Origin of the sequence: Paenibacillus sp. FSL L8-0436 (genome assembly GCF_038593025.1) — a bacterium.
Lineage (GTDB): Bacteria > Bacillota > Bacilli > Paenibacillales > Paenibacillaceae > Paenibacillus_AQ.
In genome coordinates, this window is sequence record NZ_CP151955.1 from 689,227 (window position 1) to 804,569 (window position 115,343).

Sequence of the window (115,343 nt, forward strand, 5' to 3'; positions counted from 1 at the left end):
CTGACGGCGGAGATGATGGATTTGCTGGATAACGGTGTGAATAACATTGTCTGCATCCAGCCGTTTGCCTGTCTGCCGAACCATATTACCGGACGCGGCTCTATCAAAGGACTGAAGGAGCTGTATCCCGGGGCCAATATCGCCGCTATTGATTATGATGCCGGGGTCAGTGTAGTGAACCAGGCCAACCGGATCAAACTGATGATGTCGATCGCCTGCGGTCTGGAAAGCAGCAGCAGTTCAACTGCTGCTGAAATTTCAGGACCACAGCGGCCGGTGGTGGTGGGGAGTTTAGGGAGCGGGGTATAAGAGAAGTGCAATCCATATAGTACAATCCATATTAAAAAGCGGGTCCGGGGCAATTCTCCCGGACTCGCTTTATTTTATAAGAAACATTAGAACGATCTTATTTCTGCAGCTTAAGCTTCACGCGCATCGCTTTGTTGAGGTGGATGAAATTATGCCTTGTGGCTGGCATCAGCACCAGACCGGCGATGTTTTTATTCCCCCAATAATCAATCAGCCATTGCTCCGTATCTTTTACCGCCCCTTCCTCCGATATTCTTCTGATCCTGGCAGGACTCAGCTTCGCCCTCAATTGCTCCGCGCTCAGTGAAGGAAGGATACTCCGCGTTCTGCCGGCAACCGCTTTCCTGTACTCAAATAAAGACTCGATATGAACCGACGAGCTGAAACCGGAAATTTCCTCATCGGTCATGCCATTGCCTGAATGAAGGTAAACCGTCTGTAATTTGTCGGCAAAATGCGCCTCGTAAAGAACCTGCCCGCTGCCGGCGGCAAGAATATTCATTGTGATATCTTCAATTCTCGCGCTGTGCCAAAGATGCCACACTATAGAATTTTTACTGCCGGGGGTATGTACTGGATAGCTGCGTAGAGTCTGCTCGCGGATATCTTTCAGGAGTTCGTCTTCATAGGTTGGCAGCTCCGGATGTTCCCCGTTTGACGCGTACAGAGAGGCATGCAATCTCAGGAATAAAGCAACCGCATTCTCATGCTCCTCCGGCCTCTTCAAGAGTCCCGTTAAAGTTTTATGTCCGTCACTCCAAATTTTCCGCTGTTCAGGATTCATTGCACAATCACCGCTTTCGAGTATTGTCATCCATCTAAATTATATCTAAAATCCCCAAAGCTGGGCACTCTGGAAGGGTGTATATTCTGGGGAGGCGGGGCCTGTTAGTTAAATGAAAGAAAGATATTTTTTTCAGAAATTTTCAGTAATTAATTGACGGATAAATAGGTAAAGAGTAAAATAGTTCGTATACGAAGTATTTATTTATCAAACTAACGGGGTGATGGTGTTGGAGGAAAAAGAACAGCAGCTTGATGATATTCTGACCTCTTTCCGCTGTATCAATCATAATTTCCACCAGCTTTTGTGGAAGGACGCAGAGGAGCTGCAGATTACCTCCACCCAACTGATGGTGCTGCGCAAATTGGCTATGCACCCAGACATCGGAATTACCGAGCTTGCCGACCTGCTCCATTTGGGGAACAGCGCTGCTAGCGGAGTAGTTGACCGTATGGTAAAGGCAGGACTGATCACCAGACAACGCTCGCAGAGCGACCGGCGTATATTCAATCTGGCGGTGACGGATAAAGGTCAGGAAATCAGGGAACGAAGCAAGCAGTCCATGAGAAAACATTTGCAGCCGCTGTCCGACATACCTCCAGAGGACGTCAAGGAACTGCTGCGGCTTCATGGTGAAATCGTAAAAATTTTGGTACAAGGGAGAGATAAAAAGTAATCATGAGTACAATAACTGCTAACGCTGCTGCGGAAACTAAGGCTATACGCAAAGGGCCTATTATCGCAGCGCTCTTAATTGGCGCTTTCGTCGCGTTGTTGAATCAAACGCTGATGAATGTGGCGCTTCCGAAAATGATGGAGGATCTTAACATTGTCGCCAATACGGCACAATGGCTGACCACAGGGTTTATGCTTGTGAACGGTGTGCTCATTCCAATCAGTGCTTATCTGGTGGAGAAGTTTACCACCCGCCAATTGTTTACTACGGCAATGATACTATTTTCCATAGGTACGCTTGTCTGCGGTATCGGAACCGGATTTGAAATGATTATGGTCGGCAGAGTAATCCAGGCCGTTGGTGCCGGTATTCTGATGCCGCTGATGAACATTGTGTTCCTGCGTATCTTCCCGATTGAAGAACGCGGTAAAGCCATGGGGCTCATGGCGGTAGCGATGATTTTTGCCCCGGCAATCGGACCTACCCTCTCGGGCTGGGTTGTGCAGAACTATTCCTGGCGGGTACTGTTCTTTATTGTACTGCCGCTGGCTATTTTCTCTACACTGCTTGGGATGAAGACTATGCAGAACGTCGGAAAGCTGAGTTCTCCGAAGCTGGATAAGACCGGCGTCGTGTTCTCAACCCTTGGGTTCGGCGGACTGCTGTATGGCTTCAGTGATGCCGGAACAGACGGCTGGGGCAGCACGACTGTTATTGCCTGTCTGATCCTCGGAACCCTGGCATTGGCCCTGTTTGTATGGCGCGAGCTTACCGCCGACAAACCGCTGCTCGAATTCCGCATTTTCCGTTATAACATGTACTCACTTACAACGGTAATCAATATTATTATTACCATGGCCATGTATGCCGGTATGATCCTGCTGCCAATCTATCTTCAGACCATCCGCGGCTTTACACCGATGGAATCCGGGTTGATGCTGCTGCCGGGTGCTATTCTGATGGGGATTATGTCTCCGATCACCGGGATTATCTTTGATAAGATCGGTGCAAGATGGCTGGCGGTTATCGGATTGCTGATTACCACCATTACGACATGGGAATTCAGTCAAATTACGGATTCCACAACCTATACACATCTGATCCTGACGTATACGGCGCGGATGTTCGGGATGTCGATGCTGATGATGCCGATTGTGACAGCCGGACTTAACCAGCTGCCGCAGCGGCTCAGCTCGCACGGTACAGCGATGTCGAACACACTGCGTACAGTCGGGGGAGCACTTGGGATGGCGCTGTTCGTCAGCCTGATGACCAACCGCACGAAGAGCAATATTACGGAAGCAGTAACCAGCGGCGCGGTCTCACAGACCGATAAGGCGGCGATGCTCAAACTTACGCAGGACGCGACGATCAATGGGATTACCCATGCATTCGCCGTGGCAACCTGGGTGACCGTAGTGGCTCTGGTGCTGGCCTTGTTCATCAAGAAGACTTCACCGCAGCCGGACTTCCTGAAGACGGAAGAAGCCGAGTCTTTACAACCTCAAGCCGTTAAATCCCAACAAGCATAACTTGTGATGTACTAAAAAAGGGACTAACCAGCACCGGCGGGTGTATGGTTAGTCCCTTTTGTTATGGAGAAGCCCCCGCTTACTCCACCGCGGCAGCCGTCTTCCAGCGTTTCAGTGAAGGAAGCGTCTCGGCGAGCAGCTTGTGCGCCGCAGCCTCCTCCATGCCTTCCTCCACCATGAATCCGGTGCAGAGATCCGTCATACCCTGCAGCGTTATGTCAGGCTGCTTGAATTCCCCGGCTTCGTAACAGTAGATACAATAATCCTCATTCTTAGTGCCATCCTGCTCGCTGCCCAGCAGCTCCGCTTCAGGCATTGGCATTCCGCAGCTCTGGCAGAATACGGCCTCATGTTGATGGGGCGAAGTCTCTTCTATATTCATATCAACACACTCCCTTAGATTTCGCGGGACGAGTACCGCCCGCATTCCAGTCCAGTATAAACCAACAAACTAGACAGCATTCAGTCAGGTTTGTTGGAGCATTGCTAGCGTTTGAGAATTATTTGTATTTTGCTGCGATGCCTGCAGCAAGTTCTCCCATCCGGACGCGGATATGCTCCGGCTCCAGCACCTCAACCGAGGTTCCGAACCCCAGCAAAAAACCGTAAAGCCAGTTATCCTCTGGATAATGAACCCTAACGGTGTACCCGCCGTTGCCGTCCGGCTGAAGTTCAGTCGAATCAAAATAATCTTCGGCGAGATGTTTGCCTGCCGCTGAGAAATGCAGTACCACTGGCAGTGAGTCAGCGGGCCGCATCCACCCTTTAGTCCAGGGGAAATCCTTCAGGGGGATATCCTGCCGGACATACACCCGGTCTTCCTTCATCAGCGCTTTCATACGCAGCAGCTTGAATAAGCGGAACTCTTCGTGCTTTGCACACAGGCCGTACAAATACCAGGCTTGCCCTTTGAGCACCAGTGTGTAAGGTTCCACAGAGCGCTTGCTCATCCTGCCGTCGGCGTTTACATATTCGAAGGCGACAGCGACTCCTTCTTCCAGCGCTTCCTTGAGCAGTGTCAGCCGTTCTTCCAGGGGGCCATTCAGCCCCCAGGGAGAGAAATCGACGATCAACTGGGTTGTTTTGCTGCGGAAGGCGGCGGATTGGGCAGGGGGGATTACACTGCTGATTTTTTCCATCAGCAGTGTATGTTCTCCTCCGACATAGGAAGAGACGCTTTGCAAAGCGGTGAAAATATCGGCCAGCTCACGCTCCGTCAGCAGATTGCGGTCCAGGCGGTATCCCTCCATGAGACCAATTCCGCCGTTTGCACCCTGATAGGTTACGACAGGGATGCCAGCATTGTTAATGCTGTCGATATCGCGGTAGATGGTGCGGGCGGAGACCTCGAACATGTCGGCCAGCTCCTTGGCCTGAATGAGCGGGCGGTTCATCAACAGGATAACTATGGAGAGCAAACGATCTATTTTCAAAAGATGAGTCCCTTCTTTCCCGGAGAATTGCAGTCAACCCTCATTCTATAATCTTGGCTAAAGAAAGAAAATAAAACATTGTCATAAATATGTTATTCGATTAATATCTAATTAGATATTTATTTAATCTTTAGATTGTGAGGGTTCATGAAATGACACAAACCGGAAATGGATTATCTGTTCTGCGCGGGCAGGGGTATTCCAGGCTGTTCGCAGCCGGATTAATCAATGGAATAGGCGACCGGTTCAGCAGTGTGGCCATGCTGGCGCTGGTGCTTCAACTGACCGGATCGGGAATGGCGGTAGGCATATCGCTTGGTGTAAGGGTGCTGCCTTATCTTTTTATGGCTCCGCTCGGCGGGATGCTGGCAGGCAGGCTGCCGCGCAAAACGATTATGATGGCCGTTGATATTATGCGAGTGCCTGTAGCCTTGTCCTTTCTTTGGATCAATGGGGAGGACCGGCTGTGGCTGCTGTATGCGGGCAGTTTTATACTCGCAGCGGGAGAGGCGGTTTACAGTCCGGTCCGCAAGTCTTCTATCCCGCTCCTGGCTGCTCCGGATTCATTGCTCCGCATTAATGGCCTGGAACAGCTGATGAATGGCTCTGTGCTCATTCTAGGGGCCTTTACGGGAGGGCTGGTGTCCCTTTGGTTCGGGCCGGAGACGGCATTCGTCATGAACGCCGCATCTTTTCTGGCTGCAGCCTTATTGCTATGGGGTTTGCAGTTTCCGCAAAATGCCGGGGAAACTGAGGAGGGAACAAAACATGATGCTTCCGCAGGACAGAGCGAACTGCAGCAAGGCAAAGCAGGGCGCCTGCGGACGCTTAAATACGTGGCAGGGGGAAGTCTCGTGCTGCAGGTTATTATTGCTTATGAGCTGCTGGTGCCGGTTATCAACGGTTGGGACAATGTACTGATCAGTGTGTATGCCGTGCAGGTGTTTCATGCCGGGGATGTCGGAGTCGGGGCATTTTATGCGGCACTTGGCATCGGGCTTAGCCTCAGTTCTTTTGCCGGCCGTCTGCTGAAGAAGAGGCTGCTCGCGGTGGCGCTGGCAGGATTGCTGGCGGAAGGCTTGCTGCTGATGGGGATCAGTGCCAGCAGCCATTTTGCAGCCGCATTTCTCCTGTATATTCTGCTGTCTTTATCGGGTGGAGTTGGCAATGCCTGTCTGGACACGCTGGTGATGAGAGAGACGCCGTCTTCCATGCAGCCGGTTATTTTCGGAATGCTGTCGGCGGCGGGCGGTTCACTGATTGGGGTATCGATGCTAAGCGCAGGCTGGCTGCTTGACTACGTGGAACCCAGGCAATTAGGGTTTGCCGGAGGTGCCGGTTTTGCCGGAATTGCGCTGCTGCTGGGGGGATATTACCTGGTTCGCAGCAAACGGAAGAGTCTGTCCCGTATTTAAGGCCAGTAAGTTCATCTCGAGTTGCATAAGAAAAGCAGCTGTCGATGCTCTTCGAAGGGTTCTTCGAATTATGCGTCCAACGGCTGCTTTTTTAATGTTTCAGGTTGCGTGGCGTCCCCGGAAACTCTCTATGTTTTTTGCAATATGCTTAAGATTTAACCTTTGACCTTGCGCCGCAGCAGGCGGGCGGAAATGCCCCGGCGGTAGCGGTAAAGAAAGATCAGGGCTGCGATAGCCAGGATTCCGGAGACGATCCATAGGGCATACAGCTCAAACAGGTGGAAGATGCCCATCCACTGCGGCCCGAACAATTTGCCTATGCCCAGAAAAGCCAGTACCCAGAGCAGCGCTCCTCCATAGGCATACAGGGCAAACTTGCGGAAAGGCAAAGCGATAATACCGGCGAAATAGCCGGTGAAATGCCGGACGCCGGGAATGAAATAGCCGATTGAGATCAGAAAGCTGCCGTACCGCTCGAACCAGCGCTGCGTTTTCTCCAGCTTGGCCGGTGAAAAGAGAAACCATTTGCCGTAGCGCTGGATAAACGGCATCCCTGCCTTGAGCCCGACGAAATAAGTAATGGTCATCCCGCTTGTTGTTCCTGCAAAAGCCAGTACTATCAGTGTCATGAAATCAAGCTTGCCGGTATAGGAAAGAAAGCCTGCAAAAGCCATTGTTGTTTCCCCGGGAAAGGGCAGCGCAATAAATTCCAGCAGCAATCCGAAGAAGAGCACACTGTATCCGTAATTGGCGAACAATTCCTGTATCCATCTCAACATTTCCATAATATTGTCACTCTCCAAGGGCCGCATGCCTAATTCTATTTTGAAGCTTGTCTTCATACAATCTACCAAATGGTTCTGGAAGTGAATAGAATGCTGGAGGTAGAGAAGATGAAAGATAGCAAAAGTACCCAGATCCGCCGGATCCTTATCCGCGGGCTGCTTGCTATGGCAATTATATTATTGGTAAAGCCTGATTGGGAAACTGGACAGTCTTCGGCATCGTCGAAAATGTATCCTCTACAGGCCGGGATAATTGAGCCTGCACTCTCTAAGAATAATCTGCCGGCTGCTCAGACGCAAGATTTGCCTGCCCCGGCTGTGAATTCAGGCGGCTCTGCCTCACCTGCACCGGTTGTCTCCACGGCAATAACATCGACCCAAAATCTCCAGAATCCAGGAGATTCTGCAGCTATATCAGCGTTAGTCAAATCCAAGGAAGCAACCGCAGCGGCCGCGGTGGCGGCTGCCCCAAAGAAAACACAGAAGACAGTCTATCTTACGTTTGACGACGGGCCCAGCAAAATCACTGCCAAGGTGCTGGAAATACTGCGCGAGCAGGAGGTGAAGGCAACCTTCTTCGTGCTGGGGGAGCAGGCCCGGAGCCGCCCCGAGCTGATTAATGCGATTTGGGAGCAGGGGCATGTCATCGGCAATCATACCTATAATCATAATTATCATGATTTATATAGCGGATTCACAGAATTTTGGACGCAAATCAAGCAAACGGAAGAGATTGTCAGAGAGATTACCGGGGTCCGTCCGCAGCTTGTCCGTGCGCCGGGAGGCACCTTCGGCCATTTTGATGCAACCTATTTCGACCTGCTGAAGCAAGCGGGCTACTCGGTAATGGACTGGACAGTGGACAGCGGAGATTCCAGACGCAGGGGTGTGCCGGCGTCGGAAATCTTGCAGGGATCGGTGGCGGACATGTCTTCCTCCCAAGTCATCCTGCTGCTGCATGACGGTGCGGGACATGAAGAGAGTGCCAAAGCACTGCCCAAGATTATTGAGCGTTATAAGGCTGCCGGATATAACTTTGGTCAGCTGGATGCAAGTCAGCAGCCTGTACACTTCAGAGTATCTGCAACTATGGCAGGCGCCAACCGCTCGAAACCTCCACAGGATTGGATTCATTCTAACATTGTGCCGAATGCCGGATTATTTGCCCCCGGCAAGCCGCTGGTCCTGGAAGTGGGCAGGCTGGAGACCAAACTGGACCCGGGAGAATACAGAATCAGCCAAGGGCAATACATGGTTCCCCTGCGTGCGGTCATTGAACGGCTGGGCGGGCGGGTTAGCTGGGATAGCGCCAGCCGCAGCGGACTGATTGTCTGGAACGGGCGGAACCTGACAGTGGATGCATTACAGAAGCAGCTAAAACTTGCTTTGCCTGACGGAAGTTTGGAAACAAGAGGGGCAGAGGTGCAAATGATCGGTTCCTCTCTCTGGATATCCCTGCGGGAATTGCTCACAACAGCGGGGCATTTGCCGCAGGATGCCCGCGCGACGGCAGAGGAGCGCAGAGTTAAAACAACTTAGGCAGACCTTCGGCATGCTGTTCAAGAACGGGACCAAAGTAACCTCCAAGGGTTTGGGCACTCTTTTTCGTGGGAAGAATAGACAGTAATAGGCTCCCGAAAGTACTTCCTCGTTGATCGCGGCAGCAGGGCGGAGCTAGTCTATGCCGAAGGAAGGGTTTCCCCTTGTCCTCTTCATCATTAATAGAGCAAGAAAAAAATAGGCAGCAGCAGAAGTCTGATTCCCCGGGTGACATGATCCGGCCTGTCCCGCGAAACCGCAGTGCTTTAGGTGAATGGCTGCGGATGCTGGCTATAACGGCAGTCATCGGTGCTTTATATGCATGGCGTGGAGGTGCGTCTCTGCTGTTCCTCTTGTCGGCAGCCGGAATTCTTATGTTCGGCGGACTCCTGCTGCAGCTCTGCGGTCCACGGAAAATGGTGATTGTCCGCCGTATATCCCCTTTGCGTCCGGCAGCCGGAGATACGCTGACTGTAGAAGTGCAGCTTAGCTTCTCTTCACGGATTCCACTCCCGTGGATGATCATTGCCGATACCTGGGGCGGACGGCGGCATCAGGAATTGCTGTTTCCCGGGTTCCGGCGCAAATTCACCTATTCTTATGAGCTGCAGGAAGTTCCCCGGGGAACTCATCGGCTTCAGAGCTGCAGCATAAGCTGGGGAGATCTGCCGGGGCTGTTCACAGGCGGAACCAAGCCGGAGTTCAAGGACAGCTTCAAAGTGCTTCCCAGACCGCTCTATGTAGGGGCAGCTGTGCCGGGGAGCGGCCTGCTGGCCGGGGATATGATGCTCATGGGCAGGGGAAGAGACAGCGGCAGTGAAGCGGCAGATATCCGTGAGTATGCCCCGGGTGATCCGCTTAGCCGGATTGACTGGAAGAACAGTGCCCGCAAGGGAACGCTGCAGAGCAGGGTACCGGTGCGTGAACAGGGGCGGATGGCTTGTATCGTTCTTGCCAACAGCCCGGAGAATTATGAGATTCCCTACGGAGCACTCACTCCGCGCGGGCTGCGTGGCACAACCACTCCGGCATTCGAAAAAGCTGTATCTGCAGCAATGGGCCTGATGCTTGCAGCGGAGCGCTCCGGCACATATGTGCAGCTGTTCAGCGGCGGCTGGCCGGAAGGCATGGCCAGACATGAGGGACTCGGCAAAATTCCTGCCAGAGTGCAGGATATGCTTACAGAAATTGCTCCCGACGGTACCCGAAGCCTGAGCGACCTGCTGGAAGATGCTTCACGGAGCTGGATTCCGGGGATGACGGTAACGGTGATCACAGGAAGGCTGGAGGAGGAATCCGCGCGGACGCTTGCCCGGTTCTTGGTACAGGGAGTGAAGGTGGAGATTTATTTTGTGTGGGACCAGCCTGCTCCGGTAAATCAGCAGCAATCAACGGGGATGAAGGAAGGGCCGCGGGATTGCACACAGCGTAATACCGGGACGGTAGGGGGCAGTCTGGAGCGGCTTGGAGCGCGGATCTACTGTCTGGAGAATTCCTCTCTGTCATACGGGTACAAGGGGGCGGAATTCCATGAATCTCCGGGGAAACGGACAGAACGGTAGATATCGGGGGACTGCCGGAATATCGGCTGATTCTTCCAGCGCCTGGAAGGACGAAGGGCCGTTCGGCAAACTGGCAGTGACGGTTAAACCGCAGGCGGTGAATGGACAAGCTGAGAACAGTTATACCGATAACAGGGAGGACATTCCCCTGCATTATCGTTTGCTGTTCTCTTTGGCCATTATGGGAATGTTTATGGCATGGCTGCTTCCGCTGCACAGATCCACAACTTTGCCCTCTACTGCGGAATTGCTCGAAATCCTGATGTTCTCTGCTGCGGCACTGCTGCTATGGGGCTGCTTTCGGCTCCCGGGCCTGCTGCAGCTCAGTATCCGGTCTATTCTGATTGCTCTGACTTGGCTATACACCTGCGCCAGCAGTGAAGGAATAGCGCAATTTGTCCCTTATGTCGCAGGAATTCCGGAGGACGCCGTCCTGTTGTTCACGGGACAGATTTCGAAGCTAAGTGAACACAGCCGGCTGTTGATTCTGGTATTGGGCTGGGGTTTGCTGGTTTCTTCCGTGCAGCAGCTGGCGCTGTACAGAGGAAGCACGGCTCTGTTCGCAGCTGTGACTGTAGGTTATCTTCTGATGCTGGATATAGGATTTGGGGTAAAGACAACCGGCGAAGTGCTGGTTTCTGCGGGAATGATTCTGTGGATGCAGGGCATGAGCGGGCTGCTGCGCCTGAAGGAGCGAACCGGCCGGGTCAGTCTTCCCTATGCCCGCTGGGGAGGTTGTGCTCTCGCAGGGGCAATGCTGCTGACGGCAGCATCCTGGATAGGCGGCCAGCTGTATGGAACGCGGCCGGCTGTACCTATTACGCTGAAGCCTGTATTTAACCAGTTACAGGAATGGGCGAGTGGACAAGTTCAGCGGCAGACGGAGGATGAGGCAGGAACTACAGGTTACGGCTCGGGCAAAGGTGAGCTTGGGGCACCGCTATCCCCCAGTACGAAAGCCGTATTTACGGTCACATCCAGCCGCCCAGCTTACTGGAGAGGAGAAAGCTCAGCTTATTATGACGGCCGCCGCTGGAGCAGGGAAGGGACGGCATACCTACCGCTTAGTTTAACGAGCTTGCCTGCCGAAAGCTTGCCGGTATTCGCCAATGACGAAGACCGGACATTGGTACAGGAAATCCAGTTTGCCGAGCCTTCCTCCGGTAACCTGCCGCTGTTCAGCGCCGGAACCGTGGTGAACGTGGAACAGGTGAGACTGGCGGACGGCAGCCGGCTAGGCTATGTGCTGGCGAACCGGGAGAAGAACAGCTTCCGCCTGCCCGAGACGGTAAGCGCTGCGAAGATTGCCGGATATACAGTGAGCTCTCTGCTGCCGGAGAATGATCCGGCTGTGCTGCGCACTCTGGGCAGCGAGGATCCAGAGTCCATTGCCGATAGTTATTTGCAGCTTCCCGCGGCAATGCCGGAGCGGGTCGCCGCCTTGGCACAGCGGCTCACAGCTTCTGCCGTAAGCCGCTATGATGCCGTTCTCGCTGTACGCGATTATTTGCAGAGCGGCTACTCTTATAGCCTGCAGACGAGGATTCCGCCAGCCGGCGCCGACTTCGCCGATGATTTCATCTTCACGACGAAGCAGGGCTACTGCGTGCATTTCGCCACGGCGATGACGGTGCTGCTGCGGAGTAGCGGCATTCCGGCCCGTTATGTCCAGGGCTATGGACCGGGGACACCGGAGGCCGGTTCCCTGCCGCAGCGTTATGCCGTTACCCAAGGCGATGCCCATGCCTGGGTGGAGGTCTATTTCCCCGGGGCCGGCTGGATCCCGTTTGATCCCACCCCCGGCGCCGCCCTCGCCGCCGCAGGTCCGGCGGCGGCCCCCGCTGCGGCTGCATCTGCGCCGCAGGGAACCCCCGCGTCCGCAGCAAGCGGCGCGGACATTCTGCCCGCCCTGCCGCTGGCGGGCGGGAACCCCGCGCCGCTTGCTGCTGCAGCGGCGATTGTGCTAGCCGCCGTCTGGCGCTGGCGGCGCAGCCTGGCTCTGCTGCCGGCGGCGCGCCGCGCCGGCAGCGTGAGCCGCGAGCGGCAGATGCGCGCAGCCGCTCTGGCCTGGCACGGGCTGGCGGCGCGGTACGGCCCGCCGCTGCCCGGTGTGACGGCCAGGGAGTACGCAGCCTCCCTGAATATAGAGGACGCGGGGCTGCGCACCGCCGTCCGGGTGTTCGTCCGCCAGTGGGAAACCCTGGCGTACAGCGGAACGGCACAGGCGCAGCGTGCCACGCCGCGCCCCGGCCCGGCGCAGCCGCCGCCGGATGCAGCCGCTGCGGAGGCCGCAGGCTTTATCAGCCGCTGCCTGCTCATCATTTTCCGCCTGACCTGAGGTTTTCTGGCGGGCACCGGCTGGGCAATAAATCCTTATAGGCCATATGGAAGCGGATACCTTGACCAAAAGCTGCCAGAAGTCTTTTCCGCTCTCCTCAGATCGTTCAAGCGGCCGGATGAACTGCGCCAAAAGCATAAGATATGCGTGCCTTCCTTTCCTTGACGATGAGATTTATCCATGAGTATAATGAATCCAATAATCAAGGGAGGCACGTAATGAACAAGCCAAATGAAATGATCGTCGTTCTCGATTTCGGGGGACAGTATAACCAACTTATCGCGCGCAGAATTCGGGACCTGGGGGTATACAGCGAGCTTCTGCCGTACAATACGCCAATTGAGAAGATCAAAGCACTTTCGCCGAAGGGGATCGTATTCTCCGGAGGACCAAGCAGTGTGTATGCTGAGGACGCACCACATTTGGATCCGGCTATTTATGATTTGGGACTGCCGATTTTCGGCATTTGCTACGGCATGCAGCTCATGGCTCAGCAGCTCGGCGGCAAGGTGGAACGTGCAGCCAAACGTGAATACGGCAAAGCTGATGTCGATTTCGAAGCCGGTGCTGTGCTTGCAGCAGGCCTGGAGAGCAAACAGATGGTCTGGATGAGCCACGGCGACCATGTAGTGGAGCTTCCGTCCGGATTTAAGCTGGATGCCGGTACGGAGAGTGCGCCGATTGCCGCAATGAGCAATGCTGCCCGCAAATTCTTCGCGGTGCAGTTCCATCCGGAGGTTCGCCATTCCGTGAACGGCAATGAGATGATTTCGAACTTCCTGTACGAGATCTGCGGCTGTGAGGGCAAATGGACGATGGAATCATTCATTGACGATGCCATCAAGGATATCCGTGCCAAAGTCGGGGACAAGAAGGTGCTTTGCGCACTCAGCGGCGGCGTGGATTCCTCCGTTGTGGCCATGCTGATTCACCGGGCCATCGGCGATCAATTGACCTGTATGTTTATTGACCACGGCCTGCTGCGCAAAGGCGAAGCAGAGAGTGTAATGGAGACATTCGTCGGCAAATTCGATATTCATGTCGTGAAGATCGATGCCCGCGAGCGTTTCCTGGGCAAGCTGGCCGGTGTATCTGATCCCGAACAAAAACGTAAAATCATCGGCAATGAGTTTATCTATTGCTTTGACGAAGAATCGGCCAAGCTGGGTGACTTCGCATTCCTCGCCCAAGGTACACTGTACACGGATATTGTGGAGAGCGGAACAGCAACAGCACAGACTATCAAATCGCATCACAATGTCGGCGGATTGCCGGAAGACATGAAGTTCAGCCTGATCGAGCCTTTGAACACGCTGTTCAAGGATGAGGTCCGCAAACTGGGAGAAGAGCTGGGCATGCCGCGTGCCATCGTCTGGCGCCAGCCATTCCCGGGTCCTGGACTTGCTATCCGCGTATTGGGCGAAGTGACCGAAGAGAAGCTGACGATTGTCCGCGACTCCGATTACATCCTGCGCGAGGAAATCATCAAGGCCGGTTTGGACCAGGAAATTTGGCAGTATTTCACTGCACTCCCTAACATGAAGAGTGTCGGGGTTATGGGAGACGAGCGCACTTATTCCTACACCGTGGGTATCCGTGCAGTAACTTCCATCGACGGTATGACCGCTGACTGGGCGCGTATTCCGTGGGATATTCTTGAGAAAATCTCCGTGCGTATCGTCAACGAAGTGGATAACGTCAACCGCATCGTTTATGATATTACCTCGAAACCGCCTGCAACGATTGAATGGGAATAGCAATCAGCTGAATAAGAGTATATCCAGAGCCGGAACACCATTTTAACAGGGTGCTTCCGGCTTTTTTTTGTTGAATGTAAGAAAATGAATTCCGAATTATATAGATTGAGCTTAAAACTTGAGATAAGGGAAAGGAGCAAGGGAGGGGGATTTTGGAACTGGAGGAGCGGTAGTGTCCGCCTTTGTCTTCGGATTTCCACCGCTAATAGCGGTTAAGATCAAGAAATCCGAAGACAACAGCGGCCGGAAGTCCAAATATTCACCGTAGTTGCGACTGCTCCATCATCTCCTGCAGTGAGGAAGGTATTACAAGACTGCGGGAACTCGCAATGAAAATAGAGAAATACCGCCCGTTTCCTATGAGTGAGGTTCCGGATTAACCATTCCTGCAGATTTTGTCATGAAAATGTTTGATTTACGAACAATATTAAAAATATAACGCGCATTGTTCGTATTTGCCATTGACAACTTATGTGATGTACACCTAAAATGATAAAGCGTTGAGCAACATAAATATTCGTATAATTTCGGGAATCGGCCCGAAAGTCTCTACAAGGTCACCGTAATGACCTGGCTACGATTAAGAAGAGCGAGTTCCCGGAATCTTTGGCCTTTGCGCTGAAGACAGGCGGGTGAATCCTCTTTTTTCGGGCCGGTGTCTACCAAGATACCGGCTTTTCTGTTGCGCGCGAGACACTCACATAGATCTTAGGGGGAGAACAATTTGAATCGCTTTTTCAAGTTGAAAGAAAACGGCACCACAGTACGCACAGAGATTATGGCCGGTCTGACCACATTCATGGCAATGGCTTACATTCTTTCGGTTAATCCCAGCACTTTGACGGCTTTTGGCCGGATTGACATGGGCTGGTATTCCGTGTTTCTGGCTACAGCGCTGGCAGCTGGTATTTTTACAATTGCCATGGGACTTTTCATTAATTTCCCGGTAGCTCTGGCGCCTGGTATGGGCCTTAATGCATATTTCGCATCTGTGGTTTTATCCTCGGCTACAACTGAACATGAATTCACCTGGCAGATGGGTCTGACTGCCGTATTCATTTCCGGTATCATCTTCATCCTGCTGACGGTAACGAGGGTGCGGCAAATATTGCTCACAGCCATCCCTGACAATCTGAAGCATGCCATTACCGTTGGGATCGGGATGTTTATTACCATTATCGGCTTAAAGAACAGCGGTCTTATGACTATCGGCGTTGAAGCCGGCAGCGACATTGCTGCTAACAAGTTCACTGATGTTTTGTCCTTCGAAACTGTTATTCATATGGGAAGCCTTGAAAATACCAATGTCCAGCTGGTCATCATCGGCTTGCTGCTGATTTCCATTCTGATGGTGCTGCAAGTCCGCGGCGCAATTTTGTTCGGAATTCTGGGAACTACCGTTGTTGCCATCCTCATGGGTGCAGTTGATTTCAGCTCGCTGAACAATCCACAGACGCCTTGGGTTCCTGATTTCACACAGCTGAATTTCTGGGAATTTGACTGGGAAGGCATTATGCACACCGGTATTGTTTCCGCAATTGCCACCTTTACGTTCGTAGAATTGTTTGATACCTTTGGCACGCTTGTCGGTACTGCTGAACGTGCGGGAATTATGAAGGACAAGGAAGATGGCAAGAGACGTGTCGGCAATGCGATGTTTGTTGATGCGGTTGCTGTTGCCGGCGGTGCGATGCTGGGTACTTCCACCACTACTGCTTATGTAGAAAGTGCTGCCGGGGTTGCTGAAGGCGGCCGTACAGGTCTGACTGCTGTAACAACCGGTGTTTGCTTCCTGCTTGCTCTGTTCCTTGCTCCGGTGGTTGCGCTAATTCCTGGTTCCGCTACGGCAGCGGCATTGATTGTGGTCGGTGTGCTTATGGCGCAATCGATTCGCGAGATCGACTTTCAGGATATGGTTTATGCTATTCCAGCCTTCCTGACTTTCGTCATCATGCCGTTCACTTACAACATTGCCAACGGCATTTCGTTCGGGATTGTTACCTATGTAATCCTGGCTTGTGTAGCCAATCTGGCCGGCAAGAAGAAATACGATATCCACTGGATGATGTGGGTGCTCGCCGTTCTAATTGTGCTGCGCTACGTGTTGATCGGCAGCCAAGGCTAAGTCTACTTCTAATATAAACCCGAATATTACGGCTCCTTCTGTGATGAAGGGGCCGTTTTGCTGTAGCAGAACAAGAATCAAAGTACCTGTATCTTACGGTTTTGGCCAGGGACATCGACCGGGCCCGGTCTTTTCTTCAACCGGCATTTAGATTATATTGTTGAAGAGGTGATTAATGTTGTCCGGCATTGTTAATAGAGCGTACAGCTCCTGGAAGAACAACCCTTGGCCAGTGCTGATCTTCCTGCTGGGGGCTATCGTACGGGTGATATACATAGGGAGTATCCCTCCGGGACTTAACCAGGATGAAGCATCCATAGGCTATGATGCTTATGCCATCCTGCATTATGGGATAGACCGCAACGGCGTTCATCTGCCCGTTCATCTCATTTCCTGGGGCAGCGGGCAAAATGCACTTTATGCCTATTTATCGCTGCCTTTTCTCCTGCTGTTCGGTCTGACCCCACTGTCTGTGCGGGCGGTAAGTATCGTGATGGGGCTGCTGGGCATGTTATTTTTCTATTTAATTATGAGGCAGCTGTTCCCATCGAAAGTGGCCGGTCTTGCCGCCATGTTCTTTATCGCGATTAATCCTTGGCATATTATGATGTCAAGATGGGCGCTGGAGTCCAACCTGCTGCCTACTCTGGTATGTATTGCGGTATATTTTGGACTGAGATCCTTCCGTAGCGCCAAATGGACTTACGCTTTTACAATCCTGCTTGCCCTGTCGCTTTATGCATACGGAACAGCCTACTTTTTTGTACCTTTATTTGCCTTAGGCACCGCACTTCTTCTATTGTATAGTAGAGCGCTAAAATTACGGACATTATGGTGGAACAGCGCACTATTTATCCTGCTGGCCCTTCCCATATTTTTATTTGTAGTTATCAACCGCTATGAACAGCAGGGGATAGCGACTCCATTCTTTTCTATTCCCAAATTAACTATGCCGCGTGTAGAAGAGGTCTCTTCCGTATTCAGCGGACAGCTGCTGCAGACCGCGGCAGATAATTTTAGTGCTTTTGGCAAAATACTACTCAGCGGAAGCGACGGCCTGCCGTGGAATTCAATCTCACCGTATGGCTATGCTTACCCGATCGCTCTGCCTTTTGCTATAGCTGGCCTTCTTGTGATGATTCATGCGCTGCGGACACGCGGCCGCGAGGGTATCCCGCATGCGGTTGTGCTGCTGTGGCTCTCCCTTGCCGTACTCATGGCCTTTATCACGAGTGTGAATATCAACCGGATCAACATTATCTTTTATCCGTTGATCCTGCTGGTTGCAGCAGGGTTTACATGGCTATACCAAAAAATAAAAATTGCAGGCATCCTGTCTGCTCTTGCTTTCACCATTTTGTTCGGGGCATTCACGAATGCATACTTCCGTGATTTCCCCGGGCGTATCGGTCCGGCGTTTTATGATTCGCTGGGTGAGGCGATACAATATGCATCTGAACACAGTACAGAAGACGTCTACATTACGGATGAGATCAATATGCCTTATATCTTTGTGCTGTTTTACGAAAGAATCAATCCGCATGATTTTCTGGAATCTGTTGTCTATGCCAATCCGGGAGCGGCCTTTCAGCAGGTATCTGCCTTTGGCAGATACAGGTTCGGCAAACCGGACGTTGTGACTGGGAATTCGGCATATCTCTTCAGGAACGGAACCCCACTCCCTGAAGCCGTGGCAGGAGAGGGGACGGTCAAGCATTTTTCCAATTATAGTGTTCTTCTCGTTAAAGAGTATGCAGACGGGGGAACGCCCCTGGACACAACAGCGGATAAGGAGTTTTCAAACGGTGGTTTTGAAGAGGGGGCTGCAGGCTGGAGTTTTTCAGAGGGAACGGGGGTTGCCAGCAATAACCCGGGTGCCGGAACTTATCTTGCCTATCTTGATGCCGGTGGTGACAAAAGTGTCGTGCAGGCTTTTACAGCACCAACAGAGCCGGGGGAATACAAGCTGTCAGCCATGGTCAGTGCCGGCGGCGAGGGTGGAAAGATCGGATTGCGGGTGAACGGTATCGTGCAGGCTGAAGCAGAGCTGACCAAGGGAGACGAATACCATCAGATTACACTGCCGCCTGTTGCGCTAAATCAGGGAGATCGGGCAGAGATTTTTATAACCGGCGGGAACGGCTGGATTAACATTGACGAGGTGAGGTTGGAACGATGATCAAAAATACACGCGCGGCTGCTATCATTGTTTTGATGCTGTTATTGTTTGTGCTTCCGGTAACAAGCATCTATGCAGAAGGAAACTTATTGCAGAATCCAGGCTTTGAAGATGGGGAGGAGGGTGCACCCTCCAGCTGGACCAAGGATGCATGGATATCCGGAGACGGCTCCGGCGTATTGTCGGTCCAGTCCGAGGAGGTTCATTCCGGCAGTAAAGCCGCAGTCATTGAGAATCTTGAACCGAATCATCTGAAATGGGTGCAGAATATAAGCGTTGCTCCAGACAGCTATTACAAGATCTCGGGGTTTGTCAAAATCGCCAGCGCCGCAGGCCAGGGGCTGGGGGCTAATATATTCCCGGTCGGCATCGGCAGCGGGTATCCCGCTACAACCGATACTGCCGGAGACTGGCAGTATCTTGAGTTTATTGGTCAGACCGGGAAAGAGCAGACCGAACTTGGTATAGGTGCAGCCCTTGGCGGATATGCCAATTTGATTCAGGGCAAAGCTTACTTCGATGATTTGGCTGTAGAACAGCTGGATGCCGCCCCTGAGGGAGCTGGCGTCATTTCGCTGGATAGCGGCGCCGCCCAGGGAGGTGACAATCCGGCAGAGGAAACACCGCATAAGGTATCACCAGCCAAGCTGCTGCTGATCTCGGCGTTATTCAGTGTGTTCTTCGCTTTTCTATATAATAGAGCCCTCAGGAGCGACAGACTGCTGAAGCAGCCGGATGTGATTTATACAAGATGGCTTTATCTCATCGTTGGAGCTGCTTTAATCCTGCGGGTCTGGATTGGCCTGACTGCGCAGGGCTATCAGAATGACATGAATACCTTTATAGCCTGGGGCCAGCGCATGGTGGATTTGGGTCCGGGCAAGTTCTATGAGGAGGGTTATTTTGCAGACTATCCTCCAGGGTATTTATATATATTGTACCTGTTGTCCTCGATCCGCGGTTTATTCGGTTTGGCGCATGGCTCAGGCGGGGAAACGCTGCTCTTTAAACTGCCGGCGATCCTTTCCGATCTGGTGCTGGGGTATTTGATTTACAAAGGCGGCCGCAAAAAGCTCGGATCAGGCATGGCAATCGGCTTAAGTCTGCTCTTCTTGTTTAATCCGGCGGTGCTGATGGATTCTGCTGCCTGGGGACAGGCAGATTCGTTCTTTTTAGTGTTCTTGCTGCTTAGCATTGCCGGGGCCTCCGATAAAGCCTTTGTTCGTGCAGCGATATTTTTTGCCTTGGCCACGCTGATCAAACCGCAGGCACTTATCTTCACACCAGTCCTGCTGTTTGCCTTCTATCATCACCGGGCCTGGAAGCAGCTTGCGGTGGGCGCTCTTTACGGACTTGGGATCTTTGCCTTGCTGGCGGCACCATTCTTCTGGAATAACGGCGGGTTAGGCGCGCTTATTGATCTGTATAAGAGCACGCTGTCTTCCTATCCGTATTCTACGGTTAATGCGTTTAATCTCTATGCACTGACTGACCCGATGTGGTCCCCGCTCGATTTCACATGGCTTGGGATTACGTACCGGGTCTGGGGTTATGTCTGCATCCTGGCAGCAGTAGCCGTGGCGGCGTATTATTCCTTTAAGCGGGACCGCAAGGAGCTGTCCAAATCTTTCTTCATCGGCATGGTGCTGATTGTCATTATGTTTGTACTCGGAACCAAAATGCATGAGCGTTACATGTATCCGGTTCTGATTCTCTCACTGTTCGCTTATATTGAAAGCCGGGACCGCCGTTTTCTCACGCTGTTTCTCGGATTTTCGCTGACGCAATACATCAATGTAGGCTACACGCTGGCCCATCTGAACGCCGGAAATAATCCGCCTTCGGACGGAATTGTTCTGGTTACGTCGATTGCCAATCTCGCTTTGTTGTTATATATGCTGTACATTGGGTATTCGTTGTATATCCGTAACGAGACGAAGCTGCTTCCGCTGCCTTCTGCCCCTGCAGAGAAGTACGAAGCTGATATGAAACTCGCCGAGGAGCTTCGTCCGCTTCCGCAGCCGGGTAAGAGATCCAGGTTCAGAATGCAGCGTAAAGACTGGATCTGGATGCTGGCTATTACTGCCGTCTACGCAGCCCTGGCTCTTTACCACCTGGGCTCATCAAAAGCTCCCGAAACCTTATGGGAACCGGCTGCCAGCGGCGAAAGCTTTTATGCCGATCTGGGCCAGAGCCGCCAGTTGGAGCGTGTCAACGTATTTGGAGGTGTCGGGACCGGTAAATTCAAACTGGAATTCAGCCAGACGCCGGATGCCTGGAGCAGTCCGCTCGATGTGAATGAGGATGTCGGCAATGTATTCATCTGGAAAAGCCAGCCGCTGAACGTTGCGGCAAGATACGTGAAGCTTACGGTGACTTCACCGGGCTTTACCTTAAATGAAATGGCCTTCTACGAGCAGGGGGGCGGAAAAAATCCGCTTCCGGTTACAAGTGTCACCCCGGATGCCGGTGCAGCGCCAAAAAGAGGCGTCCCCTCCAACCTGTTTGACGAACAGTCAATCATACCGGAAAATACAGGTTTCATGAACAGCACCTATTTTGATGAGATTTACCATGCACGGACAGCTTATGAATACACGCATGGCATCGTCCCTTATGAGAATACCCACCCGCCGCTCGGCAAGCTTCTGATTGCTATCGGCATGGAGGTATTCGGTGTTAATCCGTTCGGCTGGCGGATTATCGGTACTTTGTTCGGAATCGCTATGCTGCCGCTAATCTATATCATGGCGTTGCGTTTGTTCAAAAAGAGCATTTACGCCGCCCTTGCCGCGGGACTGTTCGCACTGGATTTCATGCATTTCACGCAGACGCGGATTTCTACAATTGATGTATACGGCGTATTCTTCATCATGTTAATGTTCTATTTCATGCAGCGGTATTTCACGATGAATTTCTACCGTGTTCCGCTGCGCAAGACACTCGTCCCGCTGTTCTGGTCCGGATTGTTCTTCGGCATCGGCGTCGCCTCCAAATGGATTGTGCTCTATGGAGGAGCCGGGCTGGCCATTATGCTGGCGCTCGCCTTATTTGAACGCTATAGGGAACATAAGGCCGCTGGGCGTGTGCTGGCAGAAGGCAAATTAAGTGACCAGGAGCTCAAGGACGCCTGCCGGACGGCAGATAGTTCCTTCTGGAAGAACACCATCGTTACGCTGGCCAGCTGTGTTGTATTCTTTGTAGTTATTCCTGCCGTTATCTATAGCCTGTCCTTTATCCCTGCGCTGTCCGTAACAGCCGACGGGTTTACTGTAAAAGGCTTGATCGATGCGCAAAAGAATATGTATAACTACCACAGCCAGCTTGTCGCCACGCATCCGTTTGCTTCCTCCTGGTGGGAGTGGCCGTTTATGAAACGGCCGGTATGGTTCTTCAGCGGCGGCGAAGGATTGCCGGAAGGCAAGGTAAGCAGCATAGTCACCATAGGCAATCCGCTAATCTGGTGGACCGGGATCTTCGCGATGCTGGCTACGGTATGGCTTACCGTAAAACGGAAAGACAAAAGCATGTACATGATCTGGATCGGCTTTTTCTCGCAGTATGTCCCTTGGATGCTTGTACCGCGTGAGACGTTCCTATACCATTATTTTGCGATGGTACCGTTCATGATTCTTGCTATTGTATATATCATGAAGCTGTTGGACAGCAAATATCGGGAAGCTAGGTACATCCGGTATGCATACGTGGCTGTCGCAGCGCTGCTTTTTGTACTGTTCTATCCGGTGTTATCGGGAATGGTGGTTGACAAAGAATATGTGACGGATGTGCTGCGCTGGTTCCCTTCCTGGGTATTCTAGGAGGGGAGCGCGTAATGCTACAAAACTTTTAGGAGGAACAAAGGTGAAAGCCAGATACAGTGTAATTGTCCCCATGTACAATGAGGAAGAAGTTATTCAATATACGTATGAGCGGCTTAAGCAAGTCATGGACGAATGCGGTGATACCTATGAACTGATCTTCGTTAATGACGGGAGCCGGGATCGCACAGCTGAGATCATGAGTGGAATCAGCAGCAGCGACGAGCATGTTAAGCTGATTGACTTCTCCCGTAACTTCGGCCATCAGGTCGCGATTACGGCCGGAATGGACTATGCGCAAGGCCAGGCTGTTGTGGTGATTGACGCGGATCTTCAAGATCCGCCCGAGGTCATTTTGCAGATGATTGCCAAGTGGAAAGAGGGCTATGAGGTAGTTTACGCCAAGCGGCTGAAACGGCATGGGGAGACTATTTTCAAGAAAGTGACCGCCAAGCTCTTTTACCGTCTGCTCAGCAGCATGACTAGTGTGGAGATTCCCACCGATACAGGCGACTTCCGGCTCATCGACCGTAAAGTATGCGATGTGCTGCGCGGTCTCAAAGAGAAAAACCGCTATGTCAGAGGTTTGGTAAGCTGGGTCGGCTTCCGGCAGACGATGGTGGAATATGTGCGGGAGGAACGTTTTGCAGGTGAAACCAAATACCCGCTGAAGAAAATGATCCGGTTTGCGGTTGACGGCATCACCTCATTTTCACATAAGCCGCTGAAAATAGCCTCATATGTAGGCTTCTTTCTCTCCTTCTCCAGCTTTGTGTATCTGTTCTTTGTATTGTTCCAGAGAATCTTTTTCACCTCATGGACGGTTCCGGGCTGGGCTTCCATCGTCGGTGTGAATTTGTTGTTTAACGGCATCGTGCTGATGCTGCTTGGCGTAATAGGTGAATATATTGGACGGATATATGATGAATCCAAGGATAGACCGCTGTATATCGTGCGTGAGACCAAGGGTTACCGGGGCGGGGAGCATGAGGAGCGGCAAGAGGACAATGATTATGGCAGATAGGAAGCTGAATGCGGGATTTATCCAGTTTTTAAAATTTAATGCTGTAGGCTTACTGAATACGCTGATTGATTTCGCCGTATTTACCTTGCTGCATTCTCTGGGTATGATGAACACCCCGGCACAGATTATTTCTTATAGCGCAGGGACAGCGAACAGTTTCTTTTGGAACAAGAAGGTGACCTTTAAGGATAAGAGTCAGACTAGCAAGGACAGTTTTGACCGTATGCAATTAGTCCGATTCATCATACTGAACCTGGTTGTACTGGGGATATCAGTGCTGCTGATGCATCTGCTAACGGACAAATTTGGAGTTCAGGTGCTGATTTCCAAAGTGCTGGTTACGTTCGTCACCGTCATTATCAATTTCTTTGGCAGCCGTAAATGGGTATTTTAAGTCAGATGTCGGGCCGTGGAGTTTCTTTATCTAAAAGATCGGGGGGATTTGATGCGTAAGTTTTCCTATTTGATCATAATTGCAGGAGTTCTAGTCATGCTGTATCCAAAAGCGAGCGAATGGTATAACGACCGGCAGCAAGAGAAGCTGCTGAAGGAGGCTGAACAGGCTTATAGTGAGCTGGCCCCTTCGTCAGAGCCCGATCTGAAAAAACAGTATGCCGAGGTCACTGCACTGCTGGCAGAAGAATCAGCTGGGGATGAACCAGCGCAGGCTGCCGAACCGGCAGAGCAGGAAATAGAGGTCGGCGGCAAAGTGACCGGAATTATCACAATCGACAAAATCGATTTGAAATTGCCCATATTGGAAGGGGCGACCAAAGCCAACATGAAACATGCCGCAGCCCATATGAAGGAAACCGCTCCAATCGGTGAAATAGGCAATGCTGCCATAGCTGCACACAGGTCTAGGACTGCAGGGAGATTATTCAACAGACTGAATGAAGTAAAGGTCGGAGATACCATTTCCGTCAAGACAAGCGATCAGGAGTATAAATACGAGGTTTATGATATCTCGATTGTTGAGCCTACGGATGTGTCTGTACTGAACGGGAATAAACAAGATAAAATCCTTACCCTCATTACATGTGATCCTTTGGTAAATCCGACCCATCGACTGATTATCCACGCTAAAATTATAAAAATTTAAATGAATTAAGTAGAAATCTAGTGATTTAGGTCTTGTAACTAGGCATTAATATGATACTATATAACTATAAAAGCTAAACACGATAACGGCAAACCTATCGAAAGGTAGGGACGCAAAGCTAAAGGGCCTTCCCGGTAAGGATGGCAGCCAGCTACCGAATGAAGAGGCTTTTTTTGTTTGTTCTTAAGATGAGTCTAGTATATTCCAATAGTAGTAGACAGATAAAGCTTAAACGATAACGGCAAACCTATCGAAAGGTAGGGACGCAAAGCTAAAGGGCCTTCCCGGGTATGGATGGCAGCCAGCTACCGAAAGGGGTTTTATCCATGAAGAAGTTCTATTATATGTTCTTGACCTTGTTCGTCCTGGTTACTTCAGTTCAAGTAAGTACAGCTAACGCTTCCAGCGTAGAGTCAGACTGGTTAAATACATCGCAATTGAGCCAAGGGGTTGTCCAAGTTTCCTATGATGTTCCCAAGGACAAACGTATCAAGCTCATGATTACTAAAGACAATAAGAGCTACTCTTATAACTTATATGCCTCCAAAGCTACAGAAACGTTTCCACTGCAGCAGGGGAATGGCGCTTATAAAGTGTCAGTCCTAGAGAACACCAGCGGCAACAAATACAAAGTACTTTCTTCCGAAACCGTAGACCTGAGCATGAGCAACACCAACGCCGTATATTTGAGTTCCGTACAGAATGTGAAATGGAATTCTTCCGATAAAGCAGTACTGAAAGCTAAGCAGCTTACGCAAGGGCTGACCACTGATGAAGCAAAGGTACAAGCTATCTATAATTACATCGTGGCGAATGTAAAGTACGACTACACCTTAGCGGCTAATGTTACGCAGGATTATATCCCGAACAACGACAACACACTCGCTAGTAAGAAAGGGATTTGCTACGATTATGCATCTTTGTTCGCCACCATGCTCCGCAGTGAAGGAATTCCGACAAAGCTGGTAATGGGCAATACGAGTTATGTATCTGTATATCATGCCTGGAATGAAGTATTGCTTAACGGCAAATGGGTAACGATTGATACGACAGTGGACGCCGGATTGGGTAAGAACAAAGAAACAGGCTTCACCAAAGCGTCGAGCAAATATACAGCAGCTAAGATCTACTAATCCAATAGAATGATGATTACCCTAAGATAACCCGCTTAATATTTAAGCCGGTTATCTTTTTTTTGTTTAAGGGGTTGCTTTTTTATATTGATGTGGGGTATTATAGGTAAGCGTTGTTAGAGCGCACCCAAGTAAATAAGGAATGGCTGAAAAGTTGTTTCAAAAAAAGCTTGCGTTTCTAAATCAAACGTGATATATTATAAGAGTTGCTGGTGACGAGATAATCGACACTCACAACGAGCTTGATCTTTGAAAACTGAACAACGAGTGAGTATGGAAATCACGCAAGTGAGATCCAAAATGGATGAGTTTCACAGCGTATTTATACGCTTTGGAAATTTCATCTTGAGAATGTAAATTCTCGTCAGATGTTTCAAATTGAGCAATCGCTCTTTCTAAATACCAATTTGGAGAGTTTGATCCTGGCTCAGGACGAACGCTGGCGGCGTGCCTAATACATGCAAGTCGAGCGGAGTTATGAAGGAGCTTGCTCCGGATTAACTTAGCGGCGGACGGGTGAGTAACACGTAGGCAACCTACCTCTTTGACTGGGATAACTACCGGAAACGGTAGCTAATACCGGATAATTCCTTTGTTCACATGGACGAAGGATGAAAGGCGGAGCAATCTGCTACAAGGAGATGGGCCTGCGGCGCATTAGCTAGTTGGTGGGGTAACGGCTCACCAAGGCGACGATGCGTAGCCGACCTGAGAGGGTGAACGGCCACACTGGGACTGAGACACGGCCCAGACTCCTACGGGAGGCAGCAGTAGGGAATCTTCCGCAATGGGCGAAAGCCTGACGGAGCAACGCCGCGTGAGTGATGAAGGTTTTCGGATCGTAAAGCTCTGTTGCCAGGGAAGAACGTCCGGTAGAGTAACTGCTACCGGAGTGACGGTACCTGAGAAGAAAGCCCCGGCTAACTACGTGCCAGCAGCCGCGGTAATACGTAGGGGGCAAGCGTTGTCCGGAATTATTGGGCGTAAAGCGCGCGCAGGCGGCTATTTAAGTCTGGTGTTTAAACCTTGGGCTCAACCTGAGGTCGCACTGGAAACTGGGTGGCTTGAGTACAGAAGAGGAAAGTGGAATTCCACGTGTAGCGGTGAAATGCGTAGATATGTGGAGGAACACCAGTGGCGAAGGCGACTTTCTGGGCTGTAACTGACGCTGAGGCGCGAAAGCGTGGGGAGCAAACAGGATTAGATACCCTGGTAGTCCACGCCGTAAACGATGAGTGCTAGGTGTTAGGGGTTTCGATACCCTTGGTGCCGAAGTTAACACAGTAAGCACTCCGCCTGGGGAGTACGGTCGCAAGACTGAAACTCAAAGGAATTGACGGGGACCCGCACAAGCAGTGGAGTATGTGGTTTAATTCGAAGCAACGCGAAGAACCTTACCAGGTCTTGACATCCCTCTGAATCCACTAGAGATAGTGGCGGCCTTCGGGACAGAGGAGACAGGTGGTGCATGGTTGTCGTCAGCTCGTGTCGTGAGATGTTGGGTTAAGTCCCGCAACGAGCGCAACCCTTGACTTTAGTTGCCAGCAGGTAAGGCTGGGCACTCTAGAGTGACTGCCGGTGACAAACCGGAGGAAGGTGGGGATGACGTCAAATCATCATGCCCCTTATGACCTGGGCTACACACGTACTACAATGGCCGGTACAACGGGAAGCGAAGCCGCGAGGTGGAGCCAATCCCAGCAAAGCCGGTCTCAGTTCGGATTGCAGGCTGCAACTCGCCTGCATGAAGTCGGAATTGCTAGTAATCGCGGATCAGCATGCCGCGGTGAATACGTTCCCGGGTCTTGTACACACCGCCCGTCACACCACGAGAGTTTACAACACCCGAAGTCGGTGGGGTAACCCGCAAGGGAGCCAGCCGCCGAAGGTGGGGTAGATGATTGGGGTGAAGTCGTAACAAGGTAGCCGTATCGGAAGGTGCGGCTGGATCACCTCCTTTCTATGGAGAATCGTCACCTGCAACGGTGACATTCAAATCGGAAGCTTAGCTTCCAAAACTCAGGTTTAGGCCTGTTACTCACTCGTTGGTCAGTTTTGAGAGTTTAAGCTCTCAAGTAACACCTTGATCCTTGAAAACTGGATACCGAAACGAATTTGCGTTTTAGAACATCTTTTAGCTGAAACTTGTGTGAACAAGTTTTAATTAATAGTGATACTAGCGATTTTCCTAACGGAAAACGCATTGGTTAAGCTAATAAGAGCACACGGAGGATGCCTAGGCGCCAGGAGCCGACGAAGGACGTGGCGAACAACGAAACTGCCTCGGGGAGCTGTAAGCAAGCTTTGATCCGGGGGTGTCCGAATGGGGAAACCCAGCTGTGGTAATTCGCAGTTACTTCTCTCTGAATACATAGGGGAGATAGAGGCAGACCAGGGGAACTGAAACATCTAAGTACCCTGAGGAAGAGAAAACAATAGTGATTCCGTCAGTAGCGGCGAGCGAACGCGGAACAGCCTAAACCAAGGGGCTTGCCCCTTGGGGTTGTGGGACGTCTCACATGGAGTTACAAAGGAATATGGTAGGCGAAGAGGTCTGGAAAGGCCCGCGATAGAGGTAAAAGCCCTGTAGCCTAAACTGTGTTCTCTCCGAGACGGATCCCGAGTAGTGCGGGGCACGTGAAACCCCGTATGAATCCAGCAGGACCATCTGCTAAGGCTAAATACTACCTGGCGACCGATAGTGAAACAGTACCGTGAGGGAAAGGTGAAAAGCACCCCGGAAGGGGAGTGAAATAGAACCTGAAACCGTGTGCTTACAAAAAGTCAGAGCCCGATCTAGGGGTGATGGCGTGCCTTTTGTAGAATGAACCGGCGAGTTACGTTTAACATGCAAGGTTAAGGTGAGAAGCCGGAGCCGCAGCGAAAGCGAGTCTGAATAGGGCGAATGAGTATGTGGACGTAGACCCGAAACCGTGTGATCTACCCCTGTCCAGGGTGAAGGTGCGGTAACACGCACTGGAGGCCCGAACCCACGTATGTTGAAAAATGCGGGGATGAGGTGGGGGTAGCGGAGAAATTCCAATCGAACTCGGAGATAGCTGGTTCTCCCCGAAATAGCTTTAGGGCTAGCCTCGGTGAATGGAGTGGTGGAGGTAGAGCACTGATTGGGTGCGGGGCCCGCAAGGGTTACCAAGCTCAGTCAAACTCCGAATGCCATTAACTTCTTGCCGGGAGTCAGACAGTGAGTGCTAAGATCCATTGTCAAAAGGGAAACAGCCCAGACCATCAGCTAAGGTCCCCAAGTGTGTGTTAAGTGGGAAAGGATGTGGAGTTGCACAGACAACCAGGATGTTGGCTTAGAAGCAGCCACCATTGAAAGAGTGCGTAATAGCTCACTGGTCGAGTGACTCTGCGCCGAAAATGTAACGGGGCTAAACACACCACCGAAGCTATGGCTAGATGCACTAGCATCTGGGGTAGGGGAGCGTTGTATGCAGGTTGAAGGTGTACCGTAAGGAGCGCTGGACAGCATACAAGTGAGAATGCCGGTATGAGTAACGAAAAGATCAGTGAGAATCTGATCCGCCGAAAGCCCAAGGTTTCCTGAGGAAGGCTCGTCCGCTCAGGGTAAGTCGGGACCTAAGGCGAGGCCGAAAGGCGTAGTCGAAGGACAACAGTTTGAAATTACTGTACCACCGTAATCCGCTATGAGCGATGGGGTGACGCAGGAGGGTAGTGACGCGGACTGATGGATGTCCGTCTAAGCAGTGAGGCTGGTGTGTAGGCAAATCCGCACACCATTAAGGCTGGGCTGTGATGGGGAGCGAAAATTGTAGTAGCGAAGGTCATGATCTCACACTGCCAAGAAAAGCCTCTAGCCAGGAGAAGGTGCCCGTACCGCAAACCGACACAGGTAGGCGAGAAGAGAATTCTAAGGCGCGCGGAAGAACTCTCGTTAAGGAACTCGGCAAAATGACCCCGTAACTTCGGGAGAAGGGGTGCCTCGGTAGGGTGAATAGCCCGAGGGGGCCGCAGTGAAAAGGCCCAAGCGACTGTTTAGCAAAAACACAGGTCTGTGCGAAGCCGCAAGGCGAAGTATACGGGCTGACGCCTGCCCGGTGCTGGAAGGTTAAGGGGAGCGGTTAGGACTTAGTCCGAAGCTGTGAACCGAAGCCCCAGTAAACGGCGGCCGTAACTATAACGGTCCTAAGGTAGCGAAATTCCTTGTCAGGTAAATTCTGACCCGCACGAATGGCGTAACGACTTGGGCGCTGTCTCAACGAGAGATCCGGTGAAATTTTAATACCTGTGAAGATGCAGGTTACCCGCGACAAGACGGAAAGACCCCATGGAGCTTTACTGCAGCTTGATATTGAATTTGGGTACGATCTGTACAGGATAGGTGGGAGCCGTAGAGGCAGGAGCGCAAGCTTCTGCGGAGGCGCCGTTGGGATACCACCCTGATCGTATCTAGGTTCTAACCTGGTACCCTAATCGGGTACGGGGACCGTGTCAGGCGGGCAGTTTGACTGGGGCGGTCGCCTCCTAAAGAGTAACGGAGGCGTTCAAAGGTTCCCTCAGAATGGTTGGAAATCATTCGAAGAGTGCAAAGGCATAAGGGAGCTTGACTGCGAGACCAACAAGTCGAGCAGGGACGAAAGTCGGACTTAGTGATCCGGTGGTACCGCATGGAAGGGCCATCGCTCAACGGATAAAAGCTACCCTGGGGATAACAGGCTTATCTCCCCCAAGAGTCCACATCGACGGGGAGGTTTGGCACCTCGATGTCGGCTCATCGCATCCTGGGGCTGAAGTAGGTCCCAAGGGTTGGGCTGTTCGCCCATTAAAGCGGTACGCGAGCTGGGTTCAGAACGTCGTGAGACAGTTCGGTCCCTATCTGTCGTGGGCGCAGGAAATTTGAGAGGAGCTGTCCTTAGTACGAGAGGACCGGGATGGACGTACCGCTGGTGCATCAGTTGTTCCGCCAGGAGCATGGCTGAGTAGCTACGTACGGACGGGATAAGCGCTGAAAGCATCTAAGCGTGAAGCCCCCCTCAAGATGAGATTTCCCAATTAGTAAGACCCCTTGAAGACGACGAGGTAGATAGGTTGGAGGTGGAAGTGCAGCAATGCATGGAGCTGACCAATACTAATCGGTCGAGGGCTTATCCAACAATTTAAGACGCAGATTCGTTTCGGATTCAGTTTTCAGGCGATCAAGCCTGCAACACCTAAGCTGCATGTCCTTTCAGAGGATAGATCTTTTCTCGCAGCGATTTCGAGAAGCGGAAGCTTCGAAAAATCATGTTTGGTGGCGATAGCGGAGGGGTTCCACGCGTACCCATCCCGAACACGACCGTTAAGCCCTCCAGCGCCGATGGTACTTGGACCGAAGGGTCCTGGGAGAGTAGGACGCCGCCAAGCACACAAAGCCATTGTTGAGTTTCTCAACAGTGGCTTTTTTGTTGTCTTTTGCGTTAAGATTTAACTGCTGGCTATTGAATGTGGATAGGATAGGGGATAAAGTGAATAGAAGAAAAACTTGTCCACATGTGGATAAGAATCATGAAATATACAATGAATCAAAAGTACTCCCCAATTAATGTGGATAGTATTGAGTATTTGTGGATATATGTGACTTTTAATGTTGATAATAGGGAGCTTCGCAAGCAAAGGGGATATCTCAGTGGATAATACAGACGATCTTGTGTGGATAGAAAGATTTGTAGTTCAAGCCAGCGATACAGATTACCGTTCCCAGGCTAAGCTGTCTTTTATTCTGGAAATGATGCAGCGTACGGCTGACTCAGCGGTAAGTGCACTTGGCCTTAGTCTTGAACAGATGCTGGAGGCCGGAATGGGCTGGATGATGATCACTCTTGATCTGGAGTTTAAACGTATTCCCCGGCTGAATGATGAGTTGACAGTGCACACATGGAGTAAAGGGACCAAAGGAGCGATGTGGCAGCGTGACTACCGTATTTATGATAAAGATCATACAGAGGTAGCCGTGGCGCGATCCATCTGGGCGCTTGTGGATACGGAGAAGCGTAAGCTGCTGCGGCCATCTGCTCTTCCCATATCCGTACTGCATTATGAAGGTGATTCGGTTGGCAGTATTCCAGATAAGGTAACCATTCCTCAGGACATCTCCATGGAACAAGCTTACCGGTATCAGGTCAGATATAGTGGTCTGGACAGCAATAATCATTTGAACAATGCACGTTATGGTGATTTGTGCTGCGATGTTTTGTCTCTGGAGGAATGGGGTGTGAAGGAACTGAAGCGGTTCCGGATTACTTATGTACAGGAGGCAAAGTATGGGGATGAACTGATGATTGTGCGGTCACAGCTAACAAGTGAAGGTGCATTTGTTCAGGGAAAGCTGGAGCAGGCCATATCATTTGCAGCTTGTCTGGAACTTGGTGAAGAAGCTCATTAACGGAAATACATATAGGAATTATACATGAGGGGAAACTATCCAAGACTTAGAAACCCTATACAAATGTCCGTGTCTGCTTAGCAGATACGGACATTTGTGTTACAGCAGTTCCAAGGGAACATAAATCTCGCTTATTGAATTTTTGTCATCCGGGCCCAGATATTGCTCACCATAATATTCGAATTCGTAAGGCAGGGAAAGCCGGTATTCGCTTTTTGGAAGCCAAGTCTCATAAATATATTTGTAGGTATAAGAGACATCCTTCGACAACCCTTTATGTATGAACTTTAAATAGGTGGCTGCAGGCAAGGTATACACAGGAAAATCCGCTGATAGTGGCGCTTGTTCAGAGGTGTCGGTATGGCGATAAGAGGTTTGAGTTACGTCATATTGATGACGGCCCGATATCTCTGGCTGAGGGTAAAGCTCGCAAGCACATATAAAGGAAACCCCGCTGTTTTCAAAATCGTCAGCCCAGTAGCCCACTTGATAATACCGTTCGGGAAGCCTGCGGCCGTGCAGGCTGGGCACTCTGGTGAACAGCTGGGACCAGGCTTCGGAGATTACAGAATAGTCAGCGATAACGTTCACAATAGGTCCCTTGAGAGTAATTTCATCTAGCTTTACGATCTGCGGAGGCGTTCCTTGAACTACAGGCAAATGAAGCAGGTCCTGTTCGTGAAGCCGGTGCAGCAGTGGAAGCAGAGGATTATTTCGTTTATTACGGACCTGCGTCGGTGTGGTATGCAGCAACCTTTTAAAGGCCCTGGTGAAGGTCTCGTAGTCGTTAAAATGATAATCCAGTGCAATGTCCTGGAAAGAACGCTCCGGCCATTGTTTAAGATCCTTGGCAGCCTCGGTAATTTTGCGCCTGGCTATATAATCCCCCGGTGTTATCCCCGTAATGGCCTGGAATAAACGAATGAAGTGATACAGAGAATAGCCGGTTCTCCTGGAGAGGGCAGTGACAGACAATGGAGATTTCAGTTCAGCTTCAATATGGTCCAAAGCCTGGACGATGAGCTGGTAATTGTTCATGTCTACCCCCTCAGGAATTAATGGAATAAAATGTAACTCTCTGCAGTTGAGCAGCTATCAGCACTAATTAATCAGCTACCCAGTCTCCCCAACCGGCGGCCCATTCAGGGACAGTGACATCTTTGACGCGGTCCGTACTGGGAAAGTAAGCCTTGATATCGAGGATTGGCGTACCAGGGTAAGTATCCAGTCCGGCAACCTCGACAATGCCCGATTCCATATCGACAGACACTATGGCAGCTACACTAAGGCCTAAAGGATTGGGGCGGACAGGAGAGCGGGAAGCAAAAACTCCACTTACAGGTGCCTCATATGGAGGCTGAACCTGTGTGGTTTGCCGGAAGTGGTCATCCGCAAACTCATGAATCCACCAAAGGATTTGGCAGTGGCTGAAATTTTGCAGGCCTTTCAAGGCAGGGTGAAATTCAGGTTTTAGCTCAAGACGCAGATTGTCAGGCTGCCCGGCAACCACACCTACTGGTATGACATTATACACTTCTTGCTTGGACATTTGCTGTGACTCCTTTCGGATAACGGATACAGCCTATTGTATAATGTGGAGGCAGAATTCAGCCTGACGATATTTGCGGTCTTTTAGATCATGGTATAATAGGTTGTTGGCAAGGAAGGGAGAGAATTATGAAGGTATTGGTATTGGCGGAAAAGCCGTCGGTTGCGCGTGAGATTGCCCGGGTGCTGGGTTGCGGGAATAAACAGAAGAGCTATATTGAAGGTCCGAAATATGTAGTTACCTGGGCTTTAGGGCATTTGGTCGGTCTGGCAGAACCTGAAGACTATAACAATAAATTTGCTTCTTGGGCATTGGAGGATTTGCCGATTCTGCCGGAGAAGGCCAAACTGAAGGTGCTGCGTGAGACAAGCCAGCAGTATAAGGCTGTGCAGCAGCTGATGAAACGCCAGGATATCGACGAACTGATCGTTGCAACGGATGCAGCGCGGGAAGGGGAGCTTCTGGCCCGCTGGATCATGAATATGGCCGGCTGGAAAAAGCCGTTCCGGCGTCTATGGATTTCTTCGCAGACGGATAAGGCGATCAAAGAGGGATTTGCGTCACTGCGTCCGGGTCGGGATTTTGACCGTCTGTATGAATCGGCGCGCTGCCGTGCAGAGGCGGATTGGATGATTGGTCTTAACGTTACCCGTGCTTTAACCTGCAAGTTCGGTGCTCCGCTGTCGGCAGGCCGTGTGCAGACACCCACACTCGGCATGATCATGGACCGGGAGAACGAAATTACAGGCTTCCGTTCCCAGGAGTATGAGATGTTGACCGCGGATTTTGGGAATTTCCAGGCGGGTTGGCGTGCGCCGGGCGGGGATGGCCGGATTTTTGACAAGGAGAAGACAGCGAAGCTCAATGCCAAGCTTACCGGCCGAAGCGGGCGTATCGCCAAGGTGCAAAAAAGCGAGAAAAGCGAGCCGCATCCACTGGCTTATGATCTCACCGAGCTGCAGAGGGATGCCAACCGCAAGTTCGGCTTCTCGGCAAAACAAACATCCAGTGTGCTGCAGCGTCTATACGAGCAGCATAAGCTGGTCACTTATCCGCGTACGGACAGCCGTTATCTAACTTCGGATATGACGGGGACGTTAAAGGAACGGCTGGACAGCATCGCTGTCGGACCCTATGCGGCATTGGCACGGCCTCTGCTGCGTAAACCGCTGCCCATTACAAAGCGGATAGTAGATGACAGCAAGGTGAGCGATCACCATGCCATTATTCCTACGGAGCAGACAGTGCTCTTAAATCTGCTTAGTGCGGAAGAGCGTAAGCTTTATGATCTGATCGTACGGCGATTTATCAGCCTGTTCTATCCGCCGGCCCGTTATGACGCGGTGGCCGTCACGGTAAGCGTGGAAGGCGAGAGCTTTCATGTGAAAGGCACCACGGTAAAGGACGCAGGCTGGCGTGAGGTATACGGCGGTGATATGAGCAATGACGACGAAGAAGACAATACTGCCGATGAGCCTGCGGCAAGCAGTGTGAAGCTGCCGGAGCTGCGTGAAGGGGAGGCCGTTAAGATTGTGCGCTGTGTGATCCGTCCAGGGCGGACACAGCCGCCCAAACGGTATAACGAGGCTTCGCTGCTGACTCAGATGGAGAAGCATGGCCTCGGAACACCTGCAACCCGGGCCGATATCATTGAGAAGCTGGTCAGCTCGGATACGATCGAGCGGCAAGGCAATTCTCTTCACCCGACAGGCAAAGGGAAGCAGTTGATTGAACTAGTCTCGGCACAGCTGCGCACGCCGGAGCTGACGGCGCGCTGGGAGGCCGAGCTGGAGAAGATCGCCCGCGGACAAGGGCGGCCCGAGCCTTTTCTGCAAGGCATCCGCAGTATGGCGCAGGAACTCGTATCCGGCGTCAAAAGCAGCGGCGCAGAATACAAGCCGCATAATGTCTCCAGCAGCCATTGTCCTGAATGCGGGACAAGAATGCTGGAGAAGAAGACCAAAAAGGGCAAGCTGCTGGTCTGCCCTGCTGATGACTGCGGCTATACCCGTGCCGGAGAGAAACGGCTTTCGAACCGCCGTTGTCCGCAGTGCCATAAGAAAATGGAGCTCAAAGAAGGCAAGGCGGGTCTCTACGTACAGTGTCTTGGCTGCGGAATAACAGAGACAATGGACAAGGACCACAAGCATATCAATAAACGTGAGCAGCAGAAGCTCGTGCAGCAGTACAGCAAGCCAGAAAGCGTAGGCTCGAATCTGGGTGAGCTACTCAAAGCGGCAATGGAGGCCAAACAGAAGGGGAATTAAGCTTAATAACCTCTGTGAAGAAGACATTCAACCATAAATTAAAAACCTAAATAAGTCTGCCGGAATTCCCGGCAGGCTTGTTTAGGTTAAGAAGGACCTGTCAAACAAAAGACAGATATGTTTTACTAAGAAGATTGCAAAAGAGCAGGAGCAACTCTAAAAAATGAATAAGCAGGTGGTAAAGTGACAATGCCTAAGCAAAAAGAAAAGGGGGCCCAGTCGGTAGAAGGTTCAAAGACCAGGGAAAGCAGCCGGTTCTTCTTCCTGGTCATCGTCTTTATGTTCTGGTTCTCTTCATATATTTATGTTCCGGTGCTCTCTCCCTACGTGGAGCATCTCGGAGCTTCGTATGTTATGGTCGGCTCAGTGCTGGGGATATACGGTCTGATGCAGATTCTGTTCCGGCTGCCGATCGGAATCGGCTCGGATTATTTGAACCGGCGGCGGCCGTTCATTTATCTGGGGCTGATCGCCAGCGGCGCAAGCTGCCTGCTGTTTATGGCGGGAGCGCATCCGGGCTGGGCACTGGCGGCTCGTGCCGTATCCGGAATAGCAGCCTCCGCCTGGGTAGTGTACTCGGTGATGTTTGCCGGCTATTTTCCGAAAGAGGGAGCGGGAAAAGCGATGGACATGCTGCAGTTCACCACGGTCATCGCCCAGTTGATGAGCATGATGATCAGCGGCTACATGGTGGAGCACTGGGGCTGGAATGCCCCGTTTGTTATCGGGGGGCTTGTGGCGATAGCGGCTCTGGTACTCGCCCTGCGTCTGCCGGAACAGCAGCAGAAGAAGCGGGAGAACGCGATCCAGCTTAAGGACCTTGCTGCGGTAATTAAAGAACCGCTGCTGGTCAAAGTCTCGCTGTTATCCGTGCTGGCTCACTGTGTGCTCTTTATTACAATGTTCGGCTATACTCCGAACCAGGCGCTGGACATCGGTGCAAGCAAGGAAAGCTTAGGCTGGCTGACTTTGGCATTCATGCTACCCCATGCCGTTGCGACGCTCTACGGTTCCCGTCTATTTGGCAGGCTGCTTGGCGACCGGGGGACACTGCTGCTGGGTTTTGCCGGAAGCGCGCTGTTCACGCTGCTGATTCCTTCAATGCCGACGCTTGCCGCCTTGTGTGCGACACAAATCGGGAACGGCTTTATGCAGGGACTTATTTTTCCGCTGCTGCTTGGCAAATCGGTATCGGGAGTGGCGCCCTTTAAACGGGCAACTGCGATGGGCTTCTATCAGGCGGTGTATGCGATCGGCATGTCAGGAGGGCCGTTTGTGGCGGGGTGGATGAGCTCTGCTTATGGCTTAAGCGGCGGATTCTGGCTGGGAGGGATCGCGGCAGCACTTGCTGCCGTATTATCCTGGGTATGGATTACGGATGCTGGCGCGTCCCGCTAAATAACAGGAAAACAAGGGCGCATGCGTGGCAGGTAATGTAAGGATTATTGGTTTTTTGCCGGAAAGGGTACTATAATATGAAGTAGATAGGATAAGAGGGAGGAGAGCCGGAAGGAATGGTCAAGGGTGTGTTGCTGTGGTTTGCACTAATTAATATTATCGGGTATGTGGTAATGTCCGAGGACAAGAACAAGGCACGCACAAGGCGGGAACGCGTACCTGAGAAGACGCTTTTTCTGCTGGCATTTATGGGCGGTGCGCTGGGTGTGCTGACTGCCATGTACCGCAAGCGCCACAAGACGCGGCATACTTCTTTCAGGATCGGAATTCCGCTGCTGTTGCTGCTTAATATCCTGCTGTATGGGTACTTTTTAAGGTAAGCTTTTTTGAATTACGTTATGGCTACACAAAACAGAAAAAGAGGTGGCGTACATGTTATTCTCAAAAATTTTGCTCGCCTATGACGGTTCCAAGGCATCCAATCAGGCATTGGAGCGTGCGATCGAGCTGGCTAAGGTAACTCCGGGTTCATCTCTTTACGTTGTACACGCATTTGAATTCCCGCGCTTTTTTATCGGGGAAGCTCTTGCGCCTCTACCTGCTTCTGTAAACAAAGATTACTATGATCTGGCGGTGCAGACCACAGAAGAAGTGAAGAGCCGGCTTGAAGCGGAAGGACTGAATGCTGCGGTGGAGCTGCTGCAAGGATCTCCTGCAGAAGTGATCTTGAATTATTCCAAGGAGCATGATGTGGATGTTATTGTAATCGGCAGCCGCGGACTTGGCGGAATACGTGAATTTGTTCTGGGCAGTGTAAGCCATAATGTGGTGCAGAGCGCCCGTATTCCGGTATTGGTCGTAAAATAATAGATTTTATTCCGGGAGGAGCACAAGGTGTTCCCCCCTTTTTCTTTAGTTTCCCTGCCCAATTAGCCAAGAACAGGAATTAGAAATTGGCAAAAAGCGAACGATTTAACGTGAAAATTTTACAATGTTCGTGTTTAAGTTGACATGAAGTGTAGGCCATTGTTAAACTGAACCTATGAAGAGCTCGTATAAAACCGGGGATAAGGCCCGGAAGTTTCTACCCGGCAACCGTAAATTCCCGGACTACGAGGAAATAGGATGACTAGAATGGCCATCAGAGCGCCCCGGGGTATTTGGGCAGTGCACTATGTGCTTGTCCCTGTATGCTCTGCCGAGGCGGAGACAGATGGGGTAGTCCCTCCTGATTCCTGCAGTAGTCTGGGTCCACCCGCAGCAGAATGCGTTTGGAATCCGGGCTTTTTTTTTCGGAATTATGGGAAACTTGCGGGAAATGGGACAAACTTAAAGCAGATAAGAGTATCTATATCGGGAACGGAAGGTAGGTTGAGTCATGTCTGTGCAAGTTGGGGTTATTATGGGCAGCAAATCCGACTGGGAAACGATGGAGCATACCTGTGCGGTGCTGGAAGAGCTGAGTGTACCTTATGAGAAAAAAGTGATTTCCGCACACCGCACACCGGATCTGATGTTCCGTTATGCGGAGGAAGCGGCGGGTCGCGGACTTCGCGTTATTATCGCCGGAGCAGGCGGCGCGGCGCATCTGCCGGGAATGGTGGCAGCGAAGACGGTATTGCCCGTTATAGGTGTTCCGGTACAGTCTAAGGCGCTTAACGGCCTGGACTCACTGCTCTCCATTGTGCAGATGCCGGGCGGCATTCCGGTGGCGACAGTAGCCATTGGCCGGGCCGGGGCCGTCAATGCAGGGCTGCTCGCGGCGCAGATCATCGGCGCGTTCGAGCCAGAGGTGCAGAGCCGGGTGCAGCAGCGGCGCGAAGCTACAGAGCGCGAAGTGCTGGAAAGCAGCGACACCTTATGAAACCGGAAGAGCTGAAGCCGGAAGGTTTGGAAGTGAGCACGGCGCGGGTCGGGAGACAGTCGCGGGGCGAAGCAGCGGATGGCCTGGACGTTCTGGCACAGCAGGGACAGGCTGAACAGCGGGTCGAAGAGAATGGCCTGGACGTCCTGGCACAGCAGGGACAGGCTGGACAGCTCGGCGAAGAGAATGGCCTGGAAGCTTCAGGTCAGGAGGCTGCGGTGTCCTACGTCGCCGCACCGGGTGGAGACAGGCCCCGGACGCTGCGCCCCGGTGCAACCATCGGCGTGCTGGGCGGCGGCCAGCTCGGGCGGATGATGGCGCTGGCCGGCAGCGCCATGGGTTACCGCTTCGTGGCGCTGGACCCGGCGCCGGATGCGCCCTGCGGGCAGGTGACGCCGCAGATTCACGCGGCGTACAACGACCGGGACGCGGCGCGGGAGCTGGCGCGCCGCTCGGACGTGATCACGTACGAGTTCGAGAACGTCGATGCGGGCGTGGCCGCGCTGCTGACGGCAGAGTCGTACGTGCCCCAGGGCAGCGCGCTGCTGTACACCACGCAGCACCGGCTGCGCGAGAAAGCGGCCATCGAGGCGGCAGGCGTGCCCGTTGCCCCGTACCGCAAGGTCGGCAGCCTGGCGGAGCTGAACGCCGCGGCCGCCGACCTGGGCCTGCCCTGTGTGCTGAAGACAGCCACAGGGGGGTATGACGGCAAGGGACAAGCCGTCATTCGCCGGCCGGAGGAGCTGGAAGCAGCCTTCCGGCAGGTCGCGCCGGGAACTGGCGGAGCGCATGAGGCGCCGCAAGCTGGCGGAACAGACAGCTCCACCCATTCCGCAGCCTCAGCCGGAAACGTTATGCCGGAGCTGGTGCTGGAGAAATTCGTTGCTTTTAGCTGCGAAATCTCCGTCATTGCTGCCCGCAGCGCATCCGGTGAGGTCAAAAGCTTTCCGCCTGCCGAGAACATTCATGTGAACAACATCCTGCATCAGTCGATTGTGCCTGCCCGTGTGCCGGAAGAGATTCAGCGGAGAGCCTGCGAGCTTGCTGAGCGGCTGGTGTCCGGACTGAATGCCGTCGGACTGCTGGCGGTGGAGATGTTCGTGACGGATGACGGAGAATTGTTCGTCAATGAACTGGCTCCGCGCCCGCATAATTCAGGGCATTACACGATGGACGCCTGCGTCACCTCACAGTTCGAGCAGCATGTCCGGGCGATCTGCAACTTGCCGCTCGGCGATACCTCGCTTTTGACTCCTGTAGTCATGGTGAATGTGCTTGGGCAGCATCTGGACGGGGCAGTGGAGCGGATTAGTGAGATGGACGAAGCAGCAAACCGGCTGGGGATTTCGCCCAAGCTTCATATATATGGCAAGACTGAGAGCAAGACCGGCCGCAAGATGGGCCATATCAACCTGCTCTGCAAGGAGACCGGAGACGGCCTGTCCTGGGTGGAGCAAACTAACCTTTGGAGGAACTGACAAGATATGATCGAACGATACAGCAGACCTGAGATGCGGGCCATTTGGACCGAAGAAAATAAATTCAATGCATGGCTCGAAGTGGAAATATGTGCATGCGAAGCCTGGGCGGAGCTGGGAGTTATTCCGCAGGAAGACGCCGCTAAGCTGCGCAAGGACGCCAAGTTTGATATTGAACGCATCAACGAGATTGAACTTGAAACCCGTCATGACGTGATCGCCTTTACCCGTGCGGTATCCGAAAGCCTTGGCGCGGAGCGAAAATGGGTGCATTACGGATTAACCTCCACGGATGTTGTTGATACGGCGCTGGGTTACCTGCTGCGCCAGGCGAACGAAATTCTGGAGCAGGACATCATTAACTTCATCGAAATTCTTAAGGATAAAGCGGTAGCTTACAAGGATACGCCGATGATGGGACGCACACATGGCGTTCACGCCGAGCCGACAACCTTTGGACTCAAGATGGCGCTGTGGTACGAGGAAATGAAACGCAACCTGGAGCGCTTCCGCCATGCTGCGAACGGCGTGCAGTTCGGTAAAATCTCCGGCGCGGTCGGCACTTATGCCAACATCGACCCGTTCGTGGAAGAGTTCGTCTGCCGCAAGCTGGGCACCAGCCCGGCACCGATCTCCACGCAGACCCTGCAGCGTGACCGCCATGCCGAATATATGGCTGCGCTGGCGCTGGTCGCCACTTCGCTGGACAAGTTCGCCACCGAGATCCGCGCGCTGCAAAAGAGTGAAATCCGCGAGGTGGAAGAGGCTTTTGCCAAAGGTCAAAAAGGCTCCTCCGCCATGCCGCATAAACGCAATCCGATCGGCTGCGAGAATATTTCCGGCCTGTCGCGCGTCATTCGCGGCCATATGGTTACTGCTTATGAGAATGTACCGCTGTGGCATGAACGCGACATCTCGCACTCTTCGGTGGAACGGATTATCCTGCCGGATGCGACTATGCTGCTCAACTATATGCTGAACCGTTTCGGCAACATCGTGAAGAACCTGACCGTGTTCCCGGAAAATATGAAGCGCAACATGAACCGGACCTTCGGCGTGCCGTTCTCCGGCCGTATCCTGACCAAGCTGATCGACAAGGGCTTCAGCCGCGAGCAGGCTTACGATACCGTTCAGCCTCGTGCGATGCAGGCTTGGGAAGAGCAAACCCAGTTCCGCGACATCGTCGAAGCCACACCTGAAATCACCGCCGTACTCAGCCCGGAAGAGATCGAAGATGCATTCAACCCTACATGGCACCTTAAGCATGTCGACACTATCTTCCGTAAGCTGGAGCTTATCTAATAAAAGGTAAGTTATTGGTGAACGAAGGAACGCAGCAATAAACTGGCGTGAAGTAGCAGGAAGAGCGGATTGTTCTGAGTCAAGCGTAACTGGAAGCTTGAAATTTAAAGTGCGGTGAAAGAGGAACGGAGAGGAATTTTGGAACTGGAGAAGCGTCAGCGTTCGCCTTTATGGTCAGATTTCTACCGCAGCTTGCGGTTAAATCAGAGAAATATGACCATAACAGCGATCGGAAGTCCAAACATTTCTTGCAGTGAATCTTATTTGCCGGACTGTTGTTGCAGGCTTTTAATTGGGCGGGTTATAATCCGCGCTTAGTGCTCTTTTAAGCAGAGTTAAGGCAAGATCATTTGTTCAAGGGAGGAAAGGTCATGACACACCCTGCCGTATCCACGGCTGTGGATCTCGTAAATGCACCGCTGCTCTATAAAGGAAAGGTTCGCGAATTGTATGACTTGGGGGAACAGACTCTGATTGTCGTTACGGACCGGATCTCCGCGTTCGACTATGTGCTTGATCCGGCGGTGCCGGAGAAAGGCAATGTGCTGAACCGGCTCAGCGCTTTCTGGTTTGGCAAGACGAAGGACCTGATGGAGAACCATGTCGTGCATATTGATGTGGACCAGCTGGGCGATATCGCACGCGACAGAGAGGCGCTCAAGAACCGGATCATGGTTGTCCGCAAAGCAGAGCGCATTGATATTGAATGTGTCGTGCGCGGCTGCATCACCGGCGGGGGCTGGCGGCAGTACCAGGAGACCGGGAAAGTTAACGGTATTGAACTACCCCAAGGCCTGCGTAAAAATGCCGTACTGGCCCAGCCGATTTTCACCCCTGCGGCTAAAAATGATGTAGGCCATGATGAGGATATCCCTTTTGAGCAGATGCAGGAGCTGATCGGTGCCGACCTGGCGCTTGAGCTGAAGGAGAAAAGCCTGAAGCTGTTCGCTTTTGCCAAAGAGTACTGTGAAGAGCGAGGTATCATCCTAGCGGACTGCAAGTTTGAGTTTGGTTTGCTGGACGGCAAGGTGATTCTGATCGACGAGATTTTCACCCCGGATGCTTCCCGCTTCTGGGCCAAAGATAAATACAGTCTGGATATTGAAATCGACAGCATGGACAAAGAACCTGTCCGGACGTATCTTGCCGCATCCTCCTGGGACAAGAACAGCACGCCGGACCCGCTGCCGCTTGAAGTCGTGGAAGAAACGAGCCGCCGTTATCTGGACATCTATCATCGCCTCACCGGCAAGTCTTTATAGTTTATTAACTTGGCCAGCTGTAGTGTATCCGCTAGTTGCATTCTCTGCAGTTATTTTGAGCAAAATCGCCGCGGGCTGCCTTTTAAATGTATCTGGTACAACTAAATCAGGCGAACAAGTCTGGAACTTCGGTTGTTTCAAAATATAGCTGTATGGAATGCAATTAAAGTGGGTTTTGCCCGAAACAAAAGGAATCTAGCTGTACAGAATGCAGTTATCTCAATATTAAACTCAGGTACATCCGTGTTCTTGTTGATTGCCCATTGAGGCCCATAAAATTTTAGGAGGAACTATAAGCGTATGTTAAAAGCGACAGTCTATGTCACCATCAAGAAAAGCGTGCTCGATCCCCAAGGTGTAGCCGTGCAAGGAGCATTGCATTCGGTAGGGTTCCAGGAAGTTGAAAGTCTGCGCATCGGCAAATATATGGAGCTTACCCTCGATACAGATAACCGCGCCGAAGCGGAAGGACGCCTCAAGGAAATGTGCGAAAAGCTGCTGGCCAACACGGTGATCGAGGATTACCGCTACGAATTGGAGGACTAAAAGTCATGAAATTTGCTGTACTCGTCTTTCCAGGCTCCAATTGCGACATTGACTGTTATAAGGCGGTAGAAGACAGCCTTGGCGAACCCGTGGATTATGTGTGGCATACTGCGACAGACCTGTCGGCGTATGACTGCATTCTGGTGCCAGGCGGCTTCTCTTATGGTGACTATCTGCGCTGCGGCGCGATTTCCCGGTTTGCTCCGGTGATGGCTGAAGTGGCCAAAGCTGCGGAGCAGGGCAAATTCGTGCTTGGCATCTGCAACGGGTTCCAGATTCTGACCGAAGCGGGACTTCTGCCGGGTGCGCTGCGCCGCAACATGTCGATGAAATTCCGCTGTCATGATACCGTGCTTAAGGTCGTTAATAACACAACCCCATTTACTGTTGATTATGCGAAGGATGAAGAGATTGTCATTCCGATCGCGCATGGCGAAGGTAATTATTACTGTGATGAAGAGACTTTGGCGTCGCTCAAAGCAAACAATCAGATCGTATTCACATATAGCGACAATCCGAACGGCTCGGTAGCCGATATTGCAGGCGTCAGCAACGCAGCGGGCAATGTGGTTGGCATGATGCCTCACCCGGAACGTGCAGCGAACAGTCTGCTGGGCTCGGAAGACGGCAAACGGATGTTTACATCTATACTCAAAACCTGGAGGGATCGTTATGACGCAGCAAGTATCCGTTAAGGAGCCGACCGCAGAGCAAATCGCGGAGCAGAAAATCTACAGTCAATTCGGCGTGTCGGACAGCGAATATGAACTGATCACGTCCTTCATGGGCCGCAAGCCCAACTATACAGAAATCGGCGTATTCAGTGTAATGTGGTCCGAGCACTGCGCCTACAAAAATTCCAAGCCGCTTCTTAGCCGGTTCCCGACCAGCGGACCGCGTGTCCTGATGGGACCGGGCGAAGGCGCCGGAATTGTCGATATCGGTGACAACCAGGCGGTTGTATTCAAAATCGAAAGCCACAACCATCCTTCGGCGGTAGAACCTTATCAAGGTGCGGCTACAGGCGTGGGCGGAATTATCCGCGATATTTTCTCCATGGGTGCTAGACCGGTAGCGCTGCTCAACTCCCTGCGTTTCGGGAAGCTTGAGAGCGACCGGGTAAAATATTTGTTCGAGCATGTCGTGTCCGGTATTGCAGGTTACGGCAACTGTATCGGCATTCCGACCGTGGGCGGCGAAATCATGTTCGACAACAGCTATGACGGCAATCCGCTGGTCAATGCGATGTGTGTCGGCCTGATCGACCATGATAAAATCCAGCGCGGTGTCGCCAAAGGTGTAGGCAATCCCGTATTCTACGTAGGTCCGCCTACAGGGCGTGATGGTATTCACGGGGCGACGTTTGCCTCCGTGGAGCTGAGCGAGGAGTCGGAAGCCAAGAAGACAGCAGTGCAGGTTGGAGATCCGTTTATGGAGAAGCTGGTGATGGAATCCTGTCTGGAGCTGATCGACAGCGGCATCGTGCTTGGCATTCAGGATATGGGCGCGGCAGGCCTGACCTGCTCCAGCGCAGAAATGGCCAGCAAAGCGGGCAATGGCCTGGAGCTGTATCTGGATCAGGTACCGCAGCGTGAAGAAGGCATGACCCCTTACGAGATGATGCTGTCGGAATCACAGGAACGGATGCTGTTTGTGGTGGAGCCTAAGGATGAGGCGCAGGCACAGGAGATTTTTGACCGCTGGGGCGTCATTTGCCGCAAAGTAGGCAAGGTAACCGATGACGGCCGCCTGAAGCTGTTCCATCACGGTGAGGTTGTCGGCGATATGCCGGTAACGGCTCTCGTAGATGAATGTCCAATCTACAACAAACCATCCGCAGTTCCTGCTTATTATGAAGAGAATGCATCAGTCGATACCCTGCGTTATGCAGAGGTTACCGATCTGGGCGGCGCGCTGCGCACGGTACTCGCGTCCCCTACCGTAGCAAGCAAAGCATGGGTGTACAACCAATATGACTATATGGTTCGCACCAGCACAGCGGTTCGTCCCGGTTCCGATGCGGCAGTGGTTACGATTCACGGCACACGCAAAGGCCTGGCAATGACTACGGACTGCAATGGCCGTTATGTCTATCTGGATCCTGAAGTCGGTGGCCGGATTGCAGTCAGCGAAGCGGCGCGCAACATTGTCTGCTCCGGGGCTAAACCGCTGGCAATTACAGATAACCTGAACTTTGGCAGTCCCGAGAAGCCGGAGATTTTCTGGCAGATGGAACGTGCGGTAGACGGCATGGCTGAAGCCTGCCGTGTGCTCGATACGCCGGTTATCGGCGGAAATGTCAGCCTGTACAACGAAAATGCCTCCGGAGCGATCTATCCCACACCGGTTGTCGGTATGGTGGGTCTCGTGGAAGATACCGATCACATTACCACTCAAGCCTTCAAGCAAGAGGGCGACGCCATTCTGCTGCTTGGGGTGACTAAGGCTGAGCTTGGCGGCAGCGAGTTCCAATATGCTGTACATGGCCTGACGGAAGGCCGTCCGCCGGCACTGGATCTGGCTACTGAACAAAAGCTGCTGGATGCTGTGCTTGGCACGATCCGCGGCGGTCTGGTCCGCTCGGCGCATGACCTTTCCGAAGGCGGTCTTGCCGCTGCACTGGCAGAGAGCTGCATCAGCGGCGGTATTGGCGCTAACGTAGAGCTGTCCGCGAACGGGCTGCGGCCCGACGTGGCCTTGTTCAGCGAGAGCCAATCCCGTATCGTACTGACTGCTGCTCCTGATCGTGCGGAAGAGCTGAAAGCAGCAGTTGCCGCTTACGGCGTGCCGGTGGAAATCATCGGAACCGTTGGCGGGGACAGACTACGCCTGGCCCTAGACGGTACGGCTGCATTGGATGAAGCTGTAACGGAATTAAAAACCATTTGGGAGGATGCTATTCCATGTCTTATGAACTAAAGACCGGGAAAGAGCAGGCGGCTCCAATCCTGTGGACCGGCGATTTTTACAACGAAGGAACAGGCTCGGGAGATATTTTTGACACGTTAAAAGAAGAATGCGGCGTATTCGGGGTCTTCGGACACCCGGAAGCGGCCTCCATGTCTTATTATGGACTGCATGCGCTGCAGCACCGGGGAGAGGAAAGCGCGGGTATCTGCGTGGCAGACGGACGCGACTTCCACTATCACCGCGGCATGGGCCTCGTTAAGGAAGTATTCGATAAAGATAAAATTGCTTCACTGATTGGTGACATGTCCATCGGCCATGTGCGTTATTCCACCAGCGGCGACAGCCGGCTGGCCAATGCGCAGCCGCTGGTCTTCAAATACCGTGACGGCGATCTGGCCATTGCCACCAACGGCAATATTGTCAACGAACCGCTCATCCGCAAGCAGCTGGAGCAAGGCGGCTCTATTTTCCAGACTACAAGCGATACTGAGGTACTGGCGCATCTGATCGCACGTTCGCAGAAGGATTTTGTCGAAGCCACGAAAGATGCCCTGCAGCAGCTGGTTGGCGGTTTCGCCTTCCTGCTGATGACTAACGACAAGCTGATCGTCGCATCGGATCCGCACGGACTTCGTCCGCTCGTCATGGGCCAGCTCGGTGAAGCCTATGTCTTCGCTTCAGAGTCCTGTGCGCTTGAAGTTATCGGTGCCAAGCTGGTGCGTGATATTGAGCCGGGTGAATTGCTCGTGCTTGATAAGGACGGCTTCCGGGAAGACCGTTTCGCTGAGCCGAAGCGCAAGGCGCTTTGTGCCATGGAATATATCTATTTTGCCCGGCCGGACAGTGACCTGAACGGCTCGAACCTGCACTCCGCCCGCAAGCGGATGGGCAGCCGGATGGCGCTTGAAGCTTTTGTGGATGCGGACATTGTAACCGGCGTACCGGATTCCAGTATCTCCGCAGCCATCGGCTTTGCCGAGCAAACGGGTATCCCTTATGAGCTGGGACTGATCAAGAACAAATACACTGGCCGGACGTTCATCCAGCCGAGCCAGGAGCTTCGTGAGCAAGGCGTGAAGATGAAGCTGAGCGCCGTGCGCCGCGTCGTTGAAGGCCAGCGCGTCGTCATGATCGACGATTCCATCGTGCGCGGTACCACCTCGCGCCGGATCGTGAACCTGCTGCGCGAGGCCGGAGCGCTTGAAGTGCATGTGCGGATTACCTCGCCGCCCTTCAAGAACCCATGCTTCTACGGCATTGATACACCTGATCGGCGTGAACTCATCGCCTCCTACAAGAGTATTCAGGAAATGTGCGAGGAGATCAACGCCGATTCCCTGGCCTTTCTTTCACCGGAAGGGCTGATCCAATCCATCGGCGGCTATAATAGCGATGATTACAAAGGCGGGCTGTGTCTGTCCTGCTTCGATAACGATTACCCGACGCAGGTGGATTTCGGCGGGGAAGAAAAGGACGGGTGCAGTTGCTGACGCCCATCCCCCTATAGTCGAGTGGCCCATCCCCCTAAGTCCCCCTTGCGAAGGGGGATTCCGAAGGGCTCTGCCCTCCGGCCACCCGAAAGTTTGGCGGTAGGAGTTTGCTTTTAACTTGCTAAGAAGGCTGGGGTGCGGGTGCCCGCTTTGTCCCTGTGTGCTGCGCACGGCCGGGACACGCTCTACGGCGCTCCGTGCCCTGGCGGCATGCTGCCTCGCCGGGCTAAAAGCTCAAGAACCCATCCTGTTTGCTGCGCAAAATCGGGGGTTCTCTCGCTCAAGGCGCGCCCGGCTTCGCCCCGCGCGCCAAAGACAAAGCTCTTAAAGCTCACCCTTGTTTGCTGCGCAAATGCAGGGAACGCTTTTCTCGCTGAGGAGGCGCTTGTCTTTGCCAAGCGCCGAGGTGCTGCTGCTGTGCAAGGCGCGTACAGCGGCTTGCGGCTGGGTTTGCCCCGGGTGGTTCGGAAGCCATGGAGAGGAATTTTGGAACTGTAGGAGCGATAGCATTCGCCTGAAAGCTTTCCGCAGGAAAGCTCACGTCGAAAGCATATGCTTTATATTTGGATTTCTAACGCGAACAGCGGTTTACATCAGGAAATCCAAATATAACAGCGACCGGAAGTCCAAACATTCATCGCAATGGCGTCCAAGAACCACACACCCAATCCCTGCCGCCCCGAAACGCGCTCTAAACTAACTAATAATGAGGTGTCCAAAAGTGTCGGAAGCTTATAAAAACGCCGGAGTGGATATTGCGGCTGGCAATGAGGCCGTTGAACGCATGAAGAAGCATGTAAAGCGCACGTACCGTCCGGAGGTTATGACGGAGCTGGGCGGATTCGGCGCGCTGTTTGGTCTCAATAAGGACAAGTATGAAGAACCGGTGCTCGTATCGGGAACCGACGGCGTGGGCACAAAGCTCAAAATCGCTTTCGCGGCCGACCGCCACGACACGATTGGCATCGATGCCGTAGCCATGTGTGTGAATGATATTGTAGTACAAGGCGCAGAGCCGCTGTTCTTCCTCGATTATCTCGCCTGCGACAAGGTTGTGCCGGAGAAGATCGAGGCTATTGTTGCCGGCATCGCGGAAGGCTGCCACCAGGCAGGCTGCGCGCTCATCGGCGGCGAAACGGCTGAGATGCCGGGGATGTATTCAGCGGGCGAATATGATATCGCCGGCTTCACAGTTGGCGTAGCCGACAAAGCGAAGCTGGTTACGGGCGCGAACATCGCACCGGGAGATACGGTGATCGGTCTCGCGTCCAGCGGCGTGCACAGCAACGGCTTCTCGCTGGTACGCAAGCTTCTGCTTGAGAAAGACGGCTATGCGCTGAACGATGTGGTCCCTGAGCTTGGAGTTCCATTGGTGGATGTGCTGCTGGCTCCGACGAAGATTTATGTGAAGCCGCTGCTCGCGCTGCTGGAACAGCTGCCGGTCAAAGGCATGGCGCATATTACCGGAGGCGGGTTCATCGAGAACATTCCGCGCGTACTGCCGGATCATGTGAATGTGGAGATTAATTATGGCTCCTGGCCGATTCTGCCGATTTTCGGCTTGCTGCAGAGCAAAGGCAATGTAAGCAACCGCGATATGTTCACTACCTTCAACATGGGCGTGGGCCTGGTGCTGGTAGTGTCTGCAGAAGACGGAGAAAAAGCGCTGGAATTGCTGAAAGCAGGCGGGGAAGAAGCTTATCTGATCGGTACAGTAACGGAAGGGGAACGCAAGGTTACCTTTACGGGAGCTGAAGTGTGATGCAGTACAGCCGGATCGCTGTGTTTGCCTCCGGGCAGGGCAGCAATTTTGCCGCGCTGGTTCAGGCTCAGAACGCAGGGAAGCTTGGCGGAGGCCGCATTGAGCTGCTGGTATCCGACAGGCCGGAAGCGCTAGTCGCACAGCGTGCGGAGGAAGCGGGGATTCCTGCCCTCCTGCTGCGGCCGAAGGACTTCGCAAGCCGGGAGTTGTATGAAGCGGAGATTGTTGCCGAGCTGCAGCGCCGGGATATCGGGCTTGTCGTACTGGCAGGATATATGCGGCTGATTACTCCGGTGCTGCTTACACCATACGCCGGGCGCATCATCAACATTCATCCTTCGCTGCTGCCAGCCTTTGCCGGCAAGGATGCCATCGGCCAGGCATTAGACTACGGTGTGAAGCTGACGGGGGTTACGGTGCATTTTGTCGATGGGGGCATGGATACCGGACCGGTTATTGCCCAGCGCGGCGTTGCCGTAGAGGCCGAAGATACAACGGAAACCCTTGCCGGACGAATTCATCAGGTAGAGTATGAGCTTTACCCTGAGGTAGTCTCTGCTTTTGCCGCCGGGAAAATTGGACTGGACGGAAGAAAAACCACAATTTCCGAATAGAAGTATAAGCGCGATTACTGCTAAGGACAGGGAGCTTGCCATAAATGGGAGTCATCCTGTGTCGCATACTATGGACATGAGCTGCGATTTAGCGTTAAATACTGGCGGATTGCGCGGTGCGACGATCTTTTTATCGACAAAGGTTAATCTCTGCGGTCACTTCCGATATTTCTCGGGAAATATTGCACAAGCGGGCAAAGGGTGTCGGAGAGTGATGGAATGCCTGATTTATGCCTTAGGAAGAATGCTGTAAGCTGCTGGAATTTTAGTGATTTGGCAAGGCTGGTTTATTCGGGTGAAAGAGCTTGTAGATCAGTTACACAAGTTTAAGCATCACATTGTTAAGCGTTAACCATTCAAACACAACTAATCGAGCATCATCCGGAGGAGGACTATTCAAAGTGAGTATCAAAAGAGCGCTGGTCAGCGTATCGGATAAACAGGGCATCGTGGATTTTTGCCGCGAGTTGTCTGCATTGGGCGTAGAAATCATCTCCACAGGCGGCACTAGCACACTTTTGGCTAAAGAAGGTGTACCAGTCATCGGTATTTCCGATGTCACAGGGTTCCCGGAAATTATGGACGGACGCGTCAAAACGCTGCATCCTGCCGTACACAGCGGACTTCTGGCAGTTCGTGACAACGAGGAACACACGCGTCAGATGACCGAGCTTGGGCTGGACTACATCGATCTGGTCGTGGTGAACCTGTATCCGTTCGCGGAGACGATTGCCAAGCCGGATGTATCGTACGAGGAAGCTATCGAGAACATCGATATCGGCGGACCGACGATGCTGCGTTCGGCGGCGAAAAACCATGCTTTTGTCAGTGTGGTGGTGGACGCGGCCGATTATGCAGGTGTGCTTCATGAGGTACGTGCAGGCGGAGATACGACCCTTGAGACCCGCAAACGTCTTGCGGCAAAAGTGTTCCGCCATACGGCGGCTTACGATGCCCTGATTGCCGATTATTTGGCTAATGTGACCGGTGAACCGCTGCCGGAGCGCTATACGGTGACTTACGAGAAGATTCAGGATCTGCGTTACGGGGAGAACCCGCATCAGAAGGCGGCGTTCTACCGCAAGCCGCTCGCTGCGCAGGATACGCTGACGGCTGCCGAGCAGCTGCACGGCAAAGAGCTGTCCTACAACAACATCAACGATGCCAATGCGGCGCTGCAAATCGTCAAAGAATTCGAAGAGCCGGCGGTTGTGGCCGTTAAGCATATGAATCCATGCGGCGTGGGCGTGGGCGCAAGTGTATACGAGGCTTACCAAAAAGCCTACAATGCCGATCCAACCTCCATTTTCGGCGGGATTGTGGCTGCGAACCGTATTATTGATGCGGATACCGCTAACCTGCTGAAGGATATTTTCCTGGAAATCGTACTGGCACCGGGCTTCACAGATGAAGCGCTGGAGATCCTTACGAAGAAGAAGAACATCCGCCTGCTCAGAATCGGCAGCTTAAGCACGGCCTCCGCACGCAAGAACAGCTTTGTCGTTACCTCCATTGAGGGTGGTATGGTAGTGCAGGAGAGCGATGTGCACTCCGTGAATCCGGAAGAGCTTCAAGTGGTCACAACCCGCAAGCCAACCGAAGAAGAGCTCAAGCAGCTGCTGTTCGGCTGGAAAGTGGTTAAGCATGTGAAGTCCAATGCGATTGTACTGGCGGCGGATGATATGACTGTTGGCGTAGGCGCCGGACAAATGAACCGTGTCGGAGCAGCCAAAATTGCCATTGAACAGGCCGGAGAGAAGTCCAAAGGCGCTGTACTGGCTTCCGATGCCTTTTTCCCGATGGGCGACACGCTGGAAATGGCTGCGAAGGCTGGAATTACCGCAGTTATTCAACCGGGCGGCTCGATCAAGGATGAGGAATCCATTAAGGTTGCGAATGAATATGGAATTGCCATGGTCTTCACCGGCGTCCGCCATTTCAAACACTAGAGGCCCGGGGAGGATTTCGTTTATATGGATATTTTAGTGGTTGGCGGCGGGGGCCGGGAGCATGCGATCATCTGGAGTCTGTCCCAAAGTCCCAAAGCCGGTAAAATCTACTGTGCACCCGGCAATGCCGGGATCGCGCAGCTTGCTGAATGTGTGCCGATCGGCGTGTTCGAATTCGACAGGCTGTCTGCTTTTGCCAAGGAGCGTGAGATTGGTCTTGTAGTCATTGGACCGGATGATCCGCTCGCGGCAGGTATCGTTGATGCCTTTGAAGCGCAGAATATTCCTGTGTTCGGCCCGCGCAAGAATGCAGCTGAAATCGAAGGCAGCAAAACGTTCATGAAGGATCTGCTGCACAAATACAGCATCCCGACAGCAGCCTACGAGAAGTTCAGCGGTTATGAAGCAGCACTTGCTTATTTGCGCGCACAGGAGCTGCCGATCGTCATCAAGGCAGACGGCCTGGCTGCCGGCAAAGGTGTTACCGTAGCTTATTCACGTGAAGAAGCCGAGCAGGCGCTGCATGATATTATGGTGGACAAGGTATTCGGGGAAGCCGGTGCGCAGGTGGTCATTGAAGAATTCCTCGCCGGGCAGGAAATGTCGATTCTTGCGTTTGTTGACGGTGAAACGGTGCGGCCAATGGCGGCAGCGCAGGATCACAAGCCGATATTCGACGGCGACAAAGGACCGAACACCGGCGGAATGGGCACTTATTCACCTCTGCCGCACATCGCTGAGGATATTATCCGTGAGGCGGTGGAGACGATCATCGAGCCAACAGCAAAAGCGATGGTGGCCGAAGGCCGCCCCTTTAGCGGCGTACTGTTTGCCGGGCTGATGATTTCACCAGATGGTAAGCCGAAGACGATTGAGTTCAATGCCCGCTTCGGCGATCCCGAGACGCAGGTCGTACTGCCTAGGCTGAAGAGTGATCTGCTGGAGATTTTTCTGGCTGTCACTGAAGGCAGGCTGGCAGATATTGAGATTCAGTGGAGCGATGAAGCGGCTGTATGCATAGTGCTGGCTTCGGAGGGTTATCCGGGTCCTTATACTAAAGACGTGCCTATCTCCGGTCTGGAGAGCAGCCAGGACGCGCTGATCTTCCATGCCGGGACGGCACGCGGTGAAGATGGAAGCTGGGTTACGAATGGCGGACGGGTGCTTGGTGTTGTCGGCAGGGGCGCGAGTATTGCGGATGCCCGTGCGGCCGCATACGCCAGTGCAGAAACTATATCTTTCCAGGGAAAGCAGAACCGCAGTGACATCGCCATGAAGGCGCTCATCTGAGGATAAAGGACTGCAACCTAGCAAATTTTTACGCTATTAGTCCCAAAAAAGGACTGACAAGTGATAGAAGAAGTGCTATAATACAATTCGTACGGGGGAAAATGTGCGGATATATACAGATAAAGGGTCTTTCCTTTCATGGAAAGGCCTTTTTTAAATTAGGTTTTTGGAGTGCCCGTGAAGTTCCCGTAATATAGAATACGTCTTGCCGGGAAATGATACTTATAGTGCAAAAGTAGCGATGCGCTTATGTGTATGGCTAGTCACAGATTTAAGGGGGAATTATTTTTGAGTAAGGTTGGAAGAAATGACTTGTGCCCATGTGGAAGCGGGAAAAAATATAAAAGATGCTGCCTTGGTAAAGAAACCTCAGCGGTTGAATCCATACTTCGGCTCGTAACAACGGAGGAGGCGGCAGCCCATGAGGCTGTAGTAACTGAACCTGTCATGAGCCCTGAGGCTTTGGAACCTGTCCTTCGTCCAGAGAGCAAGCTTACCCTGACCAAGCTGAAAAAGATGGTAACACGCGAGCTGAAATGGGAGCATCCGGCCCACGAGCAGCTGGCGATGCAGCTTATCGAAAGCATGAGAAACCAGTATGAGCGGGAGCTGATTTTTGAAGCATTAGTGCTTTGGAACGGCTTCTCCCGCCAGACTAAACCTGCTGTGAAGAAAATGGGTTCCTTCTGTGCCGCGATCGAGTATTTGCTGTCCGAGGAGTATGGCTTTATGATTTCGCAGGCGGAACTTGCAACCAAATATGAGGTTACTGCGGCTACGATTTCCCGCAAGGTTAAGGAAATGCTTAACTACGTGGAGGAATACGGCATGGGCGGCGAGTCTGACGAGCTGCTAGTGCTGAACGGTCCGGGTACTCCTAAGGAGAAAGCACAGGCCCTTCTGTATCAGGCAGCGGAAGCCACCTCTACCAAACGGCGGATTCAACTGGCTGAAGCTGCACTTGAATTATATCCGGACAATTCCGACGCCTATCTTATTCTGGCTGAGGAATCGGAGAATGAGCAGGAGGCGCGTGCCTACCTCAAAGCGGGAATTGCTGCGGGTGAGCGTGAGCTGGGGGAGCTGTATTTTATCCAAAACAAAGGATACTTCTGGGGCCTGCATGAAACCCGGCCATACATCCGCGTCTGCAAGAGCTATGCCGAGTCTTGCTGGTTCAGTGGCAACGCGGAAGAAGCGGCGCAGATGCTGGAACGCATCATGGAGCTTAATCCGGAAGACAATACCGGTGCGCGGTATTTGCTGGCGGCTGCGTACTTGTACACCAACCGGTTGAATGATGCAGAACGTGTGCTGAAGAAATACGGCAAGGATGATGCAGCGGCTGCGTTTGCCTATGACCGGATTGTCCTTGAATACAAGAAGAACGGAATCACCTCCCAGCTCAAGATGCTGTACCGTGTGGCGCGTGGTGTGAACAAGCATGTGCCGGATTATTTACTGGGCGTGAAGCGGCTGCCGCATAACCTGCCGGATTTTGTAGGCTTGGGAGATTCTAATGAAGCGATTGAATATGTCATCATGCACTCCCGTTTATGGGCCAGCATGCCGGACCTGCTCAAGTGGATGCTGAAGCAATAGTTCATCATATGATGTATACGGACACAGCCGCTCAGGCTGTGTTTTTTTTAATTTATAGCGGAAGTTCTCTGAAAAAAAATTTCACCCGGAAAAAGAAATACTCTTCTAAAATACTTAAATGAGGAGGGATAAGAGTGAAGGAAGCGGAATGTTTGAAACAACGCATTGAACAAGCCCGGTATAAGCTGAATAAGTTGGAAAATCAATATACTCTGGGCCATCCCGCCGTGCTCCATCAATCGATGGTGCTCGACGAACTTATAAATGAATACAACAGGAGCTCTGGCACGCGTACAGCCATGAAATCGTTCCATAGCAACAATGAACCTGTAAACGAGGAGCTTTGGCCTACCCACTCCCTGCGTCTCCGGTTTGTCTGAACACAGAAGGATTGAAAGTTAAAAGTTATAAAAACTTGCGTGGTTGCGGCAAATCGTTTGCACAATCTTCGAAGTATTATCTGGTGCCGCAACTGCAATCCTCTCCCAGCGCTAAGCTTTAAGAAAATATCGGATCACCTCCCTCTTCACTCTCTATTTAATCCCCTTTACTGATATAAATCCTCACATAAAAACCAACGAAATCCTTAATATCAGCATAAATAGGGTCGAATTACGCATTTTTACATAAAAATGTTTTTTTATTATGCTGTTTTGTGAAAATACCTGACATGGACACAGTTTTTTCACAGCTCGAGGTAAAACGTTAAAGGGATAAAGGGGTTTTTTGCAGAAATAAGTCGAAAACAAGGAAACATTCATAGAGAGAGTATTGTCGGCCCATATTTTATGGAAGGCGGGGAGTCCTATGGCACTAAGAAAAAATAAGGAAGAGAAGATCAAGAACGGGCTGCAGCCTGAGCTTAAGGTTGTGGAGAAGAAGGAGCCGGATCACCCGGCTGTACAGGAAAAGAAGGTAAGCGGGCTGTTCTCCGCATTGCGTTCAATGATTCGAATCTTTAGCAATATGGGTATCCGCGGCAAGCTGTTTTTGTCCGTGATTTTATCTGTCGTTGCTATTTTCGTTATTGTATCGGTTGTGATCTACAGCAATGCGAAACAAATTATTGTAGATGATCTGAACAGCTCGCTGACCTATGAGAAGGAGAAAATCAGTGTAAAGGTCAATGATCTGCTTCGGCCCGCTATGAACAGTGTGGAGCTGCTCAATGCCAATGCTTATGTCCGTGACTTCATCGATCGGGCAGACCCCGGGGATACGCTAAAGACGACAAACGGCTATAGTGAACTGATCCGTACACTTAACCTGATTAAGGACAACAACAAAAACCTGCTGAACGTATATGTGGGACTGGATGCGCTAAACAAAGTGATTACCCAGGATGAGTTTGAACCTCCGGCAGATTTTAATCTGAAGGAACGCGACTGGTACGCGGTGACGGCCAAGAATAACCGTGTTACAGTTACGGACCCTTATATTGATGCCGGCTCGGGCAAGATGGTAGTCAGTGTCAGTGCGCCGATTCTGAATGATGCCGGCAAGCTGATTGGAGTGGCGGGAGCGGATATCTCCACGGAGCAAATAACACAGGCGTTGAGTGCTTTTAACTATAAGGGCAGCGGTTTTGCTGTACTGATTGATAAGACCGGTACGTTCATCTATCATCCGGACAGCGATAATATTCTGCTGAAGAAGATGGGCGATCTCGGCGAGGACTGGAAAGCAGTCGGTGACAAAATGACCGAGTGGGGCTCCAATGTCATCCAGACGGATATCGACGGAAAGGCAAGCTATGTATCCTATTCCCCTGCGGTGGAGAACCAATGGTCGGTAGCGCTGATTGTTCCTGAAAAAAATGCGGAGAAGGAACTGCAAATGTTCAAACTGATCTTCATGCTCTCTATTATTGCTTCTATTGTGGTAATGTCCGTGCTGCTCTATTTTGTCTCCAACAGCATTCTGAAGCAGATTCCGATCCTGACTGCTGCTTTCCAGAAGGCGATGTCGGGTGATTTGTCGGTACGGGCCAAGGTTACAGCCAAAGGAGAAATCGGAGTGTTGGCGCACGGCTTCAACGAGATGATCTCTTCGCAGCAGGCGCTGATTCAGGACATTATGAGCAGCTCGCAGAGCATTTCGGGTGCTGTAGATAATACGGAGAAAAATGTATCTGCGCTGGACGGAAGCATCTCCGAGATCTCGGCTATTACGGAGGAATTATCGGCTGGAATGCAGCAGACGGCAGCCTCGATGGAGGAAATGAATGCCAGTACGAATGAGATCGGGCATGCGGTCAGCGGTATTGCCCGCAAAGCCCAGGAGGGCGCTGATGCTGCCAGTGCGATCAATGAGCGGGCCGAACGGCTCAAGGAGGGGGCGTTCCGCTCGCGGAAGCAGGCGGACGAGATGTATGGAGAGAGCGAAGTGAAGCTGCGGAGCGCGATAGAGCAATCGAAATCCATCTCACGGATCGGCACCTTAACTAGTGCGATTCTGGAGATTGCTGCCCAGACCAACCTGCTGTCGCTGAACGCCTCGATTGAAGCGGCCAGAGCGGGAGAAGCGGGCCGGGGATTCGCTGTTGTGGCGGAGGAGATCCGCAAGCTTGCCGACAACTCGCGAGACACGGTGACTGAGATTCAGGAGGCAACAGAGGCCGTAGTTAGAGCGGTGTCCGGCCTGGTGGAGGGGGCGGAGAGTATGCTGCGCTTTATGGACCAGCAGGTGCTACAGGACTATAATTCCATGCAGGAGACGGGCCGGCAGTACAGCGAGGATGCCAAATATATCGATGAGCTGGTAACGGACTTTAGCGCCACCTCCGAGCAGCTGCTGGCTTCCATCCAGAGTATACTCACCGCAATCAGCGAGACCAGCAGTGCCACGAATGAGGGAGCTGAGGGCGCGGGGAGCATCGCTGCCCAAGCCGAGCAGATTATTGGCAAATCCGGAGGCATCGTGGCCGAGATGGAAGAAATCAAACACAGCTCTGCCCAATTGCTGACAACGGTATCCAGATTCAACGCTTAACTGCCGAACTAGGACCGTATATAAAAGGTATTCATGTGTTGCCCGGAGAGGACAATGCTTGATAAAATGTCCTTGGAAGAGTATGTTACAAGAAGCAAATAGATTAGATAGAGACAGTGAGGCGAGGAATTGATGAGAGAAGGCGAAAACCGGATCGTAGGAATGGAAGATATTGTGCGGGCACACCATGTGCTGCGGGAGGTTATCGTCCGTACACCGCTGCAGCTGGATGCGGTGTTGTCGGCCAAATACGGCTGCAATGTGTATTTGAAACGTGAGGACTTGCAGATTGTCCGTTCTTTCAAGATTCGCGGCGCGTACAATATGATTCGCAGCTTGTCTGCGGAGGATAGAAGCAAGGGAATCGTCTGTGCCAGCGCGGGAAACCATGCGCAGGGCGTGGCGTATTCCTGCAAAGCACTAGGCATTAAGGGCAAGATCTATATGCCAACCACCACCCCCAACCAGAAGATCAAACAGGTCCGGCGGTTCGGCGGTGAATATGTTGAGGTTATTCTGAAGGGGGATACCTTCGACGATGCGTATGATGAAGCCTTGCAGGCTTGTATTGATCACGGGATGACACTGATCCATCCCTTCGATGAACCGCGTATTATCGCCGGCAACGGGACGGTTGCCATGGAGATTATGGAAAGTTTGGACAAGCCGGCAGACTTCATGTTCGTTACCATTGGCGGGGGCGGTCTGGCTGCCGGTGTAGCCACCTACGTGAAGACTGTAAGCCCGAATACCAAGGTGATTGGTGTAGAGCCGACTGGTGCGGCTTCCATGAGTGAAGCCATGAACAACGGGGCTGTAGTGACCCTTGAAGAAATCAATAAGTTTGTGGACGGCGCAGCCGTGAAGCGTGTCGGCGGACTTACCTATGATATCTGCTCCCGGCATCTGGATGACGTTATTAAGGTGCCGGAGGGCAAGGCATGCACGACGATTCTGGAGCTGTACAACGAAAATGCCATTGTCGTTGAACCGGCAGGCTCACTGCCCATGGCTGCGCTTGATCAGTACCGTGATCAAATCCGCGGCAAGACGGTGGTCTGTATCGTGAGCGGCGGCAACAATGACATTGACCGGATGCAGGAAATTAAAGAACGGTCATTGATTTATGAAGGCCTGAAGCATTACTTTATGGTCAACTTTCCGCAGCGGGCCGGTGCACTGCGTGAGTTCCTGGCCGAGGTGCTTGGGCCTAACGATGATATTACACGGTTCGAGTATACGAAGAAGAATGACAAAGAGAACGGCCCGGCGCTGGTCGGCATCGAGCTTCTGAACACAGATGACTACGCTCCGCTGATCGAACGGATGCAGCAGAAGGGTCTTGATTATACCGAGATCAACAAGGATCCCAATCTGTTTAATATGCTGATTTAAGCAGGGAAACACAGTATACCGGTTATCTATAGAAAATGCCCGCCCCCGAAACAGCAGGGGCGGGCATTTTTGCATAGTTCAGGAGAGGGGGACTTCTGTCTTCAGATACTGCTGGACACCTTCATCAAGCTTATAGCCATTCTCCTTCAACAGCTTCATAAGGCCATCCAGCTTCTGGAGAAATTGACTGCTGCCGTTGTGCTTAGCCAGTATGCTGCTATAGGCTTTCTGGGCTTCCAGATCCATCTCCAGATTGTCATAGTGGAAGAGCGGCGTATTGTTCTGGCCATAGAAAGTATCGCCAACATACATGGAATACAGCGTCTTAACTGCCGCGATCCGGTTGGATTTGGGATAGGACAGGGTGAACTCTTCCTGGGACAGCGCCCGGGCAACCACATCCGTCCAGGAAATCACAAGGCCGTTGTCCTTGGATGAAGGAAGCTCCGACTCAATGGCCATAATCGTAATATAATCGCGGATGTCATCTGTAACATACATTTTATATCTGCGGTAGGTTGAATAATCGATGATTGGAAAAAAAGTCCCTTCCGCATTCTCCAGCTTGTAGCCGCTCTCTCCGGCGCTCTTCAGCAGGCTGCGCAAGGCAGCATCCTCCGTACTCTCGGCAAGCTTGGCCATGCTGCTGCCCTCTTTGTAGATGGAGGCGAGCTTACGCTGGATTTCGTTGCTGCTGAATTTACTCTCCCAGGATTGCAGCAGCGATTTTTGCAGATTCTCCAGCCTCAGGGTCATTAATGCCGCCTGATAGGGGGTGACTGAATAAATGTTGCTGTTCAGGTAGCTGATTCCCTGATGAAGCGTGCTGGAAGATTTCAGCAGCGACAAGGTCGTTTTATAGACCGCCTCGGCATGTTGCTTCTTGGCGGCTTCAGTTACCACCGATTTGGAGGCTCCGGCAGATGCGGCGGTTGATCCTTCCGCCTGCACGGGTGCAGCGAAGCCCGGCTGGATTCCCAGTACTGCAGCAATAACCGCGGTTAGTATGATGTGCTTCTTCATGGAAGTTCCTCCTGTTTGGTCGGAAGTAGAATAAGAAATCTATGATCTGAAGAATATAAGTTTTAGTCCAAGCCCTCCGCCCAGACACAGAATCAGGCTCACCCAGGGGGAGATGGAGATGACCGGAAACAAGTTTTCGAGGAATGCCCCGGCAAATACGGCGATGATGACGATTACGACATAGACGCCCAGCCCTTTGAGATCAAAGGGTTTAGGTCTGGGTGCATCGCTTTCGGACAGGGAAGACAGCCATTTCATAAGCAGTTCAATAATAACCACGGACCCTGCGCCTACGAGCAGAATCGTAAACAGGCTGATCTGGCTGAATATGCCTGCTGACCCGGTGATCCATAACAGGATGAGCCCGGCAATCGCGAGTACGGCGAACAGACTCGTCAGAGATGCCCAGGATATCATCAAGTAATAGTTCCACTGGCTGCGCACAGGGCGTTCAGGAATGCTGTCTATGATCTCCCGGAAATAATCTCCCGGATGCTCTCCGAATATTTGCTTCGCATCCTTGCCTTTACTCTGTTCCCGCAGCATAAGGTTTGCTGCTTCCAGCAGCAGTTCCTCCGCGCGGACAGCTTCTACCCGGCTGCTCCGCATCTCCAGAATCATATCTTCCATATAAGAGCGGTTAGAGGGTGTCATCTGCTCGCGCAGAACGTTATTTTGTTTAATCATAGCTTTGACTTTCATAGTATGGATGTAAACCTCCAGTAGTCTTGATCGCGATAGCCTATAACCTAGAGTATACGGTTGGGCGGCTGTTGTGTGCAAGGACATCCATTTTACCTGTCCCGTGAATAATCCTTTTGGAAGAGTGAACACTGATAATGAAGTTTGAAGTTGCTTTACCAAATACAGCTTATAGGAAGGCAGGCAGCGTTATGGGACATGAGAAAAAAGAAGAACCAGGCAAATTCATGGGTGACGGCTTCGCGCCTGTGCAGGCTAATGAAGTGGGCGATTGGGGCAATTCCGACGGCTTCAGCCTGTGGGACGCAGCGGGGCAGGATCAGGATAACGGCCTGGAGGATTGGGAAGGCAGACGGGAAACCCATGATATGTTTCACGACAGCTACGATTGAGTGAGTTCTGCGGGCAGGGGCCTCTTTTGTTCCTTTGGGAGCGGAAGGGGCCTTTTCGGTCATTAATGATTTCCGCGGGCTTCTTGTTGACAATAATAACGTAAACCGTATAATAAAGATATAAATCACACTAAGTTAATCGGAATTATTATACTTTGGAATAGCTTTACTTTTAGAGGAGGATACGGCCATGGAACGGAACATTATTATCCGGCATAACCAGGAGGAGCTCACAGCAAGCATACATTATCCATCGCGTGAAAAGGGGAGCAGCGGCCGCTGCAAGGACCGTGTGCCTCTGACGGTTATTTGCCATGGTTTTGTAGGCAGCCGGATCGGCGTTGACCGGATCTTTGTCAAGGCAGCCCGTGAATTGGCGCAGGACGGATATATGGTGATCCGCTTTGATTATGCGGGATGCGGAGAGAGCACCGGGAATTACGGCAGCGAGGATATGGAATCCATGATTGCCCAGACCCGGGCCGTGCTTGATTACGGGATCGGTTCTGCAGACGTGGATCCGCAGCGCGTTACGCTTATCGGACACAGTCTCGGCGGTGCCGTAGCTCTCTTGACCGGAGTCCGCGACCGGAGGGTGAAGAATCTGGTCCTGTGGTCTGCCGTCGGCTATCCGTTCAATGATATCGTAAAGATTGTAGGAAGGGAAGCTTATGACCGGTCGGTGAAGAGCGGGTCGTCCGATTACGCCGGATATACGTTTACTCCGGTATATTTCAACTCGCTGGCTGCTTTCCAGCCTTTTCAGGAGGCCGGCAAGTTCAGTGGAGATGTGCTCGTTATTCATGGAACCTCCGACGATGTCATTCCGGTTGATTATGCCTTCCTTTATCAGAAGCTGTTCTGGACCCGGCCGGAGGGACGCTGCGACAAGGAGATCATTTTCCAGGGAGACCATACCTTTTCCTCAGGCCCGGCGCAGGAGCAGGTGCTGAAACGGACCCGGGAGTGGATGAACCAGCAGGAGCATCTGCAGCAGGAATGGCAGAACTGGATGATATAGGTGATATGTAGCATTAGCAATAACTGTGATTTAGCGGTAAAATAAAGGGGCACACCATATACTGGGTTATGGAGGTTGGCACCCTATGAAATTACCGGCATTTTTTATTGCGCACGGTTCTCCGCTCCTCGCTCTGGAGGATAATGAGTACACCCGTTTCCTGGAGCGGCTTGGTCAGGATCTGGGGAAGCTCCGCGGTATTGTAGTTTTCTCCGCGCATTGGGATAGCCCTGAGCAGCTGATTACCGTGGACGCACAGCATGAGACGCAGCATGATTTCTATGGATTTCCGGAAGAAATGTATTCGCTGACCTATCCTGCCCCGGGTGATCCCGCACTCAGCAACCGTATTTCCGAGCTCTTCAAGGAGAATAATCTCGCCCATCAGCCTGTTCTGGGGCGCGGCCTTGATCATGGCGTATGGGTGATCCTGAAGAAGATGTTCCCGCAGGCCGATATTCCGGTAGTGGCTTTATCCGTCGATTCTTTGCGCTCTCCCGAGGAACAGTATACTATCGGGCGAATGCTGGCTCCGCTGCGGGATGAGGGAATACTGCTGATCGGAAGCGGAGGATTAGTCCACAATCTGCGGATGCTCAAGCAGGATGATACACCCGAGCAATGGGCGCTCGATTTCGATGCGTGGGTTGCCAAAGGACTTGCGGCATGGGATCTGCCGTCTCTGTTCGCGTACGAGAAGCAGGCGCCACATGTGCGCGATGCGGTTCCGTCTTATGGAAGGGAACATTTTGTTCCGCTCTTCTATATTATGGGCACCGCAGATGAAGGCAAGCGGGCACAACTGATGATTCAGGCGTATCAATACGGAACGCTCAGCCTGAACTGCTGGATGGTAGACTAGCGCAAATTCATACAATAAACAGAGGATACAGCCGATAGCGGGCTGTATCCTCTTTATTTTGCGGGTGAAGAAGGCAGTGTGCAAGACAAATCTGCTAGCCTGTGATTAAATGGAAGAAACGCGATACGGGTTTTGTACGAAGTGAATTTTGTGCGGAGTGAATTCAAAGAGGTAATGCTACAAAACTTTAAGCACATGCTTTCGAAGCCAGTTTTGTACGGAGTAGAAACTATGAAGTAAAGCTACAAAACTTTTAGGAGGAACAACAAGTTTATGACCATGAACCGCTATTCTTCCCGTCTCATATCCGGTCTTATGCTTACCGCACTGCTGCTCTCCGCCTGCGGAACACCAAGCGCGGAGAATCTGCCTGCCCCGTCCCCATCACCTACACTTTCTCCGGTGCCAACAGCTTCCATAGAGCCGTCGCCGACAACCGACCCGGCTAACACCGGGCAGCAGTCAGGATTGACTGGGCTTCCGGTGCAAGGGGAGCTGCTGAGGCCCTTGGCTGTAATGGTCAATAATGCACCCGCTGCCCGGCCGCAGTCCGGTATCAGCGAAGCGGACATTCTGTACGAAGTGTTGGCCGAAGGCGGAATTACCCGTCTGATCGGGATCTTCCAGAGTCATACCGGAGTCGTCAAAATCGGACCTATCCGCAGTATCCGCCCTTATCTGATCGATATCGGTGAGAGTTATGGGGCGGTCACGGTACATGCCGGCGGCAGTCCCGCTGCATATGCGATTCTGCAAGGTCAGAAGAAGGAGGATATGGATGAGATCGGCCGGGCCGGTGCCTATTTCTGGCGGGACAAGGAGCGCAAAGCTCCGCATAACCTCTACAGCAATGCAGCCAAGCTGCGGGAGGGTGCCGGAAAGCTGGGGTATGCCGAGAAAGCACAGGTTCCCGGGTATCCATTCACCGATCCGGATTTCTTGCCGACTGAAGGTGAGGCTGCTGTGGAGTTAAATGTTAACTTTCTGCTGACGAGTTATAACGTAGGTTATAAATATAATCCCGAGACGCGGACCTACCTGCGCTGGGTGAACGGGAAGCCGCATTTGGATCTGAATAATGCCAGTCCTGTGGAAGCGGCGAATGTCATGGTGATTGGATCGGACCATAAGGTGCTGGATGATGTCGGCAGACTGCAGATTGATGTGGAGCTGGGCGGCGAAGCGCTGCTGTTTCAGCGCGGGCAGGTGATCAAAGGCAAATGGTCTCGCAAGCCGGACGATGTGATCCGGTTTGTGAAGAGTGACGGGACAGAAGCGCTGATGTATCCGGGCGTCACACATATTCTGATCGTCCCTAATGCGCCAGCCTTCAGCAGCCATGTGAACTATACAGCGGTTCCAAGTACAACGTGATTCCAAACCTGAAAAATGGCTGTTCAGAGAATTATTTTTGTTATTACTGGGAATTGTTAATATAGTGTAAAAAAGTTCGTTCTTTTTACTTCTATCCCTTCTATTGATATGATAAGATAACAAGGGTTGTCATTCATTTTCATGCTGTTTACATATGAGTGGCTTCAAGTTTTCACGGCAATTTTATGTAAAGGGGTTTAAACTAATGAAGTTTAAAAAAAAGGACATTTTCTTTGAGACGCTGGAAAATATGGCTGACACCATTGTCCAGGCTGCGGATTACTTCGCTCAGAATATTACAACTCTCCAGGAGAATGTCGAAAACTTCGCTGCGGTGATGAAGAAGTACGAATCCCAATGCGATACTTACACGCACACCGTTATTAAAGAGTTGAACAAGACGTTCATCACGCCGCTGGAACGCGACGACATTATGGACTTAATTACCAGCATGGACGATGTCATTGACGGCCTGGAAGCTTCGGCCTCGCGTTTCTATATGTATAACCTGCTGGACCCTGATGAATATATCGTTCAATTCGCGGAAATTCTGCGCCAATCTGCCTATGAAATCCAAAAAGCCGTTCATTTGCTGTCCCAGAAGAAACTCCTGGCGATTCGTGAGTATACCATTCGTCTGAATGATCTGGAGAATCAAGGGGATGAAGTGCTTCGCATTTGCACCAAAGCCTTATTCGAGACCGTAAAAGACCCGATTGAGCTGATCAAGCGCAAAGAGCTGTATGAGCGGTTGGAGACGACCACGGATAAATGTGAAGACGTAGCCAACATGCTGGAATCAATCATCATGCGCAACTCATAAGGGGCTCTGAAATATGGAAACATCATTATTTATGCTAGGTTTTGTTATATTTCTCGCGCTTGCGTTCGATTTCATCAACGGCTTCCATGATACAGCCAACGCAATCGCCACCTCCGTCTCCACACGGGCGCTAAAGCCGCGTACCGCTATCATTATGGCGGCGTCGATGAACTTTGTAGGGGCTCTGATGTTTACAGGAGTAGCCAAGAAGATCGGCGGCAGCATTACCGACCCTACCTTGCTAGATAACGGGATTGATATTGTTATAGCTACCCTGATAGCCGCGATTATCTGGAATCTGGTTACCTGGTGGCTGGGGATTCCTTCTTCTTCTTCACATGCACTTATCGGGGCATTGGCCGGTGCTGTGTATGTAGGGGCCGGTACGGACCACATCAAATGGAGCGGTTTTATTGAGATTGTGGAAGGATTGATTTTCTCCCCGCTCATTGCCTTTGTCATTGGTTATATTGTTATGACGATACTGAAATGGATCTTCGCCAAACGCAGTCCGCACACGGTGAATAAAGGCTTCCGCTCGATGCAGATCATTACAGCGGCGCTGCAATCCTTCACGCACGGTACGAATGATGCCCAGAAGGCGATGGGAATTATCACCTTTGCGCTCGTGACTTCGGGACGTCTGGAGACTATGGAAGTTCCGCTGTGGGTTAAGATTGCTGCAGCTACGTCGATGGCACTCGGAACGTCGATTGGCGGCTGGAAGATCATTAAGACGATGGGAACCAAAATTTTCAAAATCGAGCCGATCAACGGCTTTGCAGCGGATATATCCGCGGCTTCTGTTATTTTCACGGCCACGCTGATGCATTTGCCGGTAAGTTCAACGCATGCCATTACATCCTCGATTCTTGGTGTAGGCTCTGCCAAACGCTTCTCCGCTGTGAAATGGGGAGTTGCCGGACGGATTATCGTTACCTGGTTTATTACAATTCCGATCAGTGCAGTGCTGGCGGGAGTTATCTTTACAATTTTCTTCTAGAGCACGGGTATGAAGATGTCACGGAAGCCACGGATGGCTGCGGACATCTTTTTTTGTTGTCTTTTTAGATGATTGGAATAGGATCAGAGCGGAGACACCGAAAGGTGTCTTTTTAGATTTCAAGAGAGGAATGTCACAAAAAGTAACGCAATCCCGATAAAATGCATTAATCAGAGGTAAAAGAAAAGGAAATATATCACGTTTAAAAAAGAAAATGACATGAAAAATTTGTGATTCGCGTAGTATTATGTAGGATTTCGTAGTCTTTAAAGTAAGGTGTGTTTTAAGTGTTACCATAGCTGACAGAGAACGGTTCGAAGATTGTGCAAGAACTTAAAAAGCGTGGCAAAGGAGGCCTGTCGTTGATCGACTTTCATCAAGTAGACAAACATTACGGACATTTTCATGTACTGAAAGCAATCGACCTGCATGTTCAGGAAGGGGAAGTGGTTGTCGTGGTCGGTCCTTCCGGCTCCGGAAAAAGCACGATGCTGCGCTGCATTAACCGGCTGGAGACGATTACGAGCGGCGGATTGACCGTGGACGGGATAACTGTAAATGAACGCAAGACGGATATCAATAAGCTGCGCAAAGAAATTGGAATGGTGTTTCAGCATTTCAACCTGTATCCGCATAAAAAGGTGATCGACAATATTACACTGGCACCGATCAAGGTGCTGGGGCTTTCCAAGGCGGAAGCGGAGAAGACAGCGATGTATTACCTGGAAAAGGTAGGGATTGCCGATAAAGCTCTGGCTTATCCGTCCCAGTTGTCAGGCGGCCAGCAGCAACGCGTGGCGATTGCCCGGGGACTGGCGATGAAGCCGAAAATAATGCTTTTTGACGAACCAACATCCGCGCTGGATCCGGAAATGGTTGGTGAGGTGCTGGACGTGATGCGGACGCTGGCCCGTGAAGGCATGACGATGGTTGTAGTCACCCATGAGATGGGGTTTGCCCGCGAGGTTGCGGACCGGGTTATTTTCATGGATCAGGGACAAATCGTAGAGGAAGCGGAGCCGGAGCAGTTCTTCGCCAGCCCGCAGGAAGAGCGGACACGCACATTTCTCAGCCGTGTATTAAGTCATTAACCAAATAGACAGCAATAAGGGGAGGAAGAGAAATGAAAATGTCCAAAAGCTTCAAACGGTTAAGTGTGCTGATGATCGCTGCCGCCCTGTTCGTAATTGCCGGATGTGGCAACAACAATGTGAACAGTAACAATGCTGCCGGCGGCAACAATGCTTCAGGGGGATCTACGGATTCCAAAGCCATTGCCAAGATTAAGGAACGCGGCAAGCTGCTGGTAGGTGTGAAATACGATACGAGACTGTTCGGACTGAAAGATCCGGGATCGGGCAACGTGGAGGGCTTCGACATCGACATTTCTAAAGCCATTGCCAAACATATCCTCGGTGACGAGAACGCAATTGAACTGAAGGAAGTAACCTCCAAGACACGGATTCCAATGCTGAACAATGGTGAGATCGATATGGTTGTCGCTACCATGACCATCACCGAAGAGCGCAAGAAGGAGGTTGACTTCTCCGACGTTTATTTCCAAGCCGGACAATCGCTGCTAGTAAAGAAGGGTAGTACGATCACCGGTCTTGAGGATGTAACGAAGGATACCAAGATACTCGGCTCCAAGGGGGCGACCTCGATCAAAAACATTAAAGAGAAGGTTCCAGGTGTAACTGTACTGGAATTTGATAACTACCAGGATGCGTTCAGCGCCCTGAAGGCGGGTCAAGGGGACGCGCTAACAACAGATGATGCCATCCTGTATGGTATGGCTTCGCAGGATCCGAACTTCGAGGTTGTAGGCGAACCGTTCACCGACGAGCCTTACGGCATTGCTGTGCAGAAGGGCAACACCGATGTAGTTCAAGCCATTAATGATACCTTGACCGAACTGAAATCAAGCGGTGACTATGATGCCATCTATACGAAATGGATCGGTAAAGCTCCGGCAAAATAAGGAGGGTCAGGCATCTTTGACATCATGCTCTGCATTCACCATCGGTCCTTGCATGAACGGTAGCCGTCCTTTAAAGGGCGGCTCTGCCGTTTCTGCTTGTAAGATCAAACGGATGAAGAATGGGGCAAGTGAGCAAGCATCTTTAGGCAAGGGTAGGTGAGATCCATGGATTTTACGATATTAACCGATTATTTCGGCCAGTATATGGAGGGCTTCAAGGGCACTTTACTCTCCAGCGTACTTGCTCTCCTCGGCAGCTTTCTGGTGGGGACAGTGATCGCCGTCTTCCGCATTACACCGGTGAAGGGGCTGCGCTGGTTCGGAACGGGCTACGTCGAGTTTATCCGTAATATTCCGCTATTGCTCGTGGTGTATATTTTCTATTACGGTCCTTCTGCACTGGGATTCACACTTGATGGCTTCAAGGCAGGAACCATCGGCCTGGCCGTGTATACCTCAGCCTTTATCGCCGAGGCGATCCGCGCCGGAATCATGGCTGTTCCCAAAGGACAAATGGAGGCCGCACGTTCGTCCGGACTCAGCTACATACAGACTATGCTGCATGTCATTCTCCCGCAGGCGATTAAGCTGGTCATCCCGCCGCTTGGCAACCAGTTTATTAACCTGATTAAAAACTCCTCGGTGCTGACCATCGTCGCCGGTCTTGATTTGATGTATTTTGCAGATAGCATCTCAACTGAAACATACCGCACATTCGATACCTACATCTTCGTAGCGTTGTTCTATCTCGTATTGACTCTTCCGCTCAGCTACGGCGTGCGGGTATGGGAGCGCCGTCTGCAGCGCAATTACTAGAATAGGATGTTTTATGGGGTGAATTATTAGTTGTTTACAGTCCGTGAAGCGGCTGTAAGGTTTGCGGTTTAGGGTTAAGGTTTTACAGTCCGTGAAGCGGCTGTAAGGTTTGCGGTTTAAGGTTAAGCTTTTACAGTCCGCGAAGCGGCTGTAAGGTTTGCGGTTTAAGGTTCGTAACGATGAGAGAAGGCCGGGATAACAGGCCTTCGATCAATGGCTCGCGATCTTAGCTTTGCTTGGCGAAGCTTTGAATTCCGCTTGATAGAAGGAATGAATGGAGAGAGGGTTTGGCGCTGTGGGGGCGGAAGCGATAGCGCCCGCCTGGAAGCCTAAGCTATACCGGATAAATAATGATGAAGATAAGCAGGCATAGAGAAGGTGAAAGTAACGGAGGGGAATTTTGGAACTGGAGGAGCGTTAGCGTCCGCCTTTATGTTTGGATTTCTACCGCGGCCAGCGGTTCAAATCAGGAAATCCAAACATAACAGCGGCCGGAGGTCCAACATTCACCGCAGTTACCCGTCACCGGCTCGAACCAAGCCCGCATCTTTAGAATCCATGTGTCCAGCATAGCCCCAGCCTCCATCCAGCTACCGCATCACGTTCCCCACTCCAAACCCTACGGACAATCATCCGTCCGTATATCAACATTTCAACACTTCCCATGCAAAGCACCTAAGGAGGGTTACTATTTTGGATTTTACCGGCGCATACTCCATTGATAATTTAAAGTTTCTGCTGGATGGGCTGTATATTACGCTCATCGTGGCTTTTGTATCGATCATCCTGAGCTTTGTCATTGGCTGTATTATGGGAGTGATCCGTTATTCGGAAGTGCCGGTATTGTCGCCGGTAATGTTCGTACTGGTGGAGCTGATCCGTAATCTGCCGCTGCTGCTGATTATTTTCTTCATCCGTTTTGCGCTGCCGGAGGTGGGGATCAAGCTGGGATTGATCACGGCGGCTATTGCCGCATTAACGATATTTGAAGCTGCAATGATTGCAGAGATTGTACGCGGCGGATTAACCTCGATTGACAAGGGGCAAATTGAAGCAGCGCGTTCCTCCGGCCTCAGCAGTTTCCAGACCTTGTGGCATATAGTGCTGCCTCAAGGATTACGGCGTATGGTTCCGCCTCTGGTAAGCCAATTCATCTCACTGCTAAAAGATACCTCGCTCGCAGTTGTGATCTCTTTGCCGGAGCTGATGCATAACGCCGGGATTGTCATCGGGCACGGCTACAGCTACGCAATTCCTACGTTGCTGCTCGTAGCACTGATTTATTTTGCAGTCAATTTCCTGCTGTCGATCCTCTCGCGAAGATTGGAGAATAAAGTGGTCTGACGGACAGGAATCGTGTACTTTAGCGTAGGAAAGCAGAGGCGGTTATGGTAGTATAATTGTCAACATCTTTGGCAGGAGCAGTGGGCGATGGGACATTTGATACTGAAATCCAAATATGCGCAGATTATCATAGTAGCCGCCGGGACGGCGTTGGCCGGTGAATTCAAAATAAATCCGTTTGATGGTGACATCTTCCGGATTGCAATGGGCAGCAGTGCGTTTCTGCTGTTTTTGCTTTTAATGAGGCGGCTGCCTTACATTAGTACAGGTATTGCCACAGGCATTGTCGTGCTGCTGTTTCGTACCGGATTGGATGCTGCGGGAGACGCTGAGCTGAGCTTTGTGCAGAGTGTAACCAGCCATTTCTCAGCAATGGTCTATTATATCGTCTTCGCAATATTGATGCATTTGCTTAAGAGCCGGCTGGATACCTTCCATCCGCTTGTGCTTGGCGGTGTTGCGTCGCTTATTGATCTGGTGTCGAATGAAATGGAGCTGCTGACCCGGCTGATTGTGCTGGACTCGGCCTCTTTCCGGCTGAATGAATGGACTTATCTGATGGTTATTGCTGTCATTCGTACGTATTTTACGACCGGTGTGTACAGCAGCATTTCCGTCAGCCAGCTGCGAATCGCGCAAAGAGAACAGAAGCAGCGGATTGAGCAAATGCTCGGATTCGGCTCGGGCCTCTACGGTGAAGTATTTTATCTGAAAAAGTCGATCGGGACACTGGAGAGTGTTACCTTGAGCAGCTATGACCTATATCGGAACCTTAAGGCCGGTGAGGAGCATCAGTTATACAGCCGCCAGGTGCTGGATATTACCCAGCAGATTCATGAGGTGAAGAAGGATACCCAGCGGATTTTGGCCGGTCTGGTGAAGCTGGTGGAGCGCGAGGTTACCGGAGACATGCGTCTATCCGACATCCTGAGTTTTACCGTGAAGAGCAATGCCAAATACGCCGAAATGCTGGGCAAGAGTATCAGCTTCAGTACCCATATTCCCCAAGACTCCGATTATACCACCGCAAGCTACATTCCACTGCTTACCCTGCTGAACAATCTCACTGCCAATGCGGTTGAGGTTATAAAAGGAATAGGGAGCGTATCCCTAGATATCTATGAGAAAGCCGGGTCTACGATCCTCACGGTAACTGACAGCGGCGGCGGAATTAAGGAACGTGATCTTGAACTGCTGTTCGAGCCCGGGTTCACGACGAAATTTGATGAAGAAGGTATTGCTGCTACGGGAATCGGACTTTCGCATGTGCGGGATATTGTTGATACATTTGAGGGCGTGATTACGGTTCATAAGGCCTCCCATACCGGAGGGGCAATGTTTCAGATTGTTTTGCCGACGGCAAAGCTGCGGAAGGAGGAATAAAGGATGCCGCTTTCTTTCTGTATAGTGGATGACGATGCGGCCGCCAGAAGAATGCTGCAGCATATCATCGAGGATAGCGGGCTTGGCGAAGTGGCGGGTACGGCGGAATGCGGGCAGGACGGAGTGCGGCTGATCTTAAGTGAATGTCCGGACATCGTGCTGATGGATCTGCTCATGCCGGATCAGGATGGGATTGAGACAATTATCTCGCTGCAAGCCCAGGGCTGCCGCTCCAAATTCGTGATGATCTCACAGATTGAAAACAGTGATATGGTAGGCCGCGCTTACCGCAGCGGAATCGAGTTCTTCATCCGCAAACCGATCAATAAGATCGAAGTGGAGGCCGTGCTGTATAAGGTGAACGAACGTTATGCGATTAACCGCTACCTGGATGAGATCAAATCTAGCCTCAGCAAGCTGGAGGGACTGCAGTTCGGACTGCCGCCGGTGCAGATCAGTAAACGTTCCGTACGGGAGATCATTCAGCCGATTCTGATGAACATGGGCATGGTGTCCGAAAGCGGAAGCCGCGATATTATCACGATGATGGAGCTGGCCGCAACGCACAGTAACCGCGGAAGTCTGCCACCGCTTAAGGAACTCTACGAAATGGCTGCAGCCAGCTATAAAACCGTTCCCGCCGAAGCAGCAAAAGAGGTGAAAGCGATTGAACAGCGATTGCGCCGCGCATTGTCTGCCGGACTGACCAATCTTGCCTCCATTGGATTGACAGATTACGGGAATCCCAAGTTCGAATATTACGCGCCGCTTTATTTTGATTTTGAAGAGGTGCGGCTGAAGATGAGGGAGATCGAGCAGGGCCGGGATTCCGGCAAGGTTAAGGTGAATATCAAGAAATTTCTGCAAGTACTGCATCTGGAACTGCTGGACGGCATGGGCCGCTAAGGTGCAACTATAGATGTAGGAATCATAGGACTTCCGGAACTGCTGAACAGCAGGCTGGTGGTTATTTTTTTGCGCAGAGATGTAAGCAGGCTAGGCTTCACATCAATAGTTGGGCTGGGGATGCCTCATGCGGTACAATGGTAACATGAAGTTGCTGCAAGGCGTAAGTAGGAACAAACGGAGGATTCATTATGATACGTACATTAGTGATAACACATCAGGGTGAAGTGCTGACAGGGCTGGCACTGCAAAATATAGTGATTGCTGATTATGCCTGGATTTGGGCGGATTTTGCTATGCCTACGGCGGAGGAGTCCCTGCTGCTGGACACCTATTTTCATTTTCATCCCTTGGCAATTGAGGATTGTATGCATATCTTGCAGCGGCCGAAGCTGGATTATTACGAGGATGTGCAGTTTTTTGTGCTGCATGCGCTCAATGAGCGCACGCTGGAGGCGGAAGAGGTCGACCTGTTTCTGAGCAAAAACTTTCTCGTGTCCTATCACCATCAGGAGAAGTCGGAGATGGATGAGGCCTGGGCTTCGGTGCAATCGGAGATTCACAGCCGCAAAGGCTGGTCGGGCGGTCCAATTGCGGCAGCCTACACCGTAATGGACAAGCTGGTCGATAAGTATTTTCCTAGCCTGTACAGCCTTGAAGATGAACTGGCCGATCTGGAAAGCAGCGGCGGCAGCGAGTCAGTGGAAGAGCTTATGAGCCAGGTCTTCAATGTGCGCGGACGGCTGCTTAAGCTGCGCCGGACGATTGTGCCGATGCGCGACCTGATGTACCGGATCCTCAATTCGCAGCATGTGCAGAGCAATGGAGAGGAACGGATTTATTTTGGCGATATCTATGATCATCTGTTGAAGCTGACCGATATGATCGAGGTGGACCGGGAAATGACCGCTGATCTGCGCGACAGCTATATTTCGCTTAACTCCAACCGGATGAATTCCATCATGAAGACCCTCACGGTAATTACTACTGTATTCATGCCGTTGACCCTGATTGCCGGGATATACGGGATGAACTTCCAGGTGATGCCGGAGCTCCACTGGACGTACGGTTATCCCTTGGTACTGCTGCTAATGCTGCTGCTCGGAGTGGGGATGTTCAGATGGTTCCGGCGAAGCGGATGGTTTAAGTAAAGGAAGCGTAAACGCCACCGCTTAAGTGCGGCGGCGTTTACTGGAGGCAGGAGCTGTTTTTTTACGGTTCTTGGGCGGGGAATGGCGTCGCTGCGTCGCGGGGCGTCTTTTTTTACGCCGTTTGGGGCTGTACAGAGCGGCATCCTCTTCCGCTGCGAGCGCACCTGCCCCGCTTTTTTTGCCTTTTCCGAAGCTTCCCATTACGAGCTTAACCATAGGGGCCATCTGCTGAAAACCCTGCATCACCTTCTGCACCTTGCCCATGGAGTTTACAATGCCGTCAATTCCGCCCAGCCGGTCAACGATACCTTTGATCTGCTCCATATTCGCGAGATTGCCGAGTCCGCCGAGACTGCCCAGCAATCCGCCTGCTTTGGCGGTGGCGGCTTCAGCGGCAGGCAGGGCAAGCGCTGTTTCGGCAGCTTCCGCTCCAAGGGCAGGAAGCATTCCGGTTTCCACGGGAACAGGCGGCGCATATGAAGTGATACCGGGATAGGGGGAAGACGTGTACGGCCCGGCCAGCGAACGCCCATCCCGGCGGGAATGATTATAGTAATGATGAGGCATAACATCACATTCCTTCGTTAGTGGTTTGCTATACTGTATGTCATGGGCGAACATAAGGTATAGACGAATGCCCGGGTTACCGGGATAGCAGCGGAAAAGGGCGAATGCCTACAAGGGGGGACGGGAAGTGAAGAAACCGTGTCTATGCTTGATTTTCGGTGCTTATGTAGTACTATAATTAAGGCGGTAATCCTATTAGGATTTTGAAGGAAGACTGTCGAATACATAAATTGTGTGCGTCTGGGGTGGACGTTTGTCCATGATTTTCGTTCTTTACAGCGTGAAACCGTTAATGCTTGAAAAAACTGCTCCAGTACAATATAGTAGAGGCAAGATAGTCATATTAAAGTATGTATTTAATGTCAGTTTTGTACGATGCTTATTCAATGAGGCTAATGCTGACCAAACTTTTAGGGGATGATCTACGATGCAGCTTAAGAAGCTAAACGATAAAAGTATTGACCAATTATTTGAGGCTATTTTGACATTGAAAAATATGGAAGAATGTTATGTTTTCTTTGATGATCTTTGCACAGTAAACGAAATCCAATCGCTCTCACAGCGTCTGGAAGTTGCGCGGATGCTGGGCAAAGGCTCTACTTATAATCAGATTGAAGCGGAGACTGGCGCAAGCACGGCGACCATTTCCCGTGTGAAACGCTGCCTGAATTACGGCAATGACGGGTATAAGCTTACACTGGAACGTCTGGGGCGATAATTGATGAAGCCGGGCGTACTCATTATTAGTCACGGCTCACGGGATAAGACATGGGTTTCTCTTGTTGAAGAAGCCGTCGGCCATTTATCACTGGAGAAGGAGCTGCCTGTGGCGGTTTCTTTTTTGGAGCTGGTAGAGGGCTGTCTGATACAGGATGGTATAAATGAATTGGAACATGCAGGGGTCACAGATATTATTGTGATCCCCTTGTTTGTGTCTTCGGGAAGTACGCATATTGATGAAATAGAGTATGCGCTCGGCGCCAAAGCTGCCCCTGAACGTGAAACGGATCTTGAACGCTTTACGGTTAATGCGCGCATCCATTTCGGCTACCCCGTCGATGATGATCCGGATATTGCGGTCATGATCTGGGACAAGGTCCGTGAGCTGTCCGCTAATCCGCAGCGGGAGACGATTCTGCTCGTGGGACACGGCAGCAAGCATGACGGCTTCCGCCAGCGCTGGGAGCAGGGCATTTCCTCACTGGCGGAACGTGTGCGCACTGTGAGCGGAGTGGCGGCGGCCGATTACGGCCTGCTGAACCCGGACAGTATCAGAAGCCGGACGGTATATTGGCAGGAGCAGGGCTATGATGTACTGGTGGCTCCGCTCTTTTTAAGTGAAGGCTATTTCACCAAGGTAGTCATTCCGGAGAGACTTCAGGGATTAAAGTATGCTTATTCGGGACGGACACTGCTGCCTCATCCGCTGCTGCCGCACTGGATCGAAGAGCAGGTAAATACGATGCTGGTGAAGCTGCGGGCGCAGGCATAAATATCATCGGACTGATGTAGCCGCTAAAGCCGCTAACTTTGAAAAGATCGCGTATCCATTGTGTTTTTTTCGGTGGCTGCCGCATACATATATTTATACTTTTCTGCTGCTGCTGCTGATTTGATGTCATTGCAATAAGTAAAATATATTCTTCCTCAGGCTCTGGCATTGCTTGTGGGGTGCAGAATTGGGTATAATCAGTAAGGTTATCTATTATAAAAACAGGTGGCGTTCCGGTAATGAAAACTGCGAGACTGATTTATAATCCCACTTCTGGACGGGAAGAAATGAAAAAGCGGCTCGCCGACATTTTGGACCGGCTGGATATTGGCGGCATCGAAACCTCATGTCACGCAACAACCGGTGAGGGCGATGCTACGGCAGCCACAATTGATGCGGTCGAACGCGGAACTTATGATCTAATTATAGCGGCCGGTGGCGACGGCACATTAAATGAGGTAATCAACGGCATGGCGGAGAGACCGAATCTTCCCCCGCTTGGCGTATTGCCGCTGGGTACAACCAATGATTTTGCCCGGGCTATGGGCATTCCGAAGAACTGGGAGGATTCCTGTGATCTGATTCTTCGCCAGGAGTCGCGCCTGATTGACCTCGGCAAAGCCAATGACCGTTACTTCATTAATATAGCCGGCGGCGGCAGCCTGACCGAGCTGACATACGAGGTTCCAAGCAGACTTAAGACGATGATGGGCCAGCTTGCTTATTACCTGAAGGGTATTGAGAAAATGGCAAGTCTCTCTCCGCAGGAGCTATACATCCGTGCCAATGGCCAGGAGCTGATTCATGACGAATTCATGCTGTTCCTGATCGCCAACACCAATTCGGTAGGCGGCTTTGAGAAGCTTGCCCCGGATGCAAGCATTGACGATGGACTGTTCGACGTTATTGCTGTTAAGAAATGCAACCTTGCAGAGTTCATCCGTCTCGTGACTTTGGCGATCCGCGGCGAGCATTTGCAGGATAAGAAGGTCGTTTATTTCCGTACCGATGCCATGGAAGTCACTTCTCCGGGGTATGTCCAGCTCAATCTGGACGGGGAACTTGGCGGCACTTTGCCAGGGAAGTTCCAGATCCTGCCGCAGCATTTGCGGATTTTTGCGCAGAAGCCTTGAGGCAGTTAGATGAAGGGAAGTGCAGGTGGCTGTGAGGCTAGCCTGCACTTTTATTGCAAAAGCGAAGATAATGAAAGAAGTGAACCTATAGATATGAGTAAACACCGCAGTGGACGCAGCGCAAGCCGCCGGGAAGGCACGGCGCCTGTCGCCGGGCTGCCCGTGAATAAGAATGACGAGGTTATGCTCGATATCATCGGCATGACCCATGAAGGCGAAGGGGTAGGCCGCGTAGAGGGCTTTACCCTATTTGTGCAGGGCGCTCTCCCCGGTGAGAAGGTCCGGGCGAAGGTGCTTAAGACGAAGAAGCAGTATGGCTACGCCAAGCTTCTGGAGCTTGTGCAGGCCAGCAGCGACCGCATCGCGCCGCCCTGCGCCATCTATGACCAATGCGGCGGCTGTCAGCTGCAGCATATGGATTACACCGCACAGCTGGCGTGGAAACGCCAGCTGGTGGTGGACAACCTGCAGCGGATCGGGAAGCTGCAGGTGGCGGGTGCGCCGGGCAGAGGTGCAGGTGCTGGGAACGCTGGCGCAAAGGAAGCCGTTGAACCGGCGGATCTGACTCCCGGGGCAGAAAGTGCAGCAGCTGAGGGCGGGAGTGTGGCCAGTGCAGGTGCTGCGGGTGGCCAGGCTGACGGTATTATCGTCCGGCCAACCCTGGGCATGGACGAGCCTTGGCGTTACCGCAACAAGGCTCAGGTGCCGATCGGTGTCACCGAAGGCGGACTGGTCGGCGGATTCTATGCCCGCGGCAGCCACCGGATCGTCGACATGGAGACCTGTCTGATCCAGCATGAGCATAACGACGACGTCGTTGCCGCGGTGAAACGCATAGGCAGAGAGCTGGGCATCTCCGCCTACAATGAAGAGACCGGACGCGGCCTGCTGCGCCACGTCGTTGTGAAGAAAGCCTTCCGCACCGGGCAGATGATGCTGGTACTGGTCACGAACGGCCGCGACATCCCGCATCTTGACGCCTGGCTCGGCAGCATCCGCGCACAGCTGCCGGCTGTGGCAAGCATCTGCCAGAACATCAATACGCAGAAGACAAATGTCATTTTCGGAGATGAGACCCGTGTCTTATGGGGCACCGACGTCATCTACGATTACATCGGTGATGTGCAGTTCGCCATCTCCGCCCGGTCATTCTATCAGGTGAATCCGGCACAGACTGAGGTGCTGTACAGTAAAACCGTAGAATATGCCGGTCTGACAGGCAAGGAGACTGTAATCGATGCCTATTGCGGCATCGGGACAATCTCGTTGTTTCTGGCGCAGCACGCGTCTAAGGTGTACGGCGTAGAGATTGTGCCTGAAGCTATTGAGGACGCGCGTGCGAACGCACGGCTTAACAATATGAACAACGTAGTGTTCGAGGTAGGTGCCTCAGAGGACGTGATCCCGAACTGGAAAGAGCAGGGCGTTACGCCGGACGTAATTGTCGTTGATCCGCCGCGTAAAGGCTGCGACCCGCGCCTGCTGGATACGATTCTGGCAATGAAGCCGGAGCGGGTGGTGTATGTATCTTGTAATCCATCGACACTGGCGAGGGATTTGCGGGTATTGGAGGATGGCGGGTACAGAACAGTGGAGGTAACTCCGGTGGATATGTTCCCGCATACGGTGCATGTGGAGGCTATTTGTTCTTTAGTTTATAAGGGTGTAGCAAATTAATAAAGTCCGGCTAAAATGGGCAGGTGACTGAGAAAGGAATCAGAAACCGCTCAGCTTCAAGTCTGTATAAAGACTGCGTAAAGTCTACGAAAGGCAAAAATAGCCGAGTGCAATCCAGGGTGAAGTGTCCTGTGTTCACTCGGTTGTTTATTTGTCTAAGGAAATGAAAAGAGGATAAGATCAGTATGCGCAGGACTCACACTACGACTGGCTTGTACATTGCGTAAGAGGCAATCGTAGCGTGAGTAACGGTTGGATGAGTTTCTAATAAATACGGAATCCAAGCTTTGGCAGCAGATATTTGTTTTTCCCCATCGCTCTTACGGTAATAAGCTCAGCTCCTTGAGCAATTGCATCCTCAACTGCAGCAATGATTGCAGCGGTAGCAACTCCTCTTCTTCTGAAGGCGCCTAACACAGCAACAAACTCCAGAGAGAAGATACCATTATGATTTATAAGAGAGGATACCCCTGCCAGTGTTCCTTGATCGTACACATTAAAGCACGATAGAATACTTTCCTGACACACAGGGTAATGGTGCTCGGGATGGATAATCGGAAGACCTTGGTGAATAACAAAGTTGTTCAATAGTGCCCATAGCTTGAACTCCTCAGCACTGTTAACCTTGTTGATAGTGATATGTTTGGCTATCGCAGGATAATCAGGCTTCTCCGCAGCCAGTAGAGCCATCCCTGCCTCTTCCTCATTAGGCTCTGGTAATAGCTCTGGTCTATGCTCGCCTTCCCCAATATACTGGAGCAATCGCTCAGACGGATACATCCCCCAGAAGACATGCTCCTTGTAGTTTTTGATCTCCTGAACAATGCGAAGCGCTTCGGTTTCTGGCAGATGCTCGATTTGAATAATATAAATGGAGGTTCCGCTATGCTGCCCCTTTTTAGGACGTATGATCGTGTAATGTAGAAGCTATTCAGTCTCCATGTGTTCAGATTTCCCCAAAATGTCCAGATAAAAAGTACCGCCTTCTTCGATATGCTGTCTTATGGTTTGCTGATCCATATCCTTCATCCTTTGCATGTTTTTGTTTTTTTAGTATGTGTTTGCTGATTGTCTCGATTATACTGAAGATGGAGTAAAAAAGCCTTAACAAATCGTGCTGTTTGCGGAGATCTCCTATCTGCTTCTGCATTTGGAAGGCTATTTATCAGGAATCGAGAAATGAACTCGCCAGGAAGCGAATGAGCAGGATTGGAGTGGAAAACCTGAGAGCGAATGATAGTTGAGGAGAGATTAAATGAAATCACAAATTAAGTGTGTGCTTATTATGTTTCTGTTAAGTATTTCAATAACTGCGTGTTCCACCAATAAAAGCAGCTTAAACCCAAATAATGACAGTAGCTCAAGTAGTAATAAAATTTCTGACACCAGTGTTCCAACAAGTAAACCTGAGAACAATAAGAGTTTAGCAATGGAAGCATATAAGATAGTATTGCAAAATAAGATTGAATTTTACAGCATAGAAACTAAGAAAAAGGTATATTTGAATGATTTTTTAACTAATAACGAGATTTATGGAACTACATCTAAAATTAAAATAAATCACTTTGCCGTGCTTGATATGGATGGTGACAGAATACCTGAAGTTGTTCTTGGATTAACAGTAGATGAGAATCCAAATTTTGTTGAAGTCCTGCATTGTATGAACGGTGAAGTCTATGGCTACTTTTTTGGAAACGACCAGTTGCGTTTTCTTAAAACTGACGGAACATTTAGATGGTTAAGCGGCGGGTTAACTTACAACGGATATGGAAAATTAAGATTCCAAACCAATTCCTGTGAAATTGACGATTTAGCTTATCATGAATCAAGTGCTACTGATGAATCATCCACCACATTCGCCACAGCATACTACATCAATAATAAACTAGTTACTGAAGATTCATATAAAGCTTTTGTTAAAGAAGAAGAGGCTAAAAGGGATGTAACGTGGTATGAATTTTCTCAAGAGAATATATCAACAGTGACTTCAAAAATATAAAGGACGAGGGGTGGCTATATTCGCGTTACTGGAACGTCATATTAAGCGCCGCCGAGCAAGTGACCGGGAACGATAGCGTAAAGATCGCCTTCCGCACGTCAACGGAAAAGCCGAAAAGATAAATAGAGATCGCGTATCAATAGTGAACTAAGCCGGGGACAATTTGAAGTGACCCCTGTCAAGTAGACAGTAAACAAAAAGCAATATTTAAGCAGCCTGAGTTCGGTATTCATAGGGACTCAGGTTGTTTAGTTTCGTTTGGAAACGTGCATGGTTGTAAAAGCGGATGTATTGCTGCACGGCATGCTTCACCTGCTTAGCAGAATGAAAAGAGTGGAGGTAGAAACACTCGGATTTAAAATGACCGAAGAAGTTCTCCATACAGGCATTGTCCCAGCAGTTACCCTTTCTGGACATGCTCGCCTTTATATCATATCGCTCCAGTAATTTACTGTATTGGCGGCTGGTGTATTGAAAACCTTGGTCGCTGTGCAAAAGAACACCTTTAGTATCCCGCCGTTTTCTCGCCTTTTTGACCGTATCAAACACCAGCTTTAAATCATTCCTCGGACTAATCTGGTACGCTACAATTTCATTGTTAAACAAATCTTTAATCGCAGACAAATACAGCCTTTGCCCATTAAAGATAAGATATGTAATATCCGTAACCCACTTTTGGTTTGGCCGGTCTGCTGTAAACTCTCTGTTCAGGTGGTTGTCAGAAATAACGTAAGCCTCTTTCGTGCCGTAGTAAGGCCGTTTCCTCCGAATGACTGCTCGAAGCCCCAGCTCGCCCATGAGTCGCTGTATGCGCTTGTGGTTTACGTGGATGGCGTAGGTACGCTTTAGCCAAACCTTCACCCTGCGATATCCATAAATGCCTTTGAGCTTCTCGTAGCATTCGACGATTTTCAGCTTTATGGCTTCGTCTTCACGTTGCTTGGGGGAGACAAACGTTTGTCGGTTCATCCACTTGTAAAAACCACTTCTAGATACCCCAGCCAGTTTGCATAGCAGAGTAAGGTCGTATTTCTTATAAAGCAACTCCTTAATCACTGCAAACTTCTTGCTGCTCGGTACAGCATCCATTCCTCCTTTCACATCTGTAAGAGCTTTTTTAGTAATTCATTCTCCGCTTCAAGGCGTTTCATCTTGACCTCAGGATCTTCGGGACGTGTTCGGGGTCTGCCTATTCCTGCCCCTTTCGCTTTTCCTCGTTTTTCTTCAAGGCCCTTTAATCCCTCTGCCTTAAAATGTTTCACCCACCGGCGAACTAAAGAGTCATTAATCCCCATTTCGCGTGCTACACTTTTATATCCCAATCCCTTTTTGAGATAAAGGTCTACGGCCTTTTTCTTAAACTTATCATCGTACGTTTTTCTCATATCGCCCATAAAAAATCCCCTCCATAGTAGACAGATTAAACGGCTTGCTTTTTTCTGTCTACTATAAGGGGATCATATCAATTCGCCCCGGTCTTTTTTATGCCGTCAGACGCCGAATTTGGCAGTATAGCGTTTCGTGTATTCTCCCGCGCAAAAGAAAAGACGCCGTATCACAAGAGACGGCTAAATTTTTTAGTATTAGCGTCCGCTTCTTTCAACTTCTAGACATGGAAAGAGTTTTTGGCGGAAGCAGAAATTCTCAAGTTCAAATAATCGGCAGTCGTCAACATATCGTGTTGTCACAACACGACCCCTTATCTCGTTTTATAAGCAAAACAAAATAAGGAGTGGTTGCAATGAAAGAATTGATATGCATCATCGTTGGCGGAGGATATGCGGGCATTAATGCGGTTAATGTGATTCGAAAAACGTTTAAGGGTGAGGCAAGCCAGCGTCCGCTTCGACTCATTCTAATCGACAAGAATCCCTATCACTTTCGCAAAGTTTTGCTTTTTAAGCCTGCGGCTGGAAACGAAGATATAATTGTCCCACTGACAAGGTTGTTTCCCGAGGGGGTTGAATTGGTTCAAGCTACCGTAACCAATATCGAATCAGAGAAGAGAAGGCTGCTTTATCAGGATGCCGAAGGAAATGAGAATTCGATGAAATATGACATTCTCGTTTTGACGGTAGGCAGCGTCGTACGGCAACCCGATCTTGATCAGGGGGGGATGGCATTGGCGAGCTTGGATGCCGCGTGGAAGATCAGAGAGGCGTGGCGCACGAATATGCAAAAAGCCGTTAAGGAAACAAACGCGAAAGAGCGTCAGAGATTAATGACCATTGCCGTTGCGGGAGCAGGTATAAGCGGCATCGAGACATCTGCCGAACTGGCTCATTTCGTTCGAGAAGATGCGCAGCAATTGGGACTTGATCCGGGTGCTGTGAGGATAAAACTATTTAACACGAACAAGAGGCTATTCCCGGATGGCCCGGCCAAGGTAGGGCTTAAACTGGAACGTTCACTTGAAGCTTGCGGAGTAACCGTCTTACAAGGGAGCAGAGTATTACAGGAGAAAGAGGGAACGCTTACCTTATCTAGCGGAGAAACGATGTCCGTCGGTCTATGTGTTTGGACGCTGGGGCTGTTACCCAATCCAATGCTGCGAAACATCGGGTTACCGGTCACTCCGGAAGGATACGTGATCGTAGATGCAAGTTATCGGGTTCAGGGTGCTCAAGGTGTATACAGTATCGGCGACTGCGCCCGAATCGTAGACCCTGCTAGCGGACGGGCGGACGGGAAGACGTGTAAGGAAGCGACCGCTCAAGCGGCAAGGCTTGGAAAGATTTTGTCGGCGGATCTTGAAGGGCGCCCTGCACCCTCGCATAAGGGGTTTATAGACTTTTTCTGCTTTGGCTTAGGTCCGGGGCATGGAATGGCATGGACACGTATATGGGGGGGAGATATTATTTTTACGGGAAAGCTGGGTTGGCGACTGAGAAAATTCACCTGGGATGCGCCAAGTCTGTTAAAATAATGTGATTAGAGGATTAGAGGATTAGAGGCTAAGATTGGAAGTGGTAAGATGCAAGAGTTATATGAGCAGTATAAAGGGCTGCTGTTTACGCTTGCCTACCAACTGACCGGATCGGCTTCCGATGCGGAGGATGTTGTGCAGGACGTATTCCTGAAGATAAATGACGTAGATCTGGCGCGTTTGGTTGAACCGAAAGCATATCTGTGCAAAATGGTGACTAATCGCTGTCGGGATTTACTCAAATCGGCGCGTAAACGGCGGGAACTGTATTTCGGACAATGGCTTCCCGAGCCCATTCTTACTCCCAATGATGAATCGTTTGAAGCGGTTGTTCGTGACGAGCTGTTGTCTTACGCTATGCTCGTGTTGCTTGAAAGGCTATCCCATACGGAACGGGCGGTGTTCGTGCTTCGTGAAGCGCTCGGCTTTGAATATTCAGATATTGCTGAACTTGTTGACAAAAGTGAAGCAAATTGCCGCAAACTGTTCAGCCGTGCGAGAGGAAAGATGGGGATTACCCACGATGAGCAGGTCCACTCAGAAGCGGCGAGCGAAGAGTGGGTCCGTCGATTCCTGAAGGCTCTCGAACTGGGAAACGTGGACACGGTTGTATCCATACTCGCCGAAGATGTCGTGTTGGTCTCTGATGGAGGGGGCAAAGCGTTCGCCGCCGTCCATCCTATTGAATCGCGCGATCTCGTCGCACGGTTCCTTCTCGGTCTAACTCGTAAGGCTCCTCATTACGAAGGAGGCGTGCATGTCGAGATGACGGATATAAATGGTCAAACAGGGCTTGTTGTCCGTTCAGGCGAGGGCATCGAAGTTGTTGTGCTGATACACGTTGAGAGAAATGCGATTTGCAACCTATACTTTGTTAGGAATCCGGATAAGCTGAGGCTTTTATTGAAATGAAAAAGAGTATTCGAAAAAGATTACACCGTTAGAACCCGTTATGAGATTCGTATCGTGCATGGTGGTATAGCGAAAGTTGTGAACAGTAACCACACATGTGGAGTGTGTAGCTTGGATGGACTTTATCGGCAAAGGCTGAAAAAAATATGTAGTGTTTAGTTTTAACGATATCACTACTGTTGGTTTTTTATTTGGGGCAGAAATAGGTGGCTTGAGTATTTGATGAGGCGAGGGCGAGAAGGTGGGGGCTTCATTTACAGAGGCAACCCAGTCTGCTCGAATTAAATTGACATACAGAACAGAACACGGTTTTCTTCCCGTCTCCATTGCCAAGGAAGTCCGGCTGGATTACTTCAATGCGCTGGAAGCCTACGCCGTTCATGGGGACTGAGGCTGTTCAAAAAGTAGGCATGTACTACTTTTTGAACAGCCTTTTTACTTTAATATCGCTTTTGAATCAAGTCATATCATCCCGAAGCGCATCAATAATATTTTCCTTTTTGATCTTGCTAATGGCATACAGCATTGTAACAAACACAATAAAGAGCACGCTGAACACGCTGATTCCGATGCTGGCCCAAGGCAGCACAAAAACGATACCGTCCGCTCCGCCTATGAACATCCCTTTGTAGATCAGCCAAGAGAAAATCACCGCTACGGGAAGCCCGACGAGCAGCGCCCTCATGCCATAAAAGGCACACTCGAAATTCATCATCTTCTGGAAATCGTGTTCCGACATTCCCACCGAGCGGAGCATGGCAAGCTCCCGCCGGCGCAGCTTGATGTTCGTGGAAATGGTGTTGAACACATTGGCAATTGCAATCAGCGAAATCATAATGATAAAAGTATAGGCAAACACGTTGGCAATGAAGATATAATTACGGCTCTCATCCATCAGTCTGTTCATATTGTACATATTGTACGCAGCTGTGATCCCCGCGCCCTCGATCATTGTTTCCATTTCAGCTGCCGACTGCGTGGGGCTCTCTGACTGAAAGGTCATGCCCTTCATAGCCACATGAGTGTCAGGTGTTACATACTGCTCTTTGAGCGAATAGGGAGCCATCACATAGAAAAAGATCGGCGTCGGCTCCGTGGCATCCAGAATCGGGAGTGTATCGGGCGGCGCGGTATCGACAAACGTAATGCTGACGTTTTTCCCCTGTTCGGGCTCCGTCCCGTCATCTGTCCTGGGCACGATGGTGAAATTCATGGCAGAGTTTTTGAACACGTCCACATATTCGCCCGCCTCTTCAATCTTGGCAACGGAAATCAGCTTCGCATTTTGCCCGGTATATTCCTCTGCTGGCAGACCCAGCTCTGCAAGAATACTAAGATAGGTGCTTTCATCAAGGAACTGAAATTGCATGGGCAGTTTAACAGTATCGCCCGGTGCATAAGAAGGCGCATATTCCCAGTAATCGTCTGTCATATCGCTTGCTTTGGCAGTGCCTGAATAGGTAACAAGCGCCTGATATGAGCTTGCATAGACGCCATCAGCGGTCTTCATCTTGTTATATAGCGGCAGCATTTCGCTGTCGTCCATGTCCCGTGCGGCAAAGGCGATGTCGTAGGTCGTAACCTCTGTCGACTGACCTAACGCCAGCTTCAGATCTGTCACAAAAGCACTGGCTGATATAAACAGCACTACACTTAAAACAAGCGACAGCACAATGCTGCGATAGCGTTTCTTGTTTCTCTTAAAATTTTTGAGTGCAAGGGTTCCCTCCAAACCGTAAATGTGCTGTGACAGGTTTGAAGTTTTAACAGCTTTAGATTCAACCTTGACCTCGTTCGTCTGGCGAATACACTCCATCACAGGCGTGTTTACAGCTTTTCTTGCTGGGATATAGGCCGAAATCAGAATCGTAACCATGCTGACCGCTGCCGCAGCAATAATTGCGGGAATGGATACCGTCACGGTCAATGGGACATCAGTGTAGAGGATGTTACCAAACGTCTTGGCGACAATGTCGATTACGAGTTTGATGCCGCCCATGCCAACCAGTATACCTATCGGTATGCCGACCGCGCCGATGCAAAGTCCCTCAAACAGTACTGAATTTCGTAGCTGCTTTGCCGTGGCTCCCACTGACATGAGGATACCAAACTGCTGTGTACGCTCATTCAGGGAGATGTTGAAGGAGTTGTAAATCAGAAAAATCGAGCCTATCATGATGATGGCGACCACAATGCCGCCAACCGCATACAGAAGCCTGTTGAACATGTTATCGTCCGAAAGGCCCATGAAACGCAGCACATAATCATTCAAAAAATACGCATGGTCTCCGGCTGTTTTGTCGATGTAAGCATGTATTTGGCGCGGGTTTTTCAGTGTGACAAACAGGCTGAAGCTATCTGTGCTATCCCCGGCATCTGTTTTAGTGATTAGGGTATATCCCGGCGCGGAGTTTTCCTCAAAGCGGGGTCTTTGACAAATACCCACAACCTTGTAGGTTTTCTCACCCTGAGGTACAAAGGTTTCGCTCTGGGCATTGTACGGGACATTCTGACCGAGCTTTTCGCCGCCGCTCATGCGGCTTCCCACCGTGAGGGAAACGGTGTCGCCCACCGCGAATTTCACGCCGGCTTCGGTTGCGACTTTCCCCGAAACAAGAATCTCTCCGCTGTTTTCGGGCATCCTGCCGGAAAATAGTGTGACAGGCAGAGCATCCAAGGTTTCCTCACTGTAACCAGCCAGAAAAAGATACGGCTTGCCCGGGGTTTTGCCGCCGTCAAGCGCTGCGTAACCGATATTTTCAAAGGTTGCGGTGCTTGCAACTCCATCGTCGTGGGTTCGTTCCTGTACGAAAGAGGAATTAACATCCAAAAACTCGACATGCCAATCGCCGTATTTTGCAATTGCGCCATTTGTCATATAGCTCAGCAGGGATACGCCAAAGGTGGCGACCGCCGTAATCATGGCAGCAGACAGAACAACTCCGATAATCGTTACTAGCGTTCGTGTGCGGTTCTTTTTCAGTCCTTGTAGGGCGACCTTGTTGAAAATGTTCATGACCGTGCCACCTGCCTCTCGTCCCGCACTACTTTGCCGTCTGATATGCCGATAATGCGGTCTGCTTGCAGGGCGATATTTTCGTCATGCGTGACGATGAGAAGAGTCTGCCGATATTTTTGATTGCTTAATTTAAGCAGGTTGATAATTTCATGTCCATTTCGGCTGTCCAAACTGCCCGTGGGTTCGTCGGCAAGCATGACCGCCGGGGCATTCATCAGAGCGCGTCCTATGGATACGCGCTGCTGCTGACCGCCCGAAAGCTGATTGGGTAAATGCATTTTCCGGTCTTTCAGCCCAAGCAGGTCCAACAAGTCATTCAGCCGTTCCTCGTTGACCTTCCGCTTGTCCATCAGTATAGGTAAGGTGATGTTTTCCATCACATTCAGAGTGGGAATGAGGTTGTGAAACTGGTAAATCAGTCCGACCTGCCGCCTGCGGAAGATGGCGAGTTTCTCATTGCTTTGGGCATATACATCCTGCCCGTCCAAATACACCTTTCCGCTTGTCGGCACGTCCACGCCGCCGATGATGTGAAGCAATGTGGATTTGCCGGAGCCGGAGGAGCCGATGATTGCGGTAAACTCCCCCTTTTCGATGGTAAGCGAAACATGGTCAAGCGCGGTAACTTGGTTTTCGCCCTTGCCGTAGACCTTGCATAGATTTTCAATTTTTAAGAACTCCATTATGTGAGTCTCCTTCTCATGGTTTACCCATATAATAGAACCTTCATCTTACATCCCTGTGACTTTCAGGTGAGAGATTCGTCACTTTGGGAAACGAATGGCAAATACCGCACCGCCCTGCGGGTGATTTTTTGCGGTAATCGTCCCTCCCTGCCTTGTTATAATCATCTTGCAGAGAGAAAGTCCAATCCCGTATCCTGTAGCGTTTGGGTTTTTCCCGCGATAGAACCTGTCGAACAGGCAGGGTAAATCTTCTTTTTCAAAGCCCGCGCCGCTGTCGTGGATAGCAATCCCGGTAAACAGCGGGTTGTCCGTGCAAACAATCTCAATCTTCCCGTGCTCGCCTGCACTTTCCATGCAATTTTTGAGGACATTTTGAATGGCTTCCGAAAGCCAACCCGAATCGCCCTGAATCATTACCCCTTTCGGCACGTCTATTTGCAAATCAATATCGTGCAGTTCCATTGAGATTAGGAACGGGCGAAGCGCGGCGTTTACAAGAGCGTTTACATCGATCTGCCCGCTTTGGAACACCACAATGCCCGCGTCCAAGCGGGATAATTTCAATAGAGAAGTAATCAGCCAATCCATCCGCACAAGCAATTCCTCTGTTTCCCGTACAAATGCTTTCCGCTCGTTTTCATTAGGGTTATTCGCTAACAATGACAGAATGAGGTTCGCGGATGTGAGCGGAGTTCGGAGCTGGTGAGCTATGTCGGCAAGCGAATCGGCAAGATGTTCTTTTTCTTTTTTCAGCGCGTCGTTTTGCTCCCGAATACGCAGCATCATTTTTGTTATCTCGCTGTGCAGAATGGAAAGTTCGCCCTCGTCCGATTCACCAATATACAGATGGTCAGCATTATGAAGTACAAGATCAATTTGATTTGAAATCCGCGCAATGCTTTTGTACCGGGCTTTGGTAAACGCGAAGAACGCTGTGCCAAAGGCGGCGGCAGAAGCAAGGGCAAGGATTCCCGCCGCCTCATTTATTGCAAAACCCAGCATTACAGCGGCGACGGCCATTAAGGAGAACAAAATGGCAAACTGCCGAAACTCTCTATTCCGAAGCATGCCCGCCCCCCAATCTATACCCTGTCCCGCGAACGGTCAGAATAATTTGCGGGCTTGCCGGGTCGTTCTCTATCTTCTCCCGCAAGCGTTTGATGTACACGGTCAATGTATTGTCATTGACAAACTCACCCGCCGCGTCCCACAATTCGTCAAGTAGCTTGCCCCTCGTGATAATACTTTTTGGGTTGCTAATAAACACCAGCAACAAGCGGTATTCTAATGCTGAAAGAAAAACCTCGTTGCCGTTTTTTTTCACAACGCCGCTTGCCGTATCGACATGAAGCCCGCGAATTTCAAAATCCGCCCCGGAACGCCCGCTTTTTCGCAGGGCGGTTCCAATTCGCGCAATCAATTCACGCGGACGAAAAGGCTTGGTGATATAGTCATCCGCGCCCATGTTCAGCCCGGTAACAACACTCGCCTCATCGCCGGATGCCGTCAGAAAGATAACGGGTACATCCCCTGTTTCTTTGATTTCCGTGCAAACCGTAAAGCCATTTCCGTCAGGCAAGGAAATATCAATCAACGCCAAGTCGAATTTATTCCCGGCAAGTGCGGCAAGAGCTTCACTCCGCGTAGGGGCGTGGATGACTGTAAATCCCTCCGAGCGAAGCAAAAGTATAAGGTTTTTAGCGATTGCCTTATCGTCCTCAACCAAAAATATCCGTTTCATATATTTTCACCATCCTTTACTTTAGCACTCCTATATCGTCCGTCAGCCGGTTTTTCAGCGTCAACCGGAACAAGCCATGTATTTCCCACGCACAACACCTCCATAGCTTTATTATATTTCTTTTGACGGAAACATATAGGCTGAGGTGTAAAACAAAAAAATACCCCTTCTTTTATGATATACTTTGATTTATCATGCCGTATTCATAGAGAGGTTTTTGAGATGACAAATAATTTTTGGCGTGATTTACCACGGCCTTTTTTTATACTGGCGCCTATGGAAGATGTGACGGATGTTGTTTTTCGCCATGTCGTAAGTATTGCTGCCAGACCGGATGTGTTTTTTACGGAGTTTGCGAATACAGAGAGCTATTGTCACCCCGAGGGGCACCATGCTGTGCGCGGGCGTTTGACTTTTACAGAGGATGAACAGCCCATCGTAGCACATATCTGGGGAGACAAGCCGGAATACTTCCGTCAAATGAGCATCGGTATGGCGAAAGAAGGGTTCAAGGGCATCGATATTAATATGGGTTGCCCTGTAGCGAATGTAGCACAGAACGGGAAGGGAAGCGGCCTGATCTGCCGTCCGGACACCGCAGCGGATATCATCCAGGCTGCAAAAGCCGGGGGACTGCCTGTCAGTGTGAAAACAAGACTCGGTTTCAGTGACTTAGACGAATGGCGCGGCTGGTTGACCCATATTTTGAAGCAAGACATTGTTAATCTGTCTATTCATCTGCGCACACGAGAGGAAATGAGTAAAGTAGATGCCCACTGGGAACTGATTCCGGAGATTAAGAAGCTTCGCGATGAGGTGGCACCCCATACACTGCTGACCATTAACGGGGATATCCCCGACCGTCAGACTGGTCTTAAGCTCGCTGAAGAGTACGGTGTGGATGGTATTATGATTGGTCGCGGTATTTTTCAGAATCCGTTTGCTTTTGAGCAGGAGCCGAAGGATCACAGTAGTGAGGAATTACTTGATCTGCTGCGGCTGCATCTGGATCTCTATGATAAATACTCCGTACAGGCACCGCGTTCGTTCAGCCCCCTTCAACGATTCTTTAAAATATATGTCCGCGGATTTCGCGGGGCCAGTGAATTAAGAAATAACTTAATGAACACTAAGTCGACAAGTGAAGTGCGTGCGCTGCTCGATGAATTTGGAAGCAAGGAGCCTGACGAGGCGGAGGAAAGTGGGAATTAAGCTGCCAAGATTGTAGAAATCCGAGTGGAAAATAGAATAGACGCTAAACGAGTGAGGATCGGATGAATGGGGAAGGGGATGAGCCCGGAGCCAACAAGCCTTTCCTCTGTTTTTTATATATATTCTACACAATGATTTGACTTCTAAAATCACTTTGTTTACACTTTGTTTATACATTCTGGGAGGCGGGTCTATGTTTCAGGTTCGAAAATGGGGTAACAGCTTGGGCATTCGCATTCCGAAATCTCTTGCCCTAAAGGTCGGTATTGAGGAAGGCTCCGAAGTCGATCTTGATGTGGAAGATGGACATCTTATCATCAAGCCGAAGTCGGCTACACTGGACGAAATCCTTTCCCAGGTCACCCCGGAAAATCTCCATAATGAGGTCTCTACAGGCAAACAACAAGGACGGGAAGTATGGTAATGGGCGGGTATGTGCCGGATCGAGGCGACTTGGTATGGTTGCAGTTCAACCCGCAAGCGGGGCATGAACAGGCAGGCAAACGTCCGGCTTTTGTCGTGTCTCCTGCTTCCTATAATGGTAAGGTCGGACTTTCCTTGCTCTGTCCGGTAACTTCTAAACCAAAGGGCTACCCGTTTGAAGTAGTCATTCCGCAGGATCTGCCCATCGAAGGGGTTATCCTTGCCGATCAAGTAAAGAGTCTAGATTGGCAATCCCGACAGGCAGTGTTCATCTGTAAAGTACCACAGATCATACTGTCAGATGTCGTTGCCAAACTCGACTTACTGATTCGCTGACCTACAATTGTAGGCAGCAATAAGAGAAGTGGTGCCCAGTAAATGAATAACATAAACTCTCATCATTGTAATCTCAATATATGGTATCATCTACCTGATGAAGTATGGAGTAAAGTTGCTGCTATATATAAGTCTATGCCCGGTTGGAAGGGGTATAAAGACGGAATTCCACATTGGTTCGGGCAGGAAGATGATGATGTTTTTATTGAAGCATCCGTTGAGCCGGGCGGATTGTCATTTTATGCCCAGATGAATCAGAGCGATTGGGATTCCTGGATAACAAGGTTTAAATCAGAAGCAACAAAGGTATTAGATTTTGACGTTGGTGAACCTGAAGATGGATTTATGTGAAAGGATTGTAACTTCAAATAAACGACGTAAAGGACATGACTATAGCTAATCCCCTCTCTACTAAAAAGGAAATCCGTGGTTGAAGATGTGTGGACAGGTGAGGTGAATATATAAACTCCCGAGGAGTGTGTGACATGATAGGAAGAAATGACCCTTGTCCTTGTGGAAGCGGGAAAAAGTACAAGCAATGCTGTTTACTTAAGCAGTCGGAGGATCAGACGGTGCAGGCGAAGGCGCGGCATTTTTTTGACCGGAAATTTAGATTGACCAATGACCTGTATTCCTTTCTGGCTCAAAAGCAAGGCGGGGAATGGAGCTTCGATCATCAAAAAATCAAACCCTTCGATTCTACTTTAAGCTATTACAGAGAAGGGGCCGGAAACATGTGGGCGTATTTCTTTCGTGCATATGATAACGGTTTGCGCGGAATAGACTGGTTTGTGAAAGAAAGGGGCCAGAGGTATTCCGGGGAAGACCGGGAGATGCTTGAAAGATGGAGAAATATGAAGGTTTCCTGCTATCAGTTGGTGGACCAATATGAGCAAGGTGCGATCCTTGAGGACATCTGGACCCAAGAAAGGTATCGGATGCCGTACTGTGAAACGATGATTAAGCTTCCTCCTTGGACCGTATCTATCGGAATGATTGAGCCATATATAGAGGATTGGTGTATCCATGGAGTGTTTATGTGGGGCCACCCTGATGTAGCATCCGAGGTAATGACCAGGATAGAGCAGCTGCAGGAAGAAACTGCAAAGGCTTCAGAACAGGAGATGTCTCCTGCGGACATAATGGCCGGCAACTATCCGGAGATGCTTGATTTGTGCAACAGAATTAATAGTAGAAGTGAAAAGCCGGTTAGTAATCTGGAGGACATGAGGGAGCAAATTTTTGTAACACGCGAATATACTTGCGAGTTGCCCGAGCTGCTGGAGACAATGCTATTGGACATTGGGGACAAATATATTCTAGCGCCGGGGACAGATCCTGCAGAAGATATAACTGTAATTAGCCGGGCAGACAAGCTGGACGGGCTATTAGGCACTATACCAGCGGATCGTCGGGAGCAGCTTAGCTTGGACGAAATCCAGATCTCGAATGATTTGGCTAATATTCAGATCGATAAACAGGGGGTAACCGTCACTGGTTGGCAGAGCGCTGAGCTGGAAGCTACGCTGGAACTGTTGGAATCGAAATTGGCTACCGCCGTCGGTCTGACCCGGGTTAATGAACGAAGAGAGGCTAATCAGCTCCCCAAAGCGTTTGCCGTTAAAGGATACAATATCATAACAGACAAGAATCTCTCCGAGCAAGAGGTTACTGCTTACGGGAATCTAACCGTGCTACTGCAATGGGTTCACGACACACAAGTGAAAGCTCCCGCAGAAAGTGCCGAAATACTCGTTAGGCGAAGAGAATATGAGCAATACCGGATCAATCCGGAATTATCCAATTTGGCCCTTTTACGTATAGCGCTAGGGTTGCCTGAGAGTCCGTTTGCTGGGTGATGAAATTGCTGTATACGCTTGAGTGAACACATAGAGGATCGGCTGAATGGGGAGGGGGACAAACCCGGAGCCAATAAGCCTTTTCTCTGTTTTTATATGGAGGGGAATTACATGTCCTGGAGCAAATTGAAGCAACAACTGGAGGGCTTTCTCAGTCCTGCGTTAAATGGAAGGGTAGAATACCGCGCACCAGGCTACCGTTATCTGCCTGATAAATCAGGGATTTGTTATATCTCGGTAGATAAAAAGAACGTACTCAACATGAGTGATAAAACGAACACTATCAGATGGTATCAAACAGAGCTGGAAGTTAAGAATGATCCGGATATCCAGATTCCTATCACCAATGACGACATTGAAGCGGTCAGACAAGCAACCAAGGGACCAGTGCCGGAGGAACGCCTAATAGTAATGGCAAGAAGCAGAAAAAGTACCGAACATGCCAAAGAGCTAATGTCAGCACAGGCTGAATTAAGTAAATCGAATTTTATCGTGGTGGCGAATAAGTTCTTAACTACTCCTATAGAGGAAAGTCTAGAGAGCAGTGATATGGTATTGAATATACTGGCTTTGGTGGACAGGAGGGTTGGAAAGAAGCGGCTCTTGAGCATGGCGGAGAAGATGGAGTTAAAGCATCCGGTGGTGCATTATTTTTATGAGCTGCGGCGTAGTACAGTGTGAAGTGGATGATTTTTACCTGTGAAGGGTCATAGATGGGTAAGGGGGCACCCGGCGAATGGATTGGTAGTGAGAATTAAGAATACACTCTTGAGTGGCTTGTAATAATTAGAGAGAAGCCCCTATTTGATTTAGATCGTCGGTTTTTTATTTGTTGGGGGTACTTTGGGTCGAGGTTGTTCCTACTGATCGCTCGACAATGTGAGAGAGTGGCGGTGCTGGTAAGAAAAGATTAATAACAAGATGTATCGGGGTTCAGACCCATCCTTTGACTGGAATGGTTTTTCAGTTAAGAATGGAATGATTATGTAGAGTGAAAATTGGAGGGACTTTATGGAGAGCGAATTACAGGTACTTATGAATAACTATCACTGCCTAGATAACACCTTTATACATAAATTAAGCGAAGAATCATTATTTGATTTTTCGTTATTTTGGGAGTATTACAATAGTGTGAGGGAAGTAATCAAAGGGACTCTTGATAAACCTTTAACTAGAGAAATCTCTAGAGCAATTAGCTACACGCATTCAAAAATTTTAGAACATATCATATGGGAATATTCCGATAATGATCTAGGTCAAATTACAAACTTTCCTTTTGATAAACAACATTTAATAATTGAACGTCTTGGTTTCATGGTAGATGGATATTTTCAAGGTTATCTAATAGATGAAAGCAACTTTGGTGAAGAATTACAGAATCCAACACTCTCCAAAGAAAAAGTTGAAATAGAGCCATCCATAATTCAATTAGGCTTTTTTAAGGAGGGGCTTGATATCCATGCTGTGGGATTCAAAAATAAAGATAGAACCTATGATATATTCTTAGATGAAGCGGATGAGAAGTCTCTTGTTGATTCCAAGTTAAGCCGTAGAGAAGTACAGGGCACGTTCATTTTTTCTGTAGCTGATTCCAGTTCAGCTTATCGCGTATTTCATGAATGGGTCATGAAAAGCTACTCCCCGTACAGTTCTAATAAAATATGTAAAGGACAATAATATGGGTAATCCATTCTCTAACAAAAAGAAAATCCGTGGCTGGAAGCGTGAAATTAAGCTAATTGAACAGTGGAAATAACGTCATATTAATTTGGACATTGAACAGCTATGTCGTAGCAATAGAGACTATGTAAAGTTATGGATCGCCCCATTCTACAGGCTAACTAGACGTAATCCTCCGATGTGGTATTCTCGATTACTACTTGAGGCACTGATAGAAGTTTACCAATCTTGGTACCAGCAAATGAAAAGATTAAATGAACCATTCTATCTGAAAATATGGCTCTATAATCCGAACTTTATCAATTCACAAATTGTCGTCGCTTTTCGAGATTGCTTGGATTATTACGATAACACCTTCGATAAAAGCAACGATAAAAATCATACCCCTCATATCTGTATGGAGAAATATTTGGTCTCCAGGAATTTAGTTGGGAGCTCGCCATACATTCATGTAACTATTGACAGTAAGATGAATGGTCGTTTAACCAGTAAGTTAGGTACAGTTGCCTTGATGATGTTAATTTGGGGACGAACTATTCGGAAACATCGAACAGTTCGTCCCCCTTTCTGTAAGTAAACATCGAAAGAAGGAGAAAGCCCAGTGATTGTTGAATATATCTAATGTTACACCTAGAAAATGCAAGTTGACGAAAGAAGGATTAAGATAAATGTCAGAAAAGTCTTTAAGCAGCCAAACAACCATAAATATCAAAGAGAAATCGAATATGATTTGGAACAATGCAAACCATCTAGTGGGACTATATAAGCCTCATGAATACGGTAAGGTTATTCTACCGATGACAGTTATAAAAAGATTCCACGATACTCTTCTTCCTAGTAGAGATAAGGTAACTGAAACCTATGAAAAAGTAAAGAACTTTGAAGTTAAAGATGGCTTTCTCGAAGTTGCCGCAGGGCTAAGCTTCTATAACGTTAGTCCATTTACGTTTGATTCACTTTTGGCAGATGCTTCTCATATTGAAGAGAACTTCCGAGCTTACTTGAATGGGTTTTCAGATAATGTTCAAGATGTACTGGCTCATTTTGATTTCGATAAGGAGATTACCAAATTAGCTAATAATAATATTCTTTTTTATATTATTCAGGAGTTTAATAAAAAATCAAGCTATTTAGGTGCAGACATTATTACCTCAGTCGATATGGGCTACATATTCGAAGATTTAATAAAAACGTTTTCGGAAAGCTATAACGAAGAAGCAGGAGCGCATTTCACAAGCCGTGACATCATTTATCTTATGACTGATCTTCTAATTTGTGATGAAAAAGATGCAATGATTGAGAATGGAGTTGTCAAAACAGTATACGACCAAACAATGGGAACTTCGCAAATGTTGGGATGTATGGAAGAACGCCTTCGTGAATTAGATGCAGACGCAGAAATTCGTTGTTTTGGACAGGAATTCAATCCTGAAACATACGCGATTGCAAAAGCAGATATGATTATTAAAGGAAGTAATTCTGAAAATATGAAGTTTGGAGATACACTCTCTGATGACAAGTTTCCTGGATATACGTTCGACTATTGCATTTCGAATCCACCATTCGGAATTGATTGGAAGCGTGAGGAAAAGGCGGTTAAAGCAGAGTATAAGCTTAGTGATAAAGGCAGATTTGGAGCTGGCCTCCCCAAGATTTCTGATGGTCAAATGCTGTTTATGCTAAATGGTATAAGCAAATTAAAGAAGGACAGAGGAAAGATGGCAATTATTCAAAATGGATCATCGCTGTTTTCGGGTTCAGCTGGTTCTGGTGAAAGTGAAATTCGAAGATATCTAATTGAAAATGATTGGATTGATGCTATCGTACAACTTCCAAACGATTCATTTTACAATACACCTATATCCACCTATGTATGGATAATCACTAAGAATAAGCCAAGCCATAGAGAAGGCAAGATACAACTCATTGATGCTTCTAACATGTATGAATTAAGAAGAAAAGCCATAGGTAAAAAAAGAAACGATATCACTGATGCTTGCAGAGATATTATAGTTAAGGCTTATGGAGAATACCTTAATAAGACCTATTCATTGGGAGAGAAAACCTGCGAATCAAAAATAATTGATAATGTTGAATTTGGATATAACAAAATTGTAATTGAAAGCCCGCTTGTCGATGAAAAAGGTGAGAAAATAATGAAAGGGAAAAAGGTAGCTGTTAATACAAATAATAGAGATACAGAAAATGTACCATTAACGGATGATATCGATATTTACTTTGAAAAAAATATTAAGCCATTTAATCCCGATGCATGGATAGACAAGCAAAAAACAACTATTGGATATGAAATTCCATTTCCGAGGTATTTTTATAAATATGTTGAACCTGAAAAAAGCGAAAAAGTTGCAGTTAGAATAAAAAATATAGAGCAGATTATATCGGCATCACTTGACAGATTGTTTTCAACGGGTGGTGATATAAAATGAATCGTGAGATGAAGGATAGTGGAATTAATTGGATAGGTTTAATTCCGAAAAGCTGGGAAGTTGTCCCTCATAAATATGTAATGAGAAAAGAAAAAAATATCTGTGATAAATATGAGGGGCAAGATATTTTGTCTTTAACTATGCGAGGGGTAATTGTACGAGACTTAACAAATCCCTCTGGTAAAATGCCAGCTACTTTTGATGGTTATCAGATAGTGAGACCAGGTAATCTACTATTATGTTTATTTGATATTGACGTAACACCCAGATGTGTAGGTTTAATTAACAATGACGGTCTAACAAGTCCTGCTTATAGTCAATTTGTGCTAAAAAATAATTACAACGCTAAATATTATTATTATTTGCTAAGAATGATTGATGACAAAAAATCATTTCTGCATCTATCAAAAAACTTAAGAAACTCTTTAACAGAAACTGACTTTGGACAAATTCTTACCATTGTTCCACCTAATGTAGAACAACAACTTATTTCAGAGTATCTTCATCGAAAGTGTTTAGAGATTGATGGCATAATTGATAATACTAGAAAGGCTATTAATGAATTTAAAGAATATAAAAACTCACTTGTAAATGAGGTTGTAACTACAGGAATAGATTCCAATGTACCTTTAAAAGATAGTAATGTTGAGTGGATTGGAAAGATTCCAAAACATTGGAGAACAATGAAGCTAAAATATATTTTTTGTATAAAAAAAGAAATTTCCAAAGAATTAGGGCATGATATTCTATCAGTCACCCAAAGTGGAATAAAGATAAAAGATATTACAAATAATGAAGGTCAAATTTCTGCAGATTACAGTAAATATCAACTTGTTCAAGCTGGTGATTTTATAATGAATCACATGGATTTACTTACAGGTTGGGTTGATTTTTCACCTTATAATGGTGTCACTAGTCCTGATTATAGAGTGTTTAAACTAATCAACGAAAAAAAATACTATAAAAAATACTATATGTATTTATTGCAAGCCTGTTACACAAACAAAACATTTTATGGATTGGCACAGGGAGTGTCTCATCTTGGACGGTGGAGACTACAGACTGAAAAATTCATGAATTTCCCTCTACCGGTATTATCAATAAAAGAACAACAAGATATTGCGGATATTCTAGATGAAAAATGTTCTGAAATTGACAAAATAGTAATTCAAAAACAAAGGTTAATTTTGGAGCTTGAAGCTTATAAAAAGAATTTGATTTACGAATGTGTTACTGGAAAAATTGATGTTTCAGCAATTAAAATGCTTAATGAACCTGCTACTGTTTATCCATTATTTCCAGTGGTACTTCCAACCAATAAAAAACGTTTTGCGCAGGCGATTTTAGCAAGCAAGATTATTGATACTGCCCATGCTTCACAATTTGGCCGTGTAAAACTTGAAAAGATGCTTTATATTCTTGAAACACATATCGGGTTTGATTTTGACACTGAATATAAACGTGAGGTTGCAGGACCTCTTGATGGATCAATTTATCAATGTGAGAACATGATATCACAGAAAAATAAGTGGTTCACTATAACAAAAAATAAATATGGTGTTAAATATAGTCCTGCAAAAGAAATATCTAAGTATAAGACCTATTATAAAAAGTATTATGCAGACTACAATAGAGAAATAAGTAGAATCATTAATATTTTCAAACCGCTCACTACAGAAGAAGCTGAAATTTTTGCAACACTCTATGCTTCTTGGAATGATTTTATTATCGCAGGTTGCGAGTTTAATGATGAAGACATTGTTAGTGATGTAATGAACAATTGGCATGATAGTAAAAAGCGTTTTTTAAGGGATGCATGGCTTAGTGCCATTGAACAAATGAAACAGCTTAATCTTGTCCCGAAAGGTTATGGGAAAAAGACGATTAGTGGGTAAGGTGGTAATTATGAATGCAAGATAATGAAAAACGCTTTGAGCAAGATATCGAAAGTTATTTACTTTCCTCTGTAGGCGGATATCTAAAAGGCGAACTTAATACCTATGATCGCAAAAAAGCTATCGATATGAAAACACTTGTTACTTTTTTATCTACTTCACAGTCCAATGAATGGGAACGACAAGTAAATCGAGATGGCATAGACGCTCAAGCTCGTCTCTATCGTTGTTTACAAATGAATATTGATAGTGAAGGTTTAATTCATGTTCTAAGGAACGGTATCATTGATCGTGGTATAAGGTTTAAAATTGCATTTTTCAGACCAGAAACAAGTTTGAATGATAATGTAATAAAGCAATACAATAAAAATATTCTAACTTGTACTCGCCAGTTTAAATATTCAACACAAAATGAAAAGTCCATTGATATGGTGTTATCTTTAAATGGTATCCCTATTGTAGCAGTAGAATTAAAGAATCAACTAAAAGGACAATCAATTGATAATGCTAAACGGCAATTCATGTATGACCGTGACCCCAAAGAATGCATATTCAATTTTAATAACAGAATACTTGTGTTTTTCACTGTTGATCTTTATGAGGTTGCTATGGCAACTCAGTTAAAGGGAAAAGATACGTTCTTTTTGCCGTTTAATCGAGGTTCGAATGGTGCAGGAGAAGTTGGTGGTGCAGGTAATCCAGCAGGTGACGGCGAAGGTTATGTCACTTCTTATTTATGGGAAAACGTCTTGCAAAAAGATGCTTTGCTAGACATTTTACAAAGATACATTCATTTGGGTGTTTCAGAATCAACCGAAAAAGTGGATGGAAGACGAAAAACTAAAATAAATAAGAAAATTATTTTTCCACGATATCATCAACTTGATGTTGTAACAAAGTTAGCTGCTGATGTTAGGTTGAATGGAAGTGGAAAGAACTATTTAATTCAACATTCCGCAGGATCAGGAAAGAGTAATTCAATTGCCTGGCTGGCTTATAGACTATCTACACTACATGATAAAGATGACAATAGCATCTTTACTTCTATCATCGTTGTTACTGATCGCCGCGTACTTGATAATCAACTACAAAATACGATTTCGGGTTTTGATCACGTTGAAGGAGTAGTTGAAACCATTGACGATAAGAAGAGCTCAAAGGATCTGCGGGATGCAATCAACGATGGCAAAAAAATTATTATCACAACACTTCAAAAGTTTCCTGTTATCTATGAAGAAATAGATGACAACAAAGGCAGAAGGTTCGCTATTATTGTAGATGAAGCTCATTCATCTCAATCTGGGAACAGCGCAAAAAAATTAAAGGCAGCTCTGGCTGATGTAGAAGAAGCACTAAAAGAATATGCGGGTATTGAAAACCAAGCAGAATTCGAATTGGAGGATACTGAAGATCAGCTTATTAAAGAGTTGATTACACACGGTAGACACAAGAACTTGTCGTTCTTTGCTTTTACAGCAACCCCAAAAGAGAAAACCCTTGAAATGTTTGGCGAGAAGCATGGCGATGGAACCTTCCGTCCTTTTCATAATTACAGTATGCGACAAGCTATTGAGGAAGAATTTATAATTGACGTATTAAAAAACTATATGTCGTATAGAACTTGCTTTAAAATTTCCAAAAATACTCCTGATAATCCTGAAGTTCCGACTACAAAGGCAGTAAAAGCTGTTCGTAGATATCAGGAGTTGCACCCACATAATCTGCAACAAAAAACTGCAGTTATTGTCGAACAATTTAGAGAAATAACCAAAAATAAAATCGGCGGAAATGCGAAAGCAATGGTGGTTACTGCCTCTCGCCTTCATGCTGTTCGTTATTATCACGAATTCAAGAGGTACATTGAGAAAAATAAGTATGATGAGATTGATATTCTTATTGCTTTTTCAGGTGTAATAAATGATCTCAATGAACATGGTGAAACCGTTACGTACACAGAAGAGAGTTTAAACAAACGACCTGATGGCTCCACTATTAAGGAAAAGCAGTTACCAGAAGACTTTCATCATGACTTTAATTGCCTTATTGTTGCGGAGAAGTATCAGACTGGATTTGATGAGCCGTTACTTCACACTATGTTTGTTGATAAAAAGCTCGAAGGCGTTAAGGCAGTCCAGACACTTTCAAGATTAAACCGTACTTGCCGTGGCAAAGATGATACGTTTATTTTGGATTTTGTGAATTCCACGGAGGATATAAAAAAATCATTTTCACGATTTTATGAAGCTACTATGCTTGATGAAGAAATAAATGTAAACCTTATTTATCAGACACAAAGTTTGTTGCGTAAATTTAAGCTTTACAGTGATGCTGATATTGAAAACTTCATCAAAATATATTATAAGAATGGAGAGCAGACAAATAAGGATCTTGGTAAAATGACCGCTTTGTTAAAGCCTGTTGTTGATAGGTATAATGACCTTAATATAGAAAAACGTTACGAATATCGAATGACTATACGAAATTTTAACAAATGGTATTCTTATATTGTTCAGATTATCAGAATGTTTGATAAGAGCCTCCAGATGGAATTCGCATTTACATCATATCTTGCTAAGATGATTCCGAAGGAAAGCGATAAGGATATTAATATCGAGGATAAGCTGCGCTTAGAATTCTATAAGCTTGAAGAGACGTTTAAAGGTGATATTATCCTCGAAACAAATTCAATTTACCAAACACTTACAAATCCAAAGAGGTTTGTTCCAGAATCTGTCGTTGTAAGTGATGATGAACTTTTGGAAAACATTATTAGAAAAATTAACGAGAAGTTTAATGGTACTTTTACCGAAGGCGATAAGGTTATCGTGGAGACAATATATTATAAAGTGGTCAAGGATAATAAGAAGCTTAAATCTTATGCCAAAAACAACGATGCTGAAGTTTTCGAGAGGAGCATTTTTCCTGAAATATTTAAAAAGGTAGCGCAGGAATGCTACATGGAGTCAGTTACTTCTTTCTCAAAGTTATTCGAGAATAAAAAGTTTTACACTTCTGTAATGGAAGAAATCGCAAGAGAATCATATAAAGATTTAAGAAGTAGTTAATCAATAAAAAGTTAATAAATGGTTATACATATTATCTTTTCCTGATCCCCCGTCAGCGGTTATAGGGTATTTTTCTGCATTGTAGGTCTAAGTGCAGAACTTTCTGAAAATAATAAAAGGAATGATTAAGTATTCTCGAATAACTTATGAAGAATAAATTATCAAGAAATATGAATGGTAGTGAGCGTGTGCTGGGAAAATATAATGGTTTTGCTCGAACTAAAGAGATTTATTGAAGAGGACATTTTTTACTTTTTGAAAAATCTTGAATCCATCGATAAAATCTAAAGGTAACAGAGATTTTGGTGTCGTATACTTTATGAGGCAATGTTCGAAACATCTTAACGTCGAAGCACATTAATGCAAGAAGGATATCCTTTATTTTAGACTGAAATTGCTGATGATGACAGCCGAATAAGGCAGTTGACGGATTTCATACGTCGTTTAGGTATTGAGGAGCAGCTTGCGTTTCATGATGTGATGACTTAACTGTTTAAATTTCTTGAACCTCTATATCCATCAATACTGGATGAGAAAGAGTTTTTTTGGTAAATGGAAGTGTAATGAAAGAGAGTGGATTAACAGGAACTAATTTAATGATGTAATATTGATGGATGAACAATTTGGATTGTGTCTTTTCGTGCTATAAAAGGTTATCGAATTTCAACCTGAGAGTCATCTCCAAGAAAAATAAGTTGCACAATGTTTAATTGGAGAGGTTCCGTTTGAACTTTACTCAAGATCTTAAGAGCAGGAATGAGACCAAAGTCCATCATTGGCACTTTGTGGTAGTTGTTAAACTCTCTTTCAGCACAAGAGTCATCCCCACTATCCCTTCAATCCCCCTCCCCCAGCAACTCCCCAACAGAAACCTCCAGCGCTTTCGCAATGGCAACCACCTCATAATCCTGCACGAGCCTATGTTGACCCTCCAATCGCGATAAACTGGTCGGGCTGATGTCTAAACCGAAGGTTTGTAACTTGGCAAGGAATTCTTTCTGTTTCATTCGCTTAGCTTTTCTAATGACTACCACTCGGGTTCCAATGATGTTTTTGTCACCTGGGGGCTCTTTGCGATGTCTCATTTCCGTGTCACCTCACAATTTAACCAAATTGTATGCGAGGTAGGTGTTGTTTTAATGCGGATATCGAATTAAAATGAAATAAACCGATAAACGCATTAAAATTTCTGTACATCGTCTACAGATATAGCTTTCCCAGGAAGGAGAGGGTGCGATGCAACATCTTACGCATAATTATGAGGAGGAGAAGCGCAAGCTGAATGAACTCGGAAATAAATCATTGGAGCAGGGGATTCCGCTAAGCAGCAATGAAGCGGTTCAGGCTCAGAGCCGTAAGGTGGATGAACTCATTAATCAGATGTATCAAGAAAAAAGTGGACATGCCACTTCAGTTCGTTTTAAACTTTTCAGTCTTGGAGGGAATGTGGTGAGCTTTCCAGCATGGTTTATAAAGACGATACAAAGTCGATTGAATGAGGTTACCGCACAGATCGAACATCAGTCTGAGCCTAGACATCCCTTTGAAGAAGAGAGCAAAGCATTTCAAGCATTATTTGAGTCCATGGACATTGCACATATGCCAGAGTTTGAGTACTGGGAGGACAAGCTTCAATTGAAGCAAGCTGTTATTTATGAACGCTTATATCTACAAGGGCTTAAAGATGGCATGCAGCTTGCAAATACCTGTACTGCCTCTTCAGTTCTAACGGACTAAGACTTGCCCTGCAGAATATGCTGAAAAGTACTTTGGTATCAGAACGAAGAGTGATGAATGCATACTTTATTAATGGGCTGTCCATACGACAGTCCTTTTTTCTTGTGTGCATGTTTGGAAGGAATACATTCCCATATTGTCGAATTACCATACATATTGTAAATCTAGTTGATATCGAGGTCTTGCTATGTTTAAAGCGTTATTATCTCTCTTCAAAAAATCAGACCCTAAGCCGCCCCAGACTGTGCGTAAGGCACCAACTCCTAAGTCGAAACCGAAGGTTACTGCCACACGAATTGGAGAGCTAGGCGAGCATAAAATTAATATCCAACTTGATCAGCTACCTAAGGAGTGTAAATCGTTAAGCGATCTATTGCTCCCTAATCCCAAGTCTCGAACAGGTTATACCCAGATTGATCATATTGTTATTTCCCAGTACTGCTTATTTGTCATTGAGACGAAAAACTACAATGGTGAAATTAAAGGTGGGCGAACGGACCAACAATGGACAGTCAGCAATCGTTACAAGATGTATAATCCGCTGAAGCAAAACTTTGGGCATATAAAGGCCATCGAGAGTCTGATAAAAGGTGTTGCTGTAGTAAAATTCATCTCAATAGTTTCATTCACGATGAGATGTCGGTTCAGTATTGATCCCGAGCTTCGGAAGATCCATTCGGACGAGCTGGTTGTCTATGATGTGGAACTAAGTGAGTTTATTTCTAGGAAGCTGATCAGCTTGAAAACGGGAACTCCTGAACCTCCGATATCTGCGGCGCAGGCCCAAACCATATACGATTATTTGGTTCAGGCTAATATCACCGATGCCGAGATTCGCAAGCTTCATGTACAGAGAATAAAGCAAAAGACAGAGAAACACCTGTAAGTTACCTATCATTGGACTAAGGGAGTTAACAGAAATGATTAAACAACTACGAAGCTGGTGGAAGGACACAGAGATCCCTAACTTAATCGGCCGCAAGAAAGTGGACTTTTCGATCTTTCGTGATGGTACGCAAATTCCAGTTGAGTTTCATCCGGATTTTTTGGAAGCTAATCAAGGTCAACAGCTTAACCTAGGTGATAGACGAGAGGTTAAGCTCATCTATGAAGATAGGAACTATGAGACTACGTTAGTTAAAAGTGATCAAGTATCTGTTAGTCGAGAAGCTCTTCAACTCCGCTATAACGGAAATCAAACGTTGAAGGATTTTTTAATTGAAACCTTCAAGCATTCCTATTCCTACATTATGCAAGAGAGAACGAATCAACTAGCAGATGATGCGAAGAAACCCCAGGTTGTCGTTCCAGAAGATCAAGCAGAATACATAGATTTCTTCGCGACAGGAGTTCCTTTCGAATACCGTTTAGAGTTTATAACGTATAAGTCGAAGCCTAATGTATGGTGGGTAAACCAGGGAACTACCATTCAAGCAGAGAAGGAAGATGAGATTCTGTGGGCGCCCCTACTGAATACTCAAGGCCGAAAACTGTATCATTGGGAGACGATGAAGGAAGTTAAACAAGGAGATATCATCCTTCATTACTCGAATAAGGCTATTCGTTATGTTAGCCAGGTAACAGATGCGGCGGTGGAAGCACCCAAGCCAGGCTCTATGGCCAATACGAGTTGGCAAGAGGATGGTCGCTTGGTTCGGACGAAGTATGCGGAACTCATTCCGCCTATTATGCTACAACAGTTTAATCAGCAAATTATGCAACTGAACTTAACCCAAGGTCCGCTTCATTCTGGAGGCGGTGTGAATCAAGGATATTTGTTCCGCTTTTCAAGACAAGGACTTCAAGTACTTCAGTCGCTCACGGCAGAAGTGAATTGGCCTGATTTTACCATTCTAGATCAAGATGAGGCTGCCTCCAATACGGAGAGCTTGCATGAGGTGATTCCTATTTTACCGCCGTCAGATTCTACGATTACAACATTACTCCACCAAATCCAATCCCGCATCCGCCGCCAAGGCTTCTTCTTCCCTGAGCACCTTATTGAGAACTTCTACCTCTCGCTGAAGGCCAAGCCTTTTGTCATCCTGGCAGGTATATCGGGCACAGGGAAGACTCGGCTAGTGAAGCTCTTTGCGGAGGCGCTTGGAGCAACGAGGGATAATGGTCAGTTTACCTTGATCCCAGTCCGGCCGGATTGGAGTGATCCTGCGGATCTGCTGGGGTACAAGGACCTCTCGGGCAGGTTCCAACCGGGTCCGATTACGAAGGTGTTCGTGGATGCGCGGAAGCTGGAGAATCAGCATAAGCCTTATTTTATCTGCCTGGATGAGATGAATTTGGCCCGGGTCGAGCATTATTTCAGTGATCTGTTAAGTGTGCTGGAAACACAGGAGTGGCGGGAGGGAAGGATCACTACGCAGGACCTTATCTCGCCTACCTTGCTGGATACGCTTGAGGATCAAGAGGAGTATGGCAGTCTTGGCATCCCGGAGAATGTGTTCTTGATCGGGACGGTGAACATGGACGAGACCACACATCCTTTTAGCAAAAAAGTACTCGACCGTGCCAACACGCTAGAGTTCAATTGCATCAATCTAGAGCAGTATCCGGATTTGGGTGAGCAGATAGAGGCTAGTGATAGCCCTGATGCTGCCGAACTGAATCATCTTTTTCTGCGCTCCGATTATTTGCAGCTAGTTGATGCCTACGATGTCAACAAAGAGCTCGTTGTCCGGACGACAGAAAGATTGGTTAAGATCAATGCCTTGCTTGAGGATATTCATGCTCATGTGGGCTTTCGGGTGCGGGATGCGATTTGCTTCTATATGATTTATAACGATCGGTACAAGCTGATGAGTGAGGAAGAAGCCTTTGACTGGCAGCTGCTGCAAAAGATACTGCCGCGCATCCAAGGGAGCCACTCCTCGGTTCGCCGAGTCCTGCTGAACTTGATTAAGGGTGCTATTGGTAGTGGTGCTGGCGTGACGGTAAATATTGAAGAACTCACAGAGGATGCTACTCCACTTTATATGAAATGGGCTGCTGGCCAAACTCCGCCTACGGCCAAACATCCGCAAAGTGCTCGTAAATTGGCTTTTATGCTCAGGAGGCTGGAGGAAGATGGATTTACCTCATTCTGGCTCTCTTAATGGGGCGGCCGAGTTGCTCCGTGTAGAAACGGAGCTTTTTACGCTTTTTCTTCAAGGACGGCCCTATCATCCTACGGTAGAGACATTGCAGCTTCATCGTTCTTCTAGTCAGGAGTGGGTGAGTGCACAGCTTGGGCTAGATTGCTCTGAACGGCTGGGTAATGTGCAGATCAAAGTCTTCTCACCTGAGCTGGGCGGGATGGTGGAGTGGCAGCCGAATGAGTCGGTATTTCCTTGTTTTTATGAGACACAATCGTATGAACTGGTTATCCAGAACAAGTGCGCGGAAAGCCTTTCTTTTTATCATGAGAATGTGCTGCTTCGGCAGGCGGTTAAGCCTCTAGGGGACTCTATTCTTGCGGGTGTTCTGAACTTTGGGAATGAGGTTGGTTTGACGGAGTGGGAGGTCCGAAGCGCGGGACAGACTTTACTGCGGGTAGAAATGGAGATTTTCCCCTCCAAGATGGATTACAAGCTGGATTACCAGAATATTTTGGATGAAGTAAACGCACAGATTTATAATTTGGCCTTTGATTTCCTGCGCCGAACCTACCAGCTAACAGGCCTGCGGGAGACTCAGCATCAGAGCCTGACGGAGTTCTTCACCATACTACAGCATGTCTTTAGACAGCTCTTGGATGCCGTCGAGCGGATTAACAAGAATCCTAATTACGCGCTGCTCCAGGATCGCCGACTAGTGGATGCCAATCGGGTCAAAAAAGCAGGAAGAGAGAATATCCGCGAGCTCGCGAAGCATCCCGAACGATTAAGAGAAGACATGAACCATGGATTCTTAACCATCGGCAATCGAAACTACACAGCCACACACTTAATAGAGACACGTAAACGCCTAGCCTATGATACTAATGAGAATCGGTTCATACGGTGGATGCTGGAACGTATTCATGGGAAGCTGAAGGAGCTCAAGGCTCGCTGGAAGATGAACAGCCGAACCCCAGATCCACTACTTATCAAAAGGTTAGACGCCATGCTCACCCAGCTGGAGCGGGTGCTCAAAATGGATTTCTTGCGTGAGGCTGGAGTGCTGAAGCAGATGTCCGTTACGCTTGTGCTGCAGATGGCCCCTGGATACCGCGAGGTCTATCGCTGTTATCTGATGCTGCTTAAAGGCCTGTCTATCCAAGGCGACCTGTTCCGCTTATCTATGAAGGATGTTGCTCAGCTCTATGAGTATTGGTGCTTCTTGAAGCTGAATCAGCTTCTGGGGCAGAAGTATAAGCTGGTGAAGCAGGATATTATTAAGGTGAATCGGAACGGTATCTTTGTTACGCTGGATCGCTCGCAGAGCGCCAAGATGGTCTATGAGAATCCAATCAATGGCGAGCAGTTCATCCTGTATTATAATACGATTCCTGGAACGGACAAGACCCCAACGCTTAATCAGCGCCCGGATAATGTGCTAACCCTGAAGAAGAAGGATGCGGGCACAATCAAAGAGTACAAGTATGTCTTCGATGCCAAGTATCGCTTAAACCCTGCTTATGAGGGGACTTCCTATCATCGGACTTATGGACAGCCTGGGCCGGAAGAGGATGACATCAACACGATGCACCGCTATCGGGACGCCATTGTGTATCAGGAAAAAGGCTCAGGGGAATATGAGCGAAGCATGTTTGGGGCGTATGTGTTGTTTCCCTATCCGGATGAGGAGCGGTACAAAGCCCACCACTTTTACAAAAGCATTGAGCTATTAAATATCGGCGCGTTACCATTCTTACCGAATTCTACAAGCTTGGTGGAGCAATTCCTGGATGAGATTATCCGGGATAGTCCGGAAAAAGCTTTTGAGCGCTCCACACGTCCACGGGGGACGAGAGAATACTATGCCAATCAGCTTGCGGGCAAGAATGTGCTGGTTGGTTCTGTACGGGGACCGGAGCAAGTTGAGGTGGCGTTGCAGAAAGCTTTTTATCATATGCCATTAAAAAATCTTTCAGATGTAAAGATCCTCACTCAGCTCGAATAAGTGGCAATGTGCCAATCCAGAAAAAAATTCTATGATCCTGCGAAAACGGGGATTCATTGGGTTGGGAAAGTAGCCGATTGGAAGGTGCTGCGGCGTAAGGAGATCAAGGAGGTTCCTTCTCGCCCGGGTACAGAAGAAGAGCTGTATATACGCTTCACGATTGAGGCCTGGCAGCGGTTAGCGGCGCCTGTCTTGCTGGGAGGACAAGGGATTTATACGGTGCTCTATACCAGTAAGTATATCCTGGACCGGGCCTTGGAGATTGCAGAGCTCCGTTTAGAAACGGAGGAAGATATTCGCGAATGGCGTAAGAAACGCCGCAGGGGTAAAGTAAAGGTGAAACTGGATCATGAGCAGTATGTGGATTTAGGGAGGGTTGTGGAGGTTCGGAATATTTGAAGTAACGGGAGGCCAAATCATCATGATAATCAGCAGCTTCCTGATTACCGTGATGGCTGCACGTTCCCGTTAATTGTTGTTGTATGTGTTGACTCTGCTTACTCCACACATGTGGAATCGTGTTCAATGTTGGGAGTACATACTGGAGACTGCAGTTTTTTTGATATTATACGTGCTTATGGGTGGGGGGGCCGCTTACAATTATGCTTACAGATCAGTCTCCCCCTAGAGATGAGAAAGAGTGGTGTCCTGAATTTGCTCAGCTGAGCGTTTACACAGGGAAGAATCATTCCCAGCCAAACGCTCAGTTGGGCAATAAGATCTCAATTATCGTGCCTTGCCACACTTTGGATTTTACCTGGATTTCGCCGCTATGCGCTTCCACGATGGTTTTGGCGATGCTCATCCCGAGCCCGGAGCCTTCCGTCGATTCATCGGAATTCGTTCCCCGGTAGTAGCGATTGAACAAATGATGCAGCGTTTCCTCGTCCATCCCTTTGCCATTATCGATTACTCTTATGCATGCCTTGTCGTTCATCCTGCCAACATAGACGTTGACAATCACGCCAGGCGGGTTATGCTTCACGGCGTTGGACAGCAAATTGTCCATCAACCGCATCAGCCAGGTTTCATCGGCCTGTATCAGCAAGGGACAATCCTCCCCAACATAGTGAAACTGATACTCAGACATCATGGCGTCGTTGACGTACTTCAGTACGGAGCAGCGCACCAGCTCAACCAAGTCGATCTCCCGAAACTTCATGATCGAATCGCCCTGCTTGAGCTGATGAATCAATGAGAAGTCGGAGATCAGCTCCAGCATATAATCCCCCTTTTCCCGGATCGTCGAGCCCATGATGCGCAGCTCCTCTTGGCTCCATTGCTCAGGCAAGCTCTCCAGCATATACCCATAACCTTGAATTGTGGCCAGTGGCGTGCGCAGATCGTGGGAAATCCCTGACATCGACTCCGCTTGCGCCTTTTCCAGCCTCTCGCGTTCCTTCTCGATCTGAGCCAATTGATGAGTCATCTGATAGAAGGATTCAATCACTTCCTTATAGAGCCTGTAGCGGATGCGCATCATGCCGTTGCGGCGGAATACCTTGCGCATGTCCTTGGCGGTCAGTACCTGGTCGTACTGTCCCCGGCCCATACGTTCGAACCAGCCTGCGAACAGAATCAGCGGCTGACCGTAGCGGTAGCCATGCCAGATGGAGATCGGCAGCGCCAAGAGCAGGATCAGAACTGTAATCCGGACGAGTCCACGCGTTGCCTTTTCCATCACAGGATGCTTCAGAGGGGCTCCCGCTGCATGGGGTGTATAGAGAATCCACGTCATTCCGCTCAGCTTGTCCCGATGGGCGACAATATTCGTGTCATAGTTGCTGGGCGATTGCTGGATGGCCAGGATATCCAGCTGTCGATACGCCTTCTGCACGTATGCTTCATCGCCGATGCCTTGTACGATATGGCTCTCGGGGTCGATCACCTGCAGATAGCTGCCGGTTTTGCGCAGCCGCCGGTCCAAGTGGGAAACCGCTTCGCTACGCACGATTCCATGCTGCCCGTAGGCATCAAACCAGGCAACGAGCTGGTCAAGGTCAGGACTAGGATAGCCCAGCATATACAGAAGCGGGTCTTGGAAAGCAAAATTAAGCTGAGTGTGTACGGCGTACGTCCCAAACGTCCGTGTCTCTTGGATATCGAGCAGTTGAGCGATGGAGTAGGAGGCCGGCAGCGTATGATGCGGAGTTGTATTGACGGCGTAGATCACCTCTCCTTCGGCACTGACAACCTGTAGCCACATGCCTTTTTCCTCGATGAGCTTATCCCACTCAGGGGAGATCTGAATCGTCCCGTCCTTGTAATGAGCTTCTTGAGCGATCTGTTGCAGGACGCCAACCGGAAAGTTGCGGCGTATCTCATTACTCGTCATGTTCTGGAAAAACAAGATGCAGGCAACCAGAGTAATAGCCACCATAAGCAGGGCATAAAAAATCAATTGATACGTGAAGTGGAAGGCCATGCGCTGTTGGATCTTCATCGCTCCTGCGGCTCCTTCACCAGCTTGTAGCCAAGCCCGCGTACGGTAAGCAGCAGCTTCGGATTACCGGGGTCGATCTCGATCCGCTCTCGGATGCGCCGGATATGCACCATTACCGTCGAATCATCGCCCTGTCCGTTGATCCCCCAAACCTTGTCGTAGAGCTGTGTTTTGGAAAATACGATGCCGGGAAACTTACAGAAGTGCAGCAGCAGCTGGAACTCCTGCGCGGGGCAAGGAACTGGCTGTCCCTCCACGATTAGTTCGCCCTCCACCTCGTTGACGGTGAAGCGGCCAAACCGATAAATCCCCGGATCGGGCCGTTTCGCCGGACTGGACGTCGAGGTTTCTGGCTCCAGCCGGCGTATGCGTGCCTGAATTCTTGCGGCCACCTCCAGAGGATTGAAGGGCTTCGTGATATAATCGTCCCCGCCCATAGCGAAGCCTCGCAGGACATCGAGATCGGAAGCCTTGGCCGTCAGAAACAAAATATGCGGATTCCCGTATTTGCGGAGCTTGGAGCAGAGCTCCAGGCCGCTGCCGTCGGGGAGCATGATGTCGAGCAGGAGGATATCGGGGGCTTCACGCTTCGCTAAATCGAGAGCTTCCGCACAGGTGGAAGCCGTGTACAGCTGATGAAACCCTTCCCTGCGAAGCACCATTTGCAGCATCGTGACAATCGAAGGCTCGTCGTCGACGATTGCGATTTTAAAATCGGATAGATTTGTCATTGTTTTCACCCATTTCCATAGTAGCATAATCACTTTAACAGAACCTAAACGGCGGGAGTGAAATTAAGCTGATGTTTGTCTATCCGTTTAGGTTCTGTTTCATTGGGGCTGGTAGGATAGGGGTGAGAAAGCTATTCGAACATACAAAGGATTGGTTTATGAGAAGATCGTCCCTAGTCACCGCCGCTCTTGTTGTATTCATGTCGTCCGAAAAAGGCCGGTTGGGGCCTGAAGCGGAAAACAGCAACAAAAGTATTACCCTATAGCCAGGCCAATTGAGGAGGATAAATTATGATTATAACCACTACATCAACTATTGAAGGTTCCCCGATAAGGCAGTATCTGGGCATTGCCACCGGTGAAGTCATTATAGGAGCCAACGTATTCAGAGACTTCAAGGCTTCGATTACCGACCTCGTAGGGGGGCGTTCGGGCGCTTACGAGGGCAAGCTTCAGGAAGCGAGAGATACGGCATTTGCTGAGATGACTCAGAAAGCTTCAGGGATGGGAGCTAATACGATTGTCGGAGTCGACATTGATTATGAAGTCATTCGTGATGGCATGCTGATGGTTGCCGTAAGCGGGACGGCCGTGATCGTTTAACACCACGATGTTTGCCTGTTGTCTGGATGACACGTTGCTTGCCTTTGAGAAACCACGTATGCTGAAGCGCTTGGTAATCGCGGATCATCGACTCATCTTTGAAGAGCAAGTGAGCGATTTTCTCGTCCATTCACCTTATTTCAAAGTAGGAAAAGTTACTTCTGTGAAGGCTTGTTGCTTGATTTCATCCACCGCAGCTAGCGTATAGGTGATACGATGGTCTGCTTCAGTTGTTCTTGCTGTTCCTTCGTCAGTCGCAAATATTTATAGACCGTTCGTTCCGTTCTGCCGATAATCTCTGAAATCTCTAGCGTATCAACTTATATACTAAATAAGTCGTTATCTACGCATAACGATGCAAAGAGGTGTACACCCGTGAAAAATGTTCAAAAATTGTCTGAAACTGAAAAGGAACTCATGGAGGTAATTAGCTCTTCCACGTCCACTATGCCCCAAGCCCGACCTGGCTGGCCAGAGACCCTAACTGCACTGGGTCTCTATCTGATCGGCATTGTTATGCTCGGTCTTTGGATGGCGCAAATCCCTGACGAGCAAGCCATCTTGCGAATTAACATCGGGGGTGTAGGCAATGGTCTCGTTGGCCTCGCCGCCTTGTTCGCAGCCTACGCCCTGCGGGTTCGCGATCTGCGCGCTTTCGGTTTCCGGGCGGTCGAACGGAAATGGCTGCTTGTGGGAGCCGGCCTCGGTGTTGTCGCGTTCGGCGGATGCTTCGTTATAGAGGGGGTGTATTTTCACTTCATCACCGAGCTGAACAACCAAGCGGACTTCCAGACGGCGGCGCAAGGCGGTGCGCTCTCACTCTTCGTTCTGCTTATCACTGGCGCTATCCTCACGCCGCTCGGCGAGGAGTTTGTATTCCGTGGCGTTATTGCCAATGCGCTGAACCGTTACGGAGCATGGGCCGGCGTGGTTGGCAGCGCTGCGATCTTCGGCGTCGTTCATGGATTCAACGTCATCCTGTTCGACGCATTCATGGTCGGCATCCTGAATGGTATACTGTTCCGTAAGACGGGTTCCATCTGGCCCGGGGTCGTGGTGCATATCGTGTATAACGGCCTCAATCTTCTCTACTATTCTACGCTATAGATCTAATTTCATGAGACATCGTGGCAGAGACAAACAGCTCGGTTAGCTGCGCGCGACCGTGGCTGTCTATGATCGTAGCGTTTTAGCATAGATGTAGTGCTCATCATCGTCGGGCGTGCAGGGAGAATTTATCTATATGGCTTGCATGAACAATTTGGCTGGGATAATCCGGAGGCACAATTTAAAAAGCCT

General features: G+C 49.5%; 94 protein-coding genes, 3 rRNA genes, 1 pseudogene and 4 riboswitches (2 of these 102 only partly in view). Of the genes and pseudogenes, 78 read left to right on the forward strand and 20 right to left on the reverse strand.

Annotation, left to right across the window (positions count from 1 at the left end):
• Nucleotides 1-309, forward strand: the end of a protein-coding gene (locus NSS79_RS03250) for an acyl-CoA dehydratase activase-related protein (protein WP_342438255.1). 3,981 nt of this gene lie to the left of the window's left edge; only the last 309 of its 4,290 coding nucleotides appear in the window; its start codon lies beyond the left edge, outside the window; its stop codon occupies nt 307-309.
• A gap of 97 nt (nt 310-406) precedes the next feature.
• On the opposite strand, the gene NSS79_RS03255 is transcribed toward NSS79_RS03250, so the two are convergent.
• Nucleotides 407-1,093 carry a DinB family protein gene (locus tag NSS79_RS03255; protein WP_342438256.1) on the reverse strand — a complete coding sequence of 229 codons (687 nt, stop codon included), beginning with the start codon at nt 1,091-1,093 and terminating at the stop codon, nt 407-409.
• A gap of 229 nt (nt 1,094-1,322) precedes the next feature.
• On the opposite strand from NSS79_RS03255, the gene NSS79_RS03260 reads away from it, so the two are divergent.
• Both NSS79_RS03260 and NSS79_RS03265 read left to right on the forward strand, forming a co-directional pair.
• Nucleotides 1,323-1,769 (forward strand): MarR family transcriptional regulator, encoded by a 447-nt coding sequence (locus NSS79_RS03260; RefSeq protein ID WP_342438257.1) that lies wholly within the window; start codon nt 1,323-1,325, stop codon nt 1,767-1,769.
• Between the two features lie 2 nt (nt 1,770-1,771).
• Entirely contained in the window at nt 1,772-3,301 is a 1,530-nt protein-coding gene (locus tag NSS79_RS03265; protein ID WP_340894993.1) for a DHA2 family efflux MFS transporter permease subunit, read from the forward strand.
• Between the two features lie 79 nt (nt 3,302-3,380).
• On the opposite strand, the gene NSS79_RS03270 is transcribed toward NSS79_RS03265, so the two are convergent.
• Both NSS79_RS03270 and NSS79_RS03275 read right to left on the reverse strand, forming a co-directional pair.
• Nucleotides 3,381-3,683 (reverse strand): zinc ribbon domain-containing protein, encoded by a 303-nt coding sequence (locus NSS79_RS03270; RefSeq protein ID WP_340894992.1) that lies wholly within the window; start codon nt 3,681-3,683, stop codon nt 3,381-3,383.
• A 118-nt stretch (nt 3,684-3,801) separates the two neighbouring features.
• Nucleotides 3,802-4,734 (reverse strand): YafY family protein, encoded by a 933-nt coding sequence (locus tag NSS79_RS03275; RefSeq protein ID WP_342438258.1) that lies wholly within the window; start codon nt 4,732-4,734, stop codon nt 3,802-3,804.
• 152 nt (nt 4,735-4,886) lie between these two features.
• Here NSS79_RS03275 and NSS79_RS03280 point away from each other — a divergent pair, with 152 nt between their 5' ends.
• Nucleotides 4,887-6,149 (forward strand): MFS transporter, encoded by a 1,263-nt coding sequence (locus tag NSS79_RS03280; RefSeq protein WP_342438259.1) that lies wholly within the window; start codon nt 4,887-4,889, stop codon nt 6,147-6,149.
• Between the two features lie 155 nt (nt 6,150-6,304).
• Here NSS79_RS03280 and NSS79_RS03285 read toward each other — a convergent pair whose 3' ends face one another.
• Nucleotides 6,305-6,934, reverse strand: a complete 630-nt coding sequence (locus NSS79_RS03285) for a DedA family protein (RefSeq protein ID WP_038585622.1) — start codon at nt 6,932-6,934, stop codon at nt 6,305-6,307.
• Nucleotides 6,935-7,042: 108 nt separating this feature from the next.
• Between NSS79_RS03285 and NSS79_RS03290 the strand changes: the two genes are divergently transcribed.
• The 15 genes from NSS79_RS03290 to NSS79_RS03360 all read left to right on the forward strand — a co-directional run bounded on the left by NSS79_RS03290 (nt 7,043) and on the right by NSS79_RS03360 (nt 31,914).
• Nucleotides 7,043-8,473, forward strand: coding sequence for a polysaccharide deacetylase family protein (locus NSS79_RS03290; RefSeq protein ID WP_342438260.1), 1,431 nt, complete (start codon nt 7,043-7,045; stop codon nt 8,471-8,473).
• 164 nt (nt 8,474-8,637) lie between these two features.
• A complete protein-coding gene (locus tag NSS79_RS03295; RefSeq protein WP_342438261.1) occupies nt 8,638-10,035 on the forward strand; it encodes a DUF58 domain-containing protein in 1,398 nt (465 codons plus the stop codon).
• Nucleotides 10,004-12,373, forward strand: a complete 2,370-nt coding sequence (locus tag NSS79_RS03300; protein WP_342438262.1) for a transglutaminase domain-containing protein — start codon at nt 10,004-10,006, stop codon at nt 12,371-12,373. Before NSS79_RS03295 ends, NSS79_RS03300 begins: the two co-directional genes overlap by 32 nt.
• Nucleotides 12,374-12,591: 218 nt before the next feature.
• Complete coding sequence (gene guaA, locus NSS79_RS03305; RefSeq protein ID WP_038585625.1) at nt 12,592-14,130, forward strand: glutamine-hydrolyzing GMP synthase; 1,539 nt, start codon at nt 12,592-12,594, stop codon at nt 14,128-14,130.
• Nucleotides 14,131-14,627: 497 nt separating this feature from the next.
• Nucleotides 14,628-14,727, forward strand: a riboswitch (purine riboswitch).
• A gap of 127 nt (nt 14,728-14,854) precedes the next feature.
• Nucleotides 14,855-16,255 (forward strand): NCS2 family permease, encoded by a 1,401-nt coding sequence (locus NSS79_RS03310; protein ID WP_342438263.1) that lies wholly within the window; start codon nt 14,855-14,857, stop codon nt 16,253-16,255.
• A gap of 175 nt (nt 16,256-16,430) precedes the next feature.
• Nucleotides 16,431-18,434, forward strand: a complete 2,004-nt coding sequence (locus NSS79_RS03315) for a glycosyltransferase family 39 protein (protein WP_342438264.1) — start codon at nt 16,431-16,433, stop codon at nt 18,432-18,434.
• A complete protein-coding gene (locus NSS79_RS03320; protein ID WP_342438265.1) occupies nt 18,431-22,252 on the forward strand; it encodes a phospholipid carrier-dependent glycosyltransferase in 3,822 nt (1,273 codons plus the stop codon). Before NSS79_RS03315 ends, NSS79_RS03320 begins: the two co-directional genes overlap by 4 nt.
• Before the next feature lie 43 nt (nt 22,253-22,295).
• Nucleotides 22,296-23,276: a glycosyltransferase family 2 protein gene (locus NSS79_RS03325; RefSeq protein WP_342438266.1), complete on the forward strand. Its 981-nt coding sequence runs from the start codon at nt 22,296-22,298 to the stop codon at nt 23,274-23,276.
• Nucleotides 23,266-23,670 (forward strand): GtrA family protein, encoded by a 405-nt coding sequence (locus NSS79_RS03330; protein WP_342438267.1) that lies wholly within the window; start codon nt 23,266-23,268, stop codon nt 23,668-23,670. The genes NSS79_RS03325 and NSS79_RS03330 overlap by 11 nt, the downstream gene beginning before the upstream one ends.
• 96 nt (nt 23,671-23,766) lie before the next feature.
• A complete protein-coding gene (locus tag NSS79_RS03335; RefSeq protein WP_342438268.1) occupies nt 23,767-24,378 on the forward strand; it encodes a class D sortase in 612 nt (203 codons plus the stop codon).
• A gap of 77 nt (nt 24,379-24,455) precedes the next feature.
• A riboswitch (cyclic di-GMP riboswitch) is annotated at nt 24,456-24,537 on the forward strand.
• A 71-nt stretch (nt 24,538-24,608) separates the two neighbouring features.
• Nucleotides 24,609-24,691, forward strand: a riboswitch (cyclic di-GMP riboswitch).
• Between the two features lie 13 nt (nt 24,692-24,704).
• Nucleotides 24,705-25,511, forward strand: a complete 807-nt coding sequence (locus NSS79_RS03340) for a transglutaminase-like domain-containing protein (protein ID WP_342438269.1) — start codon at nt 24,705-24,707, stop codon at nt 25,509-25,511.
• A gap of 404 nt (nt 25,512-25,915) precedes the next feature.
• Nucleotides 25,916-27,471: ribosomal RNA gene (locus tag NSS79_RS03345) — 16S ribosomal RNA — on the forward strand.
• Nucleotides 27,472-27,716: 245 nt separating this feature from the next.
• Nucleotides 27,717-30,645: ribosomal RNA gene (locus NSS79_RS03350) — 23S ribosomal RNA — on the forward strand.
• 134 nt (nt 30,646-30,779) lie between these two features.
• Nucleotides 30,780-30,896: ribosomal RNA gene (gene rrf / locus NSS79_RS03355) — 5S ribosomal RNA — on the forward strand.
• Together the 16S, 23S and 5S rRNA genes form the textbook arrangement of a ribosomal RNA operon.
• Nucleotides 30,897-31,158: 262 nt before the next feature.
• Nucleotides 31,159-31,914 carry an acyl-ACP thioesterase domain-containing protein gene (locus NSS79_RS03360; RefSeq protein ID WP_342438270.1) on the forward strand — a complete coding sequence of 252 codons (756 nt, stop codon included), beginning with the start codon at nt 31,159-31,161 and terminating at the stop codon, nt 31,912-31,914.
• Nucleotides 31,915-32,013: 99 nt separating this feature from the next.
• Here NSS79_RS03360 and NSS79_RS03365 read toward each other — a convergent pair whose 3' ends face one another.
• Nucleotides 32,014-32,952 carry an AraC family transcriptional regulator gene (locus tag NSS79_RS03365; protein ID WP_342438271.1) on the reverse strand — a complete coding sequence of 313 codons (939 nt, stop codon included), beginning with the start codon at nt 32,950-32,952 and terminating at the stop codon, nt 32,014-32,016.
• A gap of 67 nt (nt 32,953-33,019) precedes the next feature.
• Nucleotides 33,020-33,463, reverse strand: a complete 444-nt coding sequence (gene tsaA / locus NSS79_RS03370; protein ID WP_342438272.1) for a tRNA (N6-threonylcarbamoyladenosine(37)-N6)-methyltransferase TrmO — start codon at nt 33,461-33,463, stop codon at nt 33,020-33,022.
• 128 nt (nt 33,464-33,591) lie between these two features.
• On the opposite strand from tsaA, the gene NSS79_RS03375 reads away from it, so the two are divergent.
• The 20 genes from NSS79_RS03375 to ilvA all read left to right on the forward strand — a co-directional run bounded on the left by NSS79_RS03375 (nt 33,592) and on the right by ilvA (nt 59,583).
• Nucleotides 33,592-35,730: a DNA topoisomerase III gene (locus NSS79_RS03375; protein WP_342438273.1), complete on the forward strand. Its 2,139-nt coding sequence runs from the start codon at nt 33,592-33,594 to the stop codon at nt 35,728-35,730.
• Nucleotides 35,731-35,919: 189 nt separating this feature from the next.
• Nucleotides 35,920-37,128 carry an MFS transporter gene (locus NSS79_RS03380; RefSeq protein WP_342438274.1) on the forward strand — a complete coding sequence of 403 codons (1,209 nt, stop codon included), beginning with the start codon at nt 35,920-35,922 and terminating at the stop codon, nt 37,126-37,128.
• A gap of 116 nt (nt 37,129-37,244) precedes the next feature.
• Nucleotides 37,245-37,508, forward strand: coding sequence for a DUF1294 domain-containing protein (locus NSS79_RS03385; RefSeq protein ID WP_038585652.1), 264 nt, complete (start codon nt 37,245-37,247; stop codon nt 37,506-37,508).
• A gap of 52 nt (nt 37,509-37,560) precedes the next feature.
• The gene (locus tag NSS79_RS03390) at nt 37,561-37,995 is read left to right on the forward strand and encodes a universal stress protein (RefSeq protein WP_342438275.1); all 435 of its coding nucleotides are present in this window, start codon (nt 37,561-37,563) and stop codon (nt 37,993-37,995) included.
• A 164-nt stretch (nt 37,996-38,159) separates the two neighbouring features.
• Nucleotides 38,160-38,261: riboswitch (purine riboswitch) on the forward strand.
• Nucleotides 38,262-38,506: 245 nt separating this feature from the next.
• On the forward strand, nt 38,507-38,992 hold the full coding sequence (gene purE, locus NSS79_RS03395; protein WP_341089667.1) for a 5-(carboxyamino)imidazole ribonucleotide mutase: 486 nt from the start codon (nt 38,507-38,509) through the stop codon (nt 38,990-38,992).
• On the forward strand, nt 38,989-40,470 hold the full coding sequence (locus tag NSS79_RS03400) for a 5-(carboxyamino)imidazole ribonucleotide synthase (protein WP_342438276.1): 1,482 nt from the start codon (nt 38,989-38,991) through the stop codon (nt 40,468-40,470). Before purE ends, NSS79_RS03400 begins: the two co-directional genes overlap by 4 nt.
• A 6-nt stretch (nt 40,471-40,476) precedes the next feature.
• Nucleotides 40,477-41,772: an adenylosuccinate lyase gene (gene purB / locus NSS79_RS03405; RefSeq protein WP_038585664.1), complete on the forward strand. Its 1,296-nt coding sequence runs from the start codon at nt 40,477-40,479 to the stop codon at nt 41,770-41,772.
• Between the two features lie 371 nt (nt 41,773-42,143).
• Nucleotides 42,144-43,034, forward strand: coding sequence for a phosphoribosylaminoimidazolesuccinocarboxamide synthase (locus NSS79_RS03410; RefSeq protein WP_038585666.1), 891 nt, complete (start codon nt 42,144-42,146; stop codon nt 43,032-43,034).
• Nucleotides 43,035-43,334: 300 nt separating this feature from the next.
• Nucleotides 43,335-43,580, forward strand: coding sequence for a phosphoribosylformylglycinamidine synthase subunit PurS (purS, locus tag NSS79_RS03415; protein WP_019913657.1), 246 nt, complete (start codon nt 43,335-43,337; stop codon nt 43,578-43,580).
• 5 nt (nt 43,581-43,585) lie between these two features.
• The gene (gene purQ / locus NSS79_RS03420; protein WP_038585669.1) at nt 43,586-44,275 is read left to right on the forward strand and encodes a phosphoribosylformylglycinamidine synthase subunit PurQ; all 690 of its coding nucleotides are present in this window, start codon (nt 43,586-43,588) and stop codon (nt 44,273-44,275) included.
• Nucleotides 44,253-46,499 carry a phosphoribosylformylglycinamidine synthase subunit PurL gene (gene purL / locus NSS79_RS03425; RefSeq protein ID WP_342438277.1) on the forward strand — a complete coding sequence of 749 codons (2,247 nt, stop codon included), beginning with the start codon at nt 44,253-44,255 and terminating at the stop codon, nt 46,497-46,499. Before purQ ends, purL begins: the two co-directional genes overlap by 23 nt.
• Entirely contained in the window at nt 46,484-47,980 is a 1,497-nt protein-coding gene (gene purF, locus NSS79_RS03430; RefSeq protein ID WP_342438278.1) for an amidophosphoribosyltransferase, read from the forward strand. The genes purL and purF overlap by 16 nt, the downstream gene beginning before the upstream one ends.
• 721 nt (nt 47,981-48,701) lie before the next feature.
• A complete protein-coding gene (purM, locus tag NSS79_RS03435; RefSeq protein WP_342438279.1) occupies nt 48,702-49,742 on the forward strand; it encodes a phosphoribosylformylglycinamidine cyclo-ligase in 1,041 nt (346 codons plus the stop codon).
• Nucleotides 49,742-50,356 (forward strand): phosphoribosylglycinamide formyltransferase, encoded by a 615-nt coding sequence (gene purN / locus NSS79_RS03440; protein WP_342440293.1) that lies wholly within the window; start codon nt 49,742-49,744, stop codon nt 50,354-50,356. The genes purM and purN overlap by 1 nt, the downstream gene beginning before the upstream one ends.
• 401 nt (nt 50,357-50,757) lie before the next feature.
• Nucleotides 50,758-52,305 (forward strand): bifunctional phosphoribosylaminoimidazolecarboxamide formyltransferase/IMP cyclohydrolase, encoded by a 1,548-nt coding sequence (gene purH / locus NSS79_RS03445; RefSeq protein WP_342438280.1) that lies wholly within the window; start codon nt 50,758-50,760, stop codon nt 52,303-52,305.
• Between the two features lie 24 nt (nt 52,306-52,329).
• Nucleotides 52,330-53,595, forward strand: a complete 1,266-nt coding sequence (gene purD, locus NSS79_RS03450) for a phosphoribosylamine--glycine ligase (protein ID WP_342438281.1) — start codon at nt 52,330-52,332, stop codon at nt 53,593-53,595.
• Nucleotides 53,596-53,883: 288 nt separating this feature from the next.
• Nucleotides 53,884-55,197 (forward strand): SEC-C metal-binding domain-containing protein, encoded by a 1,314-nt coding sequence (locus tag NSS79_RS03455; protein ID WP_342438282.1) that lies wholly within the window; start codon nt 53,884-53,886, stop codon nt 55,195-55,197.
• A gap of 152 nt (nt 55,198-55,349) precedes the next feature.
• On the forward strand, nt 55,350-55,577 hold the full coding sequence (locus NSS79_RS03460) for an aspartyl-phosphate phosphatase Spo0E family protein (RefSeq protein ID WP_306080819.1): 228 nt from the start codon (nt 55,350-55,352) through the stop codon (nt 55,575-55,577).
• Between the two features lie 427 nt (nt 55,578-56,004).
• Nucleotides 56,005-58,188 (forward strand): methyl-accepting chemotaxis protein, encoded by a 2,184-nt coding sequence (locus tag NSS79_RS03465; RefSeq protein WP_342438283.1) that lies wholly within the window; start codon nt 56,005-56,007, stop codon nt 58,186-58,188.
• A 132-nt stretch (nt 58,189-58,320) separates the two neighbouring features.
• Nucleotides 58,321-59,583 (forward strand): threonine ammonia-lyase IlvA, encoded by a 1,263-nt coding sequence (ilvA, locus tag NSS79_RS03470; protein WP_342438284.1) that lies wholly within the window; start codon nt 58,321-58,323, stop codon nt 59,581-59,583.
• A gap of 78 nt (nt 59,584-59,661) precedes the next feature.
• Here the strand turns inward: ilvA and NSS79_RS03475 are convergent, their stop codons facing one another.
• Together NSS79_RS03475 and NSS79_RS03480 are read right to left on the reverse strand one after the other, a co-directional pair.
• Nucleotides 59,662-60,606, reverse strand: a complete 945-nt coding sequence (locus NSS79_RS03475) for a hypothetical protein (RefSeq protein WP_342438285.1) — start codon at nt 60,604-60,606, stop codon at nt 59,662-59,664.
• A gap of 39 nt (nt 60,607-60,645) precedes the next feature.
• The gene (locus tag NSS79_RS03480; RefSeq protein WP_342438286.1) at nt 60,646-61,308 is read right to left on the reverse strand and encodes a DUF1129 family protein; all 663 of its coding nucleotides are present in this window, start codon (nt 61,306-61,308) and stop codon (nt 60,646-60,648) included.
• A gap of 191 nt (nt 61,309-61,499) precedes the next feature.
• Here NSS79_RS03480 and NSS79_RS03485 point away from each other — a divergent pair, with 191 nt between their 5' ends.
• From NSS79_RS03485 to corA, 13 genes are all read left to right on the forward strand, one after another.
• Nucleotides 61,500-61,700 carry a hypothetical protein gene (locus tag NSS79_RS03485; RefSeq protein ID WP_076110179.1) on the forward strand — a complete coding sequence of 67 codons (201 nt, stop codon included), beginning with the start codon at nt 61,500-61,502 and terminating at the stop codon, nt 61,698-61,700.
• Nucleotides 61,701-61,890: 190 nt separating this feature from the next.
• Nucleotides 61,891-62,721: an alpha/beta fold hydrolase gene (locus NSS79_RS03490; protein WP_342438287.1), complete on the forward strand. Its 831-nt coding sequence runs from the start codon at nt 61,891-61,893 to the stop codon at nt 62,719-62,721.
• An 85-nt stretch (nt 62,722-62,806) separates the two neighbouring features.
• The gene (locus NSS79_RS03495) at nt 62,807-63,583 is read left to right on the forward strand and encodes a class III extradiol ring-cleavage dioxygenase (protein WP_342438288.1); all 777 of its coding nucleotides are present in this window, start codon (nt 62,807-62,809) and stop codon (nt 63,581-63,583) included.
• A 273-nt stretch (nt 63,584-63,856) separates the two neighbouring features.
• A complete protein-coding gene (locus NSS79_RS03500) occupies nt 63,857-64,957 on the forward strand; it encodes a DUF3048 domain-containing protein (protein WP_342438289.1) in 1,101 nt (366 codons plus the stop codon).
• 205 nt (nt 64,958-65,162) lie between these two features.
• Nucleotides 65,163-65,780, forward strand: coding sequence for a DUF47 family protein (locus NSS79_RS03505; protein WP_038585709.1), 618 nt, complete (start codon nt 65,163-65,165; stop codon nt 65,778-65,780).
• A 13-nt stretch (nt 65,781-65,793) separates the two neighbouring features.
• Nucleotides 65,794-66,783 (forward strand): inorganic phosphate transporter, encoded by a 990-nt coding sequence (locus NSS79_RS03510; protein WP_342438290.1) that lies wholly within the window; start codon nt 65,794-65,796, stop codon nt 66,781-66,783.
• 362 nt (nt 66,784-67,145) lie between these two features.
• Nucleotides 67,146-67,874: an amino acid ABC transporter ATP-binding protein gene (locus NSS79_RS03515; protein WP_038585714.1), complete on the forward strand. Its 729-nt coding sequence runs from the start codon at nt 67,146-67,148 to the stop codon at nt 67,872-67,874.
• 32 nt (nt 67,875-67,906) lie between these two features.
• On the forward strand, nt 67,907-68,764 hold the full coding sequence (locus NSS79_RS03520) for a glutamate ABC transporter substrate-binding protein (RefSeq protein ID WP_342438291.1): 858 nt from the start codon (nt 67,907-67,909) through the stop codon (nt 68,762-68,764).
• Between the two features lie 165 nt (nt 68,765-68,929).
• The gene (locus NSS79_RS03525) at nt 68,930-69,580 is read left to right on the forward strand and encodes an amino acid ABC transporter permease (protein ID WP_342438292.1); all 651 of its coding nucleotides are present in this window, start codon (nt 68,930-68,932) and stop codon (nt 69,578-69,580) included.
• A gap of 693 nt (nt 69,581-70,273) precedes the next feature.
• Nucleotides 70,274-70,924 (forward strand): amino acid ABC transporter permease, encoded by a 651-nt coding sequence (locus NSS79_RS03530; RefSeq protein ID WP_342438293.1) that lies wholly within the window; start codon nt 70,274-70,276, stop codon nt 70,922-70,924.
• Between the two features lie 87 nt (nt 70,925-71,011).
• Nucleotides 71,012-72,307 (forward strand): ATP-binding protein, encoded by a 1,296-nt coding sequence (locus NSS79_RS03535; RefSeq protein ID WP_342438294.1) that lies wholly within the window; start codon nt 71,012-71,014, stop codon nt 72,305-72,307.
• Nucleotides 72,308-72,310: 3 nt separating this feature from the next.
• A complete protein-coding gene (locus NSS79_RS03540; protein ID WP_342438295.1) occupies nt 72,311-73,213 on the forward strand; it encodes a response regulator in 903 nt (300 codons plus the stop codon).
• A gap of 191 nt (nt 73,214-73,404) precedes the next feature.
• Complete coding sequence (gene corA / locus NSS79_RS03545; protein ID WP_038585729.1) at nt 73,405-74,364, forward strand: magnesium/cobalt transporter CorA; 960 nt, start codon at nt 73,405-73,407, stop codon at nt 74,362-74,364.
• Nucleotides 74,365-74,385: 21 nt separating this feature from the next.
• On the opposite strand, the gene NSS79_RS03550 is transcribed toward corA, so the two are convergent.
• A complete protein-coding gene (locus NSS79_RS03550; RefSeq protein WP_342438297.1) occupies nt 74,386-74,931 on the reverse strand; it encodes a tyrosine protein kinase in 546 nt (181 codons plus the stop codon).
• Nucleotides 74,932-75,358: 427 nt separating this feature from the next.
• Here NSS79_RS03550 and NSS79_RS03555 point away from each other — a divergent pair, with 427 nt between their 5' ends.
• The 4 genes from NSS79_RS03555 (at nt 75,359) to rlmD (ending at nt 79,233) form a co-directional block, all read left to right on the forward strand.
• Nucleotides 75,359-75,649, forward strand: coding sequence for a YerC/YecD family TrpR-related protein (locus NSS79_RS03555; protein ID WP_019913624.1), 291 nt, complete (start codon nt 75,359-75,361; stop codon nt 75,647-75,649).
• Nucleotides 75,650-76,423, forward strand: a complete 774-nt coding sequence (locus tag NSS79_RS03560) for a CbiX/SirB N-terminal domain-containing protein (RefSeq protein WP_342438298.1) — start codon at nt 75,650-75,652, stop codon at nt 76,421-76,423.
• A gap of 239 nt (nt 76,424-76,662) precedes the next feature.
• On the forward strand, nt 76,663-77,556 hold the full coding sequence (locus tag NSS79_RS03565; protein ID WP_038585736.1) for a diacylglycerol kinase: 894 nt from the start codon (nt 76,663-76,665) through the stop codon (nt 77,554-77,556).
• 93 nt (nt 77,557-77,649) lie between these two features.
• Nucleotides 77,650-79,233: a 23S rRNA (uracil(1939)-C(5))-methyltransferase RlmD gene (rlmD, locus tag NSS79_RS03570; RefSeq protein WP_342438299.1), complete on the forward strand. Its 1,584-nt coding sequence runs from the start codon at nt 77,650-77,652 to the stop codon at nt 79,231-79,233.
• 264 nt (nt 79,234-79,497) lie between these two features.
• Here rlmD and NSS79_RS03575 read toward each other — a convergent pair whose 3' ends face one another.
• Nucleotides 79,498-79,923: a GNAT family N-acetyltransferase gene (locus tag NSS79_RS03575; protein WP_342438300.1), complete on the reverse strand. Its 426-nt coding sequence runs from the start codon at nt 79,921-79,923 to the stop codon at nt 79,498-79,500.
• A 565-nt stretch (nt 79,924-80,488) separates the two neighbouring features.
• Between NSS79_RS03575 and NSS79_RS03580 the strand changes: the two genes are divergently transcribed.
• Nucleotides 80,489-81,232, forward strand: a complete 744-nt coding sequence (locus NSS79_RS03580; protein WP_342438301.1) for a hypothetical protein — start codon at nt 80,489-80,491, stop codon at nt 81,230-81,232.
• Between the two features lie 207 nt (nt 81,233-81,439).
• Here NSS79_RS03580 and NSS79_RS03585 read toward each other — a convergent pair whose 3' ends face one another.
• Together NSS79_RS03585 and NSS79_RS03590 are read right to left on the reverse strand one after the other, a co-directional pair.
• A complete protein-coding gene (locus NSS79_RS03585) occupies nt 81,440-82,321 on the reverse strand; it encodes an IS3 family transposase (RefSeq protein WP_342438302.1) in 882 nt (293 codons plus the stop codon).
• Between the two features lie 8 nt (nt 82,322-82,329).
• The gene (locus NSS79_RS03590; protein WP_342438303.1) at nt 82,330-82,626 is read right to left on the reverse strand and encodes a transposase; all 297 of its coding nucleotides are present in this window, start codon (nt 82,624-82,626) and stop codon (nt 82,330-82,332) included.
• A 347-nt stretch (nt 82,627-82,973) separates the two neighbouring features.
• On the opposite strand from NSS79_RS03590, the gene NSS79_RS03595 reads away from it, so the two are divergent.
• The 3 genes from NSS79_RS03595 to NSS79_RS03605 all read left to right on the forward strand — a co-directional run bounded on the left by NSS79_RS03595 (nt 82,974) and on the right by NSS79_RS03605 (nt 85,461).
• On the forward strand, nt 82,974-84,158 hold the full coding sequence (locus tag NSS79_RS03595) for an FAD-dependent oxidoreductase (RefSeq protein ID WP_342438304.1): 1,185 nt from the start codon (nt 82,974-82,976) through the stop codon (nt 84,156-84,158).
• A 48-nt stretch (nt 84,159-84,206) separates the two neighbouring features.
• Nucleotides 84,207-85,070 (forward strand): RNA polymerase sigma-70 factor, encoded by an 864-nt coding sequence (locus NSS79_RS03600; protein WP_342438305.1) that lies wholly within the window; start codon nt 84,207-84,209, stop codon nt 85,068-85,070.
• Between the two features lie 241 nt (nt 85,071-85,311).
• Nucleotides 85,312-85,461, forward strand: coding sequence for a hypothetical protein (locus NSS79_RS03605; RefSeq protein ID WP_342438306.1), 150 nt, complete (start codon nt 85,312-85,314; stop codon nt 85,459-85,461).
• Between the two features lie 66 nt (nt 85,462-85,527).
• On the opposite strand, the gene NSS79_RS03610 is transcribed toward NSS79_RS03605, so the two are convergent.
• The 4 genes from NSS79_RS03610 to NSS79_RS03625 all read right to left on the reverse strand — a co-directional run bounded on the left by NSS79_RS03610 (nt 85,528) and on the right by NSS79_RS03625 (nt 90,516).
• Nucleotides 85,528-88,086 carry an FtsX-like permease family protein gene (locus NSS79_RS03610; RefSeq protein WP_342438307.1) on the reverse strand — a complete coding sequence of 853 codons (2,559 nt, stop codon included), beginning with the start codon at nt 88,084-88,086 and terminating at the stop codon, nt 85,528-85,530.
• Nucleotides 88,083-88,772: an ABC transporter ATP-binding protein gene (locus NSS79_RS03615; protein WP_038585755.1), complete on the reverse strand. Its 690-nt coding sequence runs from the start codon at nt 88,770-88,772 to the stop codon at nt 88,083-88,085. The genes NSS79_RS03610 and NSS79_RS03615 overlap by 4 nt, the downstream gene beginning before the upstream one ends.
• An 81-nt stretch (nt 88,773-88,853) precedes the next feature.
• Entirely contained in the window at nt 88,854-89,843 is a 990-nt protein-coding gene (locus NSS79_RS03620) for a HAMP domain-containing sensor histidine kinase (RefSeq protein ID WP_342438308.1), read from the reverse strand.
• Nucleotides 89,830-90,516, reverse strand: a complete 687-nt coding sequence (locus NSS79_RS03625) for a response regulator transcription factor (protein ID WP_342438309.1) — start codon at nt 90,514-90,516, stop codon at nt 89,830-89,832. Before NSS79_RS03625 ends, NSS79_RS03620 begins: the two co-directional genes overlap by 14 nt.
• A 222-nt stretch (nt 90,517-90,738) precedes the next feature.
• On the opposite strand from NSS79_RS03625, the gene NSS79_RS03630 reads away from it, so the two are divergent.
• From NSS79_RS03630 to NSS79_RS03675, 10 genes are all read left to right on the forward strand, one after another.
• Complete coding sequence (locus NSS79_RS03630; RefSeq protein WP_342438310.1) at nt 90,739-91,728, forward strand: tRNA-dihydrouridine synthase; 990 nt, start codon at nt 90,739-90,741, stop codon at nt 91,726-91,728.
• 193 nt (nt 91,729-91,921) lie between these two features.
• Nucleotides 91,922-92,152: an AbrB/MazE/SpoVT family DNA-binding domain-containing protein gene (locus NSS79_RS03635; protein ID WP_342438311.1), complete on the forward strand. Its 231-nt coding sequence runs from the start codon at nt 91,922-91,924 to the stop codon at nt 92,150-92,152.
• Entirely contained in the window at nt 92,146-92,487 is a 342-nt protein-coding gene (gene mazF / locus NSS79_RS03640) for an endoribonuclease MazF (protein ID WP_342438312.1), read from the forward strand. Before NSS79_RS03635 ends, mazF begins: the two co-directional genes overlap by 7 nt.
• A 42-nt stretch (nt 92,488-92,529) precedes the next feature.
• Nucleotides 92,530-92,838 (forward strand): hypothetical protein, encoded by a 309-nt coding sequence (locus NSS79_RS03645; protein ID WP_038585776.1) that lies wholly within the window; start codon nt 92,530-92,532, stop codon nt 92,836-92,838.
• A gap of 134 nt (nt 92,839-92,972) precedes the next feature.
• Nucleotides 92,973-94,346 carry an SEC-C metal-binding domain-containing protein gene (locus tag NSS79_RS03650; RefSeq protein ID WP_342438313.1) on the forward strand — a complete coding sequence of 458 codons (1,374 nt, stop codon included), beginning with the start codon at nt 92,973-92,975 and terminating at the stop codon, nt 94,344-94,346.
• Between the two features lie 111 nt (nt 94,347-94,457).
• Nucleotides 94,458-95,027, forward strand: a complete 570-nt coding sequence (locus tag NSS79_RS03655; RefSeq protein WP_342438314.1) for a hypothetical protein — start codon at nt 94,458-94,460, stop codon at nt 95,025-95,027.
• A gap of 330 nt (nt 95,028-95,357) precedes the next feature.
• Entirely contained in the window at nt 95,358-96,023 is a 666-nt protein-coding gene (locus NSS79_RS03660) for an Imm41 family immunity protein (protein ID WP_342438315.1), read from the forward strand.
• A 671-nt stretch (nt 96,024-96,694) separates the two neighbouring features.
• Nucleotides 96,695-98,473 (forward strand): class I SAM-dependent DNA methyltransferase, encoded by a 1,779-nt coding sequence (locus NSS79_RS03665; RefSeq protein WP_342438316.1) that lies wholly within the window; start codon nt 96,695-96,697, stop codon nt 98,471-98,473.
• A complete protein-coding gene (locus tag NSS79_RS03670; RefSeq protein ID WP_342438317.1) occupies nt 98,470-100,368 on the forward strand; it encodes a restriction endonuclease subunit S in 1,899 nt (632 codons plus the stop codon). Before NSS79_RS03665 ends, NSS79_RS03670 begins: the two co-directional genes overlap by 4 nt.
• Before the next feature lie 14 nt (nt 100,369-100,382).
• On the forward strand, nt 100,383-103,433 hold the full coding sequence (locus NSS79_RS03675) for a DEAD/DEAH box helicase family protein (protein WP_342438318.1): 3,051 nt from the start codon (nt 100,383-100,385) through the stop codon (nt 103,431-103,433).
• A gap of 836 nt (nt 103,434-104,269) precedes the next feature.
• On the opposite strand, the gene NSS79_RS03680 is transcribed toward NSS79_RS03675, so the two are convergent.
• Entirely contained in the window at nt 104,270-104,518 is a 249-nt protein-coding gene (locus NSS79_RS03680; protein WP_342438319.1) for a helix-turn-helix transcriptional regulator, read from the reverse strand.
• Nucleotides 104,519-104,669: 151 nt separating this feature from the next.
• On the opposite strand from NSS79_RS03680, the gene NSS79_RS03685 reads away from it, so the two are divergent.
• The 5 genes from NSS79_RS03685 (at nt 104,670) to NSS79_RS03705 (ending at nt 110,666) form a co-directional block, all read left to right on the forward strand.
• The gene (locus tag NSS79_RS03685) at nt 104,670-105,170 is read left to right on the forward strand and encodes a hypothetical protein (protein WP_342438320.1); all 501 of its coding nucleotides are present in this window, start codon (nt 104,670-104,672) and stop codon (nt 105,168-105,170) included.
• 187 nt (nt 105,171-105,357) lie between these two features.
• The gene (locus NSS79_RS03690) at nt 105,358-106,056 is read left to right on the forward strand and encodes a nuclease-related domain-containing protein (RefSeq protein ID WP_342438321.1); all 699 of its coding nucleotides are present in this window, start codon (nt 105,358-105,360) and stop codon (nt 106,054-106,056) included.
• A gap of 34 nt (nt 106,057-106,090) precedes the next feature.
• Nucleotides 106,091-108,280: an AAA family ATPase gene (locus NSS79_RS03695; RefSeq protein ID WP_342438322.1), complete on the forward strand. Its 2,190-nt coding sequence runs from the start codon at nt 106,091-106,093 to the stop codon at nt 108,278-108,280.
• A complete protein-coding gene (locus NSS79_RS03700; protein WP_342438323.1) occupies nt 108,252-110,267 on the forward strand; it encodes a restriction endonuclease-like protein in 2,016 nt (671 codons plus the stop codon). The genes NSS79_RS03695 and NSS79_RS03700 overlap by 29 nt, the downstream gene beginning before the upstream one ends.
• Nucleotides 110,268-110,273: 6 nt before the next feature.
• A complete protein-coding gene (locus NSS79_RS03705; protein ID WP_342438324.1) occupies nt 110,274-110,666 on the forward strand; it encodes a hypothetical protein in 393 nt (130 codons plus the stop codon).
• 304 nt (nt 110,667-110,970) lie between these two features.
• On the opposite strand, the gene NSS79_RS03710 is transcribed toward NSS79_RS03705, so the two are convergent.
• On the reverse strand, nt 110,971-112,710 hold the full coding sequence (locus NSS79_RS03710) for a HAMP domain-containing sensor histidine kinase (RefSeq protein WP_342438325.1): 1,740 nt from the start codon (nt 112,708-112,710) through the stop codon (nt 110,971-110,973).
• Entirely contained in the window at nt 112,707-113,441 is a 735-nt protein-coding gene (locus tag NSS79_RS03715; RefSeq protein WP_340894897.1) for a response regulator transcription factor, read from the reverse strand. The genes NSS79_RS03710 and NSS79_RS03715 overlap by 4 nt, the downstream gene beginning before the upstream one ends.
• A gap of 291 nt (nt 113,442-113,732) precedes the next feature.
• Here NSS79_RS03715 and NSS79_RS03720 point away from each other — a divergent pair, with 291 nt between their 5' ends.
• A complete protein-coding gene (locus NSS79_RS03720; protein ID WP_038585821.1) occupies nt 113,733-114,044 on the forward strand; it encodes a YbjQ family protein in 312 nt (103 codons plus the stop codon).
• Here NSS79_RS03720 and NSS79_RS03725 read toward each other — a convergent pair.
• Nucleotides 114,040-114,260, reverse strand: a pseudogene (locus NSS79_RS03725) (IS630 family transposase); the annotation flags it as partial. The gene NSS79_RS03720 and the pseudogene NSS79_RS03725 sit on opposite strands and share 5 nt — an antisense overlap.
• Nucleotides 114,261-114,419: 159 nt before the next feature.
• On the opposite strand from NSS79_RS03725, the gene NSS79_RS03730 reads away from it, so the two are divergent.
• Both NSS79_RS03730 and NSS79_RS03735 read left to right on the forward strand, forming a co-directional pair.
• The gene (locus NSS79_RS03730; RefSeq protein WP_341089746.1) at nt 114,420-115,151 is read left to right on the forward strand and encodes a type II CAAX endopeptidase family protein; all 732 of its coding nucleotides are present in this window, start codon (nt 114,420-114,422) and stop codon (nt 115,149-115,151) included.
• A 96-nt stretch (nt 115,152-115,247) separates the two neighbouring features.
• Nucleotides 115,248-115,343, forward strand: partial view of a hypothetical protein gene (locus NSS79_RS03735; protein ID WP_342438326.1) — the beginning only. It continues 270 nt past the right edge of the window; only the first 96 of its 366 coding nucleotides appear in the window; it begins with the start codon at nt 115,248-115,250; its stop codon lies off the right edge, out of view.

Bases quoted from the DNA above. Each gene is read 5' to 3' on its own strand.
- NSS79_RS03505 (WP_038585709.1), top strand. From the start codon at position 65,163: ATGAAGTTTAAAAAAAAGGACATTTTCTTTGAGACGCTGGAAAATATG.
- NSS79_RS03620 (WP_342438308.1), bottom strand. From the start codon at position 89,843: ATGCTTCGGAATAGAGAGTTTCGGCAGTTTGCCATTTTGTTCTCCTTA.
- purF (WP_342438278.1), top strand. From the start codon at position 46,484: ATGTCTTATGAACTAAAGACCGGGAAAGAGCAGGCGGCTCCAATCCTG.
- NSS79_RS03565 (WP_038585736.1), top strand. From the start codon at position 76,663: ATGAAAACTGCGAGACTGATTTATAATCCCACTTCTGGACGGGAAGAA.
- NSS79_RS03635 (WP_342438311.1), top strand. From the start codon at position 91,922: ATGTTTCAGGTTCGAAAATGGGGTAACAGCTTGGGCATTCGCATTCCG.
- NSS79_RS03365 (WP_342438271.1), bottom strand. From the start codon at position 32,952: ATGAACAATTACCAGCTCATCGTCCAGGCTTTGGACCATATTGAAGCT.
- NSS79_RS03625 (WP_342438309.1), bottom strand. From the start codon at position 90,516: ATGAAACGGATATTTTTGGTTGAGGACGATAAGGCAATCGCTAAAAAC.
- NSS79_RS03645 (WP_038585776.1), top strand. From the start codon at position 92,530: ATGAATAACATAAACTCTCATCATTGTAATCTCAATATATGGTATCAT.
- NSS79_RS03300 (WP_342438262.1), top strand. From the start codon at position 10,004: ATGAATCTCCGGGGAAACGGACAGAACGGTAGATATCGGGGGACTGCC.
- NSS79_RS03410 (WP_038585666.1), top strand. From the start codon at position 42,144: ATGACACACCCTGCCGTATCCACGGCTGTGGATCTCGTAAATGCACCG.
- rlmD (WP_342438299.1), top strand. From the start codon at position 77,650: ATGAGTAAACACCGCAGTGGACGCAGCGCAAGCCGCCGGGAAGGCACG.
- NSS79_RS03255 (WP_342438256.1), bottom strand. From the start codon at position 1,093: ATGAATCCTGAACAGCGGAAAATTTGGAGTGACGGACATAAAACTTTA.
- NSS79_RS03685 (WP_342438320.1), top strand. From the start codon at position 104,670: ATGCAACATCTTACGCATAATTATGAGGAGGAGAAGCGCAAGCTGAAT.
- NSS79_RS03330 (WP_342438267.1), top strand. From the start codon at position 23,266: ATGGCAGATAGGAAGCTGAATGCGGGATTTATCCAGTTTTTAAAATTT.
- purL (WP_342438277.1), top strand. From the start codon at position 44,253: ATGACGCAGCAAGTATCCGTTAAGGAGCCGACCGCAGAGCAAATCGCG.
- NSS79_RS03335 (WP_342438268.1), top strand. From the start codon at position 23,767: ATGCTGTATCCAAAAGCGAGCGAATGGTATAACGACCGGCAGCAAGAG.
- NSS79_RS03400 (WP_342438276.1), top strand. From the start codon at position 38,989: ATGAAACCGGAAGAGCTGAAGCCGGAAGGTTTGGAAGTGAGCACGGCG.
- purN (WP_342440293.1), top strand. From the start codon at position 49,742: ATGCAGTACAGCCGGATCGCTGTGTTTGCCTCCGGGCAGGGCAGCAAT.
- NSS79_RS03485 (WP_076110179.1), top strand. From the start codon at position 61,500: ATGGGACATGAGAAAAAAGAAGAACCAGGCAAATTCATGGGTGACGGC.
- NSS79_RS03535 (WP_342438294.1), top strand. From the start codon at position 71,012: ATGGGACATTTGATACTGAAATCCAAATATGCGCAGATTATCATAGTA.
- NSS79_RS03695 (WP_342438322.1), top strand. From the start codon at position 106,091: ATGATTAAACAACTACGAAGCTGGTGGAAGGACACAGAGATCCCTAAC.
- NSS79_RS03670 (WP_342438317.1), top strand. From the start codon at position 98,470: ATGAATCGTGAGATGAAGGATAGTGGAATTAATTGGATAGGTTTAATT.
- purE (WP_341089667.1), top strand. From the start codon at position 38,507: ATGTCTGTGCAAGTTGGGGTTATTATGGGCAGCAAATCCGACTGGGAA.
- NSS79_RS03490 (WP_342438287.1), top strand. From the start codon at position 61,891: ATGGAACGGAACATTATTATCCGGCATAACCAGGAGGAGCTCACAGCA.
- NSS79_RS03520 (WP_342438291.1), top strand. From the start codon at position 67,907: ATGAAAATGTCCAAAAGCTTCAAACGGTTAAGTGTGCTGATGATCGCT.
- guaA (WP_038585625.1), top strand. From the start codon at position 12,592: ATGAACAAGCCAAATGAAATGATCGTCGTTCTCGATTTCGGGGGACAG.
- NSS79_RS03680 (WP_342438319.1), bottom strand. From the start codon at position 104,518: ATGAGACATCGCAAAGAGCCCCCAGGTGACAAAAACATCATTGGAACC.
- NSS79_RS03495 (WP_342438288.1), top strand. From the start codon at position 62,807: ATGAAATTACCGGCATTTTTTATTGCGCACGGTTCTCCGCTCCTCGCT.
- NSS79_RS03600 (WP_342438305.1), top strand. From the start codon at position 84,207: ATGCAAGAGTTATATGAGCAGTATAAAGGGCTGCTGTTTACGCTTGCC.
- NSS79_RS03290 (WP_342438260.1), top strand. From the start codon at position 7,043: ATGAAAGATAGCAAAAGTACCCAGATCCGCCGGATCCTTATCCGCGGG.
- NSS79_RS03720 (WP_038585821.1), top strand. From the start codon at position 113,733: ATGATTATAACCACTACATCAACTATTGAAGGTTCCCCGATAAGGCAG.
- NSS79_RS03700 (WP_342438323.1), top strand. From the start codon at position 108,252: ATGGATTTACCTCATTCTGGCTCTCTTAATGGGGCGGCCGAGTTGCTC.
- NSS79_RS03595 (WP_342438304.1), top strand. From the start codon at position 82,974: ATGAAAGAATTGATATGCATCATCGTTGGCGGAGGATATGCGGGCATT.
- NSS79_RS03675 (WP_342438318.1), top strand. From the start codon at position 100,383: ATGCAAGATAATGAAAAACGCTTTGAGCAAGATATCGAAAGTTATTTA.
- NSS79_RS03280 (WP_342438259.1), top strand. From the start codon at position 4,887: ATGACACAAACCGGAAATGGATTATCTGTTCTGCGCGGGCAGGGGTAT.
- NSS79_RS03630 (WP_342438310.1), top strand. From the start codon at position 90,739: ATGACAAATAATTTTTGGCGTGATTTACCACGGCCTTTTTTTATACTG.
- NSS79_RS03500 (WP_342438289.1), top strand. From the start codon at position 63,857: ATGACCATGAACCGCTATTCTTCCCGTCTCATATCCGGTCTTATGCTT.
- ilvA (WP_342438284.1), top strand. From the start codon at position 58,321: ATGAGAGAAGGCGAAAACCGGATCGTAGGAATGGAAGATATTGTGCGG.
- NSS79_RS03555 (WP_019913624.1), top strand. From the start codon at position 75,359: ATGCAGCTTAAGAAGCTAAACGATAAAAGTATTGACCAATTATTTGAG.
- NSS79_RS03590 (WP_342438303.1), bottom strand. From the start codon at position 82,626: ATGGGCGATATGAGAAAAACGTACGATGATAAGTTTAAGAAAAAGGCC.
- NSS79_RS03285 (WP_038585622.1), bottom strand. From the start codon at position 6,934: ATGGAAATGTTGAGATGGATACAGGAATTGTTCGCCAATTACGGATAC.
- NSS79_RS03715 (WP_340894897.1), bottom strand. From the start codon at position 113,441: ATGACAAATCTATCCGATTTTAAAATCGCAATCGTCGACGACGAGCCT.
- NSS79_RS03465 (WP_342438283.1), top strand. From the start codon at position 56,005: ATGGCACTAAGAAAAAATAAGGAAGAGAAGATCAAGAACGGGCTGCAG.
- NSS79_RS03580 (WP_342438301.1), top strand. From the start codon at position 80,489: ATGAAATCACAAATTAAGTGTGTGCTTATTATGTTTCTGTTAAGTATT.
- purQ (WP_038585669.1), top strand. From the start codon at position 43,586: ATGAAATTTGCTGTACTCGTCTTTCCAGGCTCCAATTGCGACATTGAC.
- tsaA (WP_342438272.1), bottom strand. From the start codon at position 33,463: ATGTCCAAGCAAGAAGTGTATAATGTCATACCAGTAGGTGTGGTTGCC.
- mazF (WP_342438312.1), top strand. From the start codon at position 92,146: ATGGTAATGGGCGGGTATGTGCCGGATCGAGGCGACTTGGTATGGTTG.
- NSS79_RS03270 (WP_340894992.1), bottom strand. From the start codon at position 3,683: ATGAATATAGAAGAGACTTCGCCCCATCAACATGAGGCCGTATTCTGC.
- NSS79_RS03380 (WP_342438274.1), top strand. From the start codon at position 35,920: ATGCCTAAGCAAAAAGAAAAGGGGGCCCAGTCGGTAGAAGGTTCAAAG.
- purB (WP_038585664.1), top strand. From the start codon at position 40,477: ATGATCGAACGATACAGCAGACCTGAGATGCGGGCCATTTGGACCGAA.
- NSS79_RS03615 (WP_038585755.1), bottom strand. From the start codon at position 88,772: ATGGAGTTCTTAAAAATTGAAAATCTATGCAAGGTCTACGGCAAGGGC.
- NSS79_RS03510 (WP_342438290.1), top strand. From the start codon at position 65,794: ATGGAAACATCATTATTTATGCTAGGTTTTGTTATATTTCTCGCGCTT.
- NSS79_RS03340 (WP_342438269.1), top strand. From the start codon at position 24,705: ATGAAGAAGTTCTATTATATGTTCTTGACCTTGTTCGTCCTGGTTACT.
- NSS79_RS03320 (WP_342438265.1), top strand. From the start codon at position 18,431: ATGATCAAAAATACACGCGCGGCTGCTATCATTGTTTTGATGCTGTTA.
- purD (WP_342438281.1), top strand. From the start codon at position 52,330: ATGGATATTTTAGTGGTTGGCGGCGGGGGCCGGGAGCATGCGATCATC.
- NSS79_RS03265 (WP_340894993.1), top strand. From the start codon at position 1,772: ATGAGTACAATAACTGCTAACGCTGCTGCGGAAACTAAGGCTATACGC.
- NSS79_RS03660 (WP_342438315.1), top strand. From the start codon at position 95,358: ATGGAGAGCGAATTACAGGTACTTATGAATAACTATCACTGCCTAGAT.
- NSS79_RS03525 (WP_342438292.1), top strand. From the start codon at position 68,930: ATGGATTTTACGATATTAACCGATTATTTCGGCCAGTATATGGAGGGC.
- NSS79_RS03315 (WP_342438264.1), top strand. From the start codon at position 16,431: ATGTTGTCCGGCATTGTTAATAGAGCGTACAGCTCCTGGAAGAACAAC.
- NSS79_RS03540 (WP_342438295.1), top strand. From the start codon at position 72,311: ATGCCGCTTTCTTTCTGTATAGTGGATGACGATGCGGCCGCCAGAAGA.
- NSS79_RS03665 (WP_342438316.1), top strand. From the start codon at position 96,695: ATGTCAGAAAAGTCTTTAAGCAGCCAAACAACCATAAATATCAAAGAG.
- corA (WP_038585729.1), top strand. From the start codon at position 73,405: ATGATACGTACATTAGTGATAACACATCAGGGTGAAGTGCTGACAGGG.
- NSS79_RS03390 (WP_342438275.1), top strand. From the start codon at position 37,561: ATGTTATTCTCAAAAATTTTGCTCGCCTATGACGGTTCCAAGGCATCC.
- NSS79_RS03375 (WP_342438273.1), top strand. From the start codon at position 33,592: ATGAAGGTATTGGTATTGGCGGAAAAGCCGTCGGTTGCGCGTGAGATT.
- NSS79_RS03710 (WP_342438325.1), bottom strand. From the start codon at position 112,710: ATGAAGATCCAACAGCGCATGGCCTTCCACTTCACGTATCAATTGATT.
- NSS79_RS03655 (WP_342438314.1), top strand. From the start codon at position 94,458: ATGTCCTGGAGCAAATTGAAGCAACAACTGGAGGGCTTTCTCAGTCCT.
- NSS79_RS03385 (WP_038585652.1), top strand. From the start codon at position 37,245: ATGGTCAAGGGTGTGTTGCTGTGGTTTGCACTAATTAATATTATCGGG.
- NSS79_RS03705 (WP_342438324.1), top strand. From the start codon at position 110,274: ATGTGCCAATCCAGAAAAAAATTCTATGATCCTGCGAAAACGGGGATT.
- NSS79_RS03550 (WP_342438297.1), bottom strand. From the start codon at position 74,931: ATGCCTCATCATTACTATAATCATTCCCGCCGGGATGGGCGTTCGCTG.
- NSS79_RS03480 (WP_342438286.1), bottom strand. From the start codon at position 61,308: ATGAAAGTCAAAGCTATGATTAAACAAAATAACGTTCTGCGCGAGCAG.
- purS (WP_019913657.1), top strand. From the start codon at position 43,335: ATGTTAAAAGCGACAGTCTATGTCACCATCAAGAAAAGCGTGCTCGAT.
- NSS79_RS03650 (WP_342438313.1), top strand. From the start codon at position 92,973: ATGATAGGAAGAAATGACCCTTGTCCTTGTGGAAGCGGGAAAAAGTAC.
- NSS79_RS03610 (WP_342438307.1), bottom strand. From the start codon at position 88,086: ATGAACATTTTCAACAAGGTCGCCCTACAAGGACTGAAAAAGAACCGC.
- NSS79_RS03475 (WP_342438285.1), bottom strand. From the start codon at position 60,606: ATGAAGAAGCACATCATACTAACCGCGGTTATTGCTGCAGTACTGGGA.
- NSS79_RS03585 (WP_342438302.1), bottom strand. From the start codon at position 82,321: ATGGATGCTGTACCGAGCAGCAAGAAGTTTGCAGTGATTAAGGAGTTG.
- NSS79_RS03575 (WP_342438300.1), bottom strand. From the start codon at position 79,923: ATGGCTCTACTGGCTGCGGAGAAGCCTGATTATCCTGCGATAGCCAAA.
- NSS79_RS03690 (WP_342438321.1), top strand. From the start codon at position 105,358: ATGTTTAAAGCGTTATTATCTCTCTTCAAAAAATCAGACCCTAAGCCG.